This window comes from Mitsuaria sp. MSU3D (assembly GCF_056867975.1).
In genome coordinates this window covers 6,008,528-6,121,243 of the sequence record NZ_CP200314.1, presented here as the reverse complement: position 1 = coordinate 6,121,243, position 112,716 = coordinate 6,008,528, and the positions used below count along the sequence as shown (strand labels likewise).

Genomic DNA, 112,716 nt, shown 5'->3' with positions numbered 1-112,716 from the left:
GTTCTCGGTCCTGGGTCATGTCGTCGTCGGTCGGAGCCGTGGTGAGGACTGCGTTGATCGGGACTGCGGGGACGTTGGAGGAACTGCTCGCCAACTGCGGGAACTGCGGGGACTGCGGAACTGCGGAAACGGCGTGGGAGCGAAGCCGCTCAGGACACCGCGTCGATGAAGCGCTGCGCCAGCACGGGATAGGTGTGATTCGCCAGCACGAACTCGCGCCCGCGGCGGCCCATGGCGGCGCGTTCCTCGGCCGGCACGGCGGCGAGCTTGAGCAGGCCCTCCGCCACCGCCTTCGGATCCTGCGGCGGCACCGTCAGCCCGGCGCCGGCCTCGGCCACCGGATCGTTGCCCGCCTCCACCGAATGCAGCACTGGCCGCTGCGCCATCATGTAGTCCATCAGCTTGTTGGGCGCGATGCCGAAACGGTAGATCGGCGTGCGCTGCCAGCCGATGTAGGCGATGTCGAAGCCCTTCAGCAGCGACGGGATCTGGGCCTTGGGGACGGCCGGGAACATCGCGACGTTCGTGAGGCCTTCGTCGCGCACGCGCGCTTCGAGCTTGTCCCGCAGGTGTCCGCCGCCGACGAGGACGAAGCTCAGTCCGCTGTTGTCCTTCAGCAGCTTCGCCGCGTCCAGCAGCACGTCCAGCGCGTTGGGCTCGCCCATCGACCCCGCATAGCCGACGACGGTGCGCCCCGCCGCCCGCTCGGCGTCGAGGTGCGCCTGGATCGCGGCCTCGAGCGGCTCGCCGTGCTCGGACCATTCATCGAGCGTGATGCCGTTGGGCACGATGTGCAGCTTCTTCAGGTCGAGGCCGTGCGCGGCCATGTGCTGATGCACCTTGGGCAGCATCGACACGACAACGTCGGCATCGCGGTAGGCGTCGTTCTCCGCCTTCTGGCAGAGCATCGCGAAGGGATGCCACTTCGACATGCCGGACAGCTCGATCGGGGACAGCGGCCACAGGTCGTGCACCTCGTAGACCAGCTTGGCCTGGGCCAACTTCGCGACGCGGCGCGCGACCCAGATGTCCATCGGGTAGGTGCTGGAGGCGATCACGACGTCCGGCGCGAATTCGCGCGCCAGGATGTCGGCGTCCTTCCAGACCTGGCGGCAGAAGGACCAGATGTTCTTGACCCGGCCCGTGCCGTTGCCCTGGTACTCGGGCGTGTCGTAGAAGAGGTAGTTCACGCCGCTCATCGCCGCCATGCCGGGCTCGGGCTGGGTCGTGCGGACATGCGAGTAGGACGCGCCCAGGATCAGCGCCTGGTGCCCGGTGCGGACCCATTCGCGGGCCAGATAGAACGGGCGGAATTCCATGCCGTGCTTCGGCGAGCCGGCGTAATGGTTGATCAGCAGCAGCTTCATGGGAAGGAAGGGGAAGGCTCAGAAGCGCTTCAGGCGCTCGATGAAAGTCTTGACGGCGGGGCCGAACATCGCGTGCTCGGCGACCCACGCGCGATTGGCCGCGCCGAGGCGGTCGGCATCGACCGAATGGCCCGCCACGTCGCTCTGCCCGACCATCAGCTGAAGGCGGTCCGCCAGCGTGGTCAGGTCGTCGCCGTCCTTCAGGATCAGACCGTAACGGCCCAGCAGCTTGACGTTGGGATGCATCGCCGCGTCGATGCTGCCGGTCCCGCCGGTGCCGAGCACCTCGTCGTTGGCGGGCAGGTCGGACAGGATGGGCAGGCACTCGTGCGCCATCGCCTCCAGCACGGAGACGGACACCGAGTCGCTCTGCGGCAGGCTCAGGAACCAGCGCGCCGGCGCGTAGCGGCGGCCTTGCGAGGTCGCGTCGACGCGACCGATGAATTCGACGCGGTCCGCGAGGCCGAGCGACGCGACCTGCGCTTCCATCGCGCCGCGCAGCGAGCCGTCATTGCCGACGACCAGGAGCGCCTCGGGCTGCTTCGCGGCGATCGCGGCGAAGACCTCGATCACGCGATGCGGCCGGTAGATCGGCTCCAGGCCCCGGTTGGTGAAGAAGAGCCAGGGCTGCTTGCGGACGTTCTGCTTGGGCAACTGCTCCAGCCCGAAGGGGAAGGTCATCACCTCGGCCGCGCCCAGCTCGCGCATGCGGGCGCTCATGTGCTCGGAATCGGAGGTCGTGATCGCGCAGGCCTTCAGCACCTGCGTGGTGAGCCAGCGGTAGGCCCAGCCCTGGTCGGGCGTGACGAGGATGTCGCTGCCCCAGGCGGAGCCGGCGATCCTGGCGCGCAGCTTCCAGCCGCGGCGCGCGGCCCAGGCCAGCGTGCCGTGCGAGGTCAGGTAGTGCGCGTGCAGCCAGTCGGCATCGACGCGTTTGAGCCAGGCGCCCAGCGCCGGCAGCTGCTTGAGCACGGCGATGTTGCCGCCGGCATGCGCGGGATCGGTGTTCAGCGCGAGGCGGCGGTCCTCGGGGATCAGGAACTGGAACTCCGGCGCGAAGCCGCGCGTGGACGCGGCCCACAGTTCGAGCTCCCGCTGCTGCGACAGCGCGCGCGCCCATTTCAGGAGGTGGGGACTCTCGCCGTCCCCGATCAGGACCAGTCTCATGCAGGCACTCCGTGCAGGGCGGGTCGCGGCGCCGAGCCGCGCACCAGCCACGCCAGATAGATGGCGAAATAGATGGGCAGCAGCACGGCGATGGCGGCGAGCGCCGTCGTCAGCGCGCCGCCGGTGCTGAGCACCAGCGCGACCGGCAGCACGTACAGCGCGTTGCCGACCAGGCTGAACACCAGCGCGCCGCGCTGGCGGCCGGTGACCATGGGCGTGACCGTCAGCGGCGCGGCGATGAAGTGCGCCGCGACGTAGGGCGCGAGCCAGCGGCCGTACTCCCCGGCGCGGGCCCAGTCGGCGCCGAGCAGCCAGCCGAACAGCGCGGGCCCGACGGCGATCAGCACCACCATGCAGGGCAGCGCGACCATCGCCAGCAGCTTGATGCCGCGCAGCAGGCGCGGGCGCAGGTCGACGCCGCGCTGCCAGTCGCGGGCAAGCTCGCCGAGCAGAGCCTCGGACAACGCGCCGCCGACCAGCGTGGCCGGCGCTTTCACGAGGCGCACCATCAGCGCGTAGTAACCCGCCGTGGCGGCGTCGGCCCAGGCGGCGATCATCGCCAGCACCAGCGTCTCCTGCGCCGCGTTGACGAAGGCATGCGGGCTGTTGAGGAGCGGGAACTGCTTGTAGCGCCAGGCCAGGCGGCGCAGGTGGCGCCAGTGCCAGGTCTTGCCCGCGCGATCCAGCCGCGTCGCACGGCGCCACCGGGCCCCGCGCCGGAGCAGCCACAGCGGCGCGAGCAGCGCGGCCAGGCTTTGCGACAACACCAGCGCCGCGACGCTCGCGAACCCGCCCAGCGCGGCCGCGGCCTGTGCGGCGGCCATCACGCTCTGCTGCAGCACGCGGGCCTGGGCGATCACGTCGATGCGACCCTGGCGGTTGTTCCAGAGGCTCAGCGCCTGCTGCATGCCGGCCAGCGCGACCACGGGCGCGAGCATCAGCAGCCACGGATCCAACTGATCGAGGGAGACCCAGCGGCCGCCCAGCTTCGCGTGATGCGCCATCAGCAGGTGCCAGCCCGTGGCGCCGACCGCCGTGAGCAGCCCCATGCCCAGCGCGATCCACAGCGCCAGCTGCAGCACCAGCGCCGCCTCGCCGTCCCGGCGCGGCAGGACGATGGCGAACTCGTAGCGCGCATTGGCGATGGTCGCCAGGTTCGCGGCCAGCGCCACGAACAGCGCCCAGTGGCCGAGGGCCTCCGCGCCGTACCAGCGCGTCAGCAGCGGCGCGATCAGCATCGGGATCGCCTGCGTCAGCATCGAGGCGCCGGCGAGCTGCGCGAAGCGGCGGCGGACCGTCATCGGGCCTTCCCTCCGTGACGTTCCGCGATCGCGCGCACGGCGGCGCGTTGCGACGGGCTCAGCCGCGCATGGCGGCCCAGCGGCAGGTTGAGCACGGTGCGCGCGGCGCGCTCGCCGTTCAGGCACTCGCCCTCGGTGTAGCCGAAGCGGCGGCTGCCGCGCGGATGGACGACGTCGTCGAACCAGGTGCCGCCGACGATGCCCTCGTCCTCCAGCGCCGCGATCGCCGCGTCGCGCGTCGCGGCATCGGGCAGCAGCAGCGGATAGCGCAGCAGCACGGCGCCCGGTGCGCGCACGGGCCACTCCCAGCCCGGCAGATTGGCCAGCAGCGCGTCGTAGTCCTGCGCCTGCATGCGGCGCAGCGCATGGATCTCGTCGAAGCGGCTCGCCTGCATCAGGCCGATCGCCGCGCTCAACGGGTGCAGGCCGGCGCGGTAGTCGGGCTGCGTGTCGCCGGCGACTTCGCTGTCGGGCGTCTTCGCGACGACGCCCAGCATCCGCGACGGCGCGCGCAGCAGCGCGATCAGCGCCTGCAGCGCCGGGCGCGGCAGGCTCATCGTCAGGCGGTGCCAGCACAGCGTCAGCAGCTGCTTGAGCACCGTCGACGTCGTCGGCGCATGCAGCGCGGGCATGCGCGCCGCGAAGCGCTCGCGTGACGCGGGGTCGTGGATCACCAGCGCGCCGCCGATGCCGGTGGTCAGCGGCTTCGAGTACTCGAAGCTGAAGAACGCCGCATGACCGAGCGTGCCGACCTCGCGGCCGATCGCGTCGGTGCTGCCCCAGGCGTGGGCGGCGTCCTCGATGAAGACGACGTCGGGATGCTTGGCCCGCAACGCGTCCAGGCCCTCGGTGACGAGGCCGAAGTTGTGCGGCACGACGACGAGGCGTGTCGCCTCGCCGATGGCATTGGAAATCGCGTCCGGCGTCGGATTGAAATCGTCCCGCGCGATGTCGACGTAACGCACGGCGAGCCCGAGGTGCATGAACACGTTGGGCACGACGACACAGGTGTAGCCGGGCAGCAGCACTTCCGAGCCGGGCGGCAGGTCCAGCGACGCGGTGAACGCATGCAGCGCCGCGCGTCCGGTGCCGAAGAGGCGGACCTCGCCGGCCTGCGCCGGATCGAGGCCGAGGCTGCGGGCGAACGCGGCGCGGAAATCCTCGGCGCTGCGCGCGCCGTGGCGGAGCCAGTGCCAGAGCGCTCCGGGCAGGTCGCGCCAGCGCAGCGCGCCGGCGACGTGACCCTTCACGGGCCGGTCGACGGCGGACGGGCCCCGTCGATCCGGTGGAGCGGCCGGGCCGGCACGCCGCCGTAGACCCAGCCGCTGGGCAGGTGGCCGCGCACCACCGCGTGCGCCGCGACGACGACGCCATCGTCGATGAAGCTGCCCGGCAGCACCGTCACGCGGGCGCCGATGAACACGTTGCTGCCGATGCGGATCTCGCCCCGCCGGTAGTGGTCGCGGAACAGGCCGGTGGCGGTGACCGCGTTGGACTCGCAGAACAGCATCAGGCCGGGGCCGATGGCGACGTCGTCGCCGATCGACAGGCGCTGGTCGCCGACCAGCAGGTAGCCGCCCGGCGCGATGTGGCTGCGCGCGCCGATCGTGAAGCGCCCATCCCCGGTGGCGAGGATCTGGACGTCGCGGTACAGGATCGATCCCGCGCCCAGCGCGCTGCCCGCGCCGCAGCGCACGCGCGCCCCGGGGTGGATCTGCGCGCGGGTGCCGACATCCAGTCCCAGCCACGCCGCGACCCGCGCGCGCATCCGGGCGCGCACCGCATCCAGCGTGTAGCCGATCAGCATCGGGGGGTCAGGTCAGCGCGACCCGCAACGCGGCGACGACCTGGTCCTGCTGCGCCTCGCTCAGGTCGGCGCTCATCGGCAGGCTCATCACGCGCCGCGCGGCGGACTCGGCGTTGGGCAGCGGCGTCGCGACGCGGCAGCGCTGCTCGTAGGCGGGCTGGCGGTGCAGCGGCTTCGGGTAATGGACCGCCGTCGGGACGCCGGCCTGCTTCAAGGCCTCCGCGATCTCGTCGCGGCGGTCCACCTGCACGGTGAACTGGGCCCACACGCAATCGCGGTCCTCGCGCACCGCCAGTCGTTGCACCGGCAGTTCGGCGATCAGGCGCTGGTAGCGATCGCCGATCGCCAGGCGCTGGGCGATCTCCCAGTCGAAGCGCTCCAGCTTGCCCAGCACCACCGCGCATTGCAGCGTGTCCATGCGGCCGCCGACGCCCACCCGCGTATGCGTGTAGCGCTGGCTCTGGCCGTGGACGCGGATCTCGCGCGCGGCCTGCGCCAGCGCGTCGTCGTCGGTGAACAGCGCGCCGCCGTCGCCATAGCAGCCCAGCGGCTTGCTCGGGAAGAAGCTGGTCGCGCCCCAGGTCGACAGGCCGCAGCTCCTCTTCCCCTTGTAGGAAGCGCCGAAGCTCTGCGCGGCGTCCTCGATCACGGGGATGTTCCCGTGTTTCGCCGCGACCTGGTTGATCGCGTCCATGTCGCAGACCTGGCCGTACAGGCTGACCGGCATGATCGCCTTCGTGCGCGGCGTGATGGCCGCTTCGATCAGCGTCGCGTCGAGGTTGCAGCTGTCGGGCTCGATGTCGACCAGCACCGGCACGCCGCCCAGCAGAACGATGGTCTCGACCGTCGCGGCGAAGGTGAAAGGCGTCGTGATGACTTCGTCGCCGGGCTGCAGGTCCAACGCCATCAGCGCGATCAGCAGCGCCTCGGTGCCGCTGGCCACGGTGATGCAGTGCTTCGTGCCGACGTAGGTTGCCAGCGCGGTCTCCAGTTCCTTGACCTCGGGACCCATGATGTACTGGCCGTGGTCCAGCACGCGCTGGATGCGGGCGTCTATCGTCGTCTTCAGCGCGGCGTACTGCGCCTTGAGATCGATGAAGGGAAGGCTCATGGCTGGGAATCCTGGGGCGACGCGGTGGTGGGGGTCGAAGCCGCGTTCGAAGCGGTGATCAACGACAGCGTTTGGCCGTCGAGTTCGTAGAGGTCGCCGCTGGCGGGGCAGGCAGCGCGGCCATGGCCGTCAAGGGGCAGGGCCAGCTTCTCGCCGTGGCGGCTCATCCAGCCGATCTGACGGGCCGGCACGCCGACCATGAGCGCATACGGCTTCACATCGCCCTTGACGACGGCGCCGGCGCCGACGAACGCGTATTCGCCGATCGTCGCGCCGCAGACGACGGTGCAGTTCGCCCCGAGCGTCGCGCCGCGCTTCACCAGCGTGCGGCGGTACTCGCTCTTGCGCGGCACTGCGGAGCGCGGGTTGTAGACGTTGGTGAAGACCATGGACGGGCCGCAGAAGACGTCGTCCTCCAGCGTCACCGCGTCATAGACCGACACGTTGTTCTGGATCTTCACGTTGCGGCCGATCGTCACGTCGTTGCCGACGTAGACGCCCTGCCCCAGCGAGCAGCCTTCGCCGACGCGCGCGCCGGCGCACACGTGGCTGAAGTGCCAGACCTTGGTGCCGTCGCCGAGCTGCGCGCCGTCGTCGACGACGGCCGAGGCGTGTTGCCAGAAGCTCATCTCAGAACACCAGCGGCAGGCCGACGCGCTGGCCGTCGCGCGCGCTGCGATAGCAGGCGATCAGCAGCTCCAGCGAGCGCAGGCCCTCGTAGCCGTCGACCTGTGCCTGCGCCTCGCCGCGCAGCGTCTGGATGACGTTGTCGTAGTACGCGGCGTGGCCGAAGCCGTAGACGCTGGTCGTCTCGTAGCTGGCGTTCTTCACCAGCTCGTCGTCGGGGTGCGGCGTGTCGAAGGTCCAGTGCTCGATCTTGTTCACGGCCGTGCCGCCGATCTTGACCGTGCCCTTCTCGCCGAGGATGGTGATCGAGCCTTCCAGGTTCTGCGGGTAGGTCAGCATCGTCACGTTGATGCTGGCCAGGCCGCCGTGGCGCAGGCGCAGGGCCAGCACGCCGGTGTCCTCGGCCTCGATGTCGCGGGCCAGCGTGGCGGTGTAGGCGTGCACGTTGTCCACCGGGCCCACCAGCCAGTCCAGCAGGTCCACGTAATGGCTGGCCTGGTTCATGAAGGCGCCGCCGTCCATGTCCCAACGGCCGCGCCAGCGGGCGGCGTCGTAGTAGCTCTGCGGGCGGGTCCAGAACACGTTGACCGTGCTCATGAAGATGCGACCGAAGCGGCCTTCGTCCAGCGCCTTCTTGACCAGCTGCACGGTCGCGTTCAGGCGGTTCTGCTTGACGACGAACAGCTTCACGCCCGCGTCGCGGCAGGCGCGGACCATGGCCTGACCTTCCTCGAACTTCGTCGCCATCGGCTTCTCGCTGAGCACATGGCGACCGGCCTGAGCGCAGGCGATGGCCTGCTGCGCATGCAGGCCGCTGGGCGTGGACAGCACGATCAGGTCGGCGTCGGAGCCTGCGAGCAGCGCGTCCAGCGACGCGAAGCCGCGGTCCGCGGGCAGGCCGGTCTGGGCCAGCGCGGCCTGGACGGCCTCGGGGCGGATATCGCAGACGGCGACCAGCTCCGCGCGGCCCTGGTGCCGGGTCAGCGCGTCGACGTGATTCTTGGAAATACGGCCGCAACCGACCAGGGCGACGCGGACCGGGCGGTCCAGGATGGGGGACTGAGACATGGGGCGCGATTTTAAGAGCCTAAAATCGCCCCCTGCCTTTTTTGCAGCCCACGATGAGCCAGCCCCAAGACCCCCAGACCGGCAACGACACGCCGGCGCCCGCCCAAGACGAGAACAAGCTGATCGCCGAACGCCGCGAGAAACTCGCCGCCGTCCGCGAAAAGGCCAAGGCCAAGGGGGTCGCGGCCTTCCCCAACGACTTCAAACCGCAGCACCGCGCGCAGCCGCTGCAGACGCAGTACGGCGAGCTCCCCAACGAGGAGCTCGAGCCGCAGGCCGTTGCGGTGACGGTGGCCGGCCGGATGATGCTCAAGCGCATCATGGGCAAGGCCAGCTTCGCCACGCTGCAGGACGCCACCGGCGCGATCCAGCTGTTCCTGTCCAAGGACGCGCTGGGCGAGGAGGTCTACAACGACTTCAAGCACTTCGACCTGGGCGACATCCTGGGCGCCGAGGGCACGCTCTTCCGCACCCGCACCGGCGAGCTGTCGGTCAAGGTCACGACGCTGCGCCTGCTGACCAAGTCGCTGCGCCCGCTGCCGGACAAGTTCCACGGCATGGCCGACCAGGAGCAGAAGTACCGCCAGCGCTACGCCGACCTGATCTCCGACGGCAAGGCGCGCGACCGCTTCGTGGCGCGCTCCAAGGCCGTGTCCTCGATCCGCTCGTACATGGTGGAGAACGGCTTCCTGGAAGTCGAGACGCCGATGCTGCACCCGATCCCGGGCGGCGCGAACGCCAAGCCCTTCATCACGCACCACAACGCGCTGGACCAGGAGATGTACCTGCGCATCGCGCCGGAGCTCTACCTGAAGCGCCTGGTGGTGGGCGGTTTCGAGCGCGTCTTCGAGATCAACCGCAACTTCCGCAACGAGGGGATCAGCGTCCGGCACAACCCCGAGTTCACGATGATGGAGTTCTACGCGGCCTTCTGGACCCACCAGGAGGTCATGAGCTTCACCGAGGAAGTGATCCGCCACGCCGCGCGCGCCGCCACGGGCAGCGCCCAGGTCACCTACGCCGGCAAGCCGGTCGACCTGGAGAAGCCGTTCACGCGCCTCTCCGTGCGTCAGTCGCTGATCGTGCACGCGGGCGTGACCGAAGCCGAGGCTGATGACGCCGACGTGCTGCGCGCCAAGCTCAAGGAACTCGGCGAAGAAGCGCCGAAGCACTGGGGCCTGTCGGCGCTGCAGTTCGGCCTGTTCGAGGCGGCGGTCGAGGAGAAGCTCTGGGAGCCGACCTTCATCGTCGACTACCCGGTCGAGGTGTCGCCGCTGGCGCGTGCGTCGGATGCCGACCCGACCATCACCGAGCGTTTCGAGCTCTTCATCACCGGCCGCGAGTACGCCAACGGCTTCTCCGAGTTGAACGATGCCGAGGACCAGGCCGCGCGTTTCCAGTCGCAGGTCGCCAACAAGGATGCGGGCGACGAGGAGGCGATGTTCTTCGACGCCGACTTCATCCGCGCCCTCGAGTACGGCATGCCTCCGACGGGCGGCTGCGGCATCGGCATTGACCGTCTGATGATGCTGATCACCGACAGCCCCTCGATCCGTGACGTGATCCTGTTCCCCGCGCTGCGTCGCGAGGGTTGATCGAAACGCGCACCACCTGACCCCATTCAACGTGCAGTCAACGACTGCGAGTGGGGCCGGAATGCTGCTGGGGGTTCCCGGAGGGATGCCCCCTGCTGCGTGGAGTGCCCGCGCTTGGCCTCACGAATGAAAAAAGGACACCCGAGGGTGTCCTTTTTCCTTTGCTGGCCCCCCAGGCCGGCCGGTGCGTCCGGCAGTGTCGAGGGGGAAGCGTCGGTCTTACTTGGCCGAGTTGCCTTCAGTCGTCGCGCCCTTCTTGGCGGCGGTCTTGACCGCGGCCTTCTTGGCGGCGATCTGGGCCGACGTCGGGGCGTTGATGCCGTTCTCGAGCGAGCCGACGCCGGCTTGCTCAGCGCTCAGCGAGGCGATTTCGCCGGAGTCGCGAGCGGCTTGCAGCTCGGCGATGACTTCGGCGCGGGTCTTCTGGGCCGGTTCGGCGGCGAAGGTGGCGCCGGCGGTCAGGAAGGCGGCGGCAATCAGGGTGGTCTTGATCAGGGTGTTCATGGCGGGCTCCTAGCGGTTCGTTGCACCGGACTCCGCACTCCGCGTTGTCCATGGGTTGAACTCTAGGCGCCGCCGCCTAGGGGAAACACTAGGCAAACTGGAAAGATCCGTTCACGGATTGTCAACAATCACCCAAGCGCACACTCAGCGTACAGCGGTTGGGGTCAAGGATTGTTTCAAAAAGAGCCTGCCTAGGCAGGGACCGTGGCCGTCCCAGGCCCTCCCCTGGAACGGTCACGCCCAGCGTCACTGATGCTTGAACGCCGGGGCCCGCTTCGCCAGGAAGGCTTCCATGCCTTCGCGCTGGTCGTCGGTGCCGAACAGCGCATGGAAGTAGCGGCGCTCGATCGCGACGCCGTCGGTCAGCGGGCCCTGGTAGGCCAGGTTGACCAGTTCCTTGATCAGCATCGTCGACGGGCCGCTGAAGCCGTTGATCGTCTCCGCCGCCGCCAGCGCCTCGGCCATCAGTTGCTCCGCGGGCACCACGCGCGACACCAGCCCGGCGCGTTCTGCCTCCGCGGCGTCCATCATGCGGGCCGTCAGCAGCATGTCCATCGCCTTGCTCTTGCTGACCGCGCGCGGCAGGCGCTGCGTGCCGCCCGCGCCGGGGATGATGCCCAGCTTGATCTCCGGCTGGCCGAAGCGCGCCGTCTCCGCCGCGATGATGAAGTCGCACATCATCGCCAGCTCGCAGCCGCCGCCCAGGGCAAAACCTGCCACCGCGCCGATCACCGGCTTGCGCACCTGCAGGATGGTCTCCCAGTTCTTCGAGATCAGCCCGCTCTTGAACGCCGACATGAAGGTGTGCGGCGCCATCGTCGGGATGTCCGCGCCCGCTGCGAAGGCACGCTCGCTGCCGGTCAGCACGATGCAGCCGATGCCGTCGTCCGCGTCGAAGGCCAGCAGCGCGCGGCCCAGTTCGTCCATCAACGGGTCGCTCAGCGCGTTCAGCTGCTTCGGGCGGTTCAGCCGGATCACGCCGGTCTTGCGGTCGCCGCTGCCGGCGACCTCCACCAGGAGGTTCTCGAACGTCACGTCGGACAGGGCTGCGATCATGGGATGTCTCCTTGAACTGGAATGGCGGCAACTATAGGGGCGCATGCGGACGCTGACGTCCGCGCGCCCTGACGCCCTGACGCTCGGAGGCTCAGGGGCTGGCGGCGGAGGCCGACGGCGCGGGTTGAGCGGGCGCCAGCGCCTGCTTCGGCGCCGCCTTCAGCACCAGGTCGATGTGCGTGCGCGGATCCTTCGGCCGGTTCTGCCAGATCCGCACCCGCACCGGCAGGTACTGCAGCGACGGCGCCAGCCAGAACTCCGCCTGCATGTCGCCGCGGGTGTCTTCCATGTCCATGTCCGAGTCCACGTGCCACGCCGGGATCTGGCCCAGCGGTGTCGCGACGTCCTCCATCCCGCGCACCTTGTAGCGCCACAGGTGCACGTTGCGCGGCAGCGCCAGCGGCTGCTGGATCAGCAGATCGCCCTGCGCGGACTGGCGGCCGGTCAGGAAGAGCCAGGTGAACTGGACGAACTGGCTGGCCGCATCCTGGGTGCCGTCGGGCACCGGTTCGCGGCGGCCGTTGGCCAGACGCACGCCGCCCAGGTCGAAGAGCAGCGTCGACTGGCGGTTCCCGCCCGCGAGGCCGCCGGTCACTTCATCGAAACGCCGCGGCGCCAAGCCCAGCGGCGTGATCTCCCCGTCGCTGCTCATCCGGCGCGACATCAGTGGTGCGATCTTCGGGCCGATCCAGGCCTCGAGGTGAACCTGGTAATGCGAGCCCTCGCGCAGCCATTGCACCCGGGCATCGCCGTGGATGGCCCCGCGGAAATCGCCGCTCAGCTTGTAGTCGAGCTCGGTGGACAACGGCCATTCGATGCCCGGCATCCACTCGCCGACCGCGTCGGAGACCGCCAGCGCCGGCGGCATCGCCAAGGCCTGCAGCTCAGGCGGCGGCTCGCTCGCGGCGGGATCGGGCGGGAGCGGTGCCGGACCGTCGCCGAGCGCCGGCATCGATTCGATGTGACGCTGCGGCGTGCCCTGCGGTCCGTCCTTCGGCGTGGTCGCCGGCGGCGGCGGCGGGGCCGGCGCCAGTTCCCGGATGAAGGCCGCCTGCAGCCGCTCCGGCTCCGGCGTCTCGGGCGCCCACTGGTCGTGGAGCTCGCGGGCGCCGCTCAGCAGCCAGAGGTGGGCGCCGATCACCGCGGCCGTGAGTCCGGCCAGCACGACGTGATGCCTGCGGATGCCGAGCATCGCAGCGCGCCAGCGGCGCGGGTCGACGAGCGGCGCCATGCCGGTCGCCGCGGCGGACAACGCTCGACCGACGGCCCGACCGGCATCCTGGATCTGCCGGATCTCGAGGGCGAGCCGCCGTCTCAGCCACCCAGCCATGCGCGCCGCAGGCTTTGCGCACGCGCGGGCGCCTTCTCGAGCAGGCCCAGGCAGACCGGCCGCGCGGCGCTGTCCTGCATCGGCAGCGCCAGGGCCAGCGTCAGCATCCGCTGGTCGCGCGTCACCAGCAGTTCCAGCCGTTGCGGGTCGATGTGGTTCAGCGTCAGCGGCAGGTCCTCGAGCTTGCGCACGCGCCAGCCGTTGCAGGCGACGATCTCGTCACCCGCGCTCAGCCCGGCGGCCAGGCCGGCGCTGTCGAGCAGCACGTTCTTGACCGTCACGATGCCGTCGTTCTCCGACACCCGCAGCCCCAGGCGCTGCGCCAGCGTCGGCTTGTCCAGGCACCAGCGCACGCCGACGCGCTCCAGCAGCTGCGGCAGCGGCAGGTCCTCGGTGCCATGCACCCAGGTCGACAGCGTCTGCGCGATCGCCTCGCCGCCGAGGTCGACCAGCTTCTGCAGGATCTTCGCCTCGCTGACCGGACCGCCGCCGGTGTCCTTCCACAGGCCGCGCATCAGGTCGTCCACCGACTGCGGCTTCTCGCACTTCTCGGCGCCGCGCAGCGACAGGTCCAGCGCCAGCGCCACCAGCGAGCCCTTGGCGTAGTAGCTGACCACCGCGTTGGGCGTGTTCTCGTCCTGGCGGTAGTACTTGGTCCAGGCCTCGAGGCTGGAACGGGCCACGCTCTGGTGCTTGCGCCCCGGTGCGCCCAGCACCTGCGTGAGGGTGTTGGCGATCAGCTTCAGGTAGCGGGCCTCGTCGATCAGGCCGGCGCGGACCAGGAACAGGTCGTCGTAGTACGAGGTGAAGCCCTCGAAGAACCACAGCAGCTCGGTGTAGTTCTCCTGCTCGTAGTCGTAGCGCTCGAACACGTCCGGACGCAGCCGCTTCACGTTCCAGGTGTGGAAGTACTCGTGGCTGATCAGGCCGAGCAGCTTCACGTAGCCGTCGCTGGTCTCGGACTGCCCCAGGCGCGGCAGGTCGCGCCTCGCGGCGATCAGCGCGGTGCTGGCGCGGTGCTCCAGGCCGCCGTAGCCGTCGTCGGTGCAGTTCAGCAGGAACACGTAGCGCGACATCGGCGGCTTGCTCTTGCCGCAGTGCCAGAAGGCGATCTGCGTCTCGCAGATCTTCTGCGCGTCGCGCAGCAGCCGCTCGCCGTCGAAGATCGGCAGCGCGCCGGACACGACGAACTCGTGCGGCACGCCGCCCGCGACGAATTCGCCGCGCCAGAACGGGCCGAGCTCGAAGGGATGGTCGGCCAGTTCGTCGTAGTCGGCGGCCTCGAACTGCAGCGGCGCGTCCTCGACCGGCGCCATCGCGGTGGCGACCTCCCAGCCCTCGGGCAGGCCGACGAGCTCGACACGATGCGGCAGGTCGTCCTTGCCGTGCGCGCGCAGGCAGAGGCTGGTCGCGTTGAAGAAGCCGCGCTGCGCGTCCAGGAAGGCGGCGCGCACGGAGGTGTCGAAGGCGTAGACCGGGTAGCTGATGACCAGCGCGCCGCGGCCGGCGCACTCGAACTCCCAGCGGTTCTTCGCCGTCTGGGTGACGAGGACCTCGCGCTGGCCCTGGCGCGCCGTCACGGCGCCGAGGTGGCGGGAGAACTCCCGCACCAGATAGCTGCCCGGGATCCAGACCGGCAGGCTCAAGGCCTGGCACGGTTCGGGCGCCGGCACGGTCAGCGTGACCTCGAAGCGATGCGCATGCGGGTCGGCGACGGCGATGCGGTAATGGATCGTGGGGCGAGCGGTCATGAGGAACAGCCTACCAAGCCTGGCCCATGCGTGGTGCGCGATTGGGCGGTTCTCGTTCAGCGGACCCGGCGAGGGTTCGCCCGGATCGACGCCTGTGCGGGTTCGAAGGGGCTCAGGTCCCCTGGGCGGCGATGAAGCAGCTGAGCGCCGCCACGGCGCTCAGCCGGAAGCGCAGCGTCAGCCACGGCGAGGCGCCCAGCGACGGGTACAGCTTGCGGTCGGCAACGTAGCAGGCGATCAGCAGGAAGCCTTCGATCACCAGGCCGGCGTACGGGGGCATCGTCGAGGCGATCCAGGCCAGCAGCGCCGGCACGACGCCCCAGATGAAGGGCGCGGGCGAGGGGACGGTCTGGCGCATGCCCAGGCCCCAATGGATCGCCCCGAGGAAGGTGATGACGATGGCCGCGTAGCGCGACAGGCCGTCGGTGACGTAGGGGTGCGCGTCCTCCCGCACCAGCCAGACCAGCGCCGCGCCGAGCACGAACGGGATCAGGCCGGCGTAACCCAGTCGCGCGGCGATCGGGTTGACGGAGGCCGAGGCGGCGTGCACCGGGGCGGCATGGTGGGGCGTGCGGTCGCTCATGGGGCTCAATCGGGATCAGGCGAAATCAAACGGGATCAGGACTTCTTCTGCGTCTTGTCCGCTTCCTGGATCGCCTGGAAGCGTTGCTCGAGCTGCTGCGGGCTGATCGCGCCCGGGGCGCGGGTGCCGTTCTCGAACAGGATGGCCGGCGTGCCGTTGACGCGGATCTTCTGGCTGAGGGCCAGGTTGCGCTGGATGGCCGAGCTGTCGCATTTCGGGTCCGCCGGGCCGGCCATCGCGCCGTCGATCATCCAGTTGCGCCAGGCGGTGGTGTTGTCCTTGGCGCACCACATGGTGCGCGACTTCTCCGGCGAATCACCGCCGAGGATGGGGATGACGAAGGTGTAGACGGTGATGTTGTCGACTTCCTGCAGCGACTTCTCGAAGCGCTTGCAGTAGCCGCAGTTCGGATCGGCGAAGACGGCGATGCGGCGCTTGCCGTCGCCCTTCTTCCAGACGATCGCGTCCTTGAGCGGCAGCGCGGCGAAGTCGATCGCGGTGATCTTGTCGACGCGCTCCTGGGTGAGGTTCTTGCGGTTCTTCAGGTCGAGGATCTCGCCCTCGACGAGGTACTGGCCGGCGGCGTCGGTGTAGCGGATCTCGCTGCCGATGCGGACCTCCCACAGGCCGGCGATGGGGCTGGGGCGGACCTCGTCGATCTTGATCTCCTTGGGCATCACCGCGGCGAGGTTCTTGCGGATGGTGTCCTCGTTGGCCTGGGCCGTGCAGCCGTACAGGCCGAGCGCGGCCAGCGAGGCGACCAGGGCCAGGGTCTTGCGGGAGAAGGTCTTGGACAGCGTGGAGATCATGGGGACTTTCGAGAACTTGCAGGTTGAACGGACAGGACCGTTCAGTGGCCGAGCGCGCGGGCCGTGAGCCATTTCTTGAGCGGGCCGGCGCGATCGACCAGGCGCAGGCCTTCATTGCGGAGCCGGGCGAGCACGGGCGCCTGGCTGGCGAAGCCGCGCAGCAGGCCGTCGGTCAATTCACCCATCGCCCAGGTCGGGGCGATGCGGGCGCGGGCGTAGCGGCGCAGCAGCTTCTCGTCGCCGAGGCTGCGCCAGGATTCGCGGCGGACGATGACGTCGACCAGCGCCTCTACATCGGCCAGGCCGAGGTTCAGGCCCTGCCCCGCCAGCGGGTGGACAAGGTGGGCGGCGTCGCCGAGCAGCACCCAGCCCGGGCCGCACAGCGCGTCGGCGCGGCACAGCTGCAGCGGCCAGGCCTGGCGCTCGCCGGCCAGCTTCAGCGTGCCGGCGGCACCGCCGGTGGCTTCCAGCAGGGCGGATTCGAATTCGGCCGGGCCGGCGGCCATCAGACGGCGGGCCTCGTCCTTGGGCAGCGACCAGACCAAGCCGTAGCTGTGGCCGGGCTCGGGGCGGTCGAAAGGCAGCAGCGCCAGGACATCCGGCGATCTGAACCATTGCCAGGCCTGGCCCTGGTGCGGCTTGCTGGCGATCAGCCGGGTCGCGACGCCCATGTGGCCGTAGTCGTGGCGCTCGTAGTGCACGCCGAATTCCTGGGCGGCGCCGGTGTCTCGGCCCTCGCACAGGGCCTGCAGCGTGGCGGGAACCGGTTCGGTCACGCGCTGCACGTGCGGGGCGAAGCGCAGCGCGGCGTCCAGCTGGTCCTCCAGCGCGGCGGCGTCGACGATGTGGGCGAGCTCGCCCGCGCCCTGCTGCCAGGCGCTGAAGTGCAGCTCCGCGCCGGCGCGGTCGCCGTGGATGCGCATGTCGTGCACGGGGGTGCGGGCGTCCTCGGCGAGGCCCTCCCACACGCGCAGCCGGGTGAGCAGCGCGACGGAGGCGGCGTTGAGCGCATAGGCGCGCACGTCCGCGGAGGACGAGGGGGCGGTCGGCCGGGCCAGCAGGGCCACGCGCAGGCCGCGGGCGCCGAGCGCCAGCGCCAGGCTGCGACCGACGCAGCCGTTGCCGCGCACCAGGACGTCGAACTTTTCCATGGACGGCGATTGTAGGCAGGGGCGATGGGGCGGTCCCGGGCGGGCTTCCAGACGGCGCGGACGGGCCGACGGGCGACCGCCACGGCGGCGGAAGCTGCGGTTGACTAAAATGCCGGTTTCGCCCGCGCGCTGCCGCAGGCCCACACCAGCATTCCCAGCATTTCCCCCGAAAGCCAACCATGAGCCTCAAATGCGGCATCGTGGGCCTGCCCAATGTCGGCAAGTCCACCCTCTTCAACGCGCTGACCAAGGCCGGCATCGCCGCCGAGAACTACCCCTTCTGCACGATCGAGCCGAACGTCGGCATCGTCGAGCTGCCCGATCCGCGTCTGGGGAAGCTGGCGGAGATCGTGAAGCCGGAACGCATCGTGCCGGCGATCGTCGAGTTCGTGGACATCGCGGGGCTGGTGGCGGGGGCGTCCAAGGGTGAAGGCTTGGGCAACCAGTTCCTGTCGCACATCCGCGAGACCGACGCGATCGTGAACGTGGTGCGCTGCTTCGAGGATCCGAACGTGATCCACGTCAACGGCAAGGTGGATCCGATCTCCGACATCGAGGTGATCCAGACCGAGCTGTGCCTGGCGGACCTGGGGACGGTGGAGAAGAGCCTGCACCGCTACAACAAGGTGGCGCGCGCGGGCGACAAGGAAGCGGCGGCGCTGGTGAAGGTGCTGGAGAAGTGCCAGGTCGCGCTGGACCAGGCCAGGCCGGTGCGGTCGATCGACTTCAGCAAGGAAGAGCTGGTCATCCTGAAGCCGCTGTGCCTGATCACGGCCAAGCCGGCGATGTTCGTGGGCAACGTGGCGGAAGACGGTTTCGAGAACAACCCCTTCCTGGACCGCCTGAAGGAATACGCCGCGGGCCAGAACGCGCCGGTCGTGGCGATCTGCGCGAAGACTGAAGCCGAGCTGTCGGAGATGGAAGACGAGGACCGCGCGATGTTCCTGGCCGAGATGGGCCAGGACGAGCCGGGCTTGAACCGCCTGATCCGCGCGGGCTTCAAGCTGCTGGGTCTGCAGACCTACTTCACGGCGGGCGTGAAGGAAGTGCGGGCGTGGACGATCCACGTCGGCGACACGGCGCCGCAGGCGGCCGGCGTGATCCACACCGACTTCGAGCGCGGCTTCATCCGCGCGCAGACGATCGCCTTCGACGACTTCATCCAGTACAAGGGTGAACAGGCGGCCAAGGACGCCGGCAAGATGCGCGCGGAAGGCAAGGACTACGTCGTCAAGGACGGGGATGTGCTGAACTTCCTGTTCAACGTCTGACCGCCCTTTCGCCGGACCCCAAGACGCCCGCAACTGCGGGCGTCTTTCATTTCACGTGCAGCCAATGCGGATCGGCCGCGGAGCACCGCGCTCAGGCGCCCGGGCGCGCCGACCGAAGCCCCACTCCCGCAATCAACGACCCGATCGCCACCAAGCCCGCCCCAGCCCAGAAGATCAGCGGCAGGGGCGCGCTCAGCAGCACCGACGCGAACAGCGCCGACATCAGCGGCGTGCCGTTCGCGGCGAGGCCGAGGACATGGATGTTCCCGCGCAGCACGCCGATGTTCCAGAGCGTGTAGGCGAGCGTCACCGCCGCGCTCGCGAGCGCGACCTGGATGACGATGTGCATCGTCCAGTTCATCGGCGGGCGCTCCGCGTTGAGCGCGTGCACGATCCAGAAGCCCGCCGCGCTCAGCGCCATGAAGAACCAGAGCGCGTTCTTGCCTTTGGCCATGTGCTTCGTGCAGGTGCTGTAGAGCGCCCACACGATGGCGCCGATGAAGGCGAGGCCATAGCTGAGCGGATTCGACGCGGCGTTGTGGAAGAAGCGGCTGAGCGACAGTCCCTCCGGCGGCGAGGACGCCGTGATCACCCCGGTGAAGGCGAGCGCCAGCCCGGCGAGCATCAGCGCGTTCAGCCGCTTGCGGTCGGCGATGGCGGAGCACAGCACGGTGAGGCTGGGCCAGAGGTAGTTGACCATGCCGACCTCGATGGCCTCGTGGCGCGTGCGCGCGAACCCGAGCGCCAGCACGAAGCAGAGCTCGTACCCCACGAACAGCGCGGCGCCGAGCCAGAGATAACGACGCGGCAGCTCGCGCAGCGAAGTGCGCGTCGGCAGGAGCAGCAGCGCGGACACGGTGAACAGCACGGCCGGCGCGCCGGTCCGGCCGAGGAACTCGATCGTGCTGCGCGTGACGCCGACGGAGGTGCTCCAGAACAGGATGGCCACGAGGCCCAGCAGCGTGGCGCCCTTCGACAGGTCAGACTTCGACATTCATGCTTTCGTTCAGGGCGACGTTTCTGGCGAATCTTCCGGGAGGCATGCCCACGTGCCGCGTGAACGCCACGCCGAACGGGCCGACGGCGCTGTAGCCGACGCGCTCGGCGATCTCCGCGATCGACAGCTCGCGCTGCCGCAGCCATTGTTTGGCGAGCGCCATGCGCCACGCGAGCAGGTAGGCCATCGGCGCAATGCCCACCGCACGGCTGAAGCGCTCGAAGAAGGCGGAGCGCGACATCGACGCCTCCTTCGCGAGCTCGACGACCGTCCATGGCATCGCGGGCGATTCGTGCATGCGCCGCAGCGCCGACGCCAGCTTCGGATCGGCCAGGCCGCGCACCAGGCCCGGCGTCTGCGCCGTGCTCGCCGTCGAGCGGAAGGCTTCGATGAGGAGCACCTCCAGCAGCCGCGACATCACGATCTCGCGCGCCGGCCGATGGGCGCGGGATTCGTCGCCGACGAGCTGGACCAGCGTCGACAGGCGACTTTCGCCGCGCACGTGGACCCACTGCGGCAGCAGCGACACCAGCAGTTCCGCGTCCGGCGAGCCGAGCACGCAGTTGCCGACGAGCATCCGCATGTCGACTGTCCCGTCTGGATCGCCGATGCGCGCGCCGCCCGGCATCGGCGCGATCGGGGTCGTGACGGGCTCGCCCTCGCGCGGCGGCGGGCGATCCAGGCTCGAGGTCGAGAAGTTGCGCGCGGCCGGAATCAGCACGAAGTCGCCCGGATGGATCGTGATCGTGTCGCTGTGCGACGGCCCGTCGATCGTCACGTGGCACGAACCCTCGAGCGCGACGAAGTAGAACGGACGGCCTGTTTCGCTGCGGCGCACCGCCCAGGGCGCGGAAGCGACGACGAGCTTCGAGAACGGCGCCTGCGGCCGCAACAGGGACACGACTTCGGCCAACGGGTCGACCATCTGGACGATCTCGACAAAGGAATGGACTGCGCAGTGTAGTCAGTCCGGATCTCGCCCTCTATCGTGCGGACATCCCCAATCGAAGGAGTTCCCGATGTCCCGCACTTCCACCGTCCTGATCACCGGCTGCTCGTCCGGCTTCGGCCTCGAGACCGCGCGCTTCTTCCTCGACAAGGGCTGGCGCGTCGTCGCGACGATGCGCACGCCGCGCGAGGACCTGTTGCCGCGCTCCGAGCTGCTGCGCGTGCTGCCGCTCGACGTCACCGATGCCGAGAGCATCCGCCAATGCCTCCGGGATGCCGGTCCGATCGATGTGCTGGTCAACAACGCCGGCGTCGGCCTGCTGTCGCCGCTGGAGGCCGTCGACATGGCCAACGCGCGCGCGCTCTACGAAACCAACGTGCTGGGCACGATCGCGATGACGCAGGCGGTGCTGCCGCAGTTCCGCGAACGCCGTGCGGGTGTGGTGGTGAACGTCACGTCGAGCGTGACGCTGATGTCGCTGCCGCTGCTCTCGGTCTACACAGGCAGCAAGGCGGCGGTGAATGCGTTCACCGAGTCGCTCGCGCTGGAGCTCGAGCCTTTCAACATCAGCGCCCGGCTCGTGCTGCCGGGCCGCTCGCCGGGCACGAGCTTCGGCGACAACGCGCGCAAGCTGATGAGTCCCGACGTGCCGGAGGCCTACGTGGAATTCCGCGATCGCGTCTTCGCCGCGGTGCGCGACGCGTCCACGCCGGTGACCCACGCGCAGGACGTGGCCGAGGCCGTCTGGCGAGCGGTCACGGATCCGCAGGCGCCGATGCGGATTCCGGCGGGGGCGGATGCGGTGGCGTTGGCGACCTCGTTGGCAACGAACTGACGCGAGATCACTTCCCCGCCTGATACACCTTCACGTACTCGACCTCGTACCCGATTGGAAAGATGCCGTCGTCGATCTCCCCGCCGAGGTCGCCGCCGATCGCGAGGTTGAGGATCAGGAACTGCGGCTTGTCGAACGGCCATTGCGCCGTTCCCTTGCCCAGGTTCAGATACGCCGCGTGCACCTGGCCGTCGATGCCGAAACGGATCTCCTTCGGCGTCCACAGCATCTGGTAGTTGTGGAACTCGCCGCAGGCCGTGGCGAGCTTCCTGCCGTCGCCGACGCCATGCCCGCCGTGGCCCGACGTCGTGTGCACCGTGCTGAACACCCAGTCGGGCTTCTGGCCCATGTGCTCCAGGATGTCGAGCTCCCCCGATGCGGGCCAGTCGCCCTGGCTGCCGAGCATCCAGATCGCCGGCCAGGTGCCCTGCCCGCAAGGCAGCTTCGCGCGGATCTCGAAGTAGCCGTAGGTCCACTCGGCCTTGCCCTTCGTGATCAGGCGCGTCGACGTGTACTTCTGGCCGCCCCAGTCGGGCTGCGACGACAGCGATTCCTTGCGCGCCGTGATCACCAGCCGGCCGTCCTTCAGCGCGGCGTTCTCCGCGCGCGGGCCGGCGTAGTACTGCTTCTCGCGGTTGTGCCAGCCCTGCTTGTTCATGCCGGTGTCGTAGGCCCACTTCGACTCGTCGGGCAACGCGCCCTTGTCGAATTCATCGGACCACACCAGCGTGTACCCCGCCGGGAGTCCGATCGGACCGGTCGCCGCGCCGCCCTTCCCCGTCGCCGTCTGCGCCTGCGCGAGCGCCGCGCCGCCGTCGATCGCCAGCGCCGCCAGCAAGGGCAAGGCGACCCAGCGCCGCGTCAGTCGTTGCTTCATGAACGAGGTCTCCGTATTGGTATTCAGCGCTTCGCGCGCCGCTGCAGCAGCTGCTCGGCATCCGCGAGCGCCGCCTTGATCGTCTTCTGTCCGCGCAGCACCTTGTCGAGCTCGGTCTGCACGACCTCCTCCGCGAACTTGGCCTGCTTGTGCACCGGCAGCGCGGTGATGCGCAACGCGTCGTCGCGCCACAGCAGCCGCGCGCGCTGCCCGCCGAGGAAGTCCACCGGCTCGCTGAAGAACGGGTCGTCGTGGACGTCGCGCAGCGCCGGGAAGGCGTCGTAGGACTTGAACGCCTGCAGCTGCTGCTTCGGGTCCAGCGTCATCATCTGGATGAAGCGCCACGCGAGCAGCTTGCGAGACGGCGCGGACTTGCGCGCGATCGCATAGAAGGTGCCGCCATACGGCGCATGCGATCCACCGGGTAGCGACGCCGCGCGCCACAGTCCCTTGGTCTCCGGCGCGACGAACGCGTTGAGCTGCCCCACGAGCCACGCCCCCGACAACTCCGTCGCCAGGCGTCCCTGCTTGAAGCCGGCGCCCCAGTCGTTGGACCACGCCGGCACCTTCGCGTCGAGCCCCTTCCGCCGCGCGCGCAGCGACACCTCGAACGCGCGCTCGAAGCGCGGCGAATTCACCAGCACGCGCGACTCGGTGTCGAAGTAGATGCCCTCGCCCGGCTGAAGCCCGTCGGCGATCAGGATGTCCTTGATCTCCTGCACGTTGGCGATCAGGTACACGCCGGTGCGCGCCTTGATGCGCTCGCCCGCGGCGACATAGCTGTCCCAGCTGCGCGTCAGTTCCTCCGGGGGAACGCCTGCGCGCTCGAGGATGTCCTTGCGGTACAGCATCGTGCCGGGCCCGATGTCCGCGGGCATCGCGACCACCGCGCCGCTGCGTGCGATCGCCTGGTCATACGCATACGGCACGATCCGCGGGCGGTAGGCCTCGATGCCGAACGGCGGCTGTCGCAGATCCTCCAGCCCGCCGCCCTGCGCGAATCGACCGACGAAGCTCGACTCCAGCGCCATCACGTCCGGCAGCCCCACCGCCGTCGACAACGCGGTCGTCATCGCCGTGTGATGGTCGGTGTACTGGCGCATCAGGATGCGCAACTCCACGTCCGGATGCATGGCCTGCCACGCCGGAATCGCCGCCTTGGCGATCTCGTCCATCAGCGGGAAGGCCGCGATCGTCAGCACCTCGCGCGCTTGCGCCAAGGCGGGAACGACCAGCACGCCCGACCACGCCGGCGCCGTCATCGCCGCGAGCATCCCGCGTCGGGTGAGGCCCTGGCGCACACGCCCGTCGCGTCCGTTCTTCGCGCTCAAAAGTCGAGCTCCATCGTCATGACCGTGCCTTCACTCAGCGAGCCGCCGGGCGGCGGTCGCAGATAGACGCCGAAACGCGACGCCTGTCCCGGCCAGCGCTGGGCGCTCAGCGCCGCGATGGCCGTGTCGATGCCGGATTGCGCCTCGCCGGTGTCCGGATCGACGTTGGGCACGACGCAGCGCTCGCAGGCCGCCGCGTGCGTCATGCGGCGCCACCATCCCTCGCCGTCCCGCCAGACCAACTGCATCAGGTGTTCCTCGATGAACGGCACCAGCGCCTCCTGCATGCCGCGCAGCACGAGGTTGGGCCGCAGCCGCCGCACGTCGACGCGGGCGAGTCCTTCCGCGGCCAGATGCTCGTTGAGCTCGACCACCGATCCCGTGGAAACCGCGTGCAGCGCGTTCGGCGCCGTCGCCAGCGCCGCGTGCCGATCGAGCTTCACGAGCCGGAGGTCGTGGCCGGTGACCTCGCGCAGGAACTGCGCCGCCAGGGCGCCGGCATCCCGACCGCGATGGCTCACCATGCGGCGTTCCTCCGGATGCCAGATCAGGGCATACGTCGCCGCGCCCTCCGCCTCGCGCGACAGCCGCAGCGGCTGCTGTCCCTGCGCGCATAGCAACAGCGCATCAGCCAGCAGCTTGGGCTGCAGCAGCGCCAGCTTCGGGTGCGAACCGAGCCACGCCAGCTCGCCTCGCGCGTCGACGACGATCCACTCTCGGTCGCCGACGATCCGGCCGTCCTCGTCGAAGCGCACATCGGAGACGCGCACCCCGGCGCAGGACTTCACCGGATACACGTACAACGCATCGACGCAGGCATAGGCCGTAGACGACACCGCCGCGGGATCGCCGTCGATGGCGGCCATGGCGGCGATGACGGAGGTCCGGTCCACGTCGACCTCAGCGCGGCAGCACGTAGGTCGCGATGCAGCGCGGCGGCAGCGCCGCGACGCCCGCCTGGCCGTCGATGCGCAGCGTGAAGCGATGTTCCCGCTCGCTGCGGTTCATCACGACGACGGCGATGCTGCCGTCCTCGTTGACCGCCGCGGTGCATTCGAGGTCCAGGCTGCTCGCCGAACACAGCACGCGGAATGCGCCCGGTTTGATGAAGCGGCTGAAGTGGCCGAGGTAGTCGTACGAGCTCTGCGGCATCAGCCGGTTCTGCTCGCGGTCCGCGAGCATCGGCGCACTGCACAGGTTGCCGACATGGTTGGGTCCGCCCGTCTCGTCGAGCAGCAGGTTCCAGTCGATCCAGCCCACCGTCCAGCGGTTCAGGTCGTTGAGGATGCTGCGCCCGTAGCGCTCGCCGGTGTTCCACGAGCCGATGTGCGGTCCGCCTTCCTGGCAGCCTTCGGTGAACAGCAGCTGCTTGTCGGGATAGGCGTCATGCAGCAGGCCGACGTGGTCGAAGTGGTCCTCGACGTACCAGTGGAAGCCGCAGCCCCAGACGTACTTCGCGGCCTCGGGATCCGAGTACACGACGTCCGCGCGTTGCACCATCTGGTCGCGGTTGTGGTCCCAGATGACGACCTTGATCCGTTGCAGCCCCGCCGCGTGCAACGCCGGGCCGAGATAGTCGCGGACGAAGTCGCGTTCCTCCTCCGCGGTGTAGACGCACGAGTCCCAGCGCTGCACCGCGTCGGGCTCGTTCTGCACGGACACGCCCCAGACGGGCACCCCTTCGGCCTCATAGGCCTGGATGAACTTCACGTAGCACTGCGCCCAGGCCTTCGCGTACTGCGGCAGCAGCTTGCCGCCGTTGTTCATCTGCCCGTTGGTCTTCATCCACGCCGGAGGACTCCACGGCGACACCAGCAGCTTCATCGGGCCCGGCGCGACCTTCATCGCGGCCTGGATCATCGGCAGCAGCGCGCGGCGGTCGCGGTCGATGTTGAAGTGCGTCAGCGCCTCGTCGCCCGGCACGTCCGCATGCGCGTAGTTGCCCAGCGAGAAGTCGCAGCTGTTCATGTGCACACGGTTGAACGTGTAGCCGTGCCCCGCGTTCGCGTCGAAGTAGGCGCGCAGCAGCGCGTTCGCCTCGGCGGGCGGAAGCTTCTGCCACGTCGTCGCGGCAGCTTCGGTGAACGCGCCGCCGAAGCCCTCGATGCGCTGGAAGCGACGTGCGCTGTTCACCACCAGCTTGGGCATGCCCGCGATCGCGGCATCGGCCATCAGTTGCGCCACCGGCTGCAGCGCCAGCTCGGGCTGCGGCGCCAGGCGCGTCGAGCTCGCCAGGTCCGCGCCTTTTGCGGACAGCGTCCATCGCAGGGACGCACGCGCACCCGCTGAAGTTGTCTCCGTCATCGAACTACCTTTGTTGTCGTGTTCTGAACGGCGCTTGAAAGCGCTTTCATAACCCGAGCATAGAGGCAGTCGGCGTGACGGTCAATTCAGGGATGGCCCGGAGGCCTCACGCGGTGGCAGGCCCTCACCTTCTCCCGCAAGCCCTGACGGCGCGAGTGGTGTCGGTCGTGTCGGTCGCGACGCTGGTCGCGTCCGCGGCGCTCATGCCAGCACGCCCGCGCCGTCGGACGCGGCGCAGACGTGGAACTCCGCGGCGCGGCCATCCGGCGAGCGGTAGCCGCGTTCGACCGCAACGCGGATCTCGTCGACCATCGCGCGCGGTGCGAGTGCGATGACGCAGCCGCCGAAGCCGCCGCCGGTCATGCGCGCACCGCCGTGCTCGCCGATGACGTCCTGCATCAGCGCGGCGAGCGCATCGATCGCGGGGACAGTGATCTCGAAGTCGTCGCGCATGGACTCGTGGGACTCGCGCATCAGGTGGCCGATCGCGGCGAGGTCGCCGCGCGACAGCGCGTCGGCCAGGCCGGCGCAGCGCTGGCTGTCGGAAATGATGTGGCGCGCGCGGCGACGCACCACGGGGTCGAGCTGCCCGCCCAGCCGCGACCACAGCGCGTCGTCGACGTCGCGCAGCGCCCTCACGCCGAGCCCCTTCGCCGCGGCCTCGCATTGCTGGCGGCGCAGGTTGTATTCGCTGTCGACGAGGCCGCGCTGGATCTTCGAATCGACGACCAGCACCGCGATGTCCTCGGGCATCGGGATCGGACGGACCTCCAGGCTGCGGCAGTCCATCAGCAACGCCTGGCCCTTCACACCGAGCGACGAGGACAGCTGGTCCAGCACGCCGCAGCGGCAGCCGGCGTAGACGTTCTCGGCGCGCTGGCCGGCGAGCGCCATCGTCGTCGGCGGCAGCGTCCAGCCGTTGAGCGCGGAGAACGCGTGACCGATCGCCATCTCCAGCGACGCCGACGAGCTCAGCCCCGCGCCCTGCGGCACGTTGCCCGCGATCGACAGCGTCGCGCCGCCGACGGCATGGCCCTGCTCGCGCAGCACCGCGACCATGCCTTGCACGTAGCGCAGCCATTGGGGACTGGCGGAGACGTCCGCCGCGTCGCCGATGCGGAAGCGACCGCGCGCACCCTGGGCATCCCGACCCGCAACGCCCACGCTCGCCCCGCCGGTGATGCCACTCGACCCGCCAGGCTCGGCCAGCAGGTCGCAGGCGATGACGTCGACGATGTCGTCGTCGCGCCGCCCCGCCGCCACGACCGTGTCGCGGTCGATCGCGCAGGGCATCGCGAAGCCCTCGTTGTAATCGGTGTGCTCGCCGATCAGGTTGACGCGCGCCGGGGCGCGGGTCAGGCGCTCGGGCGACCGGCCGAATGCGCGTTCGAAGCCTTGCACCGCGCGCTCGCGCGGTGTCGCTGGACGGTCCTGGCTCATGCGCCCTCCGCCTGCGCGGCGCGGCGCGCCTGCCGGTAATGCACGGTGTCGCTGACCTCGCGCAGCTGCTGCGCGGCGGCCTCCGGCGTGAGGTCGCGCTGGGCCTCGCCGAGCATTTCGAAGCCGACCATGAACTTGCGCACCGTCGCCGAGCGCAGCAGCGGCGGATAGAAATGCGCGTGCAGTTGCCAGTGGCGGTTGGCGTCGTCGTCCGGCTGTCCGGCGCCGTGCGGCGCGCCGTGCCAGCCCATCGAATACGGGAACGAACACTGGAACAGGTTGTCGTAGCGCGTCGTCAGGCGGCGCACCGCGACGGCGAGATCGTCCGCCTGCGCCGTCGTCATCGCGTCGAGCCGCAAGGTGTGGGCCTTGGGCAGCAGCAGCGTCTCGAACGGCCACGCGGCCCAGTACGGCACGACGGCGACCCAGTGCCCGGTCTCGACGACCAAGCGCTCGCCCGCGGCCAGCTCATCGCGGACGTAGCGGACCAGCAGCGGTTCGCCGTGCCGGTCGAGATACGCGCGTTGATGCGCGTCTGCGAGCACGGCCTCGTCGGGCCACTGATCCAGGCCCCAGACCTGTCCATGCGGATGCGGGTTGGAGCAGCCCATCGCCGCGCCCTTGTTCTCGAAGACCTGCACCCAGCGATGGCGCGCGCCCATGTCCGCGGACTGATCCATCCAGGCCCGCACGACGGCGCGCAGTTCAGGCAACTCGAGTTCTGGCAGCGTGCGGGCGTGATCGGGGGAGAAGCACAGCACGCGGCACTCGCCGGCGACCGGTGTCGACTGAAGCAGGTCGGCACCCGCTTCGTCCGGGACAGCAAGGGTCGCCTCGTCCCCCTGCGGCGGCTGCAGCGCCGCGAAGTCGTTCGTGAAGACGAAGGTCCCCGTGTAGTCCGGATTGCGCTGACCGTTCGCCCGGACGTTGCCTGCGCACAGGTAGCAGGTCGGGTCGTGGCTCGGCAGGGGCGCGTCGTCGATCGACTCCTGTGCGCCCTGCCAAGGACGCAACGTGCGGTGTGGCGAGACCAGCACGTGACGGCCGTTCAGCGGATTGCGCCGACGGTGGACGCGGCCGGGCCGGTCGGCCCGCACCGCAACGCCCTCGGGCGAATCAGCGGGGGTGGCGATGTCGGCGACTCGCCCGTCGTGGTGTACCGGGTTCATGTTGGCGATTATCACGAATTTATTTGTTATTAATGGCAGAACTTCACCCGGGTCCCCAGAGCAACAGGGCCCATCTCATAAACTCGCCAATTCATCGGGTCCAAAGCGATGGCCCGCAACAAGACAACAGGGAACGCGCGATGGTGGAGGTCTCGGGCAGCCGGGTCTTGACGGTGGAGGGAGACGCGGCGCTGGCCGTCGCCAAGGCCCTCGCCTCGGACACGCGGCAGGCGATGCTGGGCCTGCTCACGCACCAGGTGCTGAACGTGTCGGAGCTGGCGTCGGCGATGAACCTCCCGCATTCGACGGTGAGCTTCAACATCAACCAGCTGCAGGCCGTGGGCCTCGTCTCGGTGGAGGTGGAACCGGGCACGCGCGGTCGGCAGAAGCTCTGCTCCAAGCGCTACGACGAGGTGCGCCTGCGACTGCCCGGCGCGGCGATCGAGTCGCAGCCCAACGTCATCTCGATCAGCATGCCGATCGGCAGCTACCGTCACGTCGAGGCCAAACCCACCTGCGGCCTGGTCAGCGAGAGCAAGATCATCGGCATGCTGGACGACTCGCGCTCGTTCTTCGAGCCCGAGCATGTCTACGCGCAGCTGCTGTGGTTCGGCGGCTCGGGCTACGTGGACTACGCCTTCCCCAACAACCTGCCCTACGGCGCGGTGCCCAATCACCTCGAACTGTCGATGGAGATCTGCTCCGAGGCGCCGCAGTTCAACGAGGACTGGCCCTCCGACATCACGCTCTGGATCAACGACAAGGAGATCGGCACCTGGACCAGCCCCGGCGACTACGGCGGCAAGCCCTCGCTGCTGATGCCGGGCTGGTGGCAGGTCGACCGCACGACGCACGGGCTGCTCAAGCAGTGGAGCGTGGGGGAGCAGGGCTCGATGATCGACGGCGTCGCGCTGGGCGCGGTGAAGATCGGCGACCTGGACCTGCCGCAGACGAATCACATCAAGGTGCGACTGGGCGTCAAGGACGACGCCCGCAACCGCGGCGGTCTCAACCTGTTCGGCCGCAAGTTCGGCAACTACCCGCAGGACATCGTCATGCGGATCGCGTTCGACTTCCCGCGCGGGCACGGCCCCGATGCGGTCGCCGCGGACGCCTCGGTGTCGTCTCGACCGCCGCGCGAGATGCGCTGAGCGGCCCAGGGTTCACGGCGCCACTGACGCGCTCGCGGCGTCTGACGCGGCCCGTCAGCAACAAGCACACTTGTTATCGACGACACCGCGCTCAGATCGCGATGGCGTCAAGCGTCGTGGCTGTCCGGGTGGTCGGCCACAGCGCCAGGCCACCGGCCAGGCTCCACGCCTGCCCGTGGCCGAGTCGGCGCAACGCCCGCGCCGCCTGCGCGCTGCGGTTACCGCTGCGGCAGAAGAAGATCACCGGCGTCTGCTCCGGCAGCGCACGCCAGCGCGGCAGTGCGTTGATCAGCGCCGACAGCGGCACCGCCTCGGGCGCCAGTTCGTCGGTGGGGCTCATGCGCGCCTCGTAGGCCTCGCGCACGTCGACCAGCACCGGCTTCGGTCCGACGCCGTCGCCCAGCATCGACTGCAGGCTCCCGACGTCGAGTTCGACGCGCTCCGTCGCCCGCGCGCAGTCCACGCGCGCGCCGCAGGCCATCGTCTGGTACTCGGTGGGCGCGAGGTCGCGCTCCAGCACGCCCTTGCCGATCGCGAAAGCCTCAGCGCTCAGGCGCCCCTTCAGCACGCCGTCGAGCAGCGGCTGCGCGCCGCATTCCACGGCAAGCGTCGTCGCAAAGCGGTCGTCGTAGTCGTGTCCGGGCAGCAGCAGGCCGTTCAGGCCGACATTGCGCTCCAGCGTCTTCAACGACGGGCCGAAGGCGGCCGGCGCGCTCTGCTCGAAATCGCTACGGCCCAGCGCGCCCGCCATCACCATGTCGCCGACGAAGGCCGAGATCAGCTCGCCGCCCGCGTGCAGCAGGTAGGCGGTGGAATCTTCCGTATGGCCGGGGATCGCGAGACGCGACAGCCGATGCGCGCCAAGCGCGATCACCTCGTTGCCCTTCGGCCAGCCCAGGGCGTCGACGCGATCGGCCAGCGCTTCCTCGGCGAGCAGGCTCGTCATCGCGTCGCGCAGCGCCTGCGCGGACGAGGCATGGTCGCCATGGCTGTGCGTGTCCAGCACCGCGGCCAAGGTCAGCCCGCGACATCGCATCCACTGCGACAGCGTGCCGGTGAGTTCGGGCAGCGGGTCGACGACCACGCAGCGGCGGCTGGACACATCGGCGACGACGTAGCAGCAGGCGCCATCGACGGCGAAGCGTGTGAGCAGCTCCGGTGCCTGCGGGGTCTCGTTCGGTGCCGGCGTCTGGCAGGTCGCGCGCAGCGACTCGCCACAGGCGCGCAGGCGTCTGCAGGCTTCATCGATGGTCGACTCGGCATCGGCCGCGCCGAAGGACAGGCGCACCGCGGCGCCGGCTCGCCACGCCGGCAGGCCCATCGCCTGCAGCACGTAGCTCGGCGCCGCCTTCGCCGCGCCGCAAGCAGAGCCCCCGCTGACGCGCAGGCCGGCGGCGTCGAACAGGTCGAGCAGCAGCTTCGCACTCAGCCCGGGGACCGAGACGTTGAGCGTCGTCGGCAGGCTGATGTCGAACGGCGCGTTGAACACGACGCCGGGGAAGGCCTCGCGCAGCGCGTCGGCCAGGCGTTGGCGACGGTCCAGCAACTGGCCGAGCGACGCAAACACGCCGCCGCCTTCGAGCGCCTCCAGCACCGCACCCAGCGCGGCGATGCCGGCCATGTTCTCGGTGCCGGAGCGCTGCGCGCCCTCCTGCCCGCCGCCGGCCATCAACGGCGTGAACGGGGCGCCCTCGCGGACGTAGAGCATGCCGACGCCCTTGGGCGCGTAGAGCTTGTGGCCGGAGAACGGCGCGTAGTCGATCGCGCGTCCGCCGAGTTGCAGCGGCAGCTTGCCGAGCGCCTGCACGCCGTCCACCAGCCAGAGCGCGCCGGAGCCGCGCAGCGCGTCGGCAATGCCATCGAGGTCGCTGATGACACCGGTCTCGTTGTTGGCGGCCATCGTGCAGACCAGGCCGGCCGAGGAAGCGTTCGCGCGCAGCCAGGCAAGGTCATGGCGGCCGTCGATGCCGACAGGGATCGCGACGACATCCAGGTCCAGGCCCAGCAGCGTGTTCCAGTGTCGGAGCGCCTCGGGCACGGCCTTGTGCTCGGTGGCGCCGTAGAGCAGTTGCGGCGGGATGGCCTGGCCGGCCTCGCGCCGTTGTCGCAGCGCGGTCAGCGCGGACAGCACGGCGGTCTGGATGCCCTCGGTCGCACCGCTGGTGAAGACCAGCCGGCCGCCCGGTGCGCCCAGCACGCGCCGCGCGGTGGCGCGGACCGCGTCGAGCCGCGCCCGGGCCTTGAGGCCACTGCCGTGGATGCTGCTCGGGTTCCCGAACGCGTCCGCCATCACGGAGAGCGCGGCGTCGCGGGCCTGCGGCAGGACGGGGGTGGTGGCGTTGGCGTCGAGGTAGATTTCCATGGTGGTCGATTGTCAGAAGTCACGCTTGGAATCCACGTGCAAAATCCATCTTTCCTTGGCCGATTTCGGCAATTGAATTCCAAGGTTGGCCAACATGACGAAACTGGATTCCATCGACCGAAAGATTCTCGATGTCCTGCAGCGGGACGCGTCCGTGCAGGTGAGTGAGCTGGCGGCGGAGGTCGGGCTGTCGACGACGCCGTGCTGGCGCCGGGTGCAGCGGCTGAAGGAGTCGGGGGTGATCACCCGCAACGTGATGCTGGTGGACCCGAAGAAGGTGAACGTCGGGGTGACGGTGTTCGTGTCGGTGCGGACGAACGTGCACTCGCAGGCCTGGTTCGACCAGTTCCGCGCGGCGATCGAGGCGATCCCGGAGGTCGTCGAGTTCTACCGGATGAGCGGCGACGTGGACTACCTGCTGCGCGTGGTGGTGCCGGACATCGCGGCCTACGACCAGGTCTATCGCCGGCTGATCGCGGGGACGCAGCTGTCGGACGTCAGCTCCAGCTTCGCGATGGAGGAGCTGAAGTTCACGACGGCGTTGCCGTTGTCGTATATCGCGTGACGGCTGGTCCGCTCACCATCTCAGCCAATGTCGCCCAGCGAGCGCTCCCAGCGCCGCCGACATGCCCATCCCGAGCACGTACCAGATCGCGACGAATGGGGCGCCCATCTCGGGGCAGTGCAGCGAGTAGACGCACGCGCCCACCGCGCCCGCAAGCCAGCCTGCCGCCGCCCCGGTCAGCACCGGCCGCGTCGGCGCCAGACCGCGAAGCGCCCACAACAGGCCGACGCCGATCGGCAGCGCCGTCGCCGTCACGTTGAACACGCAGACCCGCCACGTCGTGCCCAGCACCAGCGGCACGCGCGCGGCGGGTTCGGCCATCCACAGCACCACCGCCGCCCAGATCCACAGCAGCGACACCGGCAGCCACACGCCCAGCCACCAGCCGTTCATCCGTGCCCCGGGGTGGCCGAGCCGGAACACCACGACCAGGCCGGTCGCGGCCACCGCCAGCGGCATCGCCACCTTCTGCCAGAACACCGCCGTGCCCATCACTTCGGCCAGGTCGGCGCGGATGCCGAAGGCGCCCTGCACCCACGCCAGCGCCAGCGCCACACCCACCAGCAGCGCGACGGCGAAGCGCCGTTCGCCGGTGCGCGTCGGCACCGGGCCGGCGTCCTGCGCCAGCAGTCCGATCAGATCGTCGGTCTTCATGTCATGTCCTTCCACAGTCGCGCCAGCGTCTTCAATCCCCGGTGCACGCCGACCTTCACCGCCGACTCGCTCAGCCCGGTGAGCTGGGCGGTCTCCTGGACCGACAGTCCCTCGACCTTGGTGTGCAGGATCGGCAGGCGCTGGTTGGTCGGCAATCGATCCAGCAGCCGGCTCAGGTCGCGGCGCGAATCGCCGGCCTCGTGGTCGGCGGCCGCGAACACCGCAAGGTCGTCGTCGAGCGGCTCGTTGAGCGCGTCGTGCCGCTCGCGACGACGCCAGAGGTCGACCAGCTTGTAACGCGCGACCGCATGCACCCAGGCCGTCAGCGGCTCGCCGCGGCGGTAGGTCTGACGTTGCGCGTGCACGGCCATCAGCGTTTCCTGCACCAGATCCTCGACCTCGTCCGGCAGCTGCTGCAGCCGCCGCCGGAAGTAGCCGCGCAGCAGCGCCCCCAGGCGCTGGAGGAAGCGGTGGTAAGCCCCCGCGTCCCCATCCAGCCCGGCCAGAAAGAGGTCGTGCAACTCATGTTCTGTCGCGATCACGGGATCTATTCGCGTCATGGGGCCGGAAGGTTACAGAGGGGCGCGAAAAAAGATCCTGGGATTTTCGGACGGCGCTGTAACCACCGGCGCAAATGACACGAACTAACTCCCGGATGCGACGGACCAATCGCCGCGTTCATCACGCAAACACACCATCCAGCCGCACAAGGAGTGCCCCCATGAAGTCGACCACCCTGAGCCTCGCCCTGGTCACCCTGACCGCCCTGTCCGCCTCCGCCATGGCACAGGACGCCAAGCCTGCCGCCGCGGAGAAGGAACGCTGCTACGGCGTCGCCATGGCCGGCAAGAACGACTGCGCCGCCGGCCCCGGCACCACCTGCGCCGGCACGGCCAAGATGGACTACCAGGCCAACGCGTGGAAGTACGTCCCCGCCGGCACCTGCACGACGATCAAGACCCCCAAGGGCATGGGCTCGCTCTCCGCGATCAAGTCCTGAGCGGCACGCCCTCATGACACACGCGCTGGGCGCCGGCCTGGGCTTCAAACCGGAGTTCGCGGAAGACGCGCTGGCAGCGCGTGATCCGGGACTCTGGTTCGAGGTCCACCCCGAGAACTACCTCGTCGCGGGCGGCCCGCGCCTGGCGCTGCTCGAGACCCTGCGGGCGACACATCCGCTGTCGCTGCATGGGGTGTCGATGTCCCTGGCCGGCACGGCGCCGCCGGATCCCAAGCATCTGAGGCGCTTCGCCGCGTTGGCGGACCGGCTGCAGCCGGCGCTGGTGTCGGAGCATCTGGCGTGGAGCCGCTTCGGCGGGGCGTATGCACCGGACCTGCTGCCGGTGCCGCGCACGACGGAGGCCTTGCGTCATGTCGCGGCGAACCTCTCCCGCATGCAGGACGCGCTGCAGCGCCGTGTCGCCATCGAGAACCCCACGCATTACCTGTCCCTCTCCCACGAATGGGGCGAGGTCGATTTCCTGCATGAACTCGTCCGCCGCACCGGCTGCGGGTTGCTGGTCGACGTGAACAACGTGTTCGTGTCCGCAAGCAACCTCGGCATCGACGCCTCGGCGTGGATCGATGCGGTCGACGGCGATGCAGTAATGGAAATCCACGTCGCCGGGCACCGTGCCGACGCGGACGCCAGCACCGGGTTGCTGATCGACAGCCACGACACGGCTGTCGCGGCCCCGGTCTGGGCATTGCTGGCGCGATTGACCGCTCGCATCGGCCCCAGACCGACCCTGGTCGAGCGCGACGGCAACCTGCCGCCCTTCGCCGAGTTGATCGCCGAACGCAGACAGGCTCAGTCAGCGCTCGACGCGGCAACACGCGCGCCTCATGAGGTGCTCGCATGACGCGCATCGAATCGCGCGCGGAGCCGGCGCTTGAGTCGCTCGCCAGATTTCAGGAAACGTTCTGGCGTGACCTCTGGGCCGCGCCGGAGGACGACACTGCCCGCCCCGCATCGGCGGCCGCTCAGCCCGGCTTCGCCGTCTATCGCAACACCATGTTGAAAGGCTGCGCGGATGCGCTGATCTCGCTCTATCCGGCCGTACACCGGCTGACCGGCGATGCGTGGATGCAGGCGGTGGCACTCGACGCGGTGCGGGCCGACCCGCCAACGGGCGGCGACCTCCAGCACTACGGCGCGCGCTTCCCCGCGTTCCTCGATGTGGCGCTCGCCGGCAGCGAACTGCCCTGGCTTGGCGAGGTCGCGCGCCTGGACCGGCTCTGGAGCGAGAGCCACGTGTCGGCCGATGCGCCGGTACTCGAGGTACCGGCCATCGCAGGACTCGAAGCCGAACGACTCGCCGCGTCGCGGCTGGTGCCGCACCCCGCGGCGCGATGGCGCTGGTGCGCCGGCTGGCCGGCATTCAGCCTCTGGAACGCGGCACGCACCCAAGGCGCCGATCCGAATCCACCGCATTGGCAGGGCCAGGGCGCGCTGCTGACGCGGCCCTCCGGCGCGGTCATCGCGCTCGAGATCGATGCCGCCGATTGCGCCCTGCTCGACGCCTGCGCCGACGGCACACCGCTCGGCGAAGCGCTGGACACCATCCAGGCCCGCCTCCCCGCCTTCGACCCCGGCGCCGCGCTGGGCCGTCTGCTCAATCAAGGCGCCTTCACCGGCGTCATGGAGATCCCGTCATGAACACGATCAACTCCACATCCCGCACCGGACGCGACACCACCTGGTCGCTGGCCACGATCCGCCAGCGCCTGGAGCGCCTCATCTCGCATGACCTCATCGCGCTGGCCTGCCGATTCAGCATCGCGGGCGTGTTCTGGCTGTCCGGCCGCACCAAGGTCGAGGGCTGGTTCACGCTGACCGACACGACCTTCCTGCTGTTCCGCCAGGACTACGCGCTCCCGCTGATCCCGCCGGAATGGGCCGCCTATCTCGCCACGGGCGCGGAGCACCTCCTGCCGATCCTGCTGGTACTGGGGCTGTTCACGCGCCTGGCCGCCCTCGGCGTGCTGGGGATGACGGCGGTGATCCAGACCTTCGTCTATCCGTCGGGCTGGCCGACGCATCTGAGCTGGGCGGCGCCGATGCTGTATCTCCTGGGTCGGGGCCCCGGCCGGTGGTCGCTGGACCACCTATTCAGCCGCGGTATTCAAGCGCGCCCTTGAAACGTCAAGACCGGTCCATATAATCTCCCTGCTAGCACTCGCGATGGTCGAGTGCTAACAAGCCCCGAGGCCCTGGCTGAGGGGCTTACTTCTTGTGATGGACTGGCTTGTGCGCTGAGCGCACGGCGGGTCCTTGAAGCAAGTCTGCATTAGTCAAGGAGATCTGATGAAACTGCGTCCTCTGCACGATCGCGTGATCGTTAAGCGCCTGGAAAACGAAACCAAGACGGCCTCCGGCATCGTCATCCCCGACAACGCCGCCGAGAAGCCCGACCAGGGCGAAGTGCTGGCCGTCGGCCCGGGCAAGCGCAACGACAAGGGTGAGTTCATCGCCCTGAACGTCGCCGTCGGCGACCGCGTCCTGTTCGGCAAGTACAGCGGCCAGACCGTCAAGGTCGACGGCGACGAGCTGCTCGTCATGCGCGAGGAAGACCTGTTCGCCGTCATCGCCAAGTAATCGGCGACCGCGACAGACTTTCATCCAGATAAAGATTTCGGAGAGATACACATGGCAGCAAAAGACGTTGTCTTCGGCGGCGAGGCCCGTGCCCGCATGGTCGAAGGCGTGAACATCCTGGCCAACGCGGTCAAGGTCACGCTGGGCCCCAAGGGCCGTAACGTGGTGCTGGAGCGCTCGTTCGGCGCCCCCACCGTCACGAAGGACGGTGTCTCGGTCGCCAAGGAGATCGAGCTCAAGGACAAGCTGCAGAACATGGGCGCCCAGATGGTCAAGGAAGTCGCTTCCAAGACCTCGGACAACGCCGGTGACGGCACCACCACCGCCACGGTCCTGGCCCAGGCCATCGTCCGCGAAGGCATGAAGTACGTGGCCGCCGGCATGAACCCGATGGACCTGAAGCGCGGCATCGACAAGGCGGTCACCGCCCTGGTCACGCAGCTGAAGGCGGCCTCCAAGGCCACCACGACCTCCAAGGAAATCGCCCAGGTCGGCACCATCTCCGCCAACTCCGACGCCGACGTCGGCGAGATCATCGCCAAGGCGATGGACAAGGTCGGCAAGGAAGGCGTGATCACCGTCGAAGACGGCAAGAGCCTGGACAACGAGCTCGACATCGTCGAAGGCATGCAGTTCGACCGCGGCTACCTGTCGCCGTACTTCATCAACAACCCGGAAAAGCAGTCGGCGATCCTGGACAACCCGTTCGTCCTGCTCTACGACAAGAAGATCTCCAACATCCGCGACCTGCTGCCGACGTTGGAAGCCGTCGCGAAGTCGGGCCGTCCGCTGCTGATCATTGCCGAAGAAGTCGACGGCGAAGCGCTGGCGACCCTGGTCGTCAACACGATCCGCGGCATCCTGAAGGTCGTCGCCGTGAAGGCCCCGGGCTTCGGCGACCGCCGCAAGGCCATGCTGGAAGACATCGCCATCCTGACCGGCGGCAAGGTGATCGCCGAGGAAGTCGGCATGTCGCTCGAGAAGGTCACGCTGGCTGACCTGGGTCAGGCCAAGCGCGTCGAAGTGGGCAAGGAAAACACCACCGTCATCGACGGCAACGGTGCCGGCGCCGACATCGAAGCGCGCGTCAAGCAGATCCGCGTCCAGATCGAGGAAGCCACCAGCGACTACGACCGCGAGAAGCTGCAGGAACGCGTGGCCAAGCTGGCCGGCGGCGTCGCCGTCATCAAGGTCGGTGCCGCCACCGAAGTCGAGATGAAGGAAAAGAAGGCCCGTGTCGAAGACGCGCTGCACGCCACCCGTGCCGCCGTTGAAGAAGGCATCGTGGCCGGCGGCGGCGTCGCGCTGCTGCGCGCCCGTCAGGCCGCTGGCACGATCAAGGGCGACAACGCCGACCAGGACGCCGGCATCAAGCTGATCCTGAAGGCCATCGAAGCCCCGCTGCGCGAGATCGTCTACAACGCCGGTGAAGAAAGCTCCGTCGTCGTCAACACCGTGCTGGCCGGCTCCGGCAACCACGGCTACAACGCGGCCAACGGCACCTACGGCGACATGATCGAGATGGGCATCCTGGATCCGACCAAGGTGACCCGCACCGCGCTGCAGAACGCCGCGTCCGTGGCCTCGCTGATGCTGACGACCGAGTGCATGGTCGCCGAAGCGCCGAAGGACGAGTCCGCCGGCCCGGCCATGCCTGGCGGCATGGGCGGCATGGGCATGGACATGTGATGTCCGCCTGAGCACGGCGCGCGGTGGTCCCACCGCGCGTCACGCTCGGGACCCACGCTCTCGAAAGGGGTCGCTTCGGCGACCCCTTTTTTCGTTCGTGCAAGATGAGTCGGTTGCGCTTCGATACGACGTAGGCTCGACCATTGCCAATATCCGCTGCAGCATCCGCTCAGCATCATGGTCACCGCCGGCCGCCAGGTCGCGCGGCCATCAGGCTTTCCCCAGGCCGCACGTCCCCGTGCCCCAGGGGATGTCACCTGAATCAGGGGCGACCATAATGCAGCTGACAACTTGTCACAAATGATGGTCCAAGCGTCTTCGCCCTCCCTGCAGTCCCTGCTCGACGACACCCTCGCGCATGTGCCCGCGTTGGCGCACGCGGTCTACAACGGCCTGCAGGATGAGCTCAAGAGCAGGCTCGAACATCACCAGTTGCTGGCCGGATGGTCCAAGCGGCGCGCGAGCTTCGCGTCCGACTTCGAAGGCTCGCTCAACCTCCTGCTGAAGACGGCCCGCGACGGCGGCGATCCGCTGCAGCGGGAGCGCCCCGTCTCACGCGGCGGCGAACTGTCCTTCAGCCTCGTCGATGAGAGCCAGGCCCTGAAGGACGTCGCGATCGCGCACGTGATCACTGCGATCGAAGACCAGTCCCGGGCCGAGCTGCATCAGCTGGGCAACTTCTTCGCCGCGCTGCGCGGCATCGCGCGGCCGTTGAAGAACGACAACCCGTTGCGGGCCGCGCTGTTCGCACAGGCGCTGGCACGCGCCATCGAAGGCGTGGACCTCGACGCCGACGGCCGCTATGCGCTGATGCGCATGGCCGCGCATCCGCTGGCGACCAAGCTGCAGCCGATCTACACCCTGCTCTGCCAGAGCCTGAGACAGGCGCAGTTGAGCGGCATGCTGACCAGCCACGGGTCGGCGCTCAAGGAGTCGGAACTGCGCCTGCGCCAGTTCAAGACCTTGACCGACACGCCGACGCAGAACGCGACGCTGGACCAGGTCGCGATGAAGCTGGACCTGATGAACACGCGCGCCGCCGAGCTCGGATCGGCGCGCGCCGCAGTCCCTGGTTCGCCCACTCCGCCGGCGGGCGCCCTGTCCGCCCCGCCGCCCAAGCTGGGGCCGGGCATCGGCGCGCCGGGCACGGACCTGCTGTCGCGTCTGTATGACCAGATCCTGGCCGACGACAGCCTGCAGCCGCCGCTCAAGGTCCTGATGGGTCGACTGCAGGTCGCGATCGTGCGCCTGTCCAAGACCGATCCCTCGCTGCTGCGTCGCCAGGACCATCCGACCTGGCAGTTGTTGAACCGCCTGGCCGCGCACGGCGCGGGCTTCCAGCGCAGCGACGATGCGGAACTGAAGGCCTTCCTGCAATTCCTGGAACGCGTGATCCAGCCGCTGCTGGACAGCGCGCATCCCTCCGCGTTGCAGTTCCAGCAGGCACTGACCGAGGTCGACACCCACATCCGCGCGCAGGCCGAGGCCCGCGGCCAGCGCAGCGCGGTGGCGCTCGAGCGCCTGGACCGCGAGCAGCGCCGCCAGGAATGGCAACGGATGCTGCGCGACCAGTTGCAGCACCAGCTCGACGACGCCCAGGCGGGCAAGCTGATGCGGCGTTTCCTGCTCGGCCCCTGGGTCGAGGTCATCGCGCAGGCGATGGTCCAGCACGGCCGGGATGCCTCGGAACCGCAGACCTACATCGAACTCGTGGACGCGCTGCTGCACAGCGTGTCGCCGCAGCCGGACGAGGCGGCCCGCACGCGCCTGCGCGCCCAGTTGCCGGACCTCGTCCGCGCGCTGGACCGCGGCATGGATGCCATCGCGCTGCCGCCGATGCAGCGGCAGACCTTCCTCGACGAGCTCATGCGCCAGCACGGCCGGGTGCTGCGCGGACTGCCGGCCGTGGAGGAGGCCGCCCCGGCCGCCCCGTCGCCGCGACGCCCGGCGCAGACGTCCGAGGAACTGCTGCAGCAACTGCTCGACGAACGCGAGTCGCAACTCCCCTCGCGCTGGGCCTACGAGCGCGTCGACCGCGGCCAGTTGCCGACGGTGCCGGTGGCGCTCTACAGCGAGGAGCACTCGCCCCACGCGCACGCGGCGCTGCAGGACTGGATCGCCGGCGTGCACATCGGCGGCTGGTACCACTTCTTCCACCAGAGCGAGTGGATCACCGCGCAGATCGCGTGGATCAGTGACAGCCGCCAGATGTTCCTGTTCGTCGGCCAGGCGTCGGAGGAGCGCCACTCGGTCACGCGCGGCGCGCTGGAACAGCTGGTCGCCAACGGGCTGATCACGCAGCTGGAAGACGAGCCGCTGCTGCAGCGCGCGATCGGCACGCTGATGCTGGACCTGGACCGCGCCCCGCCCAACGGCAACGATCACTGACGGACACCGTCGGGACGCCGCCGGGGCCTGCCCGCGGGCCAGGTTCGGGTCACAATGCGCCCGCCTCGCGCCGTCGCCGCGAGCTTGTCCCGCAGCCCGATGTCCGCCCTGTCCCGAGATCCCCGCGTCCTTCCCCGCGTTCGTCGCCTTCTGCGCCTGAGTGGCCAGTGCCGCCTGGCGCTGGCGGTCGCCCTGATCGCGCTCACCGCGCCGGTCGCCGGCCTCGCCCAGACGGTGCCGCCCAACCCCCCGCCCGGGCCGGTGGCGACGCCCGCGGCCGACCAGGCCCAGCGGCCCAAGCTCGGGCTGGTGCTCTCGGGCGGCGGTGCGCGCGGCCTGGCGCACGTCGGCATCCTGAAGGTGCTCGAACGCGAACGCATCCCCGTCGACATCGTCACCGGCACCTCGATGGGCGCGATCATCGGCGGGCTCTACGCCAGCGGCATGTCGGCCGACGACCTCGACCGCGAGCTGTCGCGGATCGCCTGGGACCGGCTGTTCGCGAGCCGCGTCGACCGCCAGGACCTGTCGCAACGCCGCAAGGAGGAGGACTTCGAGTTCTCCGCGACGATCGAGTTCGGCCTGCGCGACGGCGAGGTCCGCGTCCCCACCGGCACGCTCTCCAGCCGCGGGCTCGAGGCGCTGCTGCGCCGGTTGACGCTGCCGGTGCGCGACGTGCACCAGTTCGACCGCCTGCCGACGCCCTTCCGCGCCGTCGCCACCGACATGGAGAACGGCCACGAGCGCATCCTGGCCGAAGGCGACCTCGCGCTGGCGCTGCGCTCCAGCATGAGCGTGCCCGGCGTGTTCGCGCCGGTCGAATGGGAGGACCGCATCCTCGGCGACGGCGGCCTGGTCAACAACCTGCCGGTCGACGTGGCCCGCGAGATGGGCGCGACGCGCCTGATCGCGGTGAACGTCGGCACGCCGGTGGGCGGACGCGACACGCTGAACTCGCTGCTCGGGCTGACCGCGCAGATGATCAACATCCTCACCGAGCAGAACGTGCAGCGCTCCATTGCCAGCATGTCCGCCGGCGAGGACCTGCTGATCACGCCGAAGCTGGGCAAGCTGACGTCGGGCGACTTCGACAAGGTCCGCGACCTGATCCGCGCCGGCGAGGAAGCCGCCGAGGCGATGCTGCCGCAGCTGCGCGCCTACGCCGTCGACGAGCGGACCTACACGGACTGGCAGATCGCGCGCATCGGCACCAAGGCGCCGGGCGTGTTCATCGCCGCGGTGAAGCTGGAAGGCTCCGACAACACCAACCCGGAGCGCTTCCGCAGCCAGCTCGAATCGAAGCCGGGCCAGCCCTTCAACAACGAGACGGCGGAGCGCGACATGCGCTTCCTGTCCTCCAGCGGCGACTACAACCGCGTCGACTATCACGTCGAGCAACGCGCCGAGGGCGAGACGCTGGTCTTCAACATGGAAGACAAGCCCTGGGGGCCGAACTACTTCCGCGTGGGCATGGACCTGTCGACCGACTCGGGCGGCGACAGCTTCTTCAACCTGCGCCTGAGCCACAACCGCCACTGGCTGACCGACAAGGGCACGGAGTGGCGCAACCAGATCACGATCGGCGAGACGCCACGGCTCTATACCGAGCTGTACCACCCGCTGGGCCTGAAGCTGGGCGTGGCCGACGACTGGTTCGTCAGCGCCTGGGGCGAGGCCAACCAGCGCAAGCAGATCGTCTATGACGACAACGATCCGGACAACGCCAGCCTGGGCCAGGCGCGGCTGGTGCGTCGCGACGCTTCCGTGGGACTGGATGTCGGTCAACCGTGGGGGCGCTGGGGCGAGGTCCGGCTGGGCGTGATCAGCCAGATCCGGCACGCCAAGCCCGACCTGATCACGGTGGCGACGCCCGAGATGGGCAAGCTGCGCTGGACCAGCTACGAGCGCGGCTTCCGGTTCCGGACCGTCGTCGACCAGCTGGACTACGCGAACTTCCCGCAGCATGGCTATCGCTTCACCGTCGAGGCGCAAGGCGGCCGCCAGGACAACCGCAACCTCAGCAGCGGCCGCTTCCTGCGGCTGAACACGGACGGGAACGTGGTGCGCAGCTTCGGCGGGCACACGGTCAGCCTGTACGCGCGCGCCGTGGCGTCGCAGCAGCCGGACGACACGGGCCTGGGCGGCTACACGCTGGGCGGTTTCCACCAGCTGTCGGGCTACAACCCGAACCAGCTCAGCGGCAACTCGCTGCTGTTCACGCGGGCGACCTACTACCGGCGCCTGAACGACCAGCCCTTCCTCTCGCGCGGGTTCTTCATCGGCGGCACGCTGGAGGCCGGCAACACCTGGCTCTCGCGCCGAGACATCAGCATCAAGGACATGCGCTACGCGAGCAGCATCTTCCTGGGCTCGGACACGGGACTGGGGCCGCTGTACGTGGGCATCGGCTACGCGCCACGCGGCGGGACCGCGTTCTACGTGTTCATCGGCCGGCCTTAAGCCGGCGCCGAGTCGTCTTCCGCGTCGTCGGACGGCTCGTCGTCTTCCTCGTCCTCGCCGTACGGCGCGCGCGGCTCGGCGTGCGCCCAGTCGTAGATCACCTCGGCGACGTCTTCCAGGCCCTGCTTGCTCAGCGCCGAGAACAGCGTGACGCCGATGTCGGAATCCTCCGTCGCCAGCACGCCCAGGTCCTTCTGGACCTGCGCCAGGATGGCGGCGCCTTCCTTGCGGTTGAGCTTGTCGGCCTTGGTCAGCACGACCAGCAGGCTGACCTCGCCCGCGGTGACGCGGTCGGACACGTATTCGAGCAGCTGCTTGTCGAGGTCGGTCAATCCCAGGCGGGAGTCGACCATCAGCACTACGCCCGACAGCTCCTCGCGCTGGCCGAGATAGTCGGCCATGACGCGCTGCCAGCGCAGCTTGGCGTCGCGGGCCACCGCGGCATAACCGTAGCCGGGCAGGTCGGCGAACAGCGCATTGGGCGCGTCGCGCGGGCCCACCGCGAACAGGTTGATGTGCTGCGTGCGGCCCGGCGTCTTCGACGCGAAGGCCAGGCGCTTCTGCTGGGCCAGCGTGTTGACCGCCGTCGACTTGCCGGCGTTGGAACGACCGACGAAGGCGATCTCCGGCAGGCCGCGCGGGGCCAGGTCTTGCGCGCGCGCCTCGCCCTCGCCGACTTCCTCGCCTGTGGCTTCGGATCCCGGGTCGTCTTCCGGGTCGTCACCCGAGTCGTCTCCCGAGTCGGCATGCGGCGCGCCGACGTCAGCGGCGTCGTCGTCAAGCAACGCCTCGTCGAACTCGGCGGCTTCGGCCTCGGCCAGCGCCGCCTCCGCGCGCGCCAGCGCCTCCCCCGGCAGCACGCCGTCGACCGGCAGGTGCTTGAGCTGGCTGGCCGTGGTCAGGAATCGGGCGGTGTGCGTCCAGGCCAGCGCGCGCTTGCCCGGGGTCATCGGCTCGGTGCTGGCGGCCTTCTTCACCGGCGGGGGCAGGCCTTGCGCCCTGGCCTTTTCGGCGTTCTTCGCGCGGGCCTTGGCGGCCGCGCGCATACCCGTTTTCCCGGGGCCCTGCTTCTTCTTTGATGCTCCCGCGCGTCCCGCGCCACGGCCTGCGGGTTTCCCTGGGGCCGCAGGGGCGGGTTTCTTGTTGGAATCGGTCATCGGGCTGCGCGGGCTCTAAAGAGGTGCATTGTAAGATCCCGCGGTTGCGCTCACCCAACCCTCAACATTCATGAAGACTGCCGCTTTCTTGTTGTCGAGCATGGTTTTGATGTCCGGCGCCGCCAACGCCAATGAACCCGCTGCGGCGGCCAAGCCCGATCTGACCAAGGGCCAGGCCATCAGTTCGCAAGTCTGTGCCGCCTGCCATACGGCCGACGGTACCCGCGGCAGTCCCGCCAACCCCATCATCGCCGGCCAGCACGCCGACTACCTGGCCAAGCAGCTGCACGAGTTCAAGTCGGGCAAGCGCAAGAACCCGGTGATGTCGGGCATGGCCGCGCCGCTGACGGACGACGACATCCGCAACGTCTCCGCGTTCTACGCCAGCAAGGGCTCCAAGCCCGGCTTCGCGAAGAACAAGGAGCTGATCACCCTGGGCGAGAAGATCTACCGGGGCGGCATCGCGGACAAGCAGGTGCCCGCCTGCGCCGGCTGTCACAGCCCGAACGGCGCCGGCATCCCGGCGCAGTACCCGCGCCTGGGCGGCCAGCACAGCGACTACACCGAGGCCCAGCTGACGGCGTTCCGCGCCGGCGGCCGCCCGAACAGTCCGCAGATGCTGGCCATCGCCGCCAAGATGAGCGACCGCGAGATCAAGGCGGTCTCGGACTACATCGCCGGCCTGCGCTGAGCGATCGCCCGCGGGGCGCACCTTTCGGGGAAGGTTCCGACGAACGAGGCCGGTGATCCGATCACCGGCCTTCGCATTTGCCGGCCCTCGCCCGATTCGTCGCCGGGCGCAACGAGAATGCCGGCCATGACCGAGAAGTCCCCCGAGAGTCCCTCCAGGCAGACAGCCCAGGCGGCCGCGCGCGTCGCGCTCGACGACGCGATGGAGCTGGTGGCGTCGATGCGCTTCGCCATCGCGCTGCTGACGGTGCTGTGCATCGCCTCCGTGATCGGCACCGTCGTGCAGCAGCGCCAGCCGATGCCCAACTACGTCAACCAGTTCGGACCGTTCTGGTCGGAGCTGTTCGGCAAGTTCGACCTGTACACCGTCTACAGCGCGTGGTGGTTCCTGCTGATGCTGGGTTTCCTGGTCGTGTCGACCAGCCTGTGCATTGCGCGCCATACGCCCAAGATCCTGCGCGACCTGAAGACCTACAAGGAGACGATGCGCGAGCAGTCGATCCAGGCTTTCAAGCACAAGGCGCTGGGTTACCTGCACATGAATCCGGAAGCCGCGCTGGGCCAGATCAACGCGTGGCTGAGCGCCGAGGGCTGGAAGGCCCGCGCGCAGGTGCGCAACGGCGGCGTCATGATCGGCGCGCGCAAGGGCTCGGCGCACAAGATCGGCTACCTGGCGGCGCATTCGGCCATCGTGCTGATCTGCCTGGGCGGGCTGTTCGACGGCGATCTGGTCGTGCGCGTCATGATGTGGGCGCAGGGCAAGCAGATCTACCAGGGCGACGACCTCACCCAGGTCACCGACATCAACCGCCTGACGCCGGCCAATCCGAGCTTCCGCGGCAACCTGTACGTCCCCGAGGGCAGCCGCTCGTCGACGGCGCTGATCTCGATGCCCAGCGGCGTCGTGGTGCAGGACCTGCCCTTCGACGTGGAGCTGAAGAAGTTCATCGTCGAGTACTACGCGACCGGCATGCCCAAGCTGTTCGCCAGCGACGTCGTCCTGCACGACCGCCGCGACGGCACGTCGACCAAGGCGACCGTCAAGGTCAACGAACCGGTGACCTACCGCGGCGTGACGCTCTACCAGAGCAGCTTCGAGGACGGCGGCTCCTCGCTGAAGCTGAAGCTGCGCGCGCTGCAGGCGGCGCACGACACGCCGCTGGACGGCAAGGTCAACGGCACGACGACGCTGACGGCGGACGGCGAGAAGTTCGGGCTCGAATTCACCGGCCTGCGCGTCATCAACGTCGAGAACTTCGCCGACGACGGCAAGGACAAGAACGGCACCGACGTGCGCAAGGTGGACCTGGTCGGGCGGCTGGAACAGCACCTGGGCTCGGGCGCCAACCTCGAAGGCAAGAAGACGCTGCGCAACGTCGGCCCTTCGTTCAGCTACAAGCTGCGCGATGCCAGCGGCCAGGCGCGCGAGTACAACAACTACATGCTGCCGCTGGAGCTGGACGGCCACCGCGTGATCCTGCTCGGCGTGCGCGACACGCTGTCGGACAGCTTCCGCTACCTGCGCATCCCCGTGGACGGCAAGGACAGCATGGAAGGCTGGCTGGCGCTGCGGCGCGGGCTGGCCGATCCGGCGCAGCGGCTGCAGGCGGCCAGGCAGTACGCGCTGGGCGCCAGCCCGCCGGACAAGCCGGCGATGCAGGCGCAGCTGGAAGCGACCGCGCTGCGCACGCTGACGCTGTTCGCCGGCGCCGAGGGCCTGAAGGCCGACGCGCCCGCGCAGGGCGCGGCGGTGGGCGGCCTGCCGGCGCTGTCGCAGTTCATCGAGCGCGAGGTCCCCGAGGCCGAACGCGCCCGCGTGTCCGAGGTGCTGCTGCGCATCCTCAACGGCAGCCTGTTCGAGCTCCACAAGCAGGCCGAGGCGCAGCTCGGCCATCCGGCGCCCCAGCCGGGCGAGGCCACGCAGGCCTTCATGACGCAGTCGGTGATGTCGCTGTCGGACGCGATGTTCTACCCGTCGCCGGTCATCATCCAGCTGGACGACTTCCAGCAGGTGCAGGCCAGCGTGTTCCAGGTGACGCGCGCGCCGGGGCAGACCCTGGTCTACCTCGGAGCGGTATTGCTGATCATCGGCGTGTTTGCGATGCTCTACATCAAGGAACGTCGCCTGTGGCTGTGGCTGGAAGCCGCGCCCGGCCGCTCCGAACAGACCCGCGTCCGCATGGCGCTGTCCAGCAACCGCGATACCGCCGACCTGCCCGTCGAATTCGAATCACTCAAGCAGCGCCTGCTGCATGAGGAGGCCTGACATGAACACCACCACCGCGGACTCGTCCCACCTGCCCTCGCAACTGCCGTCCCAGTTGCCGGGTTCCGGCGAGGCGACCCCGACACGCTCGCTGGTCATCGGCAAGCGCGGCTACTTCCAGGGACGCAACGCCTTCGACTGGATCTTCGCGGCGCTGGTGCTGATCGGCGCCGGCTTCGCGTTCAGCCGCTACAGCGCGTCGATGGATGTCTACGAGAAGGGCATCCTGGCCGGCGCCGCACCCGCGCTGATCGCGCTGGGCTGGTTCTGGCGGCCGCTGCGCCTGCTGTGCCTGATCGTGGGCGCGGCCAGCCTCTTCGCCATCCAGCTCTACCTGCGCCAGACCGACGGCTTCGGCGCCGACCTCGCCGCGGGCGAGAAGGTCTTCTTCCTGAAGTACATGCTGTCCAGCCAGAGCGCGATCCTGTGGATGAGCGTGCTGGTGTGGATGAGCACGCTGTTCTACTGGCTGGGCTTCCTGCAGAAGTCGGGCCACAGCGCGGCGGAGGCGATCGGCACGCGCCTGGCGTGGGGCGCCGTGGGCATGGCGCTGATCGGCACGATGGTGCGCTGGTTCGAGAGCCACCAGATCGCGCCCGACATCGGCCACATCCCGGTCAGCAACCTGTACGAGGTGTTCGTCCTCTTCACCTGGCTGACGACGCTGATGTACCTGTACTACGAGCAGCGTTTCGCGACGCGGGCGCTGGGTGCGTACGTGATGCTGGTGGTGAGCGCGGCGGTCGGTTTCCTGCTCTGGTACACGATGGCGCGCGAGGCCCACGAGATCCAGCCGCTGGTCCCGGCGCTGCAGAGCTGGTGGATGAAGATCCACGTCCCGGCGAACTTCATCGGCTACGGCAGCTTCGCGATGGCCGCGATGGTGGCGCTGGCGACGCTGCTGAAGACGGCGACGCCGCGCGCGCTGGTGATCGGCCTGATCGGCGTGCCGGTGGGGCTGGTGCTGGTGCTGGTGGGCTTCCGCTTCGGCGCGAACGTCTCGCCGGAGATCGCGACCGGCCTGAACGGCTGGGCCGGCAAGATGGCCGGCGTGGCGGTGTTCCTGGCGGCCAGCGTCGCGCTGCGCGGCCCGCTGACGGCGCGGCTGCCGGCGCTGCCGGTGCTGGACGACCTGACCTACAAGTCGATCGCGCTGGGCTTCGCCTTCTTCACGATCGCGACCATCCTGGGCGCGTTCTGGGCGGCGGAAGCCTGGGGCGGCTACTGGAGCTGGGACCCGAAGGAAACCTGGGCGCTGATCGTCTGGCTGAACTACGCGGCCTGGCTGCACATGCGGCTGATCAAGGGCCTGCGCGGCGTGGTCGGCGCGTGGTGGGCGCTGATCGGACTGCTGGTCACGACCTTCGCGTTCCTGGGGGTCAACATGTTCCTGTCGGGGCTGCACTCGTACGGGACGCTGTAAGGCCTTCGTCCCTCGACAGGGCGGCGCCGGGTTCGAACCGGGCGCCGCCCTGTTTCATCTGGAATGGGGCACGACCGCGGCGGCCGCCTCGAACCGGGGGGCCTTAAGCGCACCCTCATGAAAACCTTCAGCCAAACGCGTAAGGTTCGAACCTTCCTTCCCCCGAGGTCCGCCATGCATTTCCACAAGCCCCGCGACGGCCAGCGCATCCCGTCCTCCGAGATCACCTCCCGAGAGGTCTACGACAGCCGCCGCGACTGGCTGAAGTCGGCCGGCGCGCTCGGGCTGACCGGGCTGGGCCTGAGCGGCATGTCCGGCGCGGCGAGCGCGCAGACCGCCGGCCCCGGCAAGCTGGCGAAGCTGCCGGGCGTCAAGAGCACGGTGGCCGGCGCGACCGTGATGGAGAAGCTGACGGCCTACAAGGACGTCACCTCGTACAACAACTTCTACGAGTTCGGTACCGACAAGTCCGACCCCGCCGAGAACGCGCACACCCTCAAGCCCCGGCCCTGGTCCGTCGTCATCGAGGGCGAGTGCGCCAAGCCGGGCCGCTTCGGCCTGGACGACCTGCTGAAGGTCGCGCCGATGGAGGAACGCGTCTACCGCCTGCGTTGCGTCGAAGGCTGGTCGATGGTGATCCCGTGGGTGGGCTACTCGCTGGCCGAGCTGCTGAAGAAGGCGGAGCCGACAGGCAAGGCGAAGTACGTCGAGTTCACCACGCTGGCCGACAAGGCCCAGATGCCGGGCGTGCGCTCGGGCGTGCTGGACTGGCCTTATGTCGAAGGCCTGCGCCTGGACGAGGCGATGCATCCGCTGACGCTGATGGCCTTCGGCCTCTACGGCGAGGTGCTGCCCAACCAGAACGGCGCCCCGCTGCGCCTGGTGGTGCCGTGGAAGTACGGCTTCAAGTCGGCCAAGTCCATCGTCAAGATCCGCTTCGTCGAGAAGCAGCCGGTGAGCAGCTGGACCAAGGCGGCGCAGCAGGAGTACGGCTTCTTCTCCAACGTGAACCCGCAGGTCGACCACCCGCGCTGGAGCCAGGCCTCCGAGCGCCGCATCGGCGAGGACGGCCTCTTCGCCAAGCGTCGCCCGACGTTGATGTTCAACGGCTACGAAGCGCAGGTCGGTCAGCTCTACGCCGGCATGGACCTGAAGAAGAACTACTGACACCGCCGCGTCTCCAATCATGAGTGCCTCGCCCGCCGCGCCGCCCCGGACGCAGCCCGCCCCGCCCACGCCTCGGCGCACACCTGCGAAACGCCATCCGCTGCTGCATCCGGCGGCGAAGGTCGTGCTGTTCGTGCTGTGCCTGCTGCCGCTGGGCTGGTACGTCTTCGGCGTGATCGCGCAGCCGGATCTGCTCGGCGCGAATCCCGCGGAGACGCTGATCCGCGGTCTCGGCGACTGGACGCTGCGTTTCCTGTGGATCACGCTGGCGGTGACGCCGGTGCGCACCTGGACGAACCAGCCGGCGCTGGCGCGCTTCCGACGGATGCTGGGGCTGTTCACCTTCTTCTACGCGAGCCTGCATCTGCTGGCCTACGGCTGGCTCGACAAGAGCCTGGACCTGGCCGACATCCTGCGCGACATCGCCAAGCGGCCCTTCATCCTGATGGGCTTCGTCGCGTGGCTGCTGCTGGTGCCGCTGGCGGCGACCTCGTTCAACCGGGCGATCAAGGCGCTGGGCGCGGCGCGCTGGCAGATGCTGCACAAGCTCGTCTACGCGATCGCGATCGTCGGGCTGATGCACTTCATCTGGATGCGCGCGGGGAAGAACAACTTCGCCGAGCCCATCGTGTACGGGACGATCCTGGCGGTGCTGCTGGGGTGGCGGGTGTGGAAGCGCGTGAGACGCTGAGCTGAGCTGATCGAGCGGCCGCCAACGCGCCGCTATGCTCGACGCCCATGCTGAGTCTTCATCCCGTCTCCGAGCGTGACCTCGCGGACCTGCGCCGCTTCGAATTCGACAACCGCGCGTTCTTCGAGGCCCACATCAATGCGAGGGCCACGTCGTACTACGCCGACGGTGGCATCGAGTCCGCGATCGCGACCGCGCGTCGCGAGGCTGACGCGGACACAGGCCATCAGTTCCTGATCCGCGGCACCGCGGGCGCGCTGATCGGCCGCATCAACCTGAGCCAGATCAAGCGCAAGCACTATCACTCATGCGAGCTCGGCTACCGCATCGCGGAGAGCGAGAACGGCAAGGGCCATGCGAAGGAAGCAGTGCGCCTCGTGCTTGAGAAGGCGTTCGGCGAACTGGGCCTGATCCGCGTCGAGGCCAAGGCGCGCGCCGGCAACGCCGGCTCGATCAAGGTCCTGCACCGCAACGGCTTCACCGAGTTCGGGCGCTCGACGCGCAGCTTCCAGCTCCGTGACGAGTGGGAGGACATGGTGTATTTCGAGTGCCGCGCGCCAGGGCGCTAGCAGCAAGGGAAGCGGCTTCAGGCGTCATGGGCGGCGATTGTCTGCCGTCGATACTCGCGCGGTCTTCATCGCCTCATCGCGTTTCATGACTGACCACGACGAGACCGACCATCCAAGAGAAGTCCCCAGCCGCGCGCCCGAGTTGCCACCCGCCATCGCGACCAAACTGGCCGGCTACGACTGGCACCGCAACCTCGTCGGCGAGGCCGGCGCAATCGTGCATCGCCTGCATCGGGCCGATGCACGGGCGCTCTACCTCAAGCACGGTGACGGCAATGCGGCGATCGCCATCGCCGACGAGTTCGCCCGCCTGCAGTGGTTCGCCGAGCGTTGGCCGGTGCCTGGCGTCGAACATTTCGAGTGGTCGGACGGCACCGCCTGGTTGCTGACGCACGCCCTCCCCGGTCGCACGGTCTACGAATGGCTCGACGACGATCCGTCACGCGCCGCAGCGATCGTGACGGCCGTCGGTCGCTTCCTTCGCGGGCTGCACGACCTGCCGGTCCACAACTGCCCATTCAACGCGAATCACCGACTGCAGCTCGACCTCGCCCGGAAGCGCCTCGACGCCGGCCTCATCGATGCCGACGACTTCGACGACGCGCGTCAGGGCTGGACGCCGCAACAGGTGTGGGAGGCGCTCGGTGCGATGCTGCCGCTCTCCGAGGATCCGGTGGTGAGCCACGGCGACTTCTCGCTCGACAACATCCTCATGAACGAGGATGGCGAGGTCGTCGGCGTCATCGACCTGGGCCGCGCAGGCATCGCGGATCGCTACCGCGATCTCGCGATCCTGGCGAACTGCCTCGATGAGTTCGGCCCGACGCTGCGCGACACGCTGTTCAGCGCCTACGGCATCGTCGAGCCGGACCTGCGCAAGCTCGACTTCCACCTGCTGCTCGACGAGTGCTTCTGAGGCCGCTCCTCAGTGGCCTCGTCCGCTTCAGAGGTGCACGCCGCCCGACACCTCGATCCGCTGCCCGGTGACGAAACGGTTGCCCTCGCTGACCAGCGCGGCGATCGCGCCGGCGACGTCTTCGGCGACGCCGAACCGGCCCAGCGGCGTCAGCGACGCGATGTGCTTCTGCAGCTGCTCGTTCGAACGCAGCAGGCCGCCGCTGAAGTCGGTCGCCACGGCGCCCGGCGCGATGACATTCACCGTGATGCCGCGCGGTCCCAGCTCGGTCGCCAGGTAGCGCGACAGCACCTCCACCGCCCCCTTCACCGCGCTGTAGATCGCGCGTTCCGGCACGTAGAAGCGCGCGGTGCCGCTGGAGATGTTGACGATCGCCCCGGGATTCGCGATCAGCGGCACCAACTGCTGCGTCAGGAAGAACACACCCTTGAAGTGCACGTCGACCAGTTGGTCGAAGGCCTCGGGCGTCGCCTGCAGCGTCGGCTGCGCCACCTGCACGCCGCCGTTGTTGATCAGGACGTCGAATCGCTCGCGGTGCCAGGTCTTGCCCAGCACGTCGCGGACACCGTCGACGAACGCACCGAAGTCTTGGACGCGAGAGACGTCCAGCGGCAGCGCCACCGCGATGCGCCCGAGCGCACCGATCTCGCGGATGACCTCCTCGGCCTCTTCGCGGTGCGAGCGGTAGGTCACGATCACGTCGAAGCCGTCGCGGGCGAGCCGGAGGGCGGTGGCGCGGCCGATGCCGCGGTTGGCGCCCGTGATCAGGGCGATGCGGGACGTCGTGGTCGGGATGCGGGTCATGTCGGGCTCCTGGTGTGCGGTGAAGAAGAAGCCCGAATGCTGAGCGCTTCGATCCGACAGATAAATCGCTCAATATCGACATCACTGTCCAATTGAATTGCACAATTCGAGGCATTGAGCCCGGAGAGCCCATGGACCGCATCGACGCCATGCACCTGTTCACGCGCATCGTGGACCTCGGCAGCTTCACCGCCGCCGCCGAGGAGCTGGACCTGCCGCGCTCCAACGTGACCTACGCCGTCCAGGCCCTGGAAAAGCGGCTCGGCGCGCGGCTGCTGACGCGTTCGACGCGCCATGTGAGCCCGACACCGGAGGGTCACCTCTACTACGAGCGCTGCCGCCGCGTGCTGGAAGAGGTCGAACAGGCGGAGGCCGTGCTCGGCGAGGCCGCGCAGCAACCGCGTGGCCGGCTGCGCGTCGACCTGCAGGCCGGGCTGGCTGCGGCTTTCGTGTTCCCGCATCTTGGCGACTTCTGCCGGCGTTATCCCGGCATCGAACTCATCGTCGGCACCGGGGACCGACTGGTCGATCTGGTCCGAGAGGGCGTCGACTGCGTGCTGCGCGGCGGCACGCCGCAGGAGTCGGGACTGGTGGCACGGCGCATCGCGGACCTGCCGTCCATCACCTGCGCCAGCCGCGACTACCTCGCCACGCACGGCGTGCCGACGAGCATCGACGCGTTGCGCCAGCATCAGGCGGTGAACTTCCAGTCCAGCGCCACGGGCCGCGTCGCGCCGTTCGAGTTCCTTGTCGAGGGCCGGACGCAGACGCTCACGCTGCGCGGCCCGGTCTGCGTGACTTCGGCGCCGGCCTACCGCGCCTGCTGCCTGCAGGGATTGGGGCTCATCCAGTGCCCACGCTTCGGCGTCGCGTCGCTGCTGGCGTCGGGCGATCTCGTGGAGCTGCTCCCGGACACCCCGCCTCCGCCAATGCCGGTCTCCGTGATGTTCCCGAAGCAGCGCCAGATGATGCCGCGCGTGCGGGTGTTCATCGACTGGGTGGTGGAACGCGTACAGGAAGGTTTGGCAGCGGAGCCCGGCGCGGCAAGGCCCCCGGCGACCCTGTCCGGCGCCCATCCGGGATAATCGCCGGTTTTCTCCGGCGCCTTGCGGCCATCGCAACGCCCGCCGCCAGCCGCCTGTCCGCCCGCCTTCCCATGTCCCAGACCACGCCCGACCGACTGCCCGCCAGCCTGCCCGCGCTCGTCGATGCCGCCATCATCGGCGGCGGTCCGGCGGGCTGCAGCGCCGCGAGCTGGCTGACGCAGCTGGGCTTGAGCGTCGCGCTGATCGAGCGCGCCCCGCGCCTGTGCGACAGCCTGCGGCCGCTCGATTACAAGCAGGATTGGCTGCTCGGCGCGCCCGGCGAATCGCTGGCCGAGCTGGGCGAGCGCTACGCCCGCCACGCCACCGCGCAACCCGGCGTGCACACGGTGCTGGGCCAGACCATCAACACCCTCGACTGGCAGGCCGAACAGGGTTGGACGCTCTACCTCGACGGCGGTCCCGCCTTCGCCGCGCAGGCCGGTGAAACCGCCGAGCCCGCCGCTACTGGCGGACTGCGCCCGCTGCGGGCCCGATCGCTGCTGCTCGCCACCGGCCTGACGCCGCGCCATCCCTCGCCGCTTTATCCAGAGCGTGATCGCCATGACCGCGTGCTCGACGCCATCGAGCTGACCGCCGTTCGCGACCGCCTGACGCCGGGCAGGGTGCTGCTGCTGGGCGGCGGCGACAACGCCATCGAGAACGCCCTGTACCTGGCCGGTCGCGGTCATGCGGTCACGCTGTGGTCGCGCTCGGAATGGCGCGCGCAGAGTCACCTGATCCAGCAGCTCGACGGCGCGCCAGGCCTGCGTCGCCGGCCCGCGCAATCCCTGCCGACCGCCGTGACTGCCTCGCCGGAGGGCGTGACCGTCACGTCCAAGGCCTACGGCGAAGAGCGCTTCGACCACGTCGCCGTGCTGCTCGGCTACGAACCGGCGCCGTCCGCCTGGCTCCTCGTCGCCGATGCGTTGCAGCGTGCCGGCGTCACCGCGCCGTCGCAGCCATTCCGCGACGAACCGCGCTTCGGCGTGCTGGGCTTGTTCGTCGCCGGCGACGCCAGCGGCCGCCAGCATCCCTGCGTGCAGACGGCCCTTGGCGACGGCGTCGTCGCGGCCAAGCAGATCGAGTCCTTCCTGCGCCCGCTGCGCGAATCGCAGCCGCCGCCGGCGCTGCGCCGCAACAACCGCCAGGTCATCCACATCAACGGGCTGCGCTTCGGCGCCAACCTCGGCGTACTCGACTTCGAGCGCGAAGGCCCGCAGCCGATCCTCGTCGACGCCGAGATCAACCTCGGCGCCCAGACCATCGTCTCGCGCGACGCCGACATCGGCCACGTGCTCGACTACCGCCGTGTGCGCACGATCATCATCGACGAGTGCACCGCGGAACACACCGATTTGCTCGAGGCCCTGCTGGGCAAGCTCTGCGTCCGGCTGATGAAGCTGCCCGGCGTGGTGGGCGTGCGCATCAAGGTGACCAAGCTCGAAATCTTCCCCGACTGCCAGGTCGCGATCTCCGCCGAATGCGGCACCTGGTAGACCTCCCCCTACGCGCTCACGCGCGCCCCCTCAAGGGGTGGGCCTGACGGCCCGGCAACGCCGGGTCAGCGGGCCCTGCTTGATTGAAGACATTGAGGACTGAACATGACTGACTCGACCACCGCCATCGAAGGCATTGATCTGGCGGCCGCGGATGCCGCGGCCAAGAAGCACGCGCACGAGATGAACAAGCTCTCGAAGCGCCTGCACCGACAGGTCGGCCAGGCGATCGGCGACTTCAACATGATCGAGGACGGCGACAAGGTCATGGTCTGCGTGTCCGGCGGCAAGGACAGCTACTCGCTGCTGGACATCCTGATCAACCTGCGCGACCGCGCGCCGATCAAGTTCAGCATCGTCGCCGTCAACCTCGACCAGAAGCAGCCCGGCTTCCCCGAGGACATCCTGCCCGCCTACCTGAAGTCGCGTGGCGTGGACTTCCACATCGAGGAGCAGGACACCTACTCCATCGTCAAGCGACTCGTGCCCGAGGGCAAGACGACCTGCTCGCTGTGCTCTCGCCTGCGTCGCGGCATCCTGTACCGCGTGGCGGGCGAGCTGGGCGCGACCAAGATCGCGCTCGGCCACCACCGCGACGACATCGTCACCACGCTGATGCTGAACATGTTCTTCGGCAGCCGCATGAAGGGCATGCCCGCCAAGCTGGTCAGCGACGACGGCAAGAACGTCGTCATCCGACCGCTGGCCTATGTGAAGGAATCCGACCTCGAGCGCTGGGCCGAGCACCGCGAGTTCCCCATCATTCCGTGCAACCTCTGCGGCAGCCAGCCCAACCTGCAGCGCGCCACCGTCAAGGCCATGCTGCAGGACTGGGACAAGCGCTTCCCGGGCCGCGTCGACAACATGTTCACCGCGATGGGCAACATCGTCACCTCGCACATGATGGACCGCGAGCTGTTCCCGTTCCAGACGATCAAGGCCACCGGCGCGCCTGTCGCCGACGGCGACATCGCCTTCGACGAGGACGAGCAGTGCGGCACCCCGGCGCCGGCCACCGGTGTCGTCAACTTCGTCCGTCCAGGGGCCAAGGGGCAAGTCCCGGCCCCCGTCGACGACGCGGGCGAGGCCTACTCGGCCGCCGACGACTGAGGTCGGCCCGGCGCGATGACGCGTCATGGACGCTCGGAAGCCCGGCCCCGCGCCGGGCTTCGTGCTTTCCAACGAAGAGAAACCCGCCGCTTACCGCCCTGTCACGCAGTTCAAACGCGCGGGTCAACCGGCTCGGGCCACAATCGTTGCACTGTCACGCTCGCATCGACGTCAGATGAGGCGTCCATGGGACGTCACCGGGAGCGGCGCCTGCCCCGATCGACGGCCACGAGCGGTATCCGACTGGAGGTCACCATGTTCACCTTGAATCGTCGAGTCGCCCTGTTGAGCCTGGGCGCCGCGGCCGCACTGTCGCTCGCCGGCTGCGCCGCCCTGAATACCGTGGTCGCGGATGCGCAGACCTTCGGCAGCTGGCCGGCGGGCCGTCAGCCCGGCAGCTTCGCCTTCGAGCGGCTGCCGTCGCAGCAGCGCAATGAAGCCAACCAGGCCTCGCTCGAGGACGCTGCCCGCGGCGCGCTGCTGAAGGCCGGCTTCACCGAATCCGCCGATCCGAAGGCCGCCGACATCGTCGTGTCGCTCGGCGCGCGCGTCACCCGCTCCGGCCCCGCGCCGTGGGACGACCCGCTGTGGTGGCGCTGGAACGGCAGCTACTGGGGCTGGCGCTACGGCCCGGCCTGGCGGCCGTACTACAGCCGCTGGGGCTACTCGTACCCGATGGATCCGATGATGGAGCGCCGCTACGACCGCGAGGTCGCCATGCTGCTGCGCGACCGCAAGACCAACGAGCCGCTGTATGAGGCGCGCGCCTCCAACGACGGCTTGACCGAAGGCGGGAAGGAGCTGTTCGGCGCGCTGTTCGAGGCCTCGATGACCGACTTCCCGCAGACCCGCCCCGAGCCGCACCGCGTGAGCGTGCAGCTGACGCCGTCGAAGTAGGACGGCCTGCGCCCGTGGGCGCCGGCCGGCACCCACAAGTGGCGACAACCGGTCACCGCGACGCCATGAAGTTCGTCGCGGGCGACCCCGATAATCGCGGTCTCTCCAACAGGGAACCGCGATTCTTCTTATGTCGCTGAACATCGTCGTCATGGCCGCGGGCAAGGGCACCCGCATGAAGTCCGGCCTGCCCAAGGTGCTGCACAAGCTGGCCGGCCGCGCGCTGCTCCAGCACGTGCTCGGCAACACCGCCGCGCTGGATGCCGATGCCCGCATCGTCATCACCGGCCACGGCGCCGAACAGGTCGAGGCGGCCGTCGGTGGCGAGGGGTTGCGCTTCGTGCGCCAGGAGCCGCAGCTCGGCACCGGCCACGCGATCCAGCAGACGGTCCCGGCGCTGGTCGCCGGCGGCACCACGCTGATCCTCAGCGGCGATACGCCGCTGATCAGCACGGCGACGACACGTGCGCTGGTCGAGGCCTGCGGCGGCGATAAGCTCGTGTTGCTGACCATCGAATACGCCGACCCGACCGGCTACGGTCGCATCGTCCGGGGCGGCGATGGCGGCGAGCAGATCAAGGCGATCGTCGAGCACAAGGACGCCAGCGACGCGCAGCGTCGCCTGCGCGAGTGCTACACCGGCATCATGGCCGCGCCGACCGAGGCGCTGAAGCGCTGGGTCGGTCAGTTGAACAACAACAACGCGCAGGGCGAGTACTACCTGACCGACATCGTCGCGATGGCGGTGGCGGAGGGCGTCTCCGTCGTCGGCGTGAAGACGCAGGACGAGACCGAAGTGCTGGGCGTCAACAGCCCCTCGCAACTGGCGCAGCTGGAGCGACGTTTCCAGTTGGTCCAGGCGGAGACGCTGATGACGGCGGGCGTGCGCCTGGCCGACCCCTCGCGCTTCGACCTGCGCGGCACGCTGAACTGCGGCAAGGACGTCGAGATCGACGTCAATTGCGTCTTCGAAGGCCACGTGACGCTGGGCGACGGCGTGCGCATCGGCGCCAACTGCGTGATCCGCAACGCCACGATCGGCGCCAACGCCCGCATCCACGAATTCACCCACATCGACGGTGAAACCGCCGGCGCCAGCGTCGGCGAGGGCGCGCTCATCGGCCCGTTCGCGCGGCTGCGCCCGGGCGCGCAACTGGGCCCCGAAGTCCACATCGGCAACTTCGTCGAGGTGAAGAACTCGACGCTGGCCAAGGGCGCCAAGGCCAACCACCTGGCCTACCTGGGCGATGCCACCGTCGGCGAACGCGTCAACTACGGCGCCGGCAGCATCACGGCCAACTACGACGGCGCGAACAAGCACCGCACGACCATCGGCGCGGACGTGCACGTGGGCTCCAACTGCGTGCTGGTCGCGCCGGTCACGCTGGGCGACGGCGCCACCATCGGCGGCGGCTCGACCATCACGAAGGATGTCGCTCCCGGCCAGCTGGCTGTGGCGCGGGGCCGACAAACGGTGATTTCCGGCTGGAGCCGGCCCAGGAAGGGGAAGTGATTCACCCAAATCAGCGATGAAACGCCGTAAGCTCGGTCTGTTCGTGTCACGAAGTGTGACAAGTTCCCGTGATCCGGCTCCCTAGGCGCTTGCGCCGGCGATGTTCCCCCCGAGCTGTGGGAGGCGCATTTGCCGGTAGCTACCTAGCATTCGTGTCGTTGATTGGTTGAACCGCTGTTCCCCAGCTGAACTCTCATGGCGAACTCCAAGACCGCTTCTCCGCTGCTGCCCCAGGACGACGATCTCATCGCCGTGCCGCCGGCGTCCGCCGCGCTGGACGCGTTGGCGGACCGCTCGGACGATCCGGCCGCACAGACCGCCCGGGCCGAGGCGCTGGAACAGTTGGCGATGTCGCACGCGATGTGCGATCAGGCGGCGGATGCCTGCTTCTACCTGTGCCGCAGCCTGGGACTGGCTCGCCAGCAACAGTCACCCGACGCCGCGCCGGATCTGGAACTGCTGTTCCAGCTGCTGGGCGCCCTGGCGGATCTGCCGGGTGAAGTGTCCGCGCTGCCGATGCCGGAAGGCGAAGCCGACGGACTGGGCGTTGCCGAACTCTGTCATCAGCTGAGCGCCGCTCGCGAAATGACAACGGCCGCCTGGAACGAGGCGGCCGAGTTGGATGAGTCGGTGGCGGCGTGCCCGGCCGGTCCGGCGAGGGCTCTGCATTAAGTTCAGCGCTGTCGCTCATGGCCGGCAATGAGCCGGCTGACTCGCGACACCGAAAGTCCCAATTCCCGCGCAAGTTCAGTCATCGACTGACCGCCTTCGGTATGCGCGCGGTACAGCGCCTCTTCCCGACTGCCGCTGGCCTTGAGCCAATCGCCCCAGCGTCGTGGGCGCGGCGTGCGTGGCGGGTGCTCGCTCAGCCGCACGGTGCGCTGAACGAAGGCCGCGTCGCCCAGGAAGATCTGGTGCCGCAACTGGCCCCAGATGTCGAGGTCGGGCTCGGCCTCCACGATCGCCTGATAACGCTGCGCCGCCTTGCGGCGGTCGGCCGCGTTCTGCGGCACACGCCCCAGGACGTTCGTCCATAACCCATCGATCTCGAGCCAGTCCGGCGCGGTCACCAGCCCGGCGTGTGCCTGCAGGCTGCTCCAGCGCCAGGCCGTCGGCGACGACGCCAACCCGGACCGCCGCCCGATCAGCTCCACGTAGCGGCAGGCATCCAGCAACAGATGCTCGCGATCCACCAGCACCGCCTTGAACCGCCCTTGGAAGACGTGTCCGAACTGCCCATGCCGCCGGTTGTGCGCCTGGGTGTACACGCCGTTCAGATGGCGCATCAGTCGGGAGAGATTCGCCTGCCGGGTGAACAGCAGCAACTCGTAGTGCTCACGACCCAGCCCGTAGGCGAGCACCTGGGCGTCGAATCGGTCCGCCGCCTGCTCGATGAGCCCGAGCAGCGTCTGACGATCCTCGTCGTCGGCGAAGACGGGCGCGTCGGCACGTGTGGCCACGTGATAGACGGCGCCGGGGAATTCGATGCGAAGAGGCCTGGCCATGCCCAATAACTAGGCGATGACCGCACAAAAGACAAGCGCCCGGGCCGGGATTCGAGCTCGCGCGCAAGACTTGACCCCTGATCACGGGGCCTGAGGGCGTGCTGCACTGCGGGACGCGCGCCTCGTGGAGGCCTTCCGATAGCCGGAGCGCTATCGGGGGTCAGGACTCAACAGCAAAACCTGGAACCCGGAATCGCTGCCTATGCATGGATCCCGTGGCGCCGATTCAGCTCTTGCCGAGGGACTCCAGCACCTTCATCACGGCGTCCTCGCCCATGTTGCGCGCGTCGGCGAGTTCGCCGCCCTTGGTCGTGCCCAGCACCTGGCCGTCGGCACCGAGCACCGCGACGGTCGGGATGCCCTTCTTCAGTGTCACGCCCATCTGGTTGGCGACGTCGACGTTCTTGTCGAAGCGACCGACGTTGACCTTGACCGTCACGAAGCGCTTGTCGACGGCGGTGCCGAGGTGGCCGTCACCGAAGCCCTTGTTCAGCGCCAGGCAGTCCTTGCACCAGTTGGCGCCGTAGACCACCAGCACCTGCTTGCCGTCCTTCGCGGCGCGGGCGACGGCCTTGTTGATGTCGGCGCGGGCGTCGGCCTGCTCGTCATAGGGACCAGGTCCCGAGACGGCGTCGGCGGCGTGAACCGAGGTCACGGACACCGCGGCGAGCGCGGCGGCGAACAGCAAGGAGGCGGTGCGGCGTTTCATGACGCCGGAGTTTGCCACCGGCGGCAAGACCGTGGCGGCCGTGAGGGCCCAGAAACCGCCGCGAATGGACCGAAAGCCCGATGGCTTGCGGTACAAAGGCGGGCTTCGCACAAATCATCACTTTCAGGGAACGGACTCTTCCGCCATGGCCTCCAGCCTGCTTGCACTGCTCGACGACATCACCACGGTCCTGGACGACGTGGCCCTGCTCTCCAAGATGGCCGCCAAGAAGACGTCCGGCGTGCTCGGCGACGACCTGGCGCTCAATGCGCAGCAGGTCACCGGCGTCAGCGCCGATCGTGAACTGCCGGTGGTCTGGGGCGTCTTCAAGGGCTCGATGCTCAACAAGGCCATCCTGGTCCCGGCCGCGCTGGCGATCAGCGCCTGGGCGCCCTGGCTGGTCACGCCGCTGCTGATGATCGGCGGCGCCTACCTCTGCTTCGAAGGCGTCGAGAAGCTCGCCCACAAGTGGCTGCACACCGCCGAGGACGACGCCCACGAGGCGGCGCTGTCCGAGGCGGTCAAGAACCCGGCCATCGACCTCGCCGCGCTGGAGCGCGACAAGGTCAAGGGCGCGATCCGCACCGACTTCATCCTGTCCGCCGAGATCATCGCGATCACGCTCGGCACGGTCGCGGACGCAACGTTCACGACGCGGCTGCTGGTGCTGTCCGGGATCGCCATCGTGATGACGATCGGCGTCTACGGCCTGGTCGCCGGCATCGTGAAGCTGGACGACGCCGGCCTGTGGCTGAGCCGCAAGGCCGCCGCCTGGCAGCAGGCGCTGGGCCGCGGCCTGCTGTGGCTGGCGCCATGGCTGATGAAGGCGCTGTCGGTGGCGGGCACGGCGGCGATGTTCCTGGTCGGCGGCGGCATCCTGACGCATGGCGCGCCCTTCCTGCACCACGCGATCCAGCACGTCGTCGAAGGCTTGGGCGTGAGCGGCTTCGCGCGCACGATCGTCGAGGTGCTGGGCGACGCCATCGCCGGCATCCTGGCCGGCATCGTCATCGTGGCGGTGGTCACCGGTTTCCAGCGCCTGCGTCATCGCCGAGAATGACGCCCATGAAGACGCATCACATCGAAGTCCAGAAGTTCAAGGCCGCCACGAATTCGACCACCAGCGGCCTGGTGACCTTCAAGCTGGACGCCCTCGTCAAGGAACGCGAGCCGGTCGACGGCATCGAGCCCAGCACCCTGCTCGTCATGACCGAGGCCAACGCCCGCGTGCTGATGGCGCTGCTCAAGACGCAGCTGACCGACATGGACGGCCGCAAGCCCAAGAGCCGTCACGGCCGCCACGGCTGACCTCGCCGCCCGTTCGCCGCCCCCTCGCCACTTCTCGCCGCCCCTCGCCCGACTCTCCAGGATCCGACATGGACTTTCCGCAGTACCAGCCCGACAAGGCGCTCTACACCCCGCTGACCGACGACGAGCTGTCGGACCTGGACGACTTCCTGTCCGAGCTGGACAACGACGCCGCGATGAACATCGAGGCGCTGGACGGCTACCTCAGCGCGCAGCTGCTGAGCCCGCTGCCGCTGAGCGCCAAGCCCGGCGCCGAATGGATGAGCCCGGTGTGGGGCGGCGGCGATCCTTTCCCGAGCGGCAAGCAGCGCAAGAAGATCGCCCTGCTGCTGCTGCGCCACGTGCACAGCCTGTCGGTGCAGTGGACGTCCAAGCAGGACGAATGGGAGCCGATCTTCAGCGTCGCCGAGGAAGGCGAACAGCAGCTGGTGGACGCCGAGGACTGGTGCACCGGCTTCATGATCGGCGTCGACCAGGACGGCGAGGCCTGGACGCCGCTGTTCGACCACGTCAAGACGGCCGCGGCGCTGGCGCCGATCGCGCTGCTGGGCGGCGACGAGAGCCAGCTCAGCGCCGAGGACCAGGAAAAGCTCACCGACCTGCACTGGCGCGACGCGCTCAGCCGCGAGGTGCCGGAAGGCGTGCTGACGCTGTGGACGCTGCGCACGCAGGCCGAGTGAGCGCCTGATCGCCCGAACGCCAGCGCACCTGAACGCGAGAGCACCTGACCTCCTGCCCGGTCCACCGGCCGGGCGATCTTTTCCTCTTTCGCCGCCGATTCCGATGAAGCGCAACTTCCCGTTCGCGGTGCTGGCCACCGCCGCCTTGCTGACGATCGCCGGCTGCGGCACCAACGTCGTCAATCCGGTCACCGGCCGCACCGAACGCAGCGCGATGAGCCCGCAGCAGGAAGTCGCGACAGGCCGTCAGGCGCATCAGGACGTGCTCAAGGAGTATTCGGTCGTCGACGACCCGAAGCTGCAGGCCTACGTCACCGCGCTGGGCAACAAGCTGGCGGCGCAGTCGCACCGGGCGGAACTCGAGTGGCACTTCACCGTCCTCGACAGTCCGGAGGTCAACGCCTTCGCGCTGCCGGGCGGCTATGTCTACGTCACGCGGGGCATCCTCGCGTACATGGAGAACGAGGCCGACCTCGCCGGCGTCATGGGGCACGAGATCGGCCACGTCACCGCGCGGCACGGCGCGCAGCGCGCGACGCGCCAGCAGAACGCCGGCATCGGCGTGCTGGCGGCGACGGTGCTCGGCGCGGTCCTCGAATCGCGCGGCGTCAGCGGCGCCACGGACATCGCGGGTCAGGTCTCGCAGAACGCCGCAGCGGGCTACGTCGCGTCGTACAGCCGCGAACAGGAACTGCAGGCCGACCAACTCGGCGCCGAGTACCTCGCGCGCAACCGCTACGACCCCAAGCACATGGTCGACGTGATCCAGGTCCTGAAGGACCAGGAACAGTTCGCGGCCGACCAGGCCAAGGCACAAGGCAAGCAGCCGCAGAGCGGCAACAGCTGGCTGGCCTCGCACCCGAGCAACGAGCAGCGCCTGCAGCGCATCCGCGACGAGGCGGCGCAGCTGACCGGCGACCAGCCGGTCGACGAGAACCGCGCGGCCTTCCTGCAGGCGATCGACGGCATGGTCTTCGGCGACAGCCCGTCGCAAGGGCTGGTGCGTGGCCAGCAGTTCCTGCATCCGACGCTCGACATCGCGTTGACCGCGCCCACGGGCTGGGCGCTGCAGAACGGCAGCGAGACGCTGACGGTGATGAGTCCGCAGCGCGATGCGGCGCTGATCCTGCAGCCGGTGCCGGAGAAGGCCGGCACGGTGCACGACGACATCCTGCGCCGCTGGGGCGCGGAGCAAGGCCGCACCGACGCGAAGACGATCAACGGCCTGAAGGCCACGCACTTCAGCGGCGTGCGCAAGAACGCGCAGGGCCAGCGCGGCAATGCCGAGATCACGCTGATCACGAGCGCCAAGGGCGCGGTGTACGCGCTGGTCTATGCGTCGAAGGACGGCCAGTCCTTGCAGGCGCGGCGAGCCGCGCTCACGCAGGCGGAGGAGAGCTTCCGCGCGCTGACCGCCGATGACAAGAAGTTGGCCAGGCCCTGGAAGGTCGCACTGCAGCCCTACCCGGCCGGCGGCTTCGCCGAGATGGCGAAGACCTCGGTGATCAGCGAGGCGCAGTTGAAGCTGCTCAACGGCCGCTACGGCGGTGAAGCGCTGCCGAAGGTCGGCGAACGCGTGAAGACGGTCATCGCGGCGCCCTGAGCCCAAGAAACGACAAGCCCCGCAGTCCTCGGTAGCAAAACCGATGAAGTGCGGGGCTGATGGGGGACGGCAGGTCGCAGGGTTTTGGCGCTGGCCGCCAAGGCCCTGCGACCTGGCGGCCAACGCCCCGCCCTCTGCAGGTAGGCGTCGACCCGCCGCCCGCTACGGCATCACTTCTGCTGCGCCGCCCCCAGGTTCCGCAACCAGAACTGCTCGTACTTCCGATGCCAGCCCACGGCCTTCACCGCGCCGCCGAGCGCGTGCTCGCCGTCCGGATCCAGGAAGAGTTCCACGAGTCCTTCCTTGCCTGATTCCAGCAGCGCGCGGTACACGTTGACGGTGTCCTGGTAGAGGACGTTGGGGTCCTGCATCCCGTGCACCAGCAGCAGCGGTTTCTTGAGGTTCTTCGCCAGCGGCAGCAGCGAGTATTTGCGCAGCACGGGCTTGGTCCGGTCGACCTTGCCGATGGTGCGTCCGCTGTACCAGCTGTTGTAGTTCTCCCATTCCGTCGGGCCTGCGCCCGCGATGCCGGCCGCGAACAGGTCGGGCTTCGTGTACATCGTGTACTGGGTCTGGAAGCCGCCGAAGCTCCAGCCGTTCAGGCCGATGCGCGCGCCGTCGACGCCCAGGTTGGCCTTCATGTAGGCGGCCAGGTCCTCGAGGTCTTCGGTCTGCGGCGCGCCCGGCTTCTCCCAGTTGGCGTCGGCGAACTTCTCGCCGTAGTTGGAGTGGCCGCGCGGGTCCACCGTCACCGTGACGTAGCCGTGCTTGGCCGCCATGTACATCGCGAAGACGTAGCCGGTCGGCTGGAAGCTGTCGGTCTCGACCGAATGGCGGTCGTTGAGGGGGCCGCCGTAGGTGTAGACGATCGCCGCGCGCTTGTCGCTTGGTGCCCAGCCCAGCGGCTTGAAGACGTAGGCGGGGATGGTGTCGCCATGGCGGTTCTTGAAGCTGAAGCGCTCTGGCCGCAGCACGTCGACCTGCGCCCAGGCGGGATCGTGGCTCTGCGTGAGCAGCTTGCCCGCTTCCGCGCCGGCTGCACTCGCCTGGCCCTTGAGCAGCTTGAGCTCCGGACGCTCGGCCCAGTTGCCGGCCACCGCCGCGGCCCACTGGCCGTTGCGCGCCACGACCGCGTTGCGGTGGTAGTCCGGCGAGCGGCCCAGCGCCGTCATGCGGCCGTCCTTCAGGTCGACGCGCCAGACGTTCATCGCCGCGTAGTCGTCCTTGTTGGCCACGACAAACATCGTCTTCGCATCCGGCGTGAAGCCGAGCACCTGGAAGGCCTCGAACTCGCCGGTCAGCAGCGGCTTCACCGAGCGGTCCGCGCCGGCCGCCAGGCTCATCGCGTAGGGCTGGCGCCAGCCGTTGTCCGCCAGGATCAGCACCAGCTGCTTCGAGTCCGGCGTGAACGACGGCGTCATCACGTTGACCAGCTCGTGGTGGATCGGCGCGCGACGCTCCAGCACCATCTCCGGCTTCGCGTCGCCCGGCTTGCCGAGGTAGACGCGGAACTGGTCCTTCTCCCGCTCGAAGGTCGTGAACGCGTAGTAGCTGCCGTCGCGGGCCCACACGACCGGCGAGATCTCGAACCAGCTGTCGCCGCCCGGATGCGTGAACACCGGCTGCGGCTGGCGTTCCGGCGCGGCGCCGGGTGTCGGCACCTTGCGCACGTAGATCGCCATCGAGGGCACGCCACGCTTGTCGTCGGAGACCTCGCGGTCGACCTTCTTCGCGGTCGCCCAACGGTCGTTGAAGTTCATGATCTCGACCTGCCGGCCCGGCTTGGGCAGCGGCTTGCCGTCGGCGCCGACCAGCGGCGCATTGGCGACCAGCGCCATCCAGCGGCCGTCCTCGCTCATCGCGGTCTGGGCGATCTTGAACTTGCGGTCCTCGTCGTCGGGGTTGAACAGCTCGCGGTTGATCACCTCGATGCCGGCCGTGGCCAGACGCACGCGCAGCACGCGGGTCTCGTCCTGGACGATCAGGAACTGGTCGTCCGGCGCATAGGCCACCGGCTTGAGCGTACGGCCGGTCGCGAGCAGCGGCTCGGCGCGCTCGCTGCCGGCCTTCCAGCGCAGCAGCTGGCCGCGGTAGGCCAGGACGAGTTCCTCGCCCTTGGACGCCCACACGAACTGCGCCACGCCGGGGTACAGGTCCTCGGGCTTGAGCTTCTCGCGCTCGCGCTTCTTCTTCAACTCGTCGCGGAGCTCCCAGAGCGCCATGTCCTTGGGATCCTTGGCCGGCTTCTTCGCCTCGGGCGCAGAAGCGCCGGAGGCGGGTGCGGCGGCCGCGACCGCGGCGTCGCCCCACGCGGCCTTCTCGGCGACCTTGCGGGCCTCGTCGCGGGCCTTGCGCTCGGCCAGCTCGACCTTCAGCTCCTCGATGGCCTTGCGCTCCCATTGCTCGAGGTCGACCGCCTCGCCGCGCAGGTAGGCGGCCTGCGCCTCCTCGCGCGCCTGGCGCTCGGCCAGTTCGTCGCGCTTCTGCTTGAGCTTCTTCGCGTAGCGGTCCAGGTTCTCGGGCGTCTCCACCGCCGCCATCAGCGTCGGCGACGTCAGGCGCAGCGTCTTGCCCGTCTGCGTGTCATGCACGTACAGGTCACTGCCGGGTTCCCCGAACGGGTTCCACAGGTAAGCGACGTAACGGCCGCTCGCGCTGAACTTCGCGTCCTTGGCGGACTCGCCGCGATAGGGCTCGGCGCGGAACAGCTGTTCCAGCGTCAGCGGCCGGTTGGTCACGGCCACGGGCGCGGCCGAGGATGCCGGGGTGGTCTGTGCCAGCGAGCCTTCGCTCGCACCCAGTCCCGTGGCCAGGGTCGCCAGCACCAGGGAAGTCAGGATCCATTGCTTCAATCGTTGCTCCACGCCCCGCAGGTTCGGCAGGGACGCGGGATTCTAGGGACGCCCTCAACAACTGCTTACCGCTGCGATGTCCACCGCATCCGTCAAGCGCGCGTTAACTGTCCATACTTTCCCTAGGCAGGCCCTTTCCGGACGCTTTGCCCATGACCTCCGGCAGGGGGGATGGTCGCAAGACGAACGGAAAGCACCAAAGAGAGGCATTCGATGAAGCACCTGATTCAACGCATCCTCGGCGCCGTGGCGCTGACGGCTGGCGCGCTGGCCGCGCCGGTGGCCTTCGCGGGCGACGTGGGCGTGTCCATCAGCGTCGGGCAGCCGGGCTTCTACGGCCGGATCGATGTGGGCAACGTCCGTCCCGACGTGGTGTACGCGCAGCCGATGATGATCGAGCGCGTCTACGCGCCCGCCCCGCCGCTCTACCTGCGCGTGCCGCCGGGGCATTACCGCTCCTGGGCGCGCCATTGCGGCTACTACGGGGCCTGCGGCCGGCAGGTGTACTTCGTGCGGGAGGACTGGTACTCCCGCGCCTATGCGCCGGCGTACTACGGCCGCCCGCATGTGCATCCGATGCCGGTGTACGCGCCGCCCCCGCCGCGGTGGGATCCGCCGCGCCGCGACCATTGGGACGGCCGCCGGGACTGGCACGACCATCGTGACGACCGCCGCGGCTGGGAAGGTCGTCGCTGGGACGAGCGCCGGGATGACCATCGCGGTGGCGACCGCGGCGGCTGGGATCGTGGAGACCGGGGCGATCGGGGTGATCGGGGCGACCACGGTCACGGCCACGGACGGCATCGCGACTGACAGACGGGCCGCGGGGCCTCGCGTATAGTGGTCGGCTTACACACCAGCAAGGTGTGATTCACAGCGCCGACGTATGTTCGCAAAAGTCCTCGCCGCTCTCGGTCTGCTGACCTGCGTGTTCCTCGCGATCGACATGGCCTTGCCGCGCCGGCATCAACTGGCCTGGCGTGGCTGGTTGAAGCGGACCGCCCTCCGCATGAACGGGTTCAGCCTGCGTGGTCGCTTCAATTCCCGCGACCGTCGCCGCGCGGCGCACGATGCGGCGCTCGACGCCATCGCCCGTGCGAAGCACCGCTCGGGCACCTGGGACGGCAACGTCTATCACGGCGACGACTTCGAGCAGCGGCAGCGGCGCAAGCCGCATTGATGGCGGCGCTGCGACGCCGCCCTTGACCCTCACGAAAACGGCCTCTCACGAGGCCGTTTTCCATGGCGCGCATGGCGCGCCGCAAGAGGCCCCTCAGCGCCGCGCCAGGACCGGCTCCAGCGCCTTCCCGGTGTGCGTCCCCTGCGCCACCAGCGTCTCCGGCCGTCCTTGCGAGACCACGAGCCCGCCCGCCGAGCCGCCTTCCGGCCCGAGGTCCAGCACCCAGTCCGCCTCCGCGATCACGTCGAGGTCGTGCTCGATGACGACCACGCTGTGCCCGCCGTCGACCAGCCGGTGCAGCACGCGGATGAGCTTCTCGACGTCCGCCATGTGCAGCCCCACCGTCGGCTCGTCCAGCACGTACAAGGTGTGCGGCGCCTTCTGGCCGCGGCGCGTGACGTCGTCGCGCACCTTCACCAGTTCGGAGACCAGCTTGATCCGCTGCGCCTCGCCGCCCGACAGCGTCGGGCTCGGCTGCCCCAGCGTCAGGTAGCCCAGCCCCACGTCCTGCAGCAGCTTCAGCGGGTGCGAGATGGAGGTCATCGCGGCGAAGAACTCCACCGCCTCGTCGATCTCCATCTGCAGCACCTCGCCGATGCTCCTGCCGCGCCAGCTCACCGCCAGCGTCTCCGGGTTGAAGCGCTGTCCGTGGCACTGGTCGCAGAGCACCTTCACGTCCGGCAGGAAGCTCATGGCGATCGTGCGCATGCCCTGACCCTCGCAGCCCGGGCAACGGCCCTCGCCGGTATTGAAGCTGAAGCGGGCCGGCGCGTAGCCGCGCGCCTTCGCTTCCAGCGTCTCGGCGAACAGCTTGCGGATCGCGTCCCAGAAGCCGATGTAGGTCGCCGGGCAACTGCGCGGCGTCTTGCCGATCGGCGTCTGGTCGACTTCGAGCACGCGGTCGACCTGCGCGTGGCCCTCGATCGCGTCGCAGCCGATCCACTTCGACGGCGCCCGACGCAGCGGCACGGCCGCGGCCATGTTGGCCAGCAGCACGTCCCGCGCCAGCGTGGACTTGCCCGACCCCGACACCCCCGTGATCGCCACCAGTCGATGCAGCGGCACGTCGACCGTCACGCCACGCAGGTTGTGCAGCGATGCGTTGAGCACCGTCAGCTTCGGCGCCTCGGTCTCCATGACGCGGCGCTCCTTCAGCGGGTGCACCAGCGGTCTCGACAGGAAGCGGCCCGTGAGCGAATCCGGGTTCTTCGCGATCTGCTCCGCCGTGCCTTCGGCGATCACGCGACCGCCGCGCTTGCCCGCGCCCGGCCCGATGTCGATGATGTGATCGGCGCGCCGGATCGTGTCCTCGTCGTGCTCGACGACCACCAGCGTGTTGCCCTTGTCGCCCAGCGTCGCCAGCGCCTTCAGCAGGATCTGGTTGTCGCGCGGATGCAGACCGATGGTCGGCTCGTCCAGCACGTAGCAGACGCCCTGCAGGTTGCTGCCGAGCTGCGCCGCCAGCCGGATGCGCTGCGCCTCGCCGCCCGACAGGGTCGGTGCCGCGCGGTCCAGCGTCAGGTAGCCGAGTCCCACTTCCTCCAGGAACTCCAGACGGCCCTTGATCTCGACGACCACGTCGCGCGCGATCTCCGCGTCGCGGCCGGTCAGCACCAGGCCGGCGATCCACTCGCGGGCGTCCTTCACGCTCCACGACGCGACCGTGCCGATCGTCTCGTGCTCGAAGCTCACCGCGCGCGCCACCGGGTTCAGGCGCGCGCCGTGGCAATCGGGACACGGCGCATCGCTGAGGTCCTCGATCTCGGCTTCTTCCGCGGGGAAGCTCTGCTCGCGGCCGCGGTTGTCCTTGTCCTGCTGCGTGTCGTCGAGCGCCTTGCGCTGCTCGCGCGTCAGCGCCAGGCCCGTGCCGACGCAGGTCGTGCACCAGCCGTGCTTGGAGTTGTAGCTGAACAGCCGCGGATCGAGTTCCGGATAGCTGGTGCCACACTGCGGGCACGCCCGCTTGGTGGAGAACACGCGCAGCTCGCCGATGCCGCGCGTCGGCTTCCCGCTGCGCAGCGCCTCGTGCAGGCCGTCCAGCGGCGACAGCACGTGCACCACGCCCTTGCCGTGATCCAGCGCCTTGGCCAGCAGCTCGCGCAGCTCCGCCTCGGTCTCCGGCGTGATCGTCATGTCGCCGACCGGCAATTCGATGCTGTGCTCCTTGAAACGGTCCAGGCGTGGCCACGGGCTGGTCGGCAGGAACTCGCCGTCCACGCGCAGGTGCGTGTGGCCGCGCTGCTTCGCCCATTTCGCAAGGTCGGTATAGACGCCCTTGCGGTTGACCACCAGCGGCGCGAGCAGCCCGATGTGCACGCCCTTGTAGTCGCGCAGCAGCTGCGCGGCGATCGCCTCGACGCTCTGCGGTTTCACCGGCGTGCCGTCGTTCGCGCAATGCTGGACGCCCAGCTTCACGTAGAGCAGACGCAGGAAATGCCAGACCTCGGTCGTCGTCGCGACCGTGCTCTTGCGCCCGCCGCGGGACAGGCGCTGCTCGATGGCCACCGTCGGCGGGATGCCCCACACCGCGTCGACCTCGGGCCGGCCCGCCGGCTGCACGATCGAGCGCGCATAGGCGTTCAGCGATTCCAGGTAGCGGCGCTGTCCCTCGTTGAACAGGATGTCGAAGGCCAGCGTGCTCTTGCCCGATCCCGACACGCCGGTCACGACGTTGAACTTGCCGCGCGGGATGCTGACGTCGACCGACTTGAGGTTGTGCTCGCGCGCGTTGACGATGCGGATCACCTCGTCTTCCTGGCGGCGCCGGCGCAGCAGCGACTGCAGCGGCTGGCCTTCCGAGACCTTGACCGGCGCGCGGTCCATCTCCAGCGCGTATTCGCGCAAGGCCTTCGCGGTGTGCGAGGTCGGATGGTCCTTGAGATGCTCGGGCGTGCCCGTCGCGACGACCAGCCCGCCGTCCTCGCCGCCCTCGGGGCCGAGGTCGATCACCCAGTCCGACGCGCGGATCACGTCGAGGTTGTGCTCGATCAGGATCAGCGAGTGCCCCGCCGACAGCAGCTTGCGCATCGCGCGCATCAGCTTGGCGATGTCGTCGAAATGCAGGCCCGTCGTCGGCTCGTCGAACAGGAACAGCGTGCCCTTGGTCGCCGTCGCCTGGCGCGGCTTGGACGCCGCCTCGGCCAGGTAGCCGGCGAGCTTGAGCCGCTGCGCCTCGCCGCCCGACAGCGTCGGCACCGGCTGCCCCAGCGTCAGGTAGTCGAGCCCGACGTCCGACAGCGGCTGCAGCTTGTTGAGCACCTCGCGGTCGACGCTGAAGACGTTGAGCGCCTCGGCCACCGTCAGCTCCAGCACGTCCGACACGCTCAACTGGCGGCCGGCGCGCTCGAGCTTGACCTCGAGCAGCTCGGCGCGGAAGCGCTTGCCGTCGCAATCGGGGCAGCGCAGGTAGACGTCGGACAGGAACTGCATCTCGACGTGCTCGAAGCCCGAGCCGCCGCAGGTCGGGCAGCGGCCGTCGCCCGCATTGAAGCTGAACATGCCCGCGCCGTAGCTGCGCTCCCTGGCCATCGGCGTATCGGCGAAGCGCTTGCGGATCTCGTCGAAGACACCGACGTAGCTCGCCGGGTTCGAGCGCGCCGTCTTGCCGATCGGCGACTGGTCGACGAAGACCGCGTCGGCCAGCCAGTCCGCGCCCAGCAGCCGGTCGTGCTGGCCGGGTGTCTCGGTGGCCTGGCCGAACCAGCGCGCCAGCGCCGGATACAGCACGTCCTGCATCAGCGTGCTCTTGCCCGAGCCCGACACGCCGGTCACGGTGACCATGCGCTGCAGCGGGAACTCGACGCTGACGTTCTTGAGGTTGTGCTCGCGCGCGCCTTCGAGGATCAGGCGCGGCGTGCTCTCCTCGACGACGCGCTTGAGGCCCATGCCCACGTGTTTGCGCGCGCCCAGGTAGGCGCCGGTCAGCGTATCGGCCGAACGGATCTGCGCGGGCGTGCCGTCGAAGACGATCTGCCCGCCCTGCTGGCCCGGGCCCGGGCCCATGTCGATGAGCCGGTCGGCCGCCAGCATCACGGCGGGGTCGTGCTCGACGACGACCAGCGTGTTGCCCGCGTCGCGCAGCCGCTGCATCGCCTCGACGATGCGGTTCATGTCGCGCGGGTGCAGGCCGATGCTGGGCTCGTCCAGCACGAACAGCGTGTTGACCAGCGAGGTGCCGAGCGCCGTCGTCAGGTTGATCCGCTGCACCTCGCCGCCGGACAGCGTGCGGCTCTGCCGGTCCAGCGTCAGGTAACCGATGCCGACGTCGACGAGGTACTTGAGCCGGTTGCGGATCTCGTCGAGCAGCAGCTTGAGCGCCTCGTCGAGCAGCGAGCCCGGCAGCTGCAGCTCGTCCATGAAGCGTCTGAGCCGATGGATCGGCAGCTGCATCAGGTCATGGACGGACAGGCCCGGCAGCGCCTCGAGCTGGACGCGGTTCCACTTCACGCCCTCGGGCATGAAACGCAGGTCGGGCGGGAGCGCCGCGTCGGCCAGCGCCTTCGAGCCGACGCGCCACAGCAGCGCCTCGGTCTTGAGCCGCGCGCCGCGGCAGGTCGGGCACTCGGTGTAGCTGCGGTACTTCGACAGCAGCACCCGGATGTGCATCTTGTAGGCCTTGCTCTCCAGGTACTCGAAGAAGCGGCTCACGCCGTACCACTGCTTGTTCCAGTTGCCGTTCCAGTTCGGGCTGCCGTCGATGACCCAGTCGCGCTGGGCCTGCGTCATCTGGTTCCAGGCGGTGTCGCGCGGGATGCCCGCATCGCCGGCGTACTTCAGCATGTCGTCCTGGCTTTCCTTCCAGGCCGGCGTCTGCATCGGCTTGATCGCGCCGCCGCGCAGCGTCTTGCGCTCGTCGGGGATGACCAGGCCCAGGTCCACGCCGATCACCCGGCCGAAGCCGCGGCAGGTCTCGCACGCGCCCATCGCCGAGTTGAACGAGAACAGCGCCGGCTGCGGATCGGCGTAGCGGATGTCGCTCTCCGGGCAATGCAGGCCGGTCGAGTAGCGCCACAGCGTCGGCTCGACGCCCTCCACCGCGCTGAGCACATGGACCGTCAGGCGGCCGCTGCCGCGCTTGAGCGCCAGCTCGATCGCCTCCATCGCCCGCGCCTGCTCGACGCCCTGGATGCGGAAGCGGTCGGCCACGACGTCCAGCACCTTGCGCCCGTTGACGACGCGTTCGGACTGCACGCGCGTGAAGCCGGAGGCGGACAGCCACTGCTCGACCTCGCCCGCGCTGACCGACTCGGGCAGCTCGACCGGGAAGGTCAGCACCAGGCGCGGGTCGTCGCCCACCGTCCGCGCCAGCAGTTCGGCATAGATCGTCTGCGGCGAGTCGTGGCGGACGGGCAGCGCGGTCTCGCGGTCGAACAGGTCCGCGCCGCGCGCGAACAGCAGCTTCAGGTGGTCGTTGAGCTCCGTCATCGTGCCGACGGTGGAGCGGCTGGTGCGGACCGGGTTGGTCTGGTCGATCGCGATGGCGGGCGGCACGCCCTCCACCTTGTCGACCGCCGGCCGGTCCATGCGGTCCAGGAACTGGCGCGCGTAGGCGGAGAAGGTCTCGACGTAGCGGCGCTGGCCCTCGGCATACAGCGTGTCGAAGACCAGGCTGGACTTGCCCGACCCGCTGGGCCCGGTGACCACCGTCAATTCCCCTGTGCGGATGTCCAGGTCGAGGTTCTTGAGGTTGTGCTGGCGGGCGCCCCGGATGCGGATATCGGAATCGGACATGTGGTGTGGGCCTTGGAGCCTCGGAACAGGCAGTGGGCGATGATTCTAGGGAGCGGAGGTGCCACGAAGTGGCAGCAGCGGCCAAGCCGGCGCGCCTGACGTCCGTGACGACATGGTGGTAAGCAAATGCAAGCAGGCAACCGCTCAGCAAGCCTTCCCCTACCTCTTGTCAAGGCCTCCGAATGATGACTTCCGCACACTTGCTAGTCTCCGGGGGCTGCGGCAACAATGGACCCCGTCGTCGCCGAGCAACACCGGTCCCCGGTTCCACCCGAACGGCGGACGATATACCTAGGGATTACCCGCATCCCGATCGGATCGCGGGCGACAAGCGACATGGACAGAAACGACGGCCATTCCACTCACGAGATCCCCGAGACCACGCTGGTCTTGATGACCTCGGACGCGTCCGCGAAGCCCTCGCCCCCGTCGTCGATGGCCGACGCCTCCGTGTCCGGCCAGCGTCCGGCGCCCGGCGAGCCCTTCGTGCTGCTGGTCGAGGACAACCCGATCAACCAGGTCGTCGCGCTGGAATTCCTGGCGCTGATGGGACTGAAGACGCAACTCGCGCGCAACGGCCAGGAAGCGCTGGACCTCTGCGAACAGGCGGCGCCGAGCCTCGTGCTGATGGACATCCAGATGCCGGGCATGGACGGCCTGGAATGTGCGCGCCGGCTGCGGGAGCAGCAGGCGCAGGGACGGCTGCCCCGTTTCCCGATCCTGGCGCTGACGGCGCACGCGCTGGACAGCGACGTCGCGGACAGCCTGAAGGCCGGCATGGACGAGCACCTGACCAAGCCGCTCGACTTCCTGACGCTGCGCCGCCGGCTGGCGCGCTGGCTGGATCTGCCGCAGCTCAACGACTGACCCCCGCGAGGGATCCCTCCCACGAGGGACGAGGCGTCGCCACAACGAGGGAACGCTCGTTATTTCGAGGGTCTTTGATCGCGCGCAAAGCTTGCAGGAATCCCCCGTCGCGGAACTGGCGTTGAACGGCGTATGCGTGCTCCACTTTCGATCCGCATCCGATGTCCGGGTGCCCGACGAAGGAGTCGTGAATGACCGTGCGTTTTCAATTGGACATGCCTGACGACCAGCACCGTGCGCTGGAGCGCATCTATGCCGCGGACAGTCTCAGCTTCCCCGAGTTTCTTGCGCGAGCGGTGTCTCTCTTCCTGATGGCCCGCAGCGCGGTTCGCAACGGCCACGCAGTCGGTGTCGTCAGCGCGGATCAACGGTCGACGCTGAAGGAGGAGTTCATTGGCTGCTGATGCACTGCAAGCGCCTGGGGTCACATTCTCGGGCACCTTCAGCTCGCCAGAGCCTTCGGCCGACGCACGCGTCCGTCGATTCAAGGACCTGGGACTGTTCGTGGTCAGCAACGTCATCTTGTTGACCTTGGTTGGGTTCAGCATCGTCGTGCTCGCCGGCACCTGCACTGCTGATGACAACCATCAGTGGGCCCTGTCGACGCTGACGACCGTCTTCGGCGGCGTGCTGGGCTGGCTGATCAAGCGATGAGCGCTTGCATGCTGCACGCTCACCCGATTTCGAGAAACCGCTGCACGATCGCGAAGTGCTCCGGCACGTTCAGCGCGGGCGCATGGCCGCAGCCCGGGATCGTCACCACCTCCGCCCGCGGACCGCGCACGCGCATCGCCTCGGCCGTCTCCGGCAGCAGAAGATCCGAGGTCTCGCCGCGCAGGCACAGCACCGGCAGGCTCAGCGAGTCCCACTCCGTCCACCGCTTGTAATCGTCCGGATGGACGAAGAACTGGCGCACCATCGCCGGGTCGTAATGCGGTGTCACGCGCCCGTCGGGCAGCCGCCGCACCGAGGTCTCCGTCAACCGGCGCCACTGCGCGTCGCTCATCCAGCCGTAGGGCTGATAGATCTGGCGGAAGTACTGTTCCAGCGCCGTCACCGTGTCGAACGCCGACGGTGCCCCCGCGTAGCTGCGGATGCGCTGGATCGCCGGTTCCGCGAGTTCCGGCCCGATGTCGTTGAGCACCAGCCGCCGGATGCGCCCGCGCAAGGATGTCGCCGCCGCCAGCAATCCGATCGCGCCGCCCATCGAGGTGCCGATCCAGTGGAGCTCCTTCAGCCCCAGTTGATCGACGAGCGCCACCGCCAGCTTCACATAGAACGCGAGGCAGTACTCGTTGTCCGGATCCGGACTCCATTGCGACAACCCTCTTCCGAGGGTGTCCGGGCACACCACGAAGTAACGACCTGACCCCGCCAGGTGGGAGGCCAGTTCGTCCATGTCGCGCCCGGTGCGGGCCAGGCCATGCCACGCGATCACCGGCTCGCCGGCCGGATCGCCCCAGGCCTGGTAATGGATCTCGCGGCCTTCGCAGCGCAGGTAGTTCGACGTCGACTTCAAGTTCCCCTCCCCGCCTGCCGCAGACGCCCGACCAGTCCGTTCGGGAAGTGGTACACGGCCAGCACGAACAGCACGCCCAGCCACAGCAGCCAGCGCTCCGGCGCGATCAGCTGCGACAACACCGGCACGCCTTCCACCGCCGACGCGCCGACGCGCATCAGGTCCTGCAGGTAGCTCTGCGCGAGCACGAACAGCGCGCTGCCGATCACCGCGCCGTAGATCGTGCCCATGCCGCCGATCACGACGATCAGCAGGATGTCCAGCATGATCTCGAAGGATAGCGAGGTGTCCGGCCCGTTGTAGCGCAGCCAGATCGCCAGCAAGGCGCCCGCGAGGGTCGCGAAGACCGCCGCCAGCAGCGTCGACAGCGTGCGGTAGGTCACCAGGCGGTAGCCGATCGCCTCGGCGCGGAAGTCGTTGTCGCGGATGGCCTGCAGCACGCGCCCGAACGGGGAATTGACGATGCGCAGCAACGCGAGCACCAGCACGACAGTCACGACGAACAGCAGGTAGTAGCTCAGCAGCCGGCCGTCGACGGAGACGCCGAGCACGGGCTCCTCGAGAAATTCGGTCGACGGCGACAGCAGCTCGGGCAGCCGGAAGTTCAGACCGTCCTCGCCGCCGGTGAAGTCGGACAGTTGCGAGGCCAATCCCTGGAAAGCCGCCGCGACGGCCAGCGTGATCATGGCGAAGAAGATCGCCTTCACACGCAGCGAGAACAGACCGATGACCAGCGCGAGCAGCAGCGACAGCACCAGTGCGCCGCCGATGCCGACGACGAGCGCGGCGAAGCCCGGTTCCATCCGGGAGCTCGCGATGGCGACGCCGTAGGCGCCGATGCCGAAGAACATCGTGTGCGCGAAGCTGACGATGCCGGTGTAGCCGAGCAGCAGGTCGTAGCTGCCGACGAGCACGATGAACACGAGGATCTTGGCCGCCACGTTGAGCGCCCGGGTGCCGGGAAACACGAACGGCGCCAGCGCGAGTCCGAGCACGGTCAGCAGCAGCAGCGCCGCCAGCACGCGGCTGCGCGGCAGGTCATGCGACAGCAGGGATCGGATCAGGGTCATGAAGGCATCGCTCCGTTCAACGGCGTCCGACCGGATAGAGGCCCTGCGGCCGCCACAGCAGCACGGCGACCATCAGGCCGATGTTGGAGAACAGGGCCGCCTTCGGCGCAAGGAAGCCGCAGTAGTTGGCCATCAATCCGACCAGCACCGCGCCCACGAAACACCCCAGCGTCGAGCCCAGCCCGCCGATGATGATCACGATGAAGATCAGCGTGTTGACCTGCGCGCCGATCTGCGGGACCACGCTCTGCTGGTAGAGCCCCCACAGCACGCCGCCCAGCCCCGCCAGGCCCGAGCCGGCGACGAACACGGCCACGAACAGACGTCGGATCCGATAACCCAGGCTCTCGACCATCTCCCGGTCCTGGACGCCGGCGCGGATCAGCAGGCCCAGCTTGGTCCGGTTGAGCAGCCACAGCAGTCCCGCGAAGACCACCAGGCCCACGACGACGGCCAGCAGCCGGAACTTCTCGACCGCCACGTCGCCGAGCACGAGCGCGCCCCGCAGCGACTCCGGCGGCTGCAGCGGGATCATCTGCGCGCCCCAGACCAGCTTGATGAGCTCCTCGCCGATGATCATGCCGCCCATCGTGATCAGGATCTGCTTGAGGTGCATGCCGTAGACGGGCCGCACCAGCACGCGCTCGAAGACCAGGCCCAGCGCCGCGGCGCTGACGATGCCGGCCAAGGCCGCCACGGCGACCGCGATCAGGTTGGCCGCCAGCGACGGACTCGCCACGAATCCGCCGTAGGTGTTCATCGCGCCCATCACCGTCGTCGCGACGAAGGCGCCGAGCGCGATGAACACGCCGTGGCCGAAGTTCAGCACGTCCATCAGGCCGAAGATCAGCGTCAGGCCCGAAGCGATGACGAAGACGATCAGCCCCATCGCGAGGCCGGCGATGGTCAGCGTCGCCCAGCTCGACATCGAGCCGATCAGCGGCAGCGCCGCCAGCGCCAGTCCGACGATCAGCAGCAGCGGGATCGCGTCGAAACGTGCCTGGGGCACCGGAGAGGTATCGTTCATTGATGTGCCGCCAGCGAAAGGCCGAGCAGCCGCTGCTGCAGCGCCTCATCGGCCGCCAGGTCGGCCATGCGGCCCGCATGCACGACGCGGCCGTCGTCCATGACCGCGACGCCGTCACCCAGCGCCTGGGCGACCATGAAGTTCTGCTCCACCAGCAGCACGGTCGTCCGTGCGCCGTCGCGGCCCCGCTGGATCTCCCGCAGCGCCTCGATGAGGTTGCGGATGATCGCCGGCGCCAGCCCCTTGGTGGGCTCGTCGATCAGCAGCAGCCGGCGCGGCTCGACCATCGCGCGCGCGATCGCCAGCATCTGCTTCTGCCCGCCGCTCAGCTTGCCGGCTGGATACAGCCAGAACTTGCGCAGCGCGGGGAACAGCCCGAACAGCCAGTCCAGCCGCGTGGTGTCGAGGTCGTCGAGCGAGCGGGCGCCGCGTGCCGCCAGCAGCAGGTTCTCGCGGACCGTCAGGTCGCCGAAGATGCCCATGTTCTCCGGAACGTAGGCGATGTCCAGGCGCGCGATCTCCGGCGTCGGAACGGCCTGGATCTCGCGGTCGTCGAGCAGCACGCGACCTGCGCTCGCGCGCCAGAGCCCCATCACCGTGCGCAGCGTCGTCGTCTTGCCCGCGCCGTTTCGGCCCAGCAGCATCGTCACTTCGCCTTCGGCGACGGCCAGGTCGACGCCGTGCAGGATGTGATACGCCCCGATGTGCGTATGCACGCCGTCGAGGCGCAGCAGCGTCCTTCTCAACGGCGCGCTCGCCGATGCGGCCACGTTCATGCGGCCTCCGGCATCGCCAGTCCCAGGTAGGCGCTCTGCACCACCGGCGAGGCGATCACCGCCTCGGGTTCGCCGTCCGCGACCAGTTGCCCGTTGTGCAGCACGACGATGCGGTCGGCCAGTTCCCGCACCACGTCCATCTTGTGCTCCACGAGCAGGATCGTGTGCGTCCCCTCCGCCTTCAGCGCGCGGATCAGGTCGAGGATCACCGGCACCTCGTCGACGCTCATGCCCGCGGTCGGTTCGTCGAACAGATAGACCTTGGGCTTGAGCGCCATCAGCATCGCGACCTCCAGCTTGCGCTGGTCGCCGTGCGGCAGGCTCGCGGCCGGCGCGTCGACGCGATGCCCGAGCCGCACGCGCTCGACGATCGCGCGCGCCTCGTCGAGCAGCTCGCGATGGTTCAGCCACACGGAGAACATCCGCAGGCCCTCCCCGCGCCGCGATTGCACGGCGAGGCGCACGTTCTCGAGCACGCTCAGCGTCGGGAACAGCTGCGTCAGCTGGAAGGCGCGCCCCAGTCCGCGCCGCGTTCGCAGCGGCGCGGCCAGGCGCGTCAGGTCCTCGCCATCGAGCAGCACCCGACCCGCGCTCGCGCCGAGCTGCCCCGAGATCAGGTTGAAGTAGGTCGTCTTGCCGGCACCGTTCGGCCCGACGATGGCGGTCAGCGTGCCCGGACGGAAGGCGCAGCTGACACGATCCACCGCCGTGTGGCCGCCGAATCGGATGGTGAGGTCATGGGTCTCGAGCATGCGTGCGGAAAGCTTCCAGGCGCGATCGCCGCCCTCAGGGGCAGGTGCCGATCACGTAGTAGTTGGGGCCGGTCTGCTTCAGCGTCGTCGTGATGAAGACGTTCCACAGGCCCATGTTCTGGTTGGAGCCGTTGGCCAGGGCATATCCGCCACTCTGATGGGCGCGCCCCGCTGTCGTGTGGGCATAGTTGGTCGCGGTGAAGCAGGTGGCCGCGGCGCCGGTCGTGGTCCCGCTGACCGGGGCGGAAGCGGCGCCCTCGATGCCTCCGCCGTCGACCGCACGCACGGTCCAGCTGTAGGTGGTCGCAGGAGACAGGCCGGTGTCGCCGTAGCTGGTGCCGGTCACGGCCGACGCGTTGACCTTGGTGCCGTTGCGGTAGACGTTGTAGCCCGACGCGCCGGTGACGGCGGCCCAGCCGATCGTCATCGTGGTGTTGGTCGCGCCGGTGGCCGTCACCGACGCCGGCGCCGGCAGCGTGCCGGGCGTGCCGCCGCCGCCCGAGGACACCTGGTCCACCATGGCCTTGATCGCCGCGATCTGCGTGCCGGCCTTCTGCGCGAAGTTCGAGCCGTACCAGCCGACCCAGTCCCAGCAACCGTTCGGGTTGGGCAGCAGGCCGCTGGCCGAGGTCGATCGCGAGGTGTTGTCGACCTTGGTCTGCGGGAACAGCACGACGATGTTGTTGGTGTCGGCCCAGCGCGAGAAGCCGGTGTTCCTCACGAACTTGTCGCCGATGGTTGCGTAGTTCTGCTGGCAGCCGTGCAGCGCGACGTGCAGCTTGCAGACCTGGCCGGCCGCGCAGTTGGCCGGCACGTAGGCCCAACCGGTTGCGGCGAGGCCGGGATTGGTGCTGAACGCGGTCTGGTCGAACTCGATGTAGTTGGCCGCGGCGGGGCTGTTGTTGCGCGCGCTCAGCGTGCCGTAGAGCTTCGTGAGCACCGCCTTCGCCCCGTCGTAGCCGCAGTTGGCGATGTAGGGCGACGCACTGGTGCCGCAGCTGTTGTTGCCGGTGGCGTCGAAGTCGGTGGGCAGCACGTGGGCGGTGCCGCTGCGCTGGACGTACTCGAGGTTGGCCGCCGTGACGCCGTTGTTGAGGTACTGCGTCTGCACCGCGTTCATCGGATTGGGACCGACCGTGGTGTCGCTGGTGCCGACGAACAGGTAGACCTTCTGCGAGGCGACGTTGCTCTTGGCGTCGATCGCCGTGCCGCTCCAGTTGTTGAGGTCGGCCTGCATCGTGTTCAGCGCGGACGACGAGATCGTCGCGTTGTACATGCAGGCGGTGTAGTTGCTGTGGCCGGCGCACATGTACGGCCCGCCGGCGAAGACGCCGACGCCCTTGAACGTCGATGAATGCGCGTAACCGAGCTGGTTGGCCATGAAGCCGCCCGAGGACAGGCCCGACACGGTGATCTGGGTCTTGTCGATGTTGAGCGAGGGCAGCGGCACGGCGGCGTGACCGACGCCCGCCGACAGGAACGACGCGGCGACCACGGCAGTGGGAACGAGAAAGCGGACAGCAGAACTTCTGACAACGGATGACTTCATCGGAAACCTCCTGGATGTCGACGGACCTTCAACGCCTGATGCCGGGCGCTCAGCGCTCAGCGCTTGTTGCGAATCGGAATGTTCATCTCCTCCGGCTTGATCTCGCGCACCAGCTCGGGCACGCCCCAGGCGAAGGCCGGATCCACCTTGATCCTGAAGTGGTACATCGACTGCATCGCCTGGTGGTCCTCGGGCCGGAAGGTCATGCGGCCCTTGGGTGTCTCGAAGCTCATGCCCTCCATGGCCTTGATGAGCTTGTTGGTCGCCGTGTCGCCCCCGGTCTTCTTGAGCGCCTCGACGACCGCGATCGCCGCGCTCATGCCGCCGGCGGTGAAGAAATCAGGCGGCGTCTTGAACTGCTTGTAATGGTTGGCGACCAGCCATTCATTGACCGGGTTCTTCGGGATGCCGAAGTAGTAGTAGGTCGCGCCTTCCATGCCGGGCAGCGCCTTGTACGCGGCCATCGCGGGCAGGATGTTGCCGCCGGTGGCGATCTCGATGCCGTAGCGCTTGAGGTCGAGATCGGCGATCTTGAACGGGTTCCCCGCGCCGGCCCAGATGATGAAAATCACCTTGCGGCCGGGCTGGTCCTTGAGCCGGTCGATGAGCCGCTGCGCACCGGCGGTGAAGTCGGTCGTGGTGGTCGGCAGGTATTCCTCATGGACCAGCTTGGCCTTCTTGATCGCATCCTTGAAGGCCTTCACGCCGTCACGGCCGAAGGCATAGTCCTGCGCCAGCGTCGCGATCACGGTGCCCGGCTTGTCGAGCGCGACCGCGTTGGAGATCGCATCCTGCGAGCTGTTGCGGCCGGTCCGGAAGATGTACTTGTTCCACTTGTCGCCGGTGATCGAGTCGGCGACCGCGGGCTCGACCAGCAGGATCTTCTTGTACTCCTCGGCCACCGGCAGCAATGCAAGCGCGACGCCGGACGAGGACGGGCCGACGGCGATGTCGGCCTTGTCGTCCCCGTAGGCCGCGGCCAGCAGGCTCTTGCCCACGTCGGGCTTGCCCTGGTCGTCCTTCTCGATGACGACGAGCTTGCGGCCCGCCACCGTCATCGTGCCGCCGGTCGCGTAGTCCAGGCCCATCAGGAAACCGGTCTGCGTCTGCTTGCCGTAAGCCTCGAGGGGGCCGGTGCGGCTGTAGACATGGGCGATGCGGATTTCCTTGCCTTGCGCAAACGCCGCGGTGGTCGCGCCGAAAGCGGCGGACAGCGCCAAGACCGCACCGGACGCGGCGCGGATGAAGCCATGGGTCATGGAACTTGTCTCCTGTTGGGGCGGATCGGTCGTGCGCCGGTCTCGAGGAGCCTCCTTCGCAAGGTCCATGCCGACGTCGGTCGGCCAGGCGCGGGCTCTCCACGACTCAGGGGGCATCCCTCCGGGAACCCCCAGAGTCATTCCGGCCCCAACGAGGCTCGCTGACCTCGCGCCTTTCCGTGAGACCGGTGGGATCGGCTCCCGGAATGACAACGCCGCTGTCCGGGTTCCAGACAGCGGCGTGCGGTGGCGATCAGAACCTTGTCCGGAAATCGGGCAGTGTCCGGAGTCCAGACAGCAGCGCGGTTCGGCGCGCCGTTGGGTGAGGCGTCAGGTGCGGAAGGTCGCCACGTGTTCGTTGAGCAGCCTGGCTTGCTGCTGCAGCGATTCGGCGGCGGCAGCGGTCTCTTCAACCAACGCCGCGTTCTGTTGCGTCATGTCGTCCAGGTGCTTCACGGCCTGGTTGATCTGGGCCAGTCCGTCGGACTGGCCCGCGCTGGACTGGCTGATCTCGGCGACCGTGCCGCTGACCTGCTGCACCGACTGCAGGATCTGACCCATCGCTTCGCCGGCGCGACCCACCTGGGCGCCGCCCGCGTCGACGCGCGAGACCGAGTCGTTGATCAGCGCCTTGATCTCCTTGGCCGCGTTGGCGCTGCGCTGCGCGAGCGCGCGCACTTCCGAAGCCACGACCGCGAAGCCTCGACCCTGCTCGCCCGCGCGGGCCGCCTCGACGGCCGCGTTCAGGGCGAGGATGTTGGTCTGGAAGGCCACGCCGTCGATGACGGAGATGATGTCGGCGATCTTGCGGCTGGCGCCGGCGATGCCGTCCATGGTCTGCACCACTTCGCCCATCACGTCGGCGCCGAGCTTGGCGCGATCGGCCGCACCGATGGCCAGCTGATTGGTCTGGTGCGCCGCCTGCGCAGAGTGCGTGACCTGTTGCGTCAGCTCATGCATCGACGCCGCCGTCTGCTGCAGGCTGGAGGCCGCCTGCTCGCTGCGCTGCGACAGGTCCTGGCTGCCCATCGCGACCTCGCGCGACGCATGCTGGATGGAGTCCGTGGCGTCGCGGATGGCGCGCACCAGATCGCTGAGTCGGCCCTGCATCGCGGCGACCTGCGTCAGCACCTGGCCGATCTCGTCGTTGCCCACATCCTCCCGACCCATCACCTGCGTGCGCAGATCGCCGTTGGCGACGGCCTCGACGACCTCGCGCATCTGGTTGAGCCGGCGCTTGAGGCCGCGCGCGAACCATTCGACCGCGACCAGCGCGGCGATGCCCACGGCGATCACCAGCGCCAGCGCGACCGTCGCGTCGCGACGGGCGATGCCGGACACGTCGTCGATGTAGACGCCGGAGCCGATCACCCAGCCCCAGGGCTTGAAGCCGGCGACGTAGGAACGCTTCGGTTCCGGATCCTTGGCACCGGGCTTGGGCCACAGGTAGTCGACGAAGCCGCTGCCCTGCGACTTGACCGTGTCGACGAAAGCGACGAACAGCTTCAGGCCGTTCGGGTCCTTGTTGCCGGACAGGTCCTTGTCGTTGAGCTCCGGCTTGATCGGATGCATGACCATCTTGGGCGTCATGTCGTTGATCCAGATGTACTCGTTGCCGGAGTAACGGATCTTGCCGATCTCGGCGGCGGCCTGCTTCTTCGCGTCAGCCTCGGTGAGGCCGCCGGCGCCGATGCGGTCGAAGTGGCGCTTGGCGATCTGCTCGGCGTTCTTCACCTGCTCGACCGTCGTGATCATCTTGACATCCAGCAGGCTCATCGCGGAGCGGTGGCTGAGCCACATCACGAGCACGACGAAACCGACCACCGCGGCCAGCACCGCCACGCGCAGCTTGGTGGCCATCGTCCAGGCCCGAGGGGCCGTTCCCTTCGAGGTCGTCCGGGCGCCGGAGGGCGCGTCCGCATGCAAGCCGGTCGCAGTCGTGGTGAGCGTGTTCATGAAGTCTCCTGGGCGGGCCGGTCCATCCGGTCCTCGTCGTCTGCCCTGGTCTCGAATATGCGCATGTCGCACGGTGTGCGGCAAGCCCCTCGAACCCTCGATGAAGCCCTTGAACACGGGCCAAACGTGACGATGTGACGTCGCGTCCTCCCTCCATTCAGGGGTCGTGCGCTGCCGTACGCGTCAGGCTGAGGCGAGCTCGGGGTATTTCGCCAGCTTCTCGTAGAGCGTGGCGCGGGAGATCGCCAGCAGCCTCGCCGCGGCGACGCGGTTGCCATTGGTGCTCCTCAAGGCCTGCGCGATGGCGGCGCGCTCCAGCTCGGCCTTGCGGGCGGGCAGGGTCTCCGGGGGACCGAGCCCACGTTGCGAAGGCCGGTGCCCCTCCTCGCTCCCACTTCTCCTCACGCTCGAAAGGTCGCTCGGAGGGGCACCGGCCTCCGCAACGTCCGCATCGCTCGTGGTGATCGCGGTGGGCGCGGTGGGCGCGGTGGTGGTGGTCGGGGTCGCCGTCTCGTGGAGTCCGAAATGCCTCGGAAGCAATTCGTCCTCGTCGCTCATCAGGAAGGCCTGTTCCAGCGCGTTGCGCAACTCGCGCACATTGCCGGGCCAGGTCTTGCCTTCCAGCGCCCGGAGCGCCGCGGCGCTCAAGGTCTTCGGCGCCAGGCCGCTGCGCCGCGTGATGTCCGCCAGCAGGACCTCGACCAGCGTCTCGATGTCCCCGCACCGCTCGCGCAGCGCGGGCAGGCGGATCGGCAGGACGTTGAGCCGGTAGAAGAGATCGGCGCGGAACTCGCCGCGCTGCACCATCGCCCCGAGGTCGCGGCTGGTCGCCGCGATCACGCGGACGTCGACCTTCACGACCTCGTTGCTGCCCAGCGGCTCCAGCTCCTGCTCCTGCAGCACGCGCAGCAACTTGGCCTGCAGCGCCGGGGGCATGTCGCCGATCTCGTCGAGGAAGAGCGTGCCGCCGTCGGCCAGCCTGAACTTGCCGTCGCGCCCCTTGCGATCGGCGCCGGTGTAGGCGCCGGGCGCGACGCCGAAGAACTCCGCCTCCAGCAGCGTCTCCGGCACGGCGGCGATGTTCACCGACACGAGCGGCTTCGCCGCGCGCCGGGAGGCCGCGTGGATGGCGTGCGCAAGCAGCTCCTTGCCGGTGCCCGTCTCGCCGAGCAGCAGCACCGTCGCCTCGGTCTGCGCGACGCGGCGCGCATGGCGCTTGACCTCGACCGCGGCCGCGCTCGATCCGACGAAGTCGACGATGCGGTGCTTGGCGCGGCGATTGCGGGACTGCTCGGCGGCGAGCTGTCGTCGCGTGTCGTCGAGCTCCGCCTGCAGGCACGCGAACTTGTTCATCAGCGGCTGCATCGTCGTTTCGGGATGGTCCAGCAGGACCATGCCCATCGCGCCGATGACGTCGCCGCCCGGCCCGCGCAGCGGCAGCCGGCTGACGAGGAAGGTGCCCGCCTTGTTGGTCAGCAGGTCCACGAGGATGGGCTGGCCGGTGTCGATGACCTGCGCCATCAGGGTGTTGGGGACGACTTCCTCGACGCGGCGGCCGACGAACTCGGATTCGTCGCGGAAGCCGAGCGCGGGCAGGAAGCGCTTGTAGCCCTCGCTGATCCAGACGACGCGGTGCTCGCGGTTGACCACCATCGCGCCCTGCGCGGTGCTGGCCAGCACGTCGAACATCGACTGCGCCGCCAGCCGCAGCACCGCTTCGGCATCCTGGGGAATGTCGTTCATGGCTTGTCTCCTGGACGTTCGTCCTGGCCTTTGTCCCGGGCGCGTCGGGGGCGGCCCGCGGGTGTCCGGGTCGGGCTGCCGCCGCGCGGCGCCGCCTCGGATCTGATGCGGACCAATGTAGCAGCCGCCTCGCCGGTGCGAGGGCCGTCCCGGGAGGCGAACGCCCTGGGGAATCCCCGAGGCGGTCGTCGAGCCGCACGGGAGGCGATCCGGCTATAAACCGCCCTCATGGCCATCGTGGATTCCTGGACTTCGGCGCGCGCGGCAAGGCAGGTGCTGTCGTTGGCGCACAAGCTGCTGTCGGAACGCGGGCAGGCGAACAGCCTGGGCCTGGCCCATGACCTGATCGGCCGCATGGGGGCGCTGCCCGTGGACGCCTGGCCGGCGGTCTTCGACAGGCTGGCCGCCGATTTCAATCCCGTGCCGGACGCGGTGCTGCGCGCCGCGCAGGCCTATGCCGACGCGCCCGGCACCGAGACGCTGCGTCAGCTGACCGACGTCAGCGAGCCGCCGCGGCAGGAACTGTTCCGCCGCCTGAACCGCGCGCCCGGCGGCACGGGCACGCTGGTCCGCATGCGGCGCCGGCTGCTGGAGGGCCTGTCCTCGCACCCGGACTGGCGCATGGTGGACGCCGACCTGCTGCACCTGCTGTCCTCGTGGTTCAACCCGGGCTTCCTGGAGATGCGACAGGTCGACTGGCATTCGCCGGCGCACCTGCTGGAGCAGATCATCCGCCACGAGGCCGTGCATGCGATCGACGGCTGGGACGACCTGCGTCGACGCCTGCTGCCGGACCGGCGGCTGTTCGCGTTCTTCCATCCGCAGTTGCCGAACGAGCCGCTGATCTTCGTGGAGATCGCGCTGCTGCCCGACATGCCGGACGCGATCGCGCCGCTGATCGGCAAGCGCAGCGAACCGATGCCGCCGAACAGCTTCAAGACCGCCGTCTTCTATTCGATCAGCAACTGCGAGCCGGGGCTGCGCGGCGTGTCGCTGGGCAACTTCCTGATCAAGCGCGTGGCCGAGCATCTGAGGCAGGAGCTGCCGCGGCTCAAGCAGTTCTGCACGCTGTCGCCGATCCCGGGCTTCGCGGCCTGGCTGCAGGCGATCCGGGCGACGGACGACGAGTCCGCCGCCCTCCCCGCGCTTTCCGGCCTGAAGCCGGCGCAACGCGCGCGCACCGCGGAAGCGCTCGCACGATTGAAGCACCACACACCGGCCGAGCTCGCCAGCCCGGGAGCCCTCGACGACGAGGCCCTGCAGGCCGACCTGCGCCGCCTGGCCGCCGTCTACCTCATCGCCCAGACGCCGCTGCCCGGCGGCGACCCGGTCGCGCGTTTCCACCTCGACAACGGCGCCCGCCTGGAGCGACTCAATCCCGGCGGCGACCGCTCGGCCAAAGGACTGAAACAGTCGCACGGGATGATGGTCAATTACCTCTACGACCTCGACCGCATCGAGCAACACCACGAAGCCTTCACCCAGGGAGAGATCGCGACGGCGCGCGCCGTGGGCGGTCTGCTCTGACCCTTCCGCATCCTCTTTCCGCAACCCTTGCCTACCGACACCGTGGCCCGCAGAGGCCCCCAGGACCCACAGGAGACACGCATGACCCAGAGTTCCACGACCCGCCGCCGCCTGCTGGGCGCCGCCGCCCTGGCTTCCCTGTCCGCCGCGGGCGCGGGCATCGCGCCGTCGGCGTTCGCGCAGGCCACCTGGCCGAGCCGGCCAGTGGTCATCGTCGTGCCCTTCCCGGCCGGCGGCGGCACCGACGCCTTCGCGCGGCCGCTGACCGCCGTGCTGACCAAGCAGACCGGCAAGCAGTTCATCATCGACAACAAGGGCGGCGCCGGCGGCACCGTGGGGGCGACGATCGCGTCCAAGGCCGCGCCGGACGGCTACACCTTCTTCATGGGCGCGGTGCATCACGCGATCGCGCCGGCGATGTACCCGAAGCTCGACTACAAGCTCGAGGAGGACTTCATCCCCGTCGCCCTGGTCTCCAGCGTGCCGCAGGTCATCGTGATCAATCCGCAGAAGGTGCCCGTCACCGACGTGAAGGGCCTGCTGGAGCTGCTCAAGAAGAACCCCGGCAAGCTGAACTACGGCTCGGCGGGCAACGGCACCTCGCACCACCTGGCGGGCGAGCTCTTCAAGCTGCAGACGCAGACCTTCATCACCCACATCCCCTACCGCGGCGCCGGCCCGGCGCTGCAGGACCTGATGGCGGGCCAGGTGGACCTGATGTTCGACGGCCTGGGCTCGTCCGCCGCACACATCCGCGGCGGCCGCATCAAGGCGCTGGCGGTGGCCTCCTCCAAGCGCGCGCCGGGTTTCCCGGACATCCCGAGCGCCGTGGAAGCCGGCATCCCGCAGTACCAGGTCGCCACCTGGTACGGCCTGTGGGCCCCCAAGGGCACGCCGAAGGAAGTGATCGCCGCGATGCAGGCCGAACTCCGCAAGGCCTACGCGACGGAGGAACTGAAGAACATCTGGACCGGCCTGGGCACCGACATGCCGACGCTCTACGGCGACGCGTTCGGCAAGTTCGTGCACGGCGAGGTCCTGCGCTGGGCCGACGTGGTCAAGCGCAGCGGTGCGAAACTGGATTGATCCTCGATCCGATAGCGATTGCCTGAACCCCGGCCTGCGACTCCCGACATGAACGCTCCCCAGAAAGCCACCGCGAACGCCAACCTGTTCGCCGCGCTGCGCGCGAATTTCTCCGACGACCTGGACGCCTGCGCGATCGAGCTGGCCGACGGCCCCGACGCCGGCCAGCGCTACAGCTGGCGCGACATCGACCGCGCCACGGCGATGATCGCGAACCTGCTGGACTCGCTGGACCTGCCCGCGGGCAGCCGCGTCGCGGTGCAGACGGAGAAGAGCGTCGAGGCGCTGCTGCTGTACCTCGCGGTGCTGCGCGCCGGCTACGTCTACCTGCCGCTGAACACGGCCTACCAGGCCGCCGAGCTCGAGTACTTCATCGGCAACGCGGAGCCGGCGGTGGTCGTCTGCGCGGGGAAGAATTTCGGCTGGATCAGCAAGCTGGCGTTCCAGGCCAAGGTGCCGTGGGTGTTCACGCTGAACGAGGACCGCAGCGGCACGCTGCTGGATCGCGCGGTGCAGATGCCCGACACGCACCAGGTGGCCGAGAAGAAGGCCGATGACCTGGCCGCGATCCTCTACACGAGCGGCACGACCGGTCGCAGCAAGGGCGCGATGCTGAGCCACGGCAACCTGCTGTCCAACGCCGAGGTGCTCAAGCACTACTGGGGCTGGAAGGCGGACGACGTGCTGATCCACACGCTGCCGATCTTCCACGTGCACGGGCTGTTCGTCGCGTCGCACGGGGCGCTGCTGGCCGGGGCGAAGATGCTGTGGTTCAACCGCTTCGATCCGCGCGGCGTGATCGCGCGGCTGGCCGACGCGACGCTGTTCATGGGCGTGCCGACGCTGTACGTGCGGCTGCTCGAGCAGGCGACGCTGACGAAGGACGCGTGCGCGCGGATGCGGCTGTTCATCAGCGGTTCCGCGCCGCTGCTGATCGAGACGTTCCACGAATGGCAGCGCCGCACCGGGTTCACGATCCTGGAGCGCTACGGCATGAGCGAGACGGTCATGCTGACGTCGAACCCGTACAAGGCCGAGGACGGCGAGCGCCGCGGCGGCACGGTCGGTTATCCGCTGCCGGGCGTGGGCCTGCGCGTCGTCGACGACGCGGGCGCGCCCTGCCCCAGCACGGGCGACGGCGAGATCGGCCACCTCCAGGTGAGCGGGCCCAACGTGTTCGCCGGCTACTGGCGCATGCCGGAGAAAACGAAGGAGGAGTTCACCGCCGACGGCTGGTTCAAGACCGGCGACGTGGGCCGGCGCGACGACCGCGGCTACGTGACGATCGTGGGGCGGAGCAAGGACCTGATCATCACCGGCGGCTACAACGTGTACCCGGCGGAGATCGAGGGCTGGCTCAACGAGCTGCCCGGCGTGGCGGAGTCGGCCGTGGTCGGCGTGCCGCATCCGGACTTCGGCGAGGGCGTGATCGCCGTGGTGGTGCCGCGATCCGGCGCCGCGCTGGACGGCGCGACGCTGGTCGCGGCGCTGAAGGACCGCATCGCCGGCTTCAAGGTGCCGAAGCGGGTCTTCGTCGAGACCGAGCTGCCGCGCAACGCGATGGGCAAGGTGCAGAAGAACCTGCTGCGCGAGCGGCATCGCGGGCTGTTCGGCTGAGCATCGCCGACAATCCGTCGTCATGAGCACGCCGACGCCGCTCCCCGCCGACACGGTCAACACCCTCAACACCTCCTGCCCGCGTTGCGGCGGCGGTTTCCATTGCGGCGTGGACGACGGCTGGTGCGCCTGCTTCGGCACGCGGCTGGGCGAGGGCCTCAAGCGCGAACTCGCCGCCCGCTGGCCCGACCAGTGCCTGTGCCTGCGCTGCCTGACCGAGCTGGCCCGCGACGATCCGGACAGCCACGTGCCGGACCCGCCGAAAAACCCGCCCGAGCCCCCGTTGTTGGGCGTTTGAAGGCACACGCGGGACGACCACAATCCGACCGATGGCCGCCTCCCCATTCAGCCAGTCCGTCGCGGAGCGTCTCCAGGTGAGACGCCTGGTGGTCTTCGGCCCGTTCCTGGCGCTGGGGCTGGTGCTGCTCGTGCTGTGGGCGCTGGTGCTGTGGTTCGCGCTGCTCTATCCGAAATCGCTGGTCGAGGACCTGCAGGAGGACCTGCACAGCATCGCCCTCAACGCGGCGCAGGACACCGAGCAGCTGCTGCGCGAAACCGAAGGCAGTCTGCGCACGCTGGACCTGCTGCTGCTCACGCGCAGGAACGAACGCCAGGACCTGGACGCCACCGTGTCGCTGCTGGCCGATTCGCTGCGCGACAACTCGCGCGGGATCACCGACGTGATGCTGGCCAGCGCCGACGGCCGCCTGTGGCGCATCCCGTCGGTGACCGGCGAGCCCTATGCCGACCTCGGTGCGAAGAGCTTCCTGTCCGAACTGGGGCGCCCCGGCGGACCGAGCATCATCCTCGGCACGCCGATCCGGCTGCGGCCGGGCGCCCACTTCGTCCTGCCGATGGCCACGCGCCTGAGCGCGCCGACCGGCGCCTTCACCGCGACGGTGGGCTTCATCGACCTCGACGTGCTGCTGCGCATCTACCGCACGCGGTCGATGCGCTCAGGCATGGCCGTGCTGCTGGAACGCGACGACGGTGTCGCCATGGCCCGCTGGCCCGAAGTCCCGGGCCTGGTCGGCACCAACATGCGACAGGTCCCCGGCGGCGAGGTACTGCCGCCGAGCCCGCCGGCCAGCGGCCAGTTCATGGTGACGAAAAGCCCGGCCGACGGGCGCGATCGCATCGTTTCCTACCGCGTGCTGCAGGACTACCCGCTGCGTCTGTTCGTGTCCTTCGAGCGCGACCGCATCCTCGCCGGCTACCTGCAGCAGCGGCGCGCGGTGCTGGGCTTCTCGCTGGTGGTCACGGCGATCGCCGTCGGCCTGATGGCCTGGTTCACGCGGTTGCAGCAGCGCACCCGGCTGCGCGAGGCCGAACGCGAAGCCACCGCCGACGCCTCGCCGATGGGCCTGTTCCGCTGTGATCTCCAGGGCCGCACCGTGTATGCCAACGAGACCTACCTCCGCCTGATGGAGGTCGACCGCAAGGACCTGGCCTGGGGCTGGCTGGACCGTCTCTCCCCATCGGAGCGCGATTTGACGCGCGAGCAATGGGCCGCACTGGTCGCCGTGGGGGAACCGGTCGACCGCGTGCGGCAGTTGACGCGCCGCGACGGCTCGGAACTGATGGTGCGTCTGCGGATGCGGCCGATGCGCCTGGGCGGGCGCATCGTCGCGCACGCCGGGACGATCGCCGACATCACGCCCGAGCTCGCCGCCCGGCGCGAGCGCGAGCGCAGCCAGGCCGTCATGAGCGCGATGGCGCAGAGCGTCAACGTCATGATGCTGGCCGTCGACACCGATGAACGCGTGCTGTTCTGCAACAAGGCCTTCGAGCGCCGCTTCGACATCCCGGAAAAGTCCTGGCAGGGCCGCCACGCGGCGGACGTCTTCGACGACCTGTATCCGGCCGTGCATCCGCTGATCCAACGCGCCTTCGAGGGCGAGACCAGCGTCGTCGAGATGCGCGACGACGACGGCGTCAGCCGCCCGATGCCGCTGGACGGCGACGACCGCGGCGAGACGCGCTACGTCGAGCTCACCTACGCACCGCTGCTCAACGACGACGGCGCGATCATCGGCGCCTACGGCGTCGCGCGCGACGTCACCGACGTCAAGCAGGAACAGATGCGGCTGCTGCGGGCCTCCAACACGGACCCGCTCACCGGGCTGCTCAACCGCGCCGGCTTCGCGTCGCAGGTCAACGCCGCGCTCGGGCGCGCGACGGACCGCGACGAACTGGTGGCGCTGCTGTACCTCGACCTGGACCGCTTCAAGCCCGTCAACGACGAGTACGGACATCCCGTCGGCGACGCGCTGCTGAAGGCCGTCTCCGGCAGGCTGCGCCACGCGCTGCGGCCGCAGGACCTCGTGGCCCGCGTCGGCGGCGACGAGTTCGCCGTGTTCCTCACCCATGTCGCGAAACCGGTGGACGCGCAGGTCGTCGCCGACAAGCTGGTGCATGCGCTGACGATGCCGTTCCGCATCGGTGCGCTGGAACTCCACATCGGCACCAGCGTCGGGTTCTGCGTTCAGTGGGCGCGGCAGGCCGACATCGACGATCTCGTCACACAGGCGGATGAGCAGCTCTACCGCGCGAAGCGGGCGGGGCGGGGGAGATCGAGCGGGAGCCTCTGCGCGGAGCGCAAGCCTGCGTCGGGTGCGGTGGGTGCGGCGGGCGCCGTGGGCGCGGCAGGTGCAGCGGGCGGGGCAGCCGACTCCGGCTTGCCAGGCGCGGGCTCTCCACGGGGCATGGGGGATCCCTCCAGGACCCCCAAGCCCCATTCCGGCCCCACGGAGATCAGCTGACGTCGGAACGATCCGGGATCGGCGGACGTCGTGGCCCGGTGCGGGTCAGCCGCAGTTGCCGAAGTCGCCCGGGTCGCGGCCGTCCAGTGATGCGGTCGGCGTCGATGCGCCGTGCTTGAGGCGCATCAGCGTCATCTGCAGGACCTTGGCGTCGGCGCTGGCCCGATGACGACGCAGTTGCGCCTCGGCGCGAACCTCCTGCTGGACGGCGTTCCAGCGCTGGGCCTCGTCTTCGCTGAGCAGGCGGCGCAGGTCCTCGATCCGGAAACGCGGCAGGCGGCCGACGCTGTCGAAGAGCTTGCTCATCCACGGGTAGTCATGGCCCCAGCTGTCGGAGTAGACCGTCTGGCCCGCCAGGCGCTTGTTGAGCTCGTCGGCGACCCAGTCACGCGGGCGGCCGTGACGCAGCAGCAATTCGCGCGAGATGCCGTGCAGCGCCTCGGCCTGCTCATCCCAATGCTCCCACTCCGGCGCGGGCTGGATCAGCGAGCAGAAGGGCAGGCCGCCCGCTTCGACGAATCCGATCTCGATCGGGTAGCTGCCGCGCCCGAAACCGGACGCCTCCAGGTCGAGGATGGTCGGCGCAAGGACCGGCGAGGCGACGGGCAGGACGGCAACGGTCATGGGCGCCAGTATGCAAGCGCCGGGCCAGCCGCGGGAGCCGCCCCTCCTCAGATCAGGGGACGGCGGGCGTCGCCGAGTGCAGGGCCGCCGGAGCCGCGGGAGCGGCGGCAGGTGACGTCGAGACCTTGGGCGCCTGGCCCGCCGCATCACCGTCGCCGCTGTCGCCCCGGTCCCGTCCCTGGCGCCGCTGCAGTTCGTGCCAGCCGTCCAGGCCGCCGTCCAGCGCCAGCACGCGCGGATGACCGCGCTTCATGAGCTCATGCGCGCCCTGGATGGCGGAGACCTCGTTCGGGCAGTTGCAGTAGAGGACCAGCAGGCGGTCGTCGGGCAACTGCTCGGCGTATTCCGGCAGGCGGGTCAGCGGGATGTTGAGCGCGCCCGGCAGCGTGCGCGGATCGGCGGCTCGGCCGGGATCGCTGCGGACATCGATGAAGAGCGGCGCCATGTCCTGCTCGCAGAGCGCCGCGGCGTCCTCGACGCTGATGCGCTCGACCTCGCCCTGCAGCTTCGCCATCTGGCGGCGACGCCGCCAGCGGTTGCCGATCAGGAGCGCCAGCACCGCGACGATCGCCGCGACCGCCAGCAGGCCGGCGTTGGAGAGGAAGTCCAGCACGTCCTGGATCTGGTCGCTGAAGATCAGTCCGAGCCCGAGGAAACACGCCGTCCAGACCAGTCCGGCGACGGCGTCATAGGCGATGAAACGGCGCCAGCCCATGCCGAGCGCACCGGCCATCGGCGCCGCGACGACGGAGATGCCGGGCAGGAATTTCGCGGCCAGCAACGAGCTGCCGCCCCAGCGCGCGATGAGGCTCTCGCTCTGGCGGACGCAGACGTCGGGGGACAGCGAGACGCGGCACAGCAGCCGCAACACCCGGTGGCCGTAGCTGCGGCCGGCGATGAACCAGATGGCGTCGCCCAGGACGTTGGCCAGCACCGCCGCCACGACGAGCGACACCGCCGACAGGCGCCCCGCCGCCGCCAGTCCGCCCGCGACCACCAGCAGCGGCGCCGCCGGCACCGGCGCACCGATGCGCGCGGCCAGCGTCACGAGGAAGACGAGCAGGAAGTCGTGTTGGATCAGCAGGTCGATCAGGGCGCGCATGCGGCGCATTGTCGCGGCTGCCGAGGTCACCCGTCGGCGGTGGGGCGATTCTTCCCGCCGTTCAGGACACCAGTCGGGGCGCCTTGGGCCGGGCGACGAAGGCGAACTGCACCCACTTCGTCTCCTCGAGCTGCCGTCCGAAGAGCCGGAAGGCCAGCCGGCGCTTGAGCGACGAGGTGTACCACTGCTCGTTGATGCCCTGGACGCTGACGACCTCGTAGCCGCATTCGTCGAACATGCGCTGCGCACTGGTGCGGGTGAAGAAGCGCAGATGCGTCCGGTCGCGGACGCCGCAGGGCTCGTAGCGGAAGTCGCGGTCGTGGACGAGCGGCCAGATCGTGTCCAGGTGCAGCAGGTTGGGCAGCGAGGCCAGCACCACGCCGCCCGGTGCGAGCAGCGGCGCGGCCAGGTTCAGCGCGGCCCAGGGATCGGGCATGTGCTCGAGCACGTCGTTGAAGACGATGGCGTCGAAATGGGCTTCGGGCAGCGGCAGCATCGGATCGAAGAAGCCTTGCATCACCCGGTCCAGATGGGCACCGGCGCGTTCCGCGGCCCCCGCGTCGGGCTCGACGCCCCAGACCTCGGTGCCGGGGCGGGTCTGCTTGACGGCCTCTCCGAAGGCGCCGGTGTTGCAGCCGACGTCCAGCACGCGTCGGCAGTCCTGCGGGAGGAAGGCCAGCATCTCGCGGCGCGCGGCGTGCGGATAGTCGAATCGGGCCAGGGGACTGGCGGAACGGAGAGCCGGCATGGATACCTCCTCGGCGCCCGCCACGAGCACCGCGGCGGTGCGCGAAGCATAGTCAGGAGCGGCCCCGCTCGACATCCTTCTCTTACGGGACAGGGAAGTCCCGACGGACCGGCTTCAGCGCATCGCCACCGGCGCCCAGAAGATGTAGTCCGCCTGGTAGTCGACGACCTGCTTCTGCCCGACCCCTGCGGCATCGCAGGCGGTCTGCGGCGCGACGCCGCCCTTGGTGGCCACGCGCTGGATATGGCTCACACCCTGCATGGCGCCCATGCCGACGGCGGGATTGGCCTTCACCAGCTGCAGCGGGATGCTGCCCGGGGACGCCGGCGCCACCGCGACCTGCGTGCCGGTGACCTTGGAACCGTCGCGGGCTTCCCAGGTGGCGGGCGGGCCGTAGTACTTGCCGACCACGGTGCTGCGCCGATCGCTCAGGGTCGCGTCCGGGCCGACGAACACCCACTCGAACTGCCCGGCCATGTCCTTCTTCGCGCGGCATTCATAGGTGATCTTGCCGACGCCGACGGTCTCCATCGACACCTTGTGCCCCTCAGGCACCTGCACGGCGGCGGGCAGGCCGGCCTGGGAGAACGCCGGGGCGTTCGAGCCCGACGGGCCGGACATGGCGCAGGCGCCCAGCAGGGCGACGGGCGCCAGCAGGACGAAGACGGACGTCGGGGATTTCGCGCGGGGGGACAAGGTGGTCATCGCAGCTCCTCAGGGTTGGCGGCAAGGCCGGAAGGCCTCACTGGAACGCTGTACGCAAACGCCGTCTTAACGGATTCGTTTTCCGCGAAAAAGGTTCGCGCACGGTCTGCGCTACGATCAGCCGATAGACCGTGAGCCTGTCATCCCGAAGTCTTCGCTTCGTCTCTCCTGTCGGAAGCCGTGCAAGTCCTCGCCTTGATTGCTTGGCGAATCTGTTCGAACCGCATGTCGCGGGGCGATTTCGGAGGAGGAGCACCATGCCTGTCCCACAAACCCTCGACGAGCTCCGTGCTTCGTTGCGGCAGAGTGTCGACGCGCTCCAGCGGCGTCAGGCCAATGAGATCCCGGAGAAGCTGATCGACCGTCTGGTCGATCTGGACTGGCTGGAATGGCATGGCGGCGGCCTTCGATTGACCACCACCGGGACCAACGTCCACCGGCAGGAGCTCGCCCGGATTCGCGCAATGGCGGAAACGTCAGGCTCATCGATCACCCCCAACCTATCGGAGGCCGATATCGCTACCCCCAACTACTCATACGAAAAACGCCAACGCGAGCTGGCCAAGAAGAAGAAGAAGGAAGAAAAGGCCCATCGCAAGGCCAGCGGTGCAGGCTCGGACGCCCCGGCGGATGAGCCGAACGCCCAGGGCGCACCGGCCGGAGGCAACGCTCCGGCGGACGACAAGCCGCAAGGCCAGGCATAAAACGCCAGGCACAACGCCTGGCAAAGCGCTTGGCACCGCCTCAGGCGTGACGCCCGCCAGTGCGCCAGGCCCCGAGCCTGGCGTCGGGTCGGGAAGGGGCAGTCAGCCGCACTGCCCCACGAACCCGCACGCGGTGCAGAACTCGCACCCGTCGCGGTGGATGAGCGTGGCGTTGCCACACTCGGGACACTTCTTGCCGGCCATCGCGATGATGCCGCCGGCCTCCGAGGCGGTGCGCGCCGCCCCCGTGGCAGTTCCCGTGCCCCTGGCCGGCGCCTGCTGCATCAGCCCCATGTCGACGAGCGGATAACCGTGCTCGTCCAGCACCCCCAGCATCGCGTAGCGGTGGATGACCAGGCGCGCGACATACGCGACCGTCGACGGCCACACCTGCTGCCGTCTTTCCCCCGACAGCGTCGGCACCGGCGCCATGAAATGGCCCAGCGGCTCGCCCACGTTGAGCAGCTTGCGCAGCTTCATGCCGATCCAGCCCGGATCGAGCACGCGCATGTCCAGTGACAGCAAACGCGCGAGTCCATCGAGCGCCTTCGGGTAATTGCCCGAGAACCCCATCGCGCAGGGCCGCGTGACGCTGCCCCCGTCGGGCGTGGGCAAGCTCACCTCCTTGAGCGTCAGCGTGAAGAGTTCGCCGGTCGCGGGGTTGTCGACGTCGACCGCCCAGGCGAGCGTCCCGGCCGTGCCGGTGCGCGGCTCCTCGCGCGAGAACATCGCGTCCAGCACCGGCGTCGGACCGCCTTCCTGCAAAGCCCCGAGCTGCTCGCAGCGCCAGCGGATCACCGCCGCCGTCGCCGCGACGACGCCCGGGAACAGCCGCGGCTCGCCGAGCGGCGGCATCGGCATCTCGAACGCGCGCTCCTCGGCGACGGTCGCCAGCGCGTCGAGCTTCAGACGCAGCCAGGCCGCGTCATTGGCGCGCAGGTCCATCGACAGCGTCTTCGCCAGCGCGCCGAGGCCGCGCGGCTGCTCCGCGCCGTTGACCCAGACCTCGAACGGCAACGTGCGGCCGAAGAGGCCCGCATCCGGCCCCTCCGCCGGCAGCTCGCCGACGAAGAGCGCGAAGTCGCCATGCGGGTGGCGGATCATGGTCGACCACGCCGGATTGCCGCCCGGCATCTCGGGCCGGCTCGGCCAGCGCAGCGACGCAAGCACCGGCTTGGGCAGGCGCTCGACGCGCAAGCGCTGGTTGGGGCCGATGTCGGCCTTGAGCGGCTCCGGCTGGGCGATCGGCTCGACGCTGAGCACCGCGCCGAGCACGCTGTTCGGGCGATAGGTCGCGAGGCCCTTCAGCCCGCTCTTCCAGGCCAGGCGATAGAGATCCTGGAAGTCGGCGTAGGGATAGTCCGCCGGCACATTGACGGTCTTGGAAATCGAGGTGTCGACGTAGGGCGCGACGGCCGCGACCATCGCCTCGTGGTCCGACGCCTGCAGCTCGAGCGCGGTGACGAAGGCGTCGGTCAGCGGCGCGTCGGCGCCGAACAGGTGGCGGTAGAGCCGCCAGGCATGGTCCTCGACGGCGTACTCCTTGAAGGAGTTGTCGGGCATGCGCTTCCTGCGGGTGTAGCTCCACGAGAACGCGGGCTCGATGCCGTTGCTGGCGTTGTCGGCGAAGGCCAGCGAGATCGTGCCGGTCGGCGCGATCGACAGCAGGTGCGAGTTGCGCAGGCCCTGCGCGCGGATCTTGTCCTTCAGCCACGGCGGCAGCCGCGACGCGAAGTTGCCGCCCGACAGGTAGAGATCGGCGTTGAAGAGCGGGAACGCGCCGCGCTCGATGGCGAGGTCGGCGGACGCCTCATAGGCGGCGTCGCGCATGATCTCGCTGATGCGGCGCGCCATCGCGCGGGCGGGCTCGCCGTCGTAGCGCAGGCCGAGCATCACCAGCGTGTCGCCCAGGCCCGTGAAGCCGAGCCCCACGCGCCGCTTGTTGGCGGCCTCGCGCGCCTGCTGCGGCAACGGCCACGGGGTCACGTCCAGCACGTTGTCGAGCATGCGGGTGGCGGTCCTGCAGACATCGGCGAACTCGGCCTCGTCGAACGAGGTCCTCGCCGTGAACGCGTCCTTGACGAAGACCGTCAGGTCGATCGAGCCGAGGCAGCAGCAGCCGTAGGAAGGGAGCGGTTGCTCCGCGCAAGGATTCGTCGCGCTGATCGACTCGCAGTAATGCAGGTTGTTGTCCGCATTGATCCGGTCCAGGAACAGCACCCCCGGCTCCGCGTGGTCGTAGGTGGACCGCATGACCTGGTCCCACAGCTTGCGGGCCCGCAGGCGGCGGTAGACCCAGACGCCGTCCGCCCGCTGCGTCGCGCCGGCCGCGCGCTGCTTGTCGCCCGGCGTCGCCTTGTGCACGAGCTCGATGTCCGCGTCCGCCTCCACCGCCTCCATGAACGCGTCCGTCACGCCCACCGAGATGTTGAAGTTCTTCAGGTCGCCCTGGTCCTTGGCGTGGATGAACTCCTCGATGTCCGGGTGGTCGCAGCGCAGCACGCCCATCTGCGCGCCGCGCCGCGAGCCGGCCGATTCCACCGTCTCGCAGCTGCGGTCGAACACCCGCATGTAGCTCACCGGCCCCGACGCGCTCGATTGCGTCGACTTCACGTACGCGCCCTTGGGTCGGATCCGGGAGAAGTCGTACCCGACGCCGCCCCCGCGCCGCATCGTCTCGGCCGCCTCGGTCAAGGCGGTGTAGATGCCGGGATGACCGTCCTCCTCCTCCGCGATCGCGTCGCCCACCGGCTGCACGAAGCAGTTGATCAAGGTCGCCGACAGCGCCGTCCCCGCCGCCGAGGCGATCCGCCCCGCCGGCACGAAACCGCGCCGCTGCGCCGCCAGGAACTTCGCCTCCCAGTGCGCGCGCTGCTCCGGCGACTCCGCCACCGCCAGCGCCCGCGCCACGCGCGCCCGCACCTCCTCGAGGTTGCGTTCGCCGTCCTTCGCGTATTTCTCCAGCAGGACCTCGGCGCTGATGTCCTGCGGCGGGAGCGTCTCGGCGGTCGCCTGCAGCGGCAGTGGCGACGAGGCCGCGGACGCGGTGGAAGGAACGGACGGGGGCACGGTCTGCTGGGTCATGCGGGGGTCTCCATCAGCGTCAACACAAGGGTCGCGGACCATCCTAGTCCCGCCTTGCCCAGCGTCCTGTCCCTCATCCACGAATGCGTCATGGCCTCGACGCGTGATCGTCATCCGCTCCGCCTGCCGCACCGATCCTTCAGCTGTCGCGATCACCACATCCGCTCGTCACCAAGCAGTGGTCCACGTGTCCACCGGTAAGCACGCACTTGCAGCGCGCACACCATTTGATGCGACTGCAACGACGTTTCCCCGGGTTGGCCCCATAGTTTGGTCGGATAGCGGACGCTATTCTTTTCGGTTATGACTCCCGATAAGGTCTTGCGGTCCAGCCCCAACACGTTGGGCGATCTGGAACAAGGCTGCGCCGATGCCCGTCGTCTGATCCTGGACGGCCAACTCGACGCAGCGCGCTCTCGTCTGGACGAGCTGCGCAAGATCCACGGCGACAACCACGCGCCGGTGCAGGAAACCTTCAGCGCCCTGGCCGAGGCGCATGGCGACTTCAACGTCGCCCTCGCCCACTTCAAGCGCTTCCATCTGCTGGCCATCGAGTCCGGCGCGTCCTCGCCGCTGGCTTCGCGCGATCAGTTGCTCGCGCGGCTCGTCGAGCGCCAGCAGCAGAACTCCCCGGACATGGCCTGGTGCCTGGTGGCGCTGGGCGCGGCACGCGCGCCCGCTGGCGCGCTGCCGCACATGCTGCGCCAGCAGTGCCGCGCACAGGACGTGCTCGCGCTCGGGCAGGGCGAGGCCATGCTCATGCTGCTGCACGACGTCGACCTGCCCACCGGCCGCAAGGTCTGCGAGCGCTTCCGCGCGGTGTGGATGCAGCAGCAACCGGCGGCCGGTCCGCTCAGCATGGGCCTCACGGCCTGGCGTGGTCCCGGCGATACCGGCAGCGGCCTGCTCGGTCGTGCCGAGCAGGCGCTCGCGCGCAGCCAGCGCGAAGGCGCGCCGCTGCGCACCGGCTGAACGCCGGCCGAGCGCCGGCGACCGCCACCGGCCGCCTTCCGACCTCAGAACGGATTGATCGACTTCTCGCGCCGGTAGTGGACGTAGCCGACGCTCGCCCCGGCGCGCAGTCCCACGCCCAGCCGGATCGGCGCCAGCGTGATGCCGTTGGCGCGCTGGTAGTTCACGCCCGCGCCGCCGATGTAGTACAGGCTGCCGTCCACGCCGGGGAAGCGGCGATAGATCGCGCTGGCCTTCGGCAGCTTGTAGACCAGCGTGAAGACCTTCGACGCATTGCCGCCGACGTCGAACCCCACCGACGGCCCCGCCCAGTAGACCTTGCCGCCGCCGCCGCGCTTCATGATCAGCTGGCCATCGCCGTAGCGCAGGCCGACAGTCACCGCGCCGCTGGCTTCCTGGCCCTTGATGTAGGCGTTCGGGCGCCCTTGGTCCTTGAAGGCCTTCTCGATCACCTTGGCCAGGCCTTCGGTCGTTTCGCCGAAGAACTCGGTCGCCTCATGCAGGACCGAGTCCTGGTCGTAGGTGTCATCCTCGTTGTCGGCGGCCAGCGCCGGCAGCGCGGCCAATCCAGGCGGCAGCACCAGCCCCGCGGCGGCATAGCGGCCCAGCCGTCCCAGCGCGTCGCGGCGCGTACGCATCGACGGCGCCTCGCTGAGATCGATCAGCCCCTCGGTGGGGATGTCATGACGGTCCATGTGAATCTCCGGGTAAGTCTGAATGGCGTCGGGTGATGGCGTCGCCCGCGCCGGGTCGGGTGGGACGGCAAAGGAAGTGCCCGCCCTCCGAACGGATGGATGCTACCCGCCGCCGTGACAAACGGTGTGCGCAGCGCCGCGGCGCGCCGATACACTCCCCTTCACGCCGTCGAGAGGGAACCGGTTTCCAGAACAAGGAGCGGCGATGCATGCAAAACGCAGTCGTGACAAGAGTGCATCAAGGAGGACATGCAGTGAGCAGTGATCTGCCCCGTCTGGCGCGAGCGCTGGAGTACCTGGACATGGCGTCGGCGCTTTACGTGGGCGGCGGCGCGGACCATTCCGCGCAGCTGCTGGCCGCCGCCGGCGAGCGCCTGCTGGGCGACCTCGCGCGGCTGATCCAGTCCCCCGAGCACGGCCATGAGGTCCAGCAGCTGCTGGGCCGGCTGACCCAGGCGCATGTCCCGTCGCAGGTGCCGGAGGTGGCCGGCCACAACCAGCCGCGTCAGCTCCAGGCGATGCTGTCCCGCGCGGAGACGCCTGAGTCGACCGAACTCCGCCAGGCCACGTCCGCGCTGCTGCGCGCCTCGTGGTACCTGCTGGAGACGATGGGCCTGGAACCGCTCGCGCCCTCGCGCCTGCACCAGGCGATCGAGAAGAGCACGATCTACGCCGAGCTCTGACCGCCGGCTCACCCGGAAGACACCATGAGCGCCGCCGAACGCCGTCACTTCTCCCGCATCGCGTTCGCCGGTCCGGCGCAACTGGTGACGGTCGATCAACGCCTGCCGGTGCAGGTGCTGGACCTGTCGCTCAAGGGCGCGTTGCTGCTGCTGCCGCCCGGCTCGGACGTCGAGCCCGGCGCGCTGTGCCTGCTGGACCTGCCGCTGGCGCCGCACGACGGCCGCATCACGATGGCGGCCCAGCTCGCGCACGTGGAGGGCGATCGCGCCGGGCTGCTCTGCCTGGGCATCGACATCGAGAGCATCACCCACCTGCGCCGCGTCATCGAGCTCAACCTCGGCGACGCGACGCTGGCCGAGCGCGACCTCAAGGCGCTGGTCGCGTCCTGAGCGGCAAGCGGCACTTCGCCGGCCGCTGGACCTCACGTCCGCCCGTTCCCGCGAGCAAGACCGGGTCGCCCGCGATTCACCCGCCGATCACCCGGCGATGAACTTCCTCAGCACCGCGAAGGCCGCGACCGGGTCGTCCCGCCACGCGCCGTGCCCGACACCCGGGAAACGCGCCAGCTGACGCCACTGCGCGGGCAGCGCGTCGTGGATCTCCAGCGCGTCCTCGAGCGGGCAGACCGGGTCGTCCTCGCCCACCATCACCAGCACCGGGCACAACGCCTTCTCCAGCCCCTTGAGGAGCCCGAGGTCCTGCTTCTCCCCGCTGACGAAGTGCAGCAGGATGTCCAGGTTCAACAGCGTGCGGCCGCCCGCCTCCGGATCGGCCGCGGGCTGCGTGTTGTAGAGATGGCGCACGCCGGCCCAGTAGGCCTCGAAGGTCTCGCGCGTCGGACGGCTCCAGAAGGCCTCGGCCAGGGCGCGGGCCTCGGGGCCGCCGCGCCGTTCGAAGGCATCGAGCTTGCGCGCCAGCCCCATGTGGTGCGAGGTGCTGGACAGGATCACCTTCGAGGCGTGCCCCGGGTGCCGCGCGATGTAGCGCTGCGCGACGAAACCGCCGAAGGACTGGCCCAGCACGATCGGCTTCTCGATGCCCAGCGCATCGCACAGGCGGACGATGTCGTCGGCCCACATGTCCAGCGTCCACTCGGACGACGGACGCGGATCGCTGCGGCCATGGCCCCGATGGTCGTAGTAGACGATCTGCGCGAGGTCCGCCAACTGGCTGAACGCCGGCTTGAACGCCGCATGGTCGAAACCCGGCCCGCCATGCATGCAGATCAGCGTCGGCTTCTCCCGCATCCGTGCCCCGTCCGGCACCAGGCCGGGTCCCTCGACGTCCACGAACAGGCGGACACCATTGCCGATATGGATCTTCATGGGCGGCGAGTATGCCGCGTCCGTGCAGCGCCCGTGCCGCGTCCGCCCCACGGATGCCGGACTCGTCCGACCCTGGACGGCTTCGTCGCACGCCCGCTGGCGGCTCCCGCGACCGGCGGCCAGAATCCCGCCCATGTCCGATGCGTCCTCCGTCCCGCCCGCAGGTGAACCGTCCGAGCCCCGCCGCTCGGCGCGGGACGCGGCGTTGCAGCTGTTCAACCTGCGCATGATCGCGGCGTGCTTCTATTTCTGCCTCGCGATGGCGGGCTCGCGATCGCTCACCTGGATGACGCAGGACGACGGCATCGCCGACTGGCTCATGGAGTGGCTGCGCTTCACCCGGCAGACGCTGCTGACCGCGCTCAGCGTGCTGGCCGCGCTGGCGCTGGCCGAGGCCCTGCTCACCCGCTGGCGGACCCGGTGGCCGGTCGGCTTTCGCGCCGTCGCCATCACCGCGGGCGCCACCGTCGGCACGCTGCTGCGCTACAAGGTCGCCAACCTGGGTGCTCCCGATGCGCCGCTGCATTGGGACTGGGTGTTGTCCACCTCGCTGCTGTGGCTGGTGCTGGGCGGCTTCTTTGCCGCGCTGCTGCACGGCGTGCGCGAGGAGCGCAGCGCCCAGGCCCGCCTCGCCGAACTGGCCCGGCAGCATGACCGGCTGCAGGCCCAGCAGATGGAGGCCCAGTTCTCCGCGTTGAATGCGCAGATCGAGCCGCACTTCCTGTTCAACACGCTGGCCAACGTGAAGCGTCTCTACGAGACCGCGCCCGAACGCGGCCGCGACATGATGGGCAGCCTGATCGCCTACCTGCGGGCCGCCCTGCCCAGCATGCGCCAGGGCATGTCCACGCTCGGCCAGGAGCTCGAGCTCGCCCGCAGCTACCTCACCATCCTGCAGATGCGCATGGGCGAGCGGCTGCGCTTCGACATCGAGGCCGATGCGGCGCTCTTCGCCACGCCGCTGCCGCCGATGGTGCTGCCGACGCTGGTGGAGAACGCCATCAAGCACGGCCTGTCCCCGCTGCCCGAAGGCGGCCGCATCGACATCTCCGCACGGCGCGACGCCGGCGGCCAGGGCCTGGTCCTGGAGGTGCGCGACACCGGCCAGGGCTTCGCCGCCAGCGGCGGCAGCGGCGTGGGCCTGGCCAACACCCGGGCGCGGCTGACGGCGATGTACGGCCGCGAGGCCTGCCTGGAGCTGGAGGCGGCGGCGCCGCGCGGCGTGGTCGCGCGGGTGCGCGTGCCGCTGGGCGGCGCGTCGCCGCTGTCGCACCCGCCGTCCGCGACGCAGGCAAACGCCGCGGCCACGGCCGGGGCCGCCCCATGAGCGCGGCCGCCTGGCTGCCCCACGTCTGGCAGTCGTGGCGCTCGCTGCGCCGCGAGGAACTGTCGTGGTTCCTGCTGATGGGCATCTTCTTCGGCCTGCTGGACGTGTCCTCGATCTTCTACGTGATGGACAACCCGCGCTGGCCGGCGGCGCTGATCAACCAGATGGCGACGCCGCTGCTGGTGGCGCTGGCGCTGCTGCTGACCTGGCTGCCCGCGGCGCGCAGCGCGCTGGACGATCGCTGGCGGATCGCGCGACTGGGCGCCGCGGTGGTGATCGGCGCGCTGCTGGCCAAGCTGCTCTACAGCCAGCTGATGCCGCTGCTGCACCTGCCCTCGATCGCCGAACTGGCGCGCGAACGCAAGGGCGAGGGGCCCTACCTGCCGATCCGCTCGCTCAACTTCATCGGCGAGAGCCTGTCGATCTGCGTGAACGCCGGGCTGTCCGTGGCCTGGATCGAGATGGTCATGCGGCGTCGCCACACCCGCGCCCGGCTGGAGGCGCTGCTGCGCGAGCAGAGCGCGATGCAGCGCGACGCGGTCGCCGCGCGGCTGGCCGCGCTGCAGGCGCAGGTGGAGCCGCAGTTCCTGTTCGACACGCTGGTCGACATCGAACGCGCCTACGGACGCGCCGACCATGAGGCGCCCGATCAGATGGAGCGTCTGATCCGCCACCTGCGCGTGGCCCTGCCCCGGCTGCGCGATCGCGGCGTGACGCTGGCCTCGGAGGCGGCGCTGCTGGACAGCTACCTCGCCGTGGTCGCGGGGCGCCATCGCCGGCTGCTGCCCTTGTCGACCGAGTGGTCCGCGTGGCTCGCCACGCGGCCGTTGCCGCCGATGCTGCTGCTGCCGCTGGCGCAGCTGATGCTGCGCGACACCACGCGGCTGCCGTCGCAGGCCCGGCTGAGCGCACAGGAAGCGCCCGGCGGCGGCCTGCGGCTGCGACTATCCTTCGACCGCGGCGGGCTGGGCGGCGAGGAAGCCGCGCTGCACGCGCTCGGCGAACGGCTGGAGCGCCTCGAACGCGCACCCGGCGCGCCGCCGCCGCGGCTGCAGTGCCGCAGCAATGCCGACGACACCGAATTCACGCTGGAGCTGCCCGCATGACCCCGCACCCGACCGCCGTCGTCGCCGAGGACGAAGCCACGCTGCGCCATGAACTCGTCGAGCGCCTCTCGCAGCTCTGGCCGGAACTGGACATCCTCGGCGAGGCCGCCGACGGCGTGCAGGCGTTGCGCCTGCTGCACGAGGTCAAGCCCGACGTGCTGTTCCTCGACATCGAGATGCCCGGCGCGACCGGCCTGGACGTGGCGCGCCAGGTGCAAGGCCGCTCGCACGTCGTGTTCGTCACCGCCTACGACCAGTACGCCGTCGCCGCCTTCGACGAGGGCGCGGTGGACTACCTGCTCAAGCCGCTCGAGCCGGCACGCCTGTTCACCGCGATCCAGCGCATCAAGCAGCGCCTGGCGGGTCCGCCCGCCGACCTCAGCGCGGTGCTGAGCCAGCTCGGCGCACAGGCGGGCGCGACCACGAAGCGGCAGTACCTGCGCTGGATCAACGCGTCGGTCGGGCAGACGCTGAAGCTGATCACCGTCGACGAGGTGCTGTACTTCCAGTCCGACAGCAAATACACCCGGGTCGCCACGCGCCAGGGCGAGGCGCTGATCCGCAAGCCGCTCAAGGAACTGGTCGAGGAACTCGATCCGCAGCAGTTCTGGCAGATCCACCGCTCCACGCTGGTCAACGCGGCGGCGGTCGCCGGCGTGTCGCGCGACTTCCGCGGCCGCATGCAGGTCAAGCTCAAGGAGAGCGAGGACGCCCTGATCGTCGCGGAGAGCTACACCCATCTGTTCCGGCAGATGTGATGGCCACGCCGCTGTCGCGTACATGACCACGAGGGCACACGACGACTCCCACAATCGTCCACAAACGACGGGAGACAGCCATGGCCATCGACGCCGCCGCGGACACCACCGCCACCGAACACACGCACACCCGCATCTGCCCGCTCTGCGAGGCCTGCTGCGGCCTCGAGATCCGCACCCGCCAATCCGCCGAGGGCACGTCCATCGTGTCCATTCGCGGCAATGACGCGGACCCGTTCAGCCACGGCTACATCTGCCCCAAGGGCTTCGCGCTGAAGGACCTGCACGAGGATCCCGACCGCCTGCGCCAGCCGATGCGCCGCCGCGCGGACCGCTCGGGCTTCGACCCGATCGGCTGGGACGAAGCCTTCGAGGAGATCGCGCAGCGCCTGCCGCCGCTGCGCGCGCAGTTCGGCGCCGACTCGGTCGCGCTGACGATCGGCAATCCGGCTTCGCACAAGATCGGCCTGTTCAGCTACTTCCCCCACCTGGCGCGCGCGCTGGGCACGCGCAACCTGTTCTCGGCCTCGACGCTGGACCAGATGCCCAAGCAGCTCGCCTGCGGGCTGATGTACGGCCACTGGCTCAGCGTCCCGGTGCCGGACCTGCCGCGCACCGACCTGTTCATCTGCCTCGGCGCGAATCCGATGGTCAGCAACGGCAGCCTGTGGACCAGCCCCGACTACCGCGGCAAGGCCAAGGCGATGCGCGCGCGCGGCGGGCGGATCATCGTCATCGACCCGCGCCGCACGGAGACCGCGCAGGCCGCCGACGAGCACCTTGCGATCCGCCCCGGCGGAGACGTCTTCCTGCTGCTCGGCCTGCTGCACACGGTGTTCGAGGAAGGACTCGCGACCCTGGGCCGGATGGCCGATCACGTCGAGGGCCTGGACGCGCTGCGCGCCGCCGTCGCCGACTTCCCGCCTGAACGCGGCGCCGCGCACTGCGGCATCTCCGCGGACGCGCAACGGCGGCTCGCGCGCGAGTTCGCCACGACGCCCAAGGCCGTCCTCTACGGCCGCTTCGGCACCTGCACGCAGCGCTTCGGCTCATTGAACAGCTGGCTGATCGACGCGCTCAACATCGTCACCGGCCACTTCGACACCGAAGGCGGGCTGATGTTCCCCAAGGCCGCAGCCTTCGCCGCCAACACGATGGGCCGGCCGGGCCAGGGCAAGGGCGTCGCGACCGGCCGCCGCCAGAGCCGCGTCGCCAAGGCGCCCGAGGTGATGGGCGAGTTCCCGATCAGTTGCCTCGCGCAAGAGATCGAGACGCCCGGCGACGGCCAGGTCCACGCGCTGATCACCGTGGCCTGCAACCCCGTGCTCTCGTCGCCGAACGGCGCACGGCTCGCGCGCGCGCTCGAAAGCCTGGACTTCATGGTCAGCCTGGATCCGTACATCAACGAGACCAGCCGTCATGCCGACCTGGTGCTGCCGCCGCCCTCGCCGTTGGAGGACTGGCACTACGACATGGTGTTCGCTCAGCTGTCCTGGCGCAATCACGCGCGCTGGTCCGGCCCGGTGATGCCTGCCGATACAGACACACGCGACAACGGGAGCGCACCCTCCGAGGCGCCCCGCGCCGAGTGGCAGACGCTCCTGCGACTGGCCGCGATCGCCGCGGGCCAGCCGGCCGACGCGGACCTGCAAGCCTTCGACGACGCGGCGCTTCGAGGCGAGCTCAAGCGCCAGGCGGGCGACCACGCCGACACGATCTTCGCGATGCTGGACGGCGGCTCGGGTCCAGCGCGGTGGCTTGACCTGGGCCTTCGCTCAGGTCCGTACGGCGACGGCTTCGGCGCGAAGCCGGACGGACTCACGCTCGAGCGCGTGCGCGCCGCGCCGCATGGCATCGACCTCGGCGAACTGCAGCCGCGAATCCCCGAAGTCCTGCGCACGGCTTCGGGCCGCATCGAGCTGGCCCCGGCCGCGCTGCTGGCGGACCTCGTCCACGCGGATGCCGCCCTGCGCCATCCGACCGGCGACGAGCTGCTGCTGATCGGCCGCCGCGAGACCCGCAGCAACAACAGCTGGATGCACAACCTGCCAGTGCTGGCGAAGGGGCGGGACCGCTGCACGCTGCTGGTCCACCCCGACGACGCCGCCCGCGCCGGCCTGACGGAAGGCCAGGCCGCGCGCCTGAGCAACGCACGCGGCAGCCTGATCGCGCCGATCACGCTCAGCGCGGACATGCGACCGGGCGTCGTGAGCCTGCCGCATGGCTGGGGCCACGACCTCACCGGCAGCCGGCTCTCGGTCGCGGCCCTGCACCCGGGCGTGAACATGAACCTGCTGCTGGACGACGAGGCCCGGGACCCGGTCTCGGGCACCTCGGTGCTTAGCGGGATTCCAGTGCGCCTGAGCGCGGCGGCGTCGTGAGCAGACTGTCCGGCACACCGGCCGCCGGTGTCGCCGGGAAGCGTCCCGCCAGCACGCCGCTGACCAGTTCGAGGTGGTGCATCACCTCCCACTGCTTGCTCAATGCCCGTGTCGGCACGATGCCGTCGATGAGGCCGGTGAGGTAACGCCGCACGGCCTCGGTGGGACCAAAGCTGACGTCGGTCCGGTCCAGCGCTGCATGGAAGGCCTGCAGCGCCTGGCGGAAGCGGGCATCCGCGCCGCCCTCCTCGGGACCGAGTCGCCCGCCCATGAAGTGCTCGATCCAGAACTCGCCGGAGGCGGGCGCGGTGCGCAGGCAGCTGAGCCGGAAGGCCGCGAGCCGCGACGGCAGCTCCGGCGCTTCCGGGCGCGACGGCAGCGTCGTGTAGTCCGAGAACCCGGCCAGCCCGTCACTGCGGAAGGTCAGCGCGCGATCGGTGAACAGGTGCCGCTCGCTGACGCGCAGCTCCGGGTTCTCCGGCAGCCGGCGGTCTTCCACCCAGACGCATCCGGCGGCGCCCACCGCCGCGCGCGCCGCCGACGTGGGTTCGATGTCCTTGAAGAACACCATCCGCACCTGCGCGCCGCCGAGCAGCGCCATCATGTCCGGCAGCGGCGGCGCATCCGGCCCGACGACGATGCCCAGCGGCCGCGATCCGAACAGCTGCACGAAGCGCCGCATCACGGCCGGCGTCAGGGACGGGCCGAGCATCAGGGTCGGATGGATCCATTGCCGCTGCGGCAACGACGTGAACAGCTGACGGCCCCATTCCAAGGATTGCGCCGGCGGCAGCAGTTCGAAATCCTGCCGCACGGGATTGACCACCAGCCAGACCTGGAGCCGGTGCGTCTCGCAGGCCTCGAGCGTGTGACGCACCGAGGTGGCCGCCTGGCGCACCGGCTCCAGCACTGGCTGCACCCGGCCTTCCGACCCGAGCAGCGGCGCGAGGTGCCGCAAGGCCAGCACCTCCTTCTGTTTGCCATGGAGATAGGGAAAGTACATCGACTCGGCCTCCGATTTGCCTGTTGAGGGAGGCGCGATGATGGGGAGCACTGACCGATCCGTCAGCAGCGAATGCCTTCATGTGTGAGGCAAGTCAAAGGACTCGCAAAAATGCTCGAAAGCGACGAGTCGAGATCGCACCGCCCACGGAGGTCGCGACACTGATGCGCCCCTTTTTCCGGGAAGGCGTCGCGGACATGAAAAAGGGACCGCGTGTGCGGTCCCTGCGAGGAGAGAAAACGGTCGGCGGATCGCGCCGCCGGTCCCGTTCAAGCAGCGCTGTTCAAGCGCGGCCGTTCAAGGATTGCTCTTGGGCTTGGCCTGCTGCGCCTGACCCATCGCGGCCAGCTCGGCCTCGCTGATGATCTCCATCGCGCGCACGACCTTCTGCACGCCGCGCACACCGCGCGCGATGTCGGTCACGCGGGTCGCTTCGCGCTCGGTCACGCGGCCCATGATGTACACGTTGCCGCGTTCGACCACCACGTAGAACGCGTTCGAGATCAGATCTTTCGCATCGACCAGGCTGGCTTTGACCTTGGCCGCGATGGCGACGTCGTTGGCGCGGCTGGACAGCGAACTCAGCATGCCGACACCGACCTCGTTGAGCACGCTGCTGACGTTCTCGACGCCCTGCGCGATGCGCTCGACGGCGGCCTTGTCCTCGTCGTTGCGGGTCTCGCCGGTCAGCAGCACCATGCGGTTGTAGCTGTTGACGCTGATGTGCACGCGGTCGCCGAGCTGCTCGCGGATGCGGTTGGAGGTCTTGAGCTCGATGCCCTGGTCCTCGAGCTGCGTGCCGGAGGTGCGGCGGTCGGTCGCCACGAGGGCGCCGCTCACCGCGGCGCCGCCGACGATGAGCGGGACGCACGCGGTCTGCAGCAGGGCGGCGCCGAGCGCGGCGGCAAGCATCAGGCGGCGGTTCCAACGGGTCTGGGTCGTCATGCGGAGGTCCTTGGAAATGTCGGAGAGGTCGGAGGGGGTCGTCGGCATCGCCGTCGGGTTCAGGATCGGGGTCGAGCGCGGGGTCGAGCGCGGGGTCGAGCGCGGGGTCGAGTGCCGGATCGACGTCCGCATCATTCGCCCGCGCCGAGGAGTTGCAGGTCGATCGCGTCGCTGAGGCAGTGGGAGAGCAGACGGTGCGCCTCCGCCACCCGCGCGAAGCGGCTGTGCGGCACGCGCAGCTGCACGTCGGTGTCGAGCAGCGTGCCGCGCCACTCGTCGTCCTGCGTGCCGCTGAGCACGATCACGCTCATCTCCTGGTTGTGCGCCACCTGCAGCAGCGCGGCGGCGGCGCCGCTGGCCTGCGCCTCGAACAGCAGCAGCAGATCGCCCGGATGGCCGAAGGTCTGGATCTGACGCATCAACGC

General features: G+C 69.3%; 100 protein-coding genes and 1 pseudogene (2 of these 101 only partly in view). 49 read left to right on the top strand and 52 right to left on the bottom strand.

All coding sequences use genetic code 11. From position 1 onward, the window contains the following. The 9 genes from AC1VNM_RS26955 to AC1VNM_RS26915 form a co-directional block, all read right to left on the bottom strand. Positions 1-19 carry the beginning of a class I SAM-dependent methyltransferase gene (locus AC1VNM_RS26955; protein ID WP_483108945.1) on the bottom strand. The gene continues 707 nt to the left of window position 1, outside the view, so only the first 19 of its 726 coding nucleotides appear in the window; its start codon is at positions 17-19; its stop codon lies off the left edge, out of view. 130 nt (positions 20-149) lie between these two features. Further along, positions 150-1,367, bottom strand: a complete 1,218-nt coding sequence (locus tag AC1VNM_RS26950) for a glycosyltransferase family 4 protein (protein WP_483108944.1) — start codon at positions 1,365-1,367, stop codon at positions 150-152. Between the two features lie 18 nt (positions 1,368-1,385). After that, positions 1,386-2,534, bottom strand: a complete 1,149-nt coding sequence (locus tag AC1VNM_RS26945; protein WP_483108943.1) for a glycosyltransferase family 4 protein — start codon at positions 2,532-2,534, stop codon at positions 1,386-1,388. Further along, positions 2,531-3,835, bottom strand: coding sequence for a lipopolysaccharide biosynthesis protein (locus tag AC1VNM_RS26940; RefSeq protein ID WP_431101826.1), 1,305 nt, complete (start codon positions 3,833-3,835; stop codon positions 2,531-2,533). Before AC1VNM_RS26940 ends, AC1VNM_RS26945 begins: the two co-directional genes overlap by 4 nt. Beyond that, entirely contained in the window at positions 3,832-5,085 is a 1,254-nt protein-coding gene (locus tag AC1VNM_RS26935) for a DegT/DnrJ/EryC1/StrS family aminotransferase (RefSeq protein ID WP_431101825.1), read from the bottom strand. Before AC1VNM_RS26935 ends, AC1VNM_RS26940 begins: the two co-directional genes overlap by 4 nt. Next, complete coding sequence (locus AC1VNM_RS26930; RefSeq protein ID WP_483108942.1) at positions 5,082-5,642, bottom strand: acyltransferase; 561 nt, start codon at positions 5,640-5,642, stop codon at positions 5,082-5,084. Before AC1VNM_RS26930 ends, AC1VNM_RS26935 begins: the two co-directional genes overlap by 4 nt. 7 nt (positions 5,643-5,649) lie before the next feature. Beyond that, a complete protein-coding gene (locus AC1VNM_RS26925) occupies positions 5,650-6,753 on the bottom strand; it encodes a DegT/DnrJ/EryC1/StrS family aminotransferase (protein ID WP_483108941.1) in 1,104 nt (367 codons plus the stop codon). Further along, on the bottom strand, positions 6,750-7,382 hold the full coding sequence (locus AC1VNM_RS26920; RefSeq protein WP_483108940.1) for an acyltransferase: 633 nt from the start codon (positions 7,380-7,382) through the stop codon (positions 6,750-6,752). Before AC1VNM_RS26920 ends, AC1VNM_RS26925 begins: the two co-directional genes overlap by 4 nt. 1 nt (position 7,383) lies before the next feature. After that, positions 7,384-8,448, bottom strand: coding sequence for a Gfo/Idh/MocA family protein (locus AC1VNM_RS26915; RefSeq protein ID WP_377157463.1), 1,065 nt, complete (start codon positions 8,446-8,448; stop codon positions 7,384-7,386). 53 nt (positions 8,449-8,501) lie between these two features. Between AC1VNM_RS26915 and lysS the strand changes: the two genes are divergently transcribed. Then, complete coding sequence (gene lysS / locus AC1VNM_RS26910) at positions 8,502-10,043, top strand: lysine--tRNA ligase (RefSeq protein ID WP_377157465.1); 1,542 nt, start codon at positions 8,502-8,504, stop codon at positions 10,041-10,043. Between the two features lie 219 nt (positions 10,044-10,262). Here lysS and AC1VNM_RS26905 read toward each other — a convergent pair whose 3' ends face one another. The 7 genes from AC1VNM_RS26905 to AC1VNM_RS26875 all read right to left on the bottom strand — a co-directional run bounded on the left by AC1VNM_RS26905 (position 10,263) and on the right by AC1VNM_RS26875 (position 17,227). Then, positions 10,263-10,547 carry a DUF4148 domain-containing protein gene (locus AC1VNM_RS26905; RefSeq protein WP_377157467.1) on the bottom strand — a complete coding sequence of 95 codons (285 nt, stop codon included), beginning with the start codon at positions 10,545-10,547 and terminating at the stop codon, positions 10,263-10,265. Positions 10,548-10,793: 246 nt separating this feature from the next. Continuing rightward, on the bottom strand, positions 10,794-11,582 hold the full coding sequence (locus tag AC1VNM_RS26900; RefSeq protein WP_483109337.1) for an enoyl-CoA hydratase: 789 nt from the start codon (positions 11,580-11,582) through the stop codon (positions 10,794-10,796). Between the two features lie 112 nt (positions 11,583-11,694). Beyond that, positions 11,695-12,933 (bottom strand): DUF3108 domain-containing protein, encoded by a 1,239-nt coding sequence (locus tag AC1VNM_RS26895; RefSeq protein WP_483108939.1) that lies wholly within the window; start codon positions 12,931-12,933, stop codon positions 11,695-11,697. Further along, positions 12,918-14,684, bottom strand: a complete 1,767-nt coding sequence (locus tag AC1VNM_RS26890; protein WP_483108938.1) for a M61 family metallopeptidase — start codon at positions 14,682-14,684, stop codon at positions 12,918-12,920. Before AC1VNM_RS26890 ends, AC1VNM_RS26895 begins: the two co-directional genes overlap by 16 nt. A 112-nt stretch (positions 14,685-14,796) precedes the next feature. Further along, positions 14,797-15,267, bottom strand: a complete 471-nt coding sequence (locus AC1VNM_RS26885; protein ID WP_431101815.1) for a DUF3429 domain-containing protein — start codon at positions 15,265-15,267, stop codon at positions 14,797-14,799. Positions 15,268-15,302: 35 nt separating this feature from the next. Then, positions 15,303-16,076: a DsbC family protein gene (locus AC1VNM_RS26880; RefSeq protein ID WP_377157473.1), complete on the bottom strand. Its 774-nt coding sequence runs from the start codon at positions 16,074-16,076 to the stop codon at positions 15,303-15,305. 41 nt (positions 16,077-16,117) lie between these two features. Then, positions 16,118-17,227 (bottom strand): FAD-dependent monooxygenase, encoded by a 1,110-nt coding sequence (locus tag AC1VNM_RS26875; protein WP_377157475.1) that lies wholly within the window; start codon positions 17,225-17,227, stop codon positions 16,118-16,120. 179 nt (positions 17,228-17,406) lie between these two features. On the opposite strand from AC1VNM_RS26875, the gene ychF reads away from it, so the two are divergent. Next, positions 17,407-18,498, top strand: a complete 1,092-nt coding sequence (gene ychF, locus AC1VNM_RS26870) for a redox-regulated ATPase YchF (RefSeq protein WP_377157477.1) — start codon at positions 17,407-17,409, stop codon at positions 18,496-18,498. 91 nt (positions 18,499-18,589) lie between these two features. Here ychF and yddG read toward each other — a convergent pair whose 3' ends face one another. Beyond that, the gene (gene yddG, locus AC1VNM_RS26865; RefSeq protein WP_483108937.1) at positions 18,590-19,492 is read right to left on the bottom strand and encodes an aromatic amino acid DMT transporter YddG; all 903 of its coding nucleotides are present in this window, start codon (positions 19,490-19,492) and stop codon (positions 18,590-18,592) included. Next, the gene (locus tag AC1VNM_RS26860) at positions 19,479-20,420 is read right to left on the bottom strand and encodes an AraC family transcriptional regulator (RefSeq protein ID WP_483108936.1); all 942 of its coding nucleotides are present in this window, start codon (positions 20,418-20,420) and stop codon (positions 19,479-19,481) included. Before AC1VNM_RS26860 ends, yddG begins: the two co-directional genes overlap by 14 nt. Positions 20,421-20,514: 94 nt before the next feature. On the opposite strand from AC1VNM_RS26860, the gene AC1VNM_RS26855 reads away from it, so the two are divergent. Beyond that, positions 20,515-21,279, top strand: coding sequence for an SDR family oxidoreductase (locus tag AC1VNM_RS26855; RefSeq protein WP_483108935.1), 765 nt, complete (start codon positions 20,515-20,517; stop codon positions 21,277-21,279). A 7-nt stretch (positions 21,280-21,286) separates the two neighbouring features. On the opposite strand, the gene AC1VNM_RS26850 is transcribed toward AC1VNM_RS26855, so the two are convergent. The 6 genes from AC1VNM_RS26850 to AC1VNM_RS26825 form a co-directional block, all read right to left on the bottom strand. Then, positions 21,287-22,156 (bottom strand): glycoside hydrolase family 16 protein, encoded by an 870-nt coding sequence (locus AC1VNM_RS26850; RefSeq protein WP_483108934.1) that lies wholly within the window; start codon positions 22,154-22,156, stop codon positions 21,287-21,289. A gap of 23 nt (positions 22,157-22,179) precedes the next feature. Further along, on the bottom strand, positions 22,180-23,487 hold the full coding sequence (locus AC1VNM_RS26845; protein ID WP_483108933.1) for an ABC transporter substrate-binding protein: 1,308 nt from the start codon (positions 23,485-23,487) through the stop codon (positions 22,180-22,182). Next, entirely contained in the window at positions 23,484-24,380 is an 897-nt protein-coding gene (locus AC1VNM_RS26840) for an MOSC domain-containing protein (protein WP_483108932.1), read from the bottom strand. Before AC1VNM_RS26840 ends, AC1VNM_RS26845 begins: the two co-directional genes overlap by 4 nt. 7 nt (positions 24,381-24,387) lie before the next feature. Continuing rightward, complete coding sequence (locus tag AC1VNM_RS26835; RefSeq protein WP_483108931.1) at positions 24,388-25,791, bottom strand: glycoside hydrolase family 30 protein; 1,404 nt, start codon at positions 25,789-25,791, stop codon at positions 24,388-24,390. Positions 25,792-25,992: 201 nt separating this feature from the next. Then, the gene (galK, locus tag AC1VNM_RS26830) at positions 25,993-27,231 is read right to left on the bottom strand and encodes a galactokinase (RefSeq protein WP_483108930.1); all 1,239 of its coding nucleotides are present in this window, start codon (positions 27,229-27,231) and stop codon (positions 25,993-25,995) included. After that, positions 27,228-28,400 carry a UDP-glucose--hexose-1-phosphate uridylyltransferase gene (locus AC1VNM_RS26825; protein ID WP_483108929.1) on the bottom strand — a complete coding sequence of 391 codons (1,173 nt, stop codon included), beginning with the start codon at positions 28,398-28,400 and terminating at the stop codon, positions 27,228-27,230. Before AC1VNM_RS26825 ends, galK begins: the two co-directional genes overlap by 4 nt. A 140-nt stretch (positions 28,401-28,540) precedes the next feature. On the opposite strand from AC1VNM_RS26825, the gene AC1VNM_RS26820 reads away from it, so the two are divergent. Next, positions 28,541-29,551, top strand: a complete 1,011-nt coding sequence (locus AC1VNM_RS26820) for an ArsR/SmtB family transcription factor (RefSeq protein WP_483108928.1) — start codon at positions 28,541-28,543, stop codon at positions 29,549-29,551. A 91-nt stretch (positions 29,552-29,642) separates the two neighbouring features. Here the strand turns inward: AC1VNM_RS26820 and AC1VNM_RS26815 are convergent, their stop codons facing one another. After that, positions 29,643-31,913, bottom strand: a complete 2,271-nt coding sequence (locus AC1VNM_RS26815; protein WP_483108927.1) for an aminotransferase class V-fold PLP-dependent enzyme — start codon at positions 31,911-31,913, stop codon at positions 29,643-29,645. A 103-nt stretch (positions 31,914-32,016) separates the two neighbouring features. On the opposite strand from AC1VNM_RS26815, the gene AC1VNM_RS26810 reads away from it, so the two are divergent. After that, positions 32,017-32,478 carry an Lrp/AsnC family transcriptional regulator gene (locus AC1VNM_RS26810; RefSeq protein WP_067283033.1) on the top strand — a complete coding sequence of 154 codons (462 nt, stop codon included), beginning with the start codon at positions 32,017-32,019 and terminating at the stop codon, positions 32,476-32,478. A gap of 12 nt (positions 32,479-32,490) precedes the next feature. Here the strand turns inward: AC1VNM_RS26810 and AC1VNM_RS26805 are convergent, their stop codons facing one another. Both AC1VNM_RS26805 and AC1VNM_RS26800 read right to left on the bottom strand, forming a co-directional pair. Continuing rightward, positions 32,491-33,132 (bottom strand): NrsF family protein, encoded by a 642-nt coding sequence (locus AC1VNM_RS26805; RefSeq protein WP_483108926.1) that lies wholly within the window; start codon positions 33,130-33,132, stop codon positions 32,491-32,493. Further along, positions 33,129-33,674, bottom strand: a complete 546-nt coding sequence (locus AC1VNM_RS26800) for a sigma-70 family RNA polymerase sigma factor (protein ID WP_377157498.1) — start codon at positions 33,672-33,674, stop codon at positions 33,129-33,131. The genes AC1VNM_RS26805 and AC1VNM_RS26800 overlap by 4 nt, the downstream gene beginning before the upstream one ends. A 179-nt stretch (positions 33,675-33,853) precedes the next feature. Here AC1VNM_RS26800 and AC1VNM_RS26795 point away from each other — a divergent pair, with 179 nt between their 5' ends. From AC1VNM_RS26795 to AC1VNM_RS26760, 8 genes are all read left to right on the top strand, one after another. Then, on the top strand, positions 33,854-34,132 hold the full coding sequence (locus AC1VNM_RS26795; protein WP_377157499.1) for a BufA1 family periplasmic bufferin-type metallophore: 279 nt from the start codon (positions 33,854-33,856) through the stop codon (positions 34,130-34,132). A gap of 13 nt (positions 34,133-34,145) precedes the next feature. After that, positions 34,146-34,994 (top strand): MNIO family bufferin maturase, encoded by an 849-nt coding sequence (bufB, locus tag AC1VNM_RS26790; protein ID WP_483108925.1) that lies wholly within the window; start codon positions 34,146-34,148, stop codon positions 34,992-34,994. Further along, the gene (locus AC1VNM_RS26785) at positions 34,991-35,791 is read left to right on the top strand and encodes an HvfC/BufC N-terminal domain-containing protein (protein ID WP_377157502.1); all 801 of its coding nucleotides are present in this window, start codon (positions 34,991-34,993) and stop codon (positions 35,789-35,791) included. Before bufB ends, AC1VNM_RS26785 begins: the two co-directional genes overlap by 4 nt. Continuing rightward, positions 35,788-36,273: a DoxX family protein gene (locus tag AC1VNM_RS26780; protein WP_377157503.1), complete on the top strand. Its 486-nt coding sequence runs from the start codon at positions 35,788-35,790 to the stop codon at positions 36,271-36,273. Before AC1VNM_RS26785 ends, AC1VNM_RS26780 begins: the two co-directional genes overlap by 4 nt. A 166-nt stretch (positions 36,274-36,439) precedes the next feature. Further along, positions 36,440-36,730 carry a co-chaperone GroES gene (groES, locus tag AC1VNM_RS26775; protein ID WP_297524612.1) on the top strand — a complete coding sequence of 97 codons (291 nt, stop codon included), beginning with the start codon at positions 36,440-36,442 and terminating at the stop codon, positions 36,728-36,730. A gap of 51 nt (positions 36,731-36,781) precedes the next feature. Further along, positions 36,782-38,419, top strand: a complete 1,638-nt coding sequence (gene groL / locus AC1VNM_RS26770) for a chaperonin GroEL (protein ID WP_377157505.1) — start codon at positions 36,782-36,784, stop codon at positions 38,417-38,419. Between the two features lie 291 nt (positions 38,420-38,710). Further along, positions 38,711-40,807, top strand: a complete 2,097-nt coding sequence (locus AC1VNM_RS26765) for a DUF1631 family protein (protein WP_483108924.1) — start codon at positions 38,711-38,713, stop codon at positions 40,805-40,807. 99 nt (positions 40,808-40,906) lie between these two features. Continuing rightward, positions 40,907-43,267 carry a patatin-like phospholipase family protein gene (locus tag AC1VNM_RS26760; RefSeq protein ID WP_483108923.1) on the top strand — a complete coding sequence of 787 codons (2,361 nt, stop codon included), beginning with the start codon at positions 40,907-40,909 and terminating at the stop codon, positions 43,265-43,267. Here the strand turns inward: AC1VNM_RS26760 and yihA are convergent. Beyond that, positions 43,264-43,914, bottom strand: coding sequence for a ribosome biogenesis GTP-binding protein YihA/YsxC (gene yihA, locus AC1VNM_RS26755; RefSeq protein WP_377161566.1), 651 nt, complete (start codon positions 43,912-43,914; stop codon positions 43,264-43,266). The genes AC1VNM_RS26760 and yihA overlap by 4 nt on opposite strands. Before the next feature lie 610 nt (positions 43,915-44,524). Here yihA and AC1VNM_RS26750 point away from each other — a divergent pair. From AC1VNM_RS26750 to AC1VNM_RS26720, 7 genes are all read left to right on the top strand, one after another. Continuing rightward, positions 44,525-45,115: a c-type cytochrome gene (locus AC1VNM_RS26750; protein WP_377157507.1), complete on the top strand. Its 591-nt coding sequence runs from the start codon at positions 44,525-44,527 to the stop codon at positions 45,113-45,115. Between the two features lie 126 nt (positions 45,116-45,241). Beyond that, positions 45,242-47,380, top strand: a complete 2,139-nt coding sequence (locus AC1VNM_RS26745) for a cytochrome c biogenesis protein ResB (RefSeq protein WP_483108922.1) — start codon at positions 45,242-45,244, stop codon at positions 47,378-47,380. Between the two features lies 1 nt (position 47,381). Then, positions 47,382-48,803 carry a c-type cytochrome biogenesis protein CcsB gene (gene ccsB, locus AC1VNM_RS26740; protein WP_377157509.1) on the top strand — a complete coding sequence of 474 codons (1,422 nt, stop codon included), beginning with the start codon at positions 47,382-47,384 and terminating at the stop codon, positions 48,801-48,803. A 174-nt stretch (positions 48,804-48,977) separates the two neighbouring features. Beyond that, complete coding sequence (gene msrP, locus AC1VNM_RS26735) at positions 48,978-49,970, top strand: protein-methionine-sulfoxide reductase catalytic subunit MsrP (RefSeq protein WP_483108921.1); 993 nt, start codon at positions 48,978-48,980, stop codon at positions 49,968-49,970. Between the two features lie 19 nt (positions 49,971-49,989). Beyond that, a complete protein-coding gene (locus AC1VNM_RS26730; RefSeq protein WP_483108920.1) occupies positions 49,990-50,661 on the top strand; it encodes a protein-methionine-sulfoxide reductase heme-binding subunit MsrQ in 672 nt (223 codons plus the stop codon). 47 nt (positions 50,662-50,708) lie between these two features. Continuing rightward, entirely contained in the window at positions 50,709-51,230 is a 522-nt protein-coding gene (locus AC1VNM_RS26725; RefSeq protein ID WP_483108919.1) for a GNAT family N-acetyltransferase, read from the top strand. Positions 51,231-51,315: 85 nt separating this feature from the next. Beyond that, on the top strand, positions 51,316-52,146 hold the full coding sequence (locus AC1VNM_RS26720) for an APH(3') family aminoglycoside O-phosphotransferase (protein WP_483108918.1): 831 nt from the start codon (positions 51,316-51,318) through the stop codon (positions 52,144-52,146). Positions 52,147-52,173: 27 nt separating this feature from the next. On the opposite strand, the gene AC1VNM_RS26715 is transcribed toward AC1VNM_RS26720, so the two are convergent. After that, complete coding sequence (locus tag AC1VNM_RS26715) at positions 52,174-52,950, bottom strand: SDR family NAD(P)-dependent oxidoreductase (protein WP_377157521.1); 777 nt, start codon at positions 52,948-52,950, stop codon at positions 52,174-52,176. Between the two features lie 131 nt (positions 52,951-53,081). On the opposite strand from AC1VNM_RS26715, the gene AC1VNM_RS26710 reads away from it, so the two are divergent. The 7 genes and pseudogenes from AC1VNM_RS26710 (at position 53,082) to AC1VNM_RS26680 (ending at position 59,723) form a co-directional block, all read left to right on the top strand. Further along, positions 53,082-54,035: a LysR family transcriptional regulator gene (locus tag AC1VNM_RS26710; RefSeq protein ID WP_483108917.1), complete on the top strand. Its 954-nt coding sequence runs from the start codon at positions 53,082-53,084 to the stop codon at positions 54,033-54,035. Positions 54,036-54,106: 71 nt separating this feature from the next. Beyond that, positions 54,107-55,075, top strand: a pseudogene (locus AC1VNM_RS26705) (NAD(P)/FAD-dependent oxidoreductase); the annotation flags it as partial. 87 nt (positions 55,076-55,162) lie between these two features. Beyond that, entirely contained in the window at positions 55,163-55,531 is a 369-nt protein-coding gene (locus tag AC1VNM_RS26700; RefSeq protein ID WP_377161568.1) for a dihydroneopterin aldolase, read from the top strand. A 105-nt stretch (positions 55,532-55,636) separates the two neighbouring features. Next, positions 55,637-56,641, top strand: coding sequence for a tRNA 2-thiocytidine(32) synthetase TtcA (gene ttcA / locus AC1VNM_RS26695; RefSeq protein ID WP_377157524.1), 1,005 nt, complete (start codon positions 55,637-55,639; stop codon positions 56,639-56,641). Positions 56,642-56,896: 255 nt separating this feature from the next. Beyond that, positions 56,897-57,538, top strand: coding sequence for a DUF4136 domain-containing protein (locus tag AC1VNM_RS26690; RefSeq protein ID WP_377157526.1), 642 nt, complete (start codon positions 56,897-56,899; stop codon positions 57,536-57,538). 130 nt (positions 57,539-57,668) lie between these two features. Continuing rightward, positions 57,669-59,051, top strand: coding sequence for a bifunctional UDP-N-acetylglucosamine diphosphorylase/glucosamine-1-phosphate N-acetyltransferase GlmU (gene glmU, locus AC1VNM_RS26685; RefSeq protein WP_483108916.1), 1,383 nt, complete (start codon positions 57,669-57,671; stop codon positions 59,049-59,051). A 195-nt stretch (positions 59,052-59,246) separates the two neighbouring features. Continuing rightward, positions 59,247-59,723 carry a hypothetical protein gene (locus tag AC1VNM_RS26680; RefSeq protein ID WP_377157529.1) on the top strand — a complete coding sequence of 159 codons (477 nt, stop codon included), beginning with the start codon at positions 59,247-59,249 and terminating at the stop codon, positions 59,721-59,723. Positions 59,724-59,725: 2 nt separating this feature from the next. Here AC1VNM_RS26680 and AC1VNM_RS26675 read toward each other — a convergent pair whose 3' ends face one another. Continuing rightward, a complete protein-coding gene (locus AC1VNM_RS26675) occupies positions 59,726-60,556 on the bottom strand; it encodes a transposase (RefSeq protein WP_431101771.1) in 831 nt (276 codons plus the stop codon). Positions 60,557-60,782: 226 nt separating this feature from the next. Then, the gene (locus AC1VNM_RS26670; protein ID WP_377157532.1) at positions 60,783-61,265 is read right to left on the bottom strand and encodes a thioredoxin family protein; all 483 of its coding nucleotides are present in this window, start codon (positions 61,263-61,265) and stop codon (positions 60,783-60,785) included. A gap of 145 nt (positions 61,266-61,410) precedes the next feature. Between AC1VNM_RS26670 and AC1VNM_RS26665 the strand changes: the two genes are divergently transcribed. The 4 genes from AC1VNM_RS26665 to AC1VNM_RS26650 all read left to right on the top strand — a co-directional run bounded on the left by AC1VNM_RS26665 (position 61,411) and on the right by AC1VNM_RS26650 (position 64,856). Continuing rightward, positions 61,411-62,325: a DUF808 domain-containing protein gene (locus AC1VNM_RS26665; RefSeq protein WP_377157535.1), complete on the top strand. Its 915-nt coding sequence runs from the start codon at positions 61,411-61,413 to the stop codon at positions 62,323-62,325. Positions 62,326-62,330: 5 nt separating this feature from the next. Next, a complete protein-coding gene (locus AC1VNM_RS26660) occupies positions 62,331-62,573 on the top strand; it encodes a hypothetical protein (protein ID WP_377157536.1) in 243 nt (80 codons plus the stop codon). A gap of 68 nt (positions 62,574-62,641) precedes the next feature. Continuing rightward, a complete protein-coding gene (locus tag AC1VNM_RS26655) occupies positions 62,642-63,253 on the top strand; it encodes a UPF0149 family protein (RefSeq protein WP_377157538.1) in 612 nt (203 codons plus the stop codon). Positions 63,254-63,356: 103 nt separating this feature from the next. Continuing rightward, on the top strand, positions 63,357-64,856 hold the full coding sequence (locus AC1VNM_RS26650) for a M48 family metalloprotease (RefSeq protein WP_483108915.1): 1,500 nt from the start codon (positions 63,357-63,359) through the stop codon (positions 64,854-64,856). A gap of 170 nt (positions 64,857-65,026) precedes the next feature. Here AC1VNM_RS26650 and AC1VNM_RS26645 read toward each other — a convergent pair whose 3' ends face one another. Further along, complete coding sequence (locus AC1VNM_RS26645; RefSeq protein ID WP_483108914.1) at positions 65,027-67,708, bottom strand: S9 family peptidase; 2,682 nt, start codon at positions 67,706-67,708, stop codon at positions 65,027-65,029. A 213-nt stretch (positions 67,709-67,921) separates the two neighbouring features. Here AC1VNM_RS26645 and AC1VNM_RS26640 point away from each other — a divergent pair, with 213 nt between their 5' ends. Both AC1VNM_RS26640 and AC1VNM_RS26635 read left to right on the top strand, forming a co-directional pair. Further along, positions 67,922-68,521, top strand: a complete 600-nt coding sequence (locus AC1VNM_RS26640; protein WP_483108913.1) for a hypothetical protein — start codon at positions 67,922-67,924, stop codon at positions 68,519-68,521. A gap of 73 nt (positions 68,522-68,594) precedes the next feature. Continuing rightward, positions 68,595-68,888 (top strand): hypothetical protein, encoded by a 294-nt coding sequence (locus AC1VNM_RS26635; RefSeq protein WP_377157546.1) that lies wholly within the window; start codon positions 68,595-68,597, stop codon positions 68,886-68,888. Between the two features lie 93 nt (positions 68,889-68,981). Here the strand turns inward: AC1VNM_RS26635 and uvrA are convergent, their stop codons facing one another. Then, entirely contained in the window at positions 68,982-74,618 is a 5,637-nt protein-coding gene (gene uvrA, locus AC1VNM_RS26630) for an excinuclease ABC subunit UvrA (RefSeq protein ID WP_483108912.1), read from the bottom strand. 336 nt (positions 74,619-74,954) lie between these two features. On the opposite strand from uvrA, the gene AC1VNM_RS26625 reads away from it, so the two are divergent. From AC1VNM_RS26625 to AC1VNM_RS26615, 3 genes are all read left to right on the top strand, one after another. After that, the gene (locus AC1VNM_RS26625) at positions 74,955-75,485 is read left to right on the top strand and encodes a response regulator (RefSeq protein WP_377157548.1); all 531 of its coding nucleotides are present in this window, start codon (positions 74,955-74,957) and stop codon (positions 75,483-75,485) included. 191 nt (positions 75,486-75,676) lie between these two features. Then, the gene (locus AC1VNM_RS26620) at positions 75,677-75,889 is read left to right on the top strand and encodes a hypothetical protein (RefSeq protein ID WP_483108911.1); all 213 of its coding nucleotides are present in this window, start codon (positions 75,677-75,679) and stop codon (positions 75,887-75,889) included. Beyond that, a complete protein-coding gene (locus AC1VNM_RS26615; protein WP_483108910.1) occupies positions 75,879-76,139 on the top strand; it encodes a hypothetical protein in 261 nt (86 codons plus the stop codon). The genes AC1VNM_RS26620 and AC1VNM_RS26615 overlap by 11 nt, the downstream gene beginning before the upstream one ends. A 19-nt stretch (positions 76,140-76,158) precedes the next feature. Here AC1VNM_RS26615 and AC1VNM_RS26610 read toward each other — a convergent pair whose 3' ends face one another. The 9 genes from AC1VNM_RS26610 to AC1VNM_RS26570 form a co-directional block, all read right to left on the bottom strand. Further along, on the bottom strand, positions 76,159-77,004 hold the full coding sequence (locus tag AC1VNM_RS26610) for an alpha/beta fold hydrolase (RefSeq protein WP_483108909.1): 846 nt from the start codon (positions 77,002-77,004) through the stop codon (positions 76,159-76,161). Then, a complete protein-coding gene (locus AC1VNM_RS26605) occupies positions 77,001-78,068 on the bottom strand; it encodes a branched-chain amino acid ABC transporter permease (RefSeq protein WP_483109336.1) in 1,068 nt (355 codons plus the stop codon). Before AC1VNM_RS26605 ends, AC1VNM_RS26610 begins: the two co-directional genes overlap by 4 nt. Before the next feature lie 22 nt (positions 78,069-78,090). Beyond that, positions 78,091-79,101 (bottom strand): branched-chain amino acid ABC transporter permease, encoded by a 1,011-nt coding sequence (locus AC1VNM_RS26600; RefSeq protein WP_377157553.1) that lies wholly within the window; start codon positions 79,099-79,101, stop codon positions 78,091-78,093. After that, the gene (locus tag AC1VNM_RS26595) at positions 79,098-79,877 is read right to left on the bottom strand and encodes an ABC transporter ATP-binding protein (RefSeq protein ID WP_483108908.1); all 780 of its coding nucleotides are present in this window, start codon (positions 79,875-79,877) and stop codon (positions 79,098-79,100) included. The genes AC1VNM_RS26600 and AC1VNM_RS26595 overlap by 4 nt, the downstream gene beginning before the upstream one ends. Further along, the gene (locus AC1VNM_RS26590) at positions 79,874-80,629 is read right to left on the bottom strand and encodes an ABC transporter ATP-binding protein (RefSeq protein WP_377157557.1); all 756 of its coding nucleotides are present in this window, start codon (positions 80,627-80,629) and stop codon (positions 79,874-79,876) included. Before AC1VNM_RS26590 ends, AC1VNM_RS26595 begins: the two co-directional genes overlap by 4 nt. Before the next feature lie 34 nt (positions 80,630-80,663). Next, positions 80,664-82,178 (bottom strand): extracellular catalytic domain type 2 short-chain-length polyhydroxyalkanoate depolymerase, encoded by a 1,515-nt coding sequence (locus AC1VNM_RS26585; RefSeq protein ID WP_377157558.1) that lies wholly within the window; start codon positions 82,176-82,178, stop codon positions 80,664-80,666. Between the two features lie 56 nt (positions 82,179-82,234). Beyond that, the gene (locus tag AC1VNM_RS26580; RefSeq protein WP_483108907.1) at positions 82,235-83,437 is read right to left on the bottom strand and encodes a substrate-binding domain-containing protein; all 1,203 of its coding nucleotides are present in this window, start codon (positions 83,435-83,437) and stop codon (positions 82,235-82,237) included. A gap of 330 nt (positions 83,438-83,767) precedes the next feature. Continuing rightward, positions 83,768-85,393, bottom strand: coding sequence for a methyl-accepting chemotaxis protein (locus AC1VNM_RS26575; protein ID WP_483108906.1), 1,626 nt, complete (start codon positions 85,391-85,393; stop codon positions 83,768-83,770). Between the two features lie 183 nt (positions 85,394-85,576). Continuing rightward, a complete protein-coding gene (locus AC1VNM_RS26570) occupies positions 85,577-87,136 on the bottom strand; it encodes a sigma-54 interaction domain-containing protein (protein WP_483108905.1) in 1,560 nt (519 codons plus the stop codon). Between the two features lie 228 nt (positions 87,137-87,364). Here AC1VNM_RS26570 and AC1VNM_RS26565 point away from each other — a divergent pair, with 228 nt between their 5' ends. From AC1VNM_RS26565 to AC1VNM_RS26545, 5 genes are all read left to right on the top strand, one after another. After that, positions 87,365-88,663 (top strand): malonyl-CoA decarboxylase domain-containing protein, encoded by a 1,299-nt coding sequence (locus tag AC1VNM_RS26565; RefSeq protein ID WP_483108904.1) that lies wholly within the window; start codon positions 87,365-87,367, stop codon positions 88,661-88,663. An 81-nt stretch (positions 88,664-88,744) separates the two neighbouring features. Further along, positions 88,745-89,749 (top strand): Bug family tripartite tricarboxylate transporter substrate binding protein, encoded by a 1,005-nt coding sequence (locus tag AC1VNM_RS26560; protein ID WP_483108903.1) that lies wholly within the window; start codon positions 88,745-88,747, stop codon positions 89,747-89,749. 48 nt (positions 89,750-89,797) lie between these two features. Further along, positions 89,798-91,366, top strand: a complete 1,569-nt coding sequence (locus AC1VNM_RS26555; RefSeq protein ID WP_483108902.1) for a malonate--CoA ligase — start codon at positions 89,798-89,800, stop codon at positions 91,364-91,366. A 22-nt stretch (positions 91,367-91,388) separates the two neighbouring features. Continuing rightward, on the top strand, positions 91,389-91,664 hold the full coding sequence (locus AC1VNM_RS26550) for a cysteine-rich CWC family protein (RefSeq protein ID WP_483108901.1): 276 nt from the start codon (positions 91,389-91,391) through the stop codon (positions 91,662-91,664). Between the two features lie 31 nt (positions 91,665-91,695). Next, positions 91,696-94,128: a bifunctional diguanylate cyclase/phosphodiesterase gene (locus tag AC1VNM_RS26545; protein WP_483108900.1), complete on the top strand. Its 2,433-nt coding sequence runs from the start codon at positions 91,696-91,698 to the stop codon at positions 94,126-94,128. Between the two features lie 45 nt (positions 94,129-94,173). Here the strand turns inward: AC1VNM_RS26545 and AC1VNM_RS26540 are convergent, their stop codons facing one another. From AC1VNM_RS26540 to AC1VNM_RS26525, 4 genes are all read right to left on the bottom strand, one after another. After that, entirely contained in the window at positions 94,174-94,752 is a 579-nt protein-coding gene (locus AC1VNM_RS26540) for a 3'-5' exonuclease (RefSeq protein ID WP_377157573.1), read from the bottom strand. A 52-nt stretch (positions 94,753-94,804) separates the two neighbouring features. Next, entirely contained in the window at positions 94,805-95,854 is a 1,050-nt protein-coding gene (locus AC1VNM_RS26535) for a VTT domain-containing protein (protein ID WP_377157574.1), read from the bottom strand. Positions 95,855-95,915: 61 nt separating this feature from the next. Next, on the bottom strand, positions 95,916-96,602 hold the full coding sequence (locus AC1VNM_RS26530; protein ID WP_483108899.1) for a class I SAM-dependent methyltransferase: 687 nt from the start codon (positions 96,600-96,602) through the stop codon (positions 95,916-95,918). A 114-nt stretch (positions 96,603-96,716) separates the two neighbouring features. After that, entirely contained in the window at positions 96,717-97,307 is a 591-nt protein-coding gene (locus AC1VNM_RS26525; protein WP_377157576.1) for a DUF3455 domain-containing protein, read from the bottom strand. Between the two features lie 257 nt (positions 97,308-97,564). Here AC1VNM_RS26525 and AC1VNM_RS26520 point away from each other — a divergent pair, with 257 nt between their 5' ends. Then, positions 97,565-98,011, top strand: coding sequence for a hypothetical protein (locus AC1VNM_RS26520; RefSeq protein ID WP_431101735.1), 447 nt, complete (start codon positions 97,565-97,567; stop codon positions 98,009-98,011). A 102-nt stretch (positions 98,012-98,113) separates the two neighbouring features. On the opposite strand, the gene AC1VNM_RS26515 is transcribed toward AC1VNM_RS26520, so the two are convergent. Continuing rightward, positions 98,114-101,095 (bottom strand): adenosylcobalamin-dependent ribonucleoside-diphosphate reductase, encoded by a 2,982-nt coding sequence (locus AC1VNM_RS26515; protein ID WP_483108898.1) that lies wholly within the window; start codon positions 101,093-101,095, stop codon positions 98,114-98,116. 321 nt (positions 101,096-101,416) lie between these two features. Here AC1VNM_RS26515 and AC1VNM_RS26510 point away from each other — a divergent pair, with 321 nt between their 5' ends. Then, positions 101,417-102,067: a hypothetical protein gene (locus AC1VNM_RS26510; protein ID WP_377157580.1), complete on the top strand. Its 651-nt coding sequence runs from the start codon at positions 101,417-101,419 to the stop codon at positions 102,065-102,067. 44 nt (positions 102,068-102,111) lie between these two features. Here AC1VNM_RS26510 and AC1VNM_RS26505 read toward each other — a convergent pair whose 3' ends face one another. Continuing rightward, positions 102,112-102,762, bottom strand: a complete 651-nt coding sequence (locus AC1VNM_RS26505) for a DUF1134 domain-containing protein (RefSeq protein WP_483108897.1) — start codon at positions 102,760-102,762, stop codon at positions 102,112-102,114. 254 nt (positions 102,763-103,016) lie between these two features. On the opposite strand from AC1VNM_RS26505, the gene AC1VNM_RS26500 reads away from it, so the two are divergent. Together AC1VNM_RS26500 and AC1VNM_RS26495 are read left to right on the top strand one after the other, a co-directional pair. Further along, a complete protein-coding gene (locus AC1VNM_RS26500; protein WP_483108896.1) occupies positions 103,017-103,445 on the top strand; it encodes a hypothetical protein in 429 nt (142 codons plus the stop codon). Positions 103,446-103,469: 24 nt separating this feature from the next. Beyond that, complete coding sequence (locus AC1VNM_RS26495) at positions 103,470-103,835, top strand: PilZ domain-containing protein (RefSeq protein WP_377157587.1); 366 nt, start codon at positions 103,470-103,472, stop codon at positions 103,833-103,835. An 87-nt stretch (positions 103,836-103,922) separates the two neighbouring features. Here the strand turns inward: AC1VNM_RS26495 and AC1VNM_RS26490 are convergent, their stop codons facing one another. Then, the gene (locus AC1VNM_RS26490; protein ID WP_377157588.1) at positions 103,923-104,771 is read right to left on the bottom strand and encodes an alpha/beta fold hydrolase; all 849 of its coding nucleotides are present in this window, start codon (positions 104,769-104,771) and stop codon (positions 103,923-103,925) included. Between the two features lie 133 nt (positions 104,772-104,904). Here AC1VNM_RS26490 and AC1VNM_RS26485 point away from each other — a divergent pair, with 133 nt between their 5' ends. The 4 genes from AC1VNM_RS26485 (at position 104,905) to AC1VNM_RS26470 (ending at position 110,343) form a co-directional block, all read left to right on the top strand. Next, positions 104,905-106,098: a sensor histidine kinase gene (locus AC1VNM_RS26485; protein WP_483108895.1), complete on the top strand. Its 1,194-nt coding sequence runs from the start codon at positions 104,905-104,907 to the stop codon at positions 106,096-106,098. Next, entirely contained in the window at positions 106,095-107,204 is a 1,110-nt protein-coding gene (locus AC1VNM_RS26480) for a histidine kinase (RefSeq protein WP_483108894.1), read from the top strand. The genes AC1VNM_RS26485 and AC1VNM_RS26480 overlap by 4 nt, the downstream gene beginning before the upstream one ends. Further along, complete coding sequence (locus AC1VNM_RS26475; RefSeq protein ID WP_377157594.1) at positions 107,201-107,962, top strand: LytR/AlgR family response regulator transcription factor; 762 nt, start codon at positions 107,201-107,203, stop codon at positions 107,960-107,962. The genes AC1VNM_RS26480 and AC1VNM_RS26475 overlap by 4 nt, the downstream gene beginning before the upstream one ends. 80 nt (positions 107,963-108,042) lie before the next feature. Further along, positions 108,043-110,343, top strand: a complete 2,301-nt coding sequence (locus tag AC1VNM_RS26470) for a molybdopterin-dependent oxidoreductase (protein WP_483108893.1) — start codon at positions 108,043-108,045, stop codon at positions 110,341-110,343. Here the strand turns inward: AC1VNM_RS26470 and AC1VNM_RS26465 are convergent. From AC1VNM_RS26465 to AC1VNM_RS26455, 3 genes are all read right to left on the bottom strand, one after another. Continuing rightward, complete coding sequence (locus AC1VNM_RS26465) at positions 110,303-111,346, bottom strand: sce7725 family protein (RefSeq protein WP_483108892.1); 1,044 nt, start codon at positions 111,344-111,346, stop codon at positions 110,303-110,305. The genes AC1VNM_RS26470 and AC1VNM_RS26465 overlap by 41 nt on opposite strands. Positions 111,347-111,643: 297 nt before the next feature. Continuing rightward, positions 111,644-112,291, bottom strand: coding sequence for a BON domain-containing protein (locus AC1VNM_RS26460; protein ID WP_377161572.1), 648 nt, complete (start codon positions 112,289-112,291; stop codon positions 111,644-111,646). Between the two features lie 131 nt (positions 112,292-112,422). Then, positions 112,423-112,716: the 3' portion of an SIS domain-containing protein gene (locus AC1VNM_RS26455; RefSeq protein ID WP_483108891.1), read on the bottom strand. Its footprint extends 276 nt past the window's final position; the window shows 294 of its 570 coding nt (coding positions 277-570); its start codon lies beyond the right edge, outside the window; its stop codon occupies positions 112,423-112,425.

Bases quoted from the DNA above. Each gene is read 5' to 3' on its own strand.
- AC1VNM_RS26950 (WP_483108944.1), bottom strand. From the start codon at position 1,367: ATGAAGCTGCTGCTGATCAACCATTACGCCGGCTCGCCGAAGCACGGC.
- AC1VNM_RS26945 (WP_483108943.1), bottom strand. From the start codon at position 2,534: ATGAGACTGGTCCTGATCGGGGACGGCGAGAGTCCCCACCTCCTGAAA.
- AC1VNM_RS26940 (WP_431101826.1), bottom strand. From the start codon at position 3,835: ATGACGGTCCGCCGCCGCTTCGCGCAGCTCGCCGGCGCCTCGATGCTG.
- AC1VNM_RS26930 (WP_483108942.1), bottom strand. From the start codon at position 5,642: ATGCTGATCGGCTACACGCTGGATGCGGTGCGCGCCCGGATGCGCGCG.
- AC1VNM_RS26925 (WP_483108941.1), bottom strand. From the start codon at position 6,753: ATGAGCCTTCCCTTCATCGATCTCAAGGCGCAGTACGCCGCGCTGAAG.
- AC1VNM_RS26920 (WP_483108940.1), bottom strand. From the start codon at position 7,382: ATGAGCTTCTGGCAACACGCCTCGGCCGTCGTCGACGACGGCGCGCAG.
- AC1VNM_RS26915 (WP_377157463.1), bottom strand. From the start codon at position 8,448: ATGTCTCAGTCCCCCATCCTGGACCGCCCGGTCCGCGTCGCCCTGGTC.
- lysS (WP_377157465.1), top strand. From the start codon at position 8,502: ATGAGCCAGCCCCAAGACCCCCAGACCGGCAACGACACGCCGGCGCCC.
- AC1VNM_RS26905 (WP_377157467.1), bottom strand. From the start codon at position 10,547: ATGAACACCCTGATCAAGACCACCCTGATTGCCGCCGCCTTCCTGACC.
- AC1VNM_RS26895 (WP_483108939.1), bottom strand. From the start codon at position 12,933: ATGGCTGGGTGGCTGAGACGGCGGCTCGCCCTCGAGATCCGGCAGATC.
- AC1VNM_RS26890 (WP_483108938.1), bottom strand. From the start codon at position 14,684: ATGACCGCTCGCCCCACGATCCATTACCGCATCGCCGTCGCCGACCCG.
- AC1VNM_RS26885 (WP_431101815.1), bottom strand. From the start codon at position 15,267: ATGAGCGACCGCACGCCCCACCATGCCGCCCCGGTGCACGCCGCCTCG.
- AC1VNM_RS26880 (WP_377157473.1), bottom strand. From the start codon at position 16,076: ATGATCTCCACGCTGTCCAAGACCTTCTCCCGCAAGACCCTGGCCCTG.
- AC1VNM_RS26875 (WP_377157475.1), bottom strand. From the start codon at position 17,227: ATGGAAAAGTTCGACGTCCTGGTGCGCGGCAACGGCTGCGTCGGTCGC.
- ychF (WP_377157477.1), top strand. From the start codon at position 17,407: ATGAGCCTCAAATGCGGCATCGTGGGCCTGCCCAATGTCGGCAAGTCC.
- yddG (WP_483108937.1), bottom strand. From the start codon at position 19,492: ATGTCGAAGTCTGACCTGTCGAAGGGCGCCACGCTGCTGGGCCTCGTG.
- AC1VNM_RS26860 (WP_483108936.1), bottom strand. From the start codon at position 20,420: ATGGTCGACCCGTTGGCCGAAGTCGTGTCCCTGTTGCGGCCGCAGGCG.
- AC1VNM_RS26855 (WP_483108935.1), top strand. From the start codon at position 20,515: ATGTCCCGCACTTCCACCGTCCTGATCACCGGCTGCTCGTCCGGCTTC.
- AC1VNM_RS26850 (WP_483108934.1), bottom strand. From the start codon at position 22,156: ATGAAGCAACGACTGACGCGGCGCTGGGTCGCCTTGCCCTTGCTGGCG.
- AC1VNM_RS26835 (WP_483108931.1), bottom strand. From the start codon at position 25,791: ATGACGGAGACAACTTCAGCGGGTGCGCGTGCGTCCCTGCGATGGACG.
- galK (WP_483108930.1), bottom strand. From the start codon at position 27,231: ATGAGCCAGGACCGTCCAGCGACACCGCGCGAGCGCGCGGTGCAAGGC.
- AC1VNM_RS26825 (WP_483108929.1), bottom strand. From the start codon at position 28,400: ATGAACCCGGTACACCACGACGGGCGAGTCGCCGACATCGCCACCCCC.
- AC1VNM_RS26820 (WP_483108928.1), top strand. From the start codon at position 28,541: ATGGTGGAGGTCTCGGGCAGCCGGGTCTTGACGGTGGAGGGAGACGCG.
- AC1VNM_RS26815 (WP_483108927.1), bottom strand. From the start codon at position 31,913: ATGGAAATCTACCTCGACGCCAACGCCACCACCCCCGTCCTGCCGCAG.
- AC1VNM_RS26805 (WP_483108926.1), bottom strand. From the start codon at position 33,132: ATGAAGACCGACGATCTGATCGGACTGCTGGCGCAGGACGCCGGCCCG.
- AC1VNM_RS26795 (WP_377157499.1), top strand. From the start codon at position 33,854: ATGAAGTCGACCACCCTGAGCCTCGCCCTGGTCACCCTGACCGCCCTG.
- bufB (WP_483108925.1), top strand. From the start codon at position 34,146: ATGACACACGCGCTGGGCGCCGGCCTGGGCTTCAAACCGGAGTTCGCG.
- AC1VNM_RS26785 (WP_377157502.1), top strand. From the start codon at position 34,991: ATGACGCGCATCGAATCGCGCGCGGAGCCGGCGCTTGAGTCGCTCGCC.
- AC1VNM_RS26780 (WP_377157503.1), top strand. From the start codon at position 35,788: ATGAACACGATCAACTCCACATCCCGCACCGGACGCGACACCACCTGG.
- groES (WP_297524612.1), top strand. From the start codon at position 36,440: ATGAAACTGCGTCCTCTGCACGATCGCGTGATCGTTAAGCGCCTGGAA.
- groL (WP_377157505.1), top strand. From the start codon at position 36,782: ATGGCAGCAAAAGACGTTGTCTTCGGCGGCGAGGCCCGTGCCCGCATG.
- AC1VNM_RS26760 (WP_483108923.1), top strand. From the start codon at position 40,907: ATGTCCGCCCTGTCCCGAGATCCCCGCGTCCTTCCCCGCGTTCGTCGC.
- AC1VNM_RS26750 (WP_377157507.1), top strand. From the start codon at position 44,525: ATGGTTTTGATGTCCGGCGCCGCCAACGCCAATGAACCCGCTGCGGCG.
- AC1VNM_RS26745 (WP_483108922.1), top strand. From the start codon at position 45,242: ATGACCGAGAAGTCCCCCGAGAGTCCCTCCAGGCAGACAGCCCAGGCG.
- ccsB (WP_377157509.1), top strand. From the start codon at position 47,382: ATGAACACCACCACCGCGGACTCGTCCCACCTGCCCTCGCAACTGCCG.
- msrP (WP_483108921.1), top strand. From the start codon at position 48,978: ATGCATTTCCACAAGCCCCGCGACGGCCAGCGCATCCCGTCCTCCGAG.
- AC1VNM_RS26730 (WP_483108920.1), top strand. From the start codon at position 49,990: ATGAGTGCCTCGCCCGCCGCGCCGCCCCGGACGCAGCCCGCCCCGCCC.
- AC1VNM_RS26725 (WP_483108919.1), top strand. From the start codon at position 50,709: ATGCTGAGTCTTCATCCCGTCTCCGAGCGTGACCTCGCGGACCTGCGC.
- AC1VNM_RS26720 (WP_483108918.1), top strand. From the start codon at position 51,316: ATGACTGACCACGACGAGACCGACCATCCAAGAGAAGTCCCCAGCCGC.
- AC1VNM_RS26715 (WP_377157521.1), bottom strand. From the start codon at position 52,950: ATGACCCGCATCCCGACCACGACGTCCCGCATCGCCCTGATCACGGGC.
- AC1VNM_RS26710 (WP_483108917.1), top strand. From the start codon at position 53,082: ATGGACCGCATCGACGCCATGCACCTGTTCACGCGCATCGTGGACCTC.
- ttcA (WP_377157524.1), top strand. From the start codon at position 55,637: ATGACTGACTCGACCACCGCCATCGAAGGCATTGATCTGGCGGCCGCG.
- AC1VNM_RS26690 (WP_377157526.1), top strand. From the start codon at position 56,897: ATGTTCACCTTGAATCGTCGAGTCGCCCTGTTGAGCCTGGGCGCCGCG.
- glmU (WP_483108916.1), top strand. From the start codon at position 57,669: ATGTCGCTGAACATCGTCGTCATGGCCGCGGGCAAGGGCACCCGCATG.
- AC1VNM_RS26680 (WP_377157529.1), top strand. From the start codon at position 59,247: ATGGCGAACTCCAAGACCGCTTCTCCGCTGCTGCCCCAGGACGACGAT.
- AC1VNM_RS26675 (WP_431101771.1), bottom strand. From the start codon at position 60,556: ATGGCCAGGCCTCTTCGCATCGAATTCCCCGGCGCCGTCTATCACGTG.
- AC1VNM_RS26670 (WP_377157532.1), bottom strand. From the start codon at position 61,265: ATGAAACGCCGCACCGCCTCCTTGCTGTTCGCCGCCGCGCTCGCCGCG.
- AC1VNM_RS26665 (WP_377157535.1), top strand. From the start codon at position 61,411: ATGGCCTCCAGCCTGCTTGCACTGCTCGACGACATCACCACGGTCCTG.
- AC1VNM_RS26660 (WP_377157536.1), top strand. From the start codon at position 62,331: ATGAAGACGCATCACATCGAAGTCCAGAAGTTCAAGGCCGCCACGAAT.
- AC1VNM_RS26655 (WP_377157538.1), top strand. From the start codon at position 62,642: ATGGACTTTCCGCAGTACCAGCCCGACAAGGCGCTCTACACCCCGCTG.
- AC1VNM_RS26650 (WP_483108915.1), top strand. From the start codon at position 63,357: ATGAAGCGCAACTTCCCGTTCGCGGTGCTGGCCACCGCCGCCTTGCTG.
- AC1VNM_RS26640 (WP_483108913.1), top strand. From the start codon at position 67,922: ATGAAGCACCTGATTCAACGCATCCTCGGCGCCGTGGCGCTGACGGCT.
- AC1VNM_RS26635 (WP_377157546.1), top strand. From the start codon at position 68,595: ATGTTCGCAAAAGTCCTCGCCGCTCTCGGTCTGCTGACCTGCGTGTTC.
- uvrA (WP_483108912.1), bottom strand. From the start codon at position 74,618: ATGTCCGATTCCGATATCCGCATCCGGGGCGCCCGCCAGCACAACCTC.
- AC1VNM_RS26625 (WP_377157548.1), top strand. From the start codon at position 74,955: ATGGACAGAAACGACGGCCATTCCACTCACGAGATCCCCGAGACCACG.
- AC1VNM_RS26620 (WP_483108911.1), top strand. From the start codon at position 75,677: ATGACCGTGCGTTTTCAATTGGACATGCCTGACGACCAGCACCGTGCG.
- AC1VNM_RS26600 (WP_377157553.1), bottom strand. From the start codon at position 79,101: ATGAACGATACCTCTCCGGTGCCCCAGGCACGTTTCGACGCGATCCCG.
- AC1VNM_RS26595 (WP_483108908.1), bottom strand. From the start codon at position 79,877: ATGAACGTGGCCGCATCGGCGAGCGCGCCGTTGAGAAGGACGCTGCTG.
- AC1VNM_RS26590 (WP_377157557.1), bottom strand. From the start codon at position 80,629: ATGCTCGAGACCCATGACCTCACCATCCGATTCGGCGGCCACACGGCG.
- AC1VNM_RS26585 (WP_377157558.1), bottom strand. From the start codon at position 82,178: ATGAAGTCATCCGTTGTCAGAAGTTCTGCTGTCCGCTTTCTCGTTCCC.
- AC1VNM_RS26580 (WP_483108907.1), bottom strand. From the start codon at position 83,437: ATGACCCATGGCTTCATCCGCGCCGCGTCCGGTGCGGTCTTGGCGCTG.
- AC1VNM_RS26575 (WP_483108906.1), bottom strand. From the start codon at position 85,393: ATGAACACGCTCACCACGACTGCGACCGGCTTGCATGCGGACGCGCCC.
- AC1VNM_RS26570 (WP_483108905.1), bottom strand. From the start codon at position 87,136: ATGAACGACATTCCCCAGGATGCCGAAGCGGTGCTGCGGCTGGCGGCG.
- AC1VNM_RS26565 (WP_483108904.1), top strand. From the start codon at position 87,365: ATGGCCATCGTGGATTCCTGGACTTCGGCGCGCGCGGCAAGGCAGGTG.
- AC1VNM_RS26560 (WP_483108903.1), top strand. From the start codon at position 88,745: ATGACCCAGAGTTCCACGACCCGCCGCCGCCTGCTGGGCGCCGCCGCC.
- AC1VNM_RS26555 (WP_483108902.1), top strand. From the start codon at position 89,798: ATGAACGCTCCCCAGAAAGCCACCGCGAACGCCAACCTGTTCGCCGCG.
- AC1VNM_RS26550 (WP_483108901.1), top strand. From the start codon at position 91,389: ATGAGCACGCCGACGCCGCTCCCCGCCGACACGGTCAACACCCTCAAC.
- AC1VNM_RS26545 (WP_483108900.1), top strand. From the start codon at position 91,696: ATGGCCGCCTCCCCATTCAGCCAGTCCGTCGCGGAGCGTCTCCAGGTG.
- AC1VNM_RS26540 (WP_377157573.1), bottom strand. From the start codon at position 94,752: ATGACCGTTGCCGTCCTGCCCGTCGCCTCGCCGGTCCTTGCGCCGACC.
- AC1VNM_RS26535 (WP_377157574.1), bottom strand. From the start codon at position 95,854: ATGCGCGCCCTGATCGACCTGCTGATCCAACACGACTTCCTGCTCGTC.
- AC1VNM_RS26530 (WP_483108899.1), bottom strand. From the start codon at position 96,602: ATGCCGGCTCTCCGTTCCGCCAGTCCCCTGGCCCGATTCGACTATCCG.
- AC1VNM_RS26525 (WP_377157576.1), bottom strand. From the start codon at position 97,307: ATGACCACCTTGTCCCCCCGCGCGAAATCCCCGACGTCCGTCTTCGTC.
- AC1VNM_RS26520 (WP_431101735.1), top strand. From the start codon at position 97,565: ATGCCTGTCCCACAAACCCTCGACGAGCTCCGTGCTTCGTTGCGGCAG.
- AC1VNM_RS26515 (WP_483108898.1), bottom strand. From the start codon at position 101,095: ATGACCCAGCAGACCGTGCCCCCGTCCGTTCCTTCCACCGCGTCCGCG.
- AC1VNM_RS26505 (WP_483108897.1), bottom strand. From the start codon at position 102,762: ATGGACCGTCATGACATCCCCACCGAGGGGCTGATCGATCTCAGCGAG.
- AC1VNM_RS26495 (WP_377157587.1), top strand. From the start codon at position 103,470: ATGAGCGCCGCCGAACGCCGTCACTTCTCCCGCATCGCGTTCGCCGGT.
- AC1VNM_RS26490 (WP_377157588.1), bottom strand. From the start codon at position 104,771: ATGAAGATCCATATCGGCAATGGTGTCCGCCTGTTCGTGGACGTCGAG.
- AC1VNM_RS26485 (WP_483108895.1), top strand. From the start codon at position 104,905: ATGTCCGATGCGTCCTCCGTCCCGCCCGCAGGTGAACCGTCCGAGCCC.
- AC1VNM_RS26480 (WP_483108894.1), top strand. From the start codon at position 106,095: ATGAGCGCGGCCGCCTGGCTGCCCCACGTCTGGCAGTCGTGGCGCTCG.
- AC1VNM_RS26475 (WP_377157594.1), top strand. From the start codon at position 107,201: ATGACCCCGCACCCGACCGCCGTCGTCGCCGAGGACGAAGCCACGCTG.
- AC1VNM_RS26470 (WP_483108893.1), top strand. From the start codon at position 108,043: ATGGCCATCGACGCCGCCGCGGACACCACCGCCACCGAACACACGCAC.
- AC1VNM_RS26465 (WP_483108892.1), bottom strand. From the start codon at position 111,346: ATGTACTTTCCCTATCTCCATGGCAAACAGAAGGAGGTGCTGGCCTTG.
- AC1VNM_RS26460 (WP_377161572.1), bottom strand. From the start codon at position 112,291: ATGACGACCCAGACCCGTTGGAACCGCCGCCTGATGCTTGCCGCCGCG.